94 protein-coding genes, 1 tRNA gene and 1 riboswitch (1 of these 96 running past the window's edge) are annotated in these 115343 nt (G+C 72.0%); of the genes, 41 read left to right on the top strand and 54 right to left on the bottom strand.

Annotated elements, in window-relative coordinates; genetic code table 11:
• Positions 1-91: 91 nt before the first annotated feature.
• On the top strand, positions 92-1069 hold the full coding sequence (locus tag ASD06_RS17815; protein WP_157371789.1) for a hypothetical protein: 978 nt from the start codon (positions 92-94) through the stop codon (positions 1067-1069).
• Positions 1070-1132: 63 nt separating this feature from the next.
• On the opposite strand, the gene ASD06_RS17810 is transcribed toward ASD06_RS17815, so the two are convergent.
• Positions 1133-2002, bottom strand: a complete 870-nt coding sequence (locus tag ASD06_RS17810) for a DMT family transporter (protein ID WP_056680774.1) — start codon at positions 2000-2002, stop codon at positions 1133-1135.
• 128 nt (positions 2003-2130) lie between these two features.
• Complete coding sequence (locus tag ASD06_RS17805; RefSeq protein WP_056680771.1) at positions 2131-4971, bottom strand: FAD-binding and (Fe-S)-binding domain-containing protein; 2841 nt, start codon at positions 4969-4971, stop codon at positions 2131-2133.
• Between the two features lie 61 nt (positions 4972-5032).
• On the opposite strand from ASD06_RS17805, the gene ASD06_RS17800 reads away from it, so the two are divergent.
• On the top strand, positions 5033-6301 hold the full coding sequence (locus tag ASD06_RS17800) for a hydroxyacid-oxoacid transhydrogenase (protein ID WP_157371788.1): 1269 nt from the start codon (positions 5033-5035) through the stop codon (positions 6299-6301).
• Here the strand turns inward: ASD06_RS17800 and ASD06_RS17795 are convergent.
• The 11 genes from ASD06_RS17795 to ASD06_RS17745 all read right to left on the bottom strand — a co-directional run bounded on the left by ASD06_RS17795 (position 6276) and on the right by ASD06_RS17745 (position 16245).
• The gene (locus ASD06_RS17795) at positions 6276-6731 is read right to left on the bottom strand and encodes a thioesterase family protein (RefSeq protein WP_056680767.1); all 456 of its coding nucleotides are present in this window, start codon (positions 6729-6731) and stop codon (positions 6276-6278) included. The genes ASD06_RS17800 and ASD06_RS17795 overlap by 26 nt on opposite strands.
• A gap of 28 nt (positions 6732-6759) precedes the next feature.
• Positions 6760-6978, bottom strand: a complete 219-nt coding sequence (locus ASD06_RS17790) for a hypothetical protein (protein WP_056680764.1) — start codon at positions 6976-6978, stop codon at positions 6760-6762.
• A gap of 46 nt (positions 6979-7024) precedes the next feature.
• Entirely contained in the window at positions 7025-7675 is a 651-nt protein-coding gene (locus ASD06_RS17785; RefSeq protein WP_056680761.1) for a response regulator transcription factor, read from the bottom strand.
• Positions 7672-9675 carry a sensor histidine kinase gene (locus ASD06_RS17780; RefSeq protein ID WP_082538179.1) on the bottom strand — a complete coding sequence of 668 codons (2004 nt, stop codon included), beginning with the start codon at positions 9673-9675 and terminating at the stop codon, positions 7672-7674. Before ASD06_RS17780 ends, ASD06_RS17785 begins: the two co-directional genes overlap by 4 nt.
• Positions 9676-9746: 71 nt before the next feature.
• Positions 9747-10475 carry a hypothetical protein gene (locus ASD06_RS17775; RefSeq protein WP_056680758.1) on the bottom strand — a complete coding sequence of 243 codons (729 nt, stop codon included), beginning with the start codon at positions 10473-10475 and terminating at the stop codon, positions 9747-9749.
• Between the two features lie 240 nt (positions 10476-10715).
• A complete protein-coding gene (locus ASD06_RS17770) occupies positions 10716-11180 on the bottom strand; it encodes a heat shock protein transcriptional repressor HspR (protein ID WP_056680755.1) in 465 nt (154 codons plus the stop codon).
• 1 nt (position 11181) lies between these two features.
• Positions 11182-12204: a DnaJ C-terminal domain-containing protein gene (locus ASD06_RS17765; protein WP_056680753.1), complete on the bottom strand. Its 1023-nt coding sequence runs from the start codon at positions 12202-12204 to the stop codon at positions 11182-11184.
• Positions 12205-12234: 30 nt separating this feature from the next.
• The gene (gene grpE, locus ASD06_RS17760) at positions 12235-12732 is read right to left on the bottom strand and encodes a nucleotide exchange factor GrpE (RefSeq protein WP_235502382.1); all 498 of its coding nucleotides are present in this window, start codon (positions 12730-12732) and stop codon (positions 12235-12237) included.
• Positions 12733-12899: 167 nt separating this feature from the next.
• Entirely contained in the window at positions 12900-14780 is a 1881-nt protein-coding gene (gene dnaK, locus ASD06_RS17755) for a molecular chaperone DnaK (RefSeq protein ID WP_056680746.1), read from the bottom strand.
• 278 nt (positions 14781-15058) lie between these two features.
• Positions 15059-15907: a class I SAM-dependent methyltransferase gene (locus ASD06_RS17750; protein ID WP_056680743.1), complete on the bottom strand. Its 849-nt coding sequence runs from the start codon at positions 15905-15907 to the stop codon at positions 15059-15061.
• A gap of 95 nt (positions 15908-16002) precedes the next feature.
• Positions 16003-16245: a hypothetical protein gene (locus tag ASD06_RS17745; RefSeq protein WP_056680740.1), complete on the bottom strand. Its 243-nt coding sequence runs from the start codon at positions 16243-16245 to the stop codon at positions 16003-16005.
• A 7-nt stretch (positions 16246-16252) separates the two neighbouring features.
• Between ASD06_RS17745 and ASD06_RS17740 the strand changes: the two genes are divergently transcribed.
• Genes ASD06_RS17740 through ASD06_RS17730 form a run of 3 tightly spaced genes read left to right on the top strand, consistent with a single transcriptional unit; the run spans position 16253 to position 18712 of the window.
• Positions 16253-16675: a hypothetical protein gene (locus ASD06_RS17740; RefSeq protein ID WP_157371787.1), complete on the top strand. Its 423-nt coding sequence runs from the start codon at positions 16253-16255 to the stop codon at positions 16673-16675.
• 52 nt (positions 16676-16727) lie between these two features.
• A complete protein-coding gene (locus tag ASD06_RS17735; RefSeq protein WP_056680733.1) occupies positions 16728-17423 on the top strand; it encodes a response regulator transcription factor in 696 nt (231 codons plus the stop codon).
• Positions 17423-18712, top strand: coding sequence for a HAMP domain-containing sensor histidine kinase (locus ASD06_RS17730; RefSeq protein ID WP_056680731.1), 1290 nt, complete (start codon positions 17423-17425; stop codon positions 18710-18712). The genes ASD06_RS17735 and ASD06_RS17730 overlap by 1 nt, the downstream gene beginning before the upstream one ends.
• A 22-nt stretch (positions 18713-18734) precedes the next feature.
• Here the strand turns inward: ASD06_RS17730 and ASD06_RS17725 are convergent, their stop codons facing one another.
• Positions 18735-19265 (bottom strand): hypothetical protein, encoded by a 531-nt coding sequence (locus tag ASD06_RS17725; RefSeq protein ID WP_056680727.1) that lies wholly within the window; start codon positions 19263-19265, stop codon positions 18735-18737.
• Between the two features lie 196 nt (positions 19266-19461).
• On the opposite strand from ASD06_RS17725, the gene ASD06_RS17720 reads away from it, so the two are divergent.
• From ASD06_RS17720 to ASD06_RS17700, 5 genes are read left to right on the top strand one after another with little or no spacing between them, the layout of a single operon-like run.
• On the top strand, positions 19462-19986 hold the full coding sequence (locus tag ASD06_RS17720; RefSeq protein ID WP_056680725.1) for a hypothetical protein: 525 nt from the start codon (positions 19462-19464) through the stop codon (positions 19984-19986).
• Positions 19983-20939: an FAD:protein FMN transferase gene (locus tag ASD06_RS17715; protein WP_200942293.1), complete on the top strand. Its 957-nt coding sequence runs from the start codon at positions 19983-19985 to the stop codon at positions 20937-20939. Before ASD06_RS17720 ends, ASD06_RS17715 begins: the two co-directional genes overlap by 4 nt.
• Positions 20939-21484: a ferric reductase-like transmembrane domain-containing protein gene (locus ASD06_RS19025; RefSeq protein WP_056681274.1), complete on the top strand. Its 546-nt coding sequence runs from the start codon at positions 20939-20941 to the stop codon at positions 21482-21484. Before ASD06_RS17715 ends, ASD06_RS19025 begins: the two co-directional genes overlap by 1 nt.
• Complete coding sequence (locus ASD06_RS17705; RefSeq protein WP_056680719.1) at positions 21481-22767, top strand: NADH-ubiquinone oxidoreductase-F iron-sulfur binding region domain-containing protein; 1287 nt, start codon at positions 21481-21483, stop codon at positions 22765-22767. The genes ASD06_RS19025 and ASD06_RS17705 overlap by 4 nt, the downstream gene beginning before the upstream one ends.
• On the top strand, positions 22764-22967 hold the full coding sequence (locus tag ASD06_RS17700) for a ferredoxin (RefSeq protein WP_056680718.1): 204 nt from the start codon (positions 22764-22766) through the stop codon (positions 22965-22967). The genes ASD06_RS17705 and ASD06_RS17700 overlap by 4 nt, the downstream gene beginning before the upstream one ends.
• 10 nt (positions 22968-22977) lie before the next feature.
• On the opposite strand, the gene ASD06_RS17695 is transcribed toward ASD06_RS17700, so the two are convergent.
• From ASD06_RS17695 to ASD06_RS17670, 6 genes are all read right to left on the bottom strand, one after another.
• Positions 22978-24966 (bottom strand): copper resistance protein CopC, encoded by a 1989-nt coding sequence (locus ASD06_RS17695; RefSeq protein WP_056680715.1) that lies wholly within the window; start codon positions 24964-24966, stop codon positions 22978-22980.
• Positions 24966-25502, bottom strand: coding sequence for a hypothetical protein (locus ASD06_RS17690; RefSeq protein WP_157371784.1), 537 nt, complete (start codon positions 25500-25502; stop codon positions 24966-24968). The genes ASD06_RS17695 and ASD06_RS17690 overlap by 1 nt, the downstream gene beginning before the upstream one ends.
• Before the next feature lie 67 nt (positions 25503-25569).
• Positions 25570-28623, bottom strand: a complete 3054-nt coding sequence (locus tag ASD06_RS17685; RefSeq protein WP_056680709.1) for a multicopper oxidase domain-containing protein — start codon at positions 28621-28623, stop codon at positions 25570-25572.
• A 9-nt stretch (positions 28624-28632) separates the two neighbouring features.
• Positions 28633-29925: a multicopper oxidase domain-containing protein gene (locus tag ASD06_RS17680; protein ID WP_056680706.1), complete on the bottom strand. Its 1293-nt coding sequence runs from the start codon at positions 29923-29925 to the stop codon at positions 28633-28635.
• A 22-nt stretch (positions 29926-29947) separates the two neighbouring features.
• Positions 29948-31216 carry a multicopper oxidase domain-containing protein gene (locus tag ASD06_RS17675; protein WP_056680702.1) on the bottom strand — a complete coding sequence of 423 codons (1269 nt, stop codon included), beginning with the start codon at positions 31214-31216 and terminating at the stop codon, positions 29948-29950.
• Positions 31217-31268: 52 nt separating this feature from the next.
• On the bottom strand, positions 31269-36587 hold the full coding sequence (locus ASD06_RS17670) for an IPT/TIG domain-containing protein (RefSeq protein WP_056680699.1): 5319 nt from the start codon (positions 36585-36587) through the stop codon (positions 31269-31271).
• A gap of 301 nt (positions 36588-36888) precedes the next feature.
• Here ASD06_RS17670 and ASD06_RS17665 point away from each other — a divergent pair, with 301 nt between their 5' ends.
• Together ASD06_RS17665 and ASD06_RS17660 are read left to right on the top strand one after the other, a co-directional pair.
• Entirely contained in the window at positions 36889-37563 is a 675-nt protein-coding gene (locus ASD06_RS17665; protein ID WP_056680696.1) for a response regulator transcription factor, read from the top strand.
• Between the two features lie 4 nt (positions 37564-37567).
• Positions 37568-38758, top strand: a complete 1191-nt coding sequence (locus ASD06_RS17660) for a sensor histidine kinase KdpD (protein WP_056680694.1) — start codon at positions 37568-37570, stop codon at positions 38756-38758.
• Between the two features lie 7 nt (positions 38759-38765).
• On the opposite strand, the gene ASD06_RS17655 is transcribed toward ASD06_RS17660, so the two are convergent.
• The 3 genes from ASD06_RS17655 to ASD06_RS17645 are packed head-to-tail and all read right to left on the bottom strand — an operon-like array spanning position 38766 to position 41580.
• Positions 38766-39458 carry an energy-coupling factor transporter transmembrane protein EcfT gene (locus ASD06_RS17655; protein WP_056680691.1) on the bottom strand — a complete coding sequence of 231 codons (693 nt, stop codon included), beginning with the start codon at positions 39456-39458 and terminating at the stop codon, positions 38766-38768.
• A complete protein-coding gene (locus tag ASD06_RS17650) occupies positions 39455-40924 on the bottom strand; it encodes an ABC transporter ATP-binding protein (protein WP_056680688.1) in 1470 nt (489 codons plus the stop codon). Before ASD06_RS17650 ends, ASD06_RS17655 begins: the two co-directional genes overlap by 4 nt.
• Positions 40921-41580, bottom strand: coding sequence for an ECF transporter S component (locus tag ASD06_RS17645; protein WP_056680685.1), 660 nt, complete (start codon positions 41578-41580; stop codon positions 40921-40923). Before ASD06_RS17645 ends, ASD06_RS17650 begins: the two co-directional genes overlap by 4 nt.
• A 71-nt stretch (positions 41581-41651) precedes the next feature.
• A riboswitch (TPP riboswitch) is annotated at positions 41652-41756 on the bottom strand.
• 104 nt (positions 41757-41860) lie between these two features.
• Between ASD06_RS17645 and ASD06_RS17640 the strand changes: the two genes are divergently transcribed.
• Positions 41861-42139, top strand: a complete 279-nt coding sequence (locus tag ASD06_RS17640) for a DUF4235 domain-containing protein (protein WP_056680683.1) — start codon at positions 41861-41863, stop codon at positions 42137-42139.
• Between the two features lie 96 nt (positions 42140-42235).
• Here ASD06_RS17640 and hutI read toward each other — a convergent pair whose 3' ends face one another.
• From hutI to ASD06_RS17625, 3 genes are read right to left on the bottom strand one after another with little or no spacing between them, the layout of a single operon-like run.
• On the bottom strand, positions 42236-43414 hold the full coding sequence (gene hutI, locus ASD06_RS17635; RefSeq protein WP_056680680.1) for an imidazolonepropionase: 1179 nt from the start codon (positions 43412-43414) through the stop codon (positions 42236-42238).
• Between the two features lies 1 nt (position 43415).
• Positions 43416-44732: a formimidoylglutamate deiminase gene (locus tag ASD06_RS17630; RefSeq protein ID WP_056680678.1), complete on the bottom strand. Its 1317-nt coding sequence runs from the start codon at positions 44730-44732 to the stop codon at positions 43416-43418.
• Positions 44729-45916: an allantoate amidohydrolase gene (locus tag ASD06_RS17625; protein WP_056680675.1), complete on the bottom strand. Its 1188-nt coding sequence runs from the start codon at positions 45914-45916 to the stop codon at positions 44729-44731. Before ASD06_RS17625 ends, ASD06_RS17630 begins: the two co-directional genes overlap by 4 nt.
• A gap of 158 nt (positions 45917-46074) precedes the next feature.
• Between ASD06_RS17625 and ASD06_RS17620 the strand changes: the two genes are divergently transcribed.
• Positions 46075-46533: an aminoacyl-tRNA deacylase gene (locus tag ASD06_RS17620; protein ID WP_056680672.1), complete on the top strand. Its 459-nt coding sequence runs from the start codon at positions 46075-46077 to the stop codon at positions 46531-46533.
• Here ASD06_RS17620 and hutU read toward each other — a convergent pair.
• The 3 genes from hutU to ASD06_RS17605 form a co-directional block, all read right to left on the bottom strand.
• A complete protein-coding gene (gene hutU / locus ASD06_RS17615) occupies positions 46530-48185 on the bottom strand; it encodes a urocanate hydratase (protein WP_056680669.1) in 1656 nt (551 codons plus the stop codon). The genes ASD06_RS17620 and hutU overlap by 4 nt on opposite strands.
• A 96-nt stretch (positions 48186-48281) precedes the next feature.
• Positions 48282-49856 carry a histidine ammonia-lyase gene (gene hutH, locus ASD06_RS17610; protein ID WP_056681272.1) on the bottom strand — a complete coding sequence of 525 codons (1575 nt, stop codon included), beginning with the start codon at positions 49854-49856 and terminating at the stop codon, positions 48282-48284.
• 166 nt (positions 49857-50022) lie between these two features.
• Positions 50023-50730, bottom strand: coding sequence for a maleylpyruvate isomerase family mycothiol-dependent enzyme (locus tag ASD06_RS17605; protein ID WP_235502395.1), 708 nt, complete (start codon positions 50728-50730; stop codon positions 50023-50025).
• A 23-nt stretch (positions 50731-50753) separates the two neighbouring features.
• On the opposite strand from ASD06_RS17605, the gene ASD06_RS17600 reads away from it, so the two are divergent.
• Together ASD06_RS17600 and ASD06_RS17595 are read left to right on the top strand one after the other, a co-directional pair.
• Positions 50754-51536 (top strand): IclR family transcriptional regulator, encoded by a 783-nt coding sequence (locus ASD06_RS17600; RefSeq protein ID WP_157371783.1) that lies wholly within the window; start codon positions 50754-50756, stop codon positions 51534-51536.
• A 91-nt stretch (positions 51537-51627) separates the two neighbouring features.
• Entirely contained in the window at positions 51628-53940 is a 2313-nt protein-coding gene (locus ASD06_RS17595) for a heterodisulfide reductase-related iron-sulfur binding cluster (protein WP_056680663.1), read from the top strand.
• Positions 53941-54072: 132 nt separating this feature from the next.
• Here the strand turns inward: ASD06_RS17595 and ASD06_RS17590 are convergent, their stop codons facing one another.
• A complete protein-coding gene (locus ASD06_RS17590; RefSeq protein ID WP_056680659.1) occupies positions 54073-54705 on the bottom strand; it encodes a TetR/AcrR family transcriptional regulator in 633 nt (210 codons plus the stop codon).
• 54 nt (positions 54706-54759) lie between these two features.
• On the opposite strand from ASD06_RS17590, the gene ASD06_RS17585 reads away from it, so the two are divergent.
• The gene (locus tag ASD06_RS17585) at positions 54760-55659 is read left to right on the top strand and encodes a diiron oxygenase (RefSeq protein ID WP_056681265.1); all 900 of its coding nucleotides are present in this window, start codon (positions 54760-54762) and stop codon (positions 55657-55659) included.
• Positions 55660-55872: 213 nt separating this feature from the next.
• Here ASD06_RS17585 and ASD06_RS17580 read toward each other — a convergent pair whose 3' ends face one another.
• Together ASD06_RS17580 and dcd are read right to left on the bottom strand one after the other, a co-directional pair.
• Positions 55873-56928: a hypothetical protein gene (locus ASD06_RS17580; RefSeq protein WP_056680656.1), complete on the bottom strand. Its 1056-nt coding sequence runs from the start codon at positions 56926-56928 to the stop codon at positions 55873-55875.
• A 12-nt stretch (positions 56929-56940) separates the two neighbouring features.
• Entirely contained in the window at positions 56941-57516 is a 576-nt protein-coding gene (dcd, locus tag ASD06_RS17575; RefSeq protein WP_056680654.1) for a dCTP deaminase, read from the bottom strand.
• Between the two features lie 125 nt (positions 57517-57641).
• Between dcd and ASD06_RS17570 the strand changes: the two genes are divergently transcribed.
• Positions 57642-57712 (top strand) — tRNA-Gly (locus tag ASD06_RS17570).
• 335 nt (positions 57713-58047) lie between these two features.
• Here ASD06_RS17570 and ASD06_RS17565 read toward each other — a convergent pair.
• Positions 58048-58614, bottom strand: a complete 567-nt coding sequence (locus ASD06_RS17565; protein WP_056680651.1) for a helix-turn-helix domain-containing protein — start codon at positions 58612-58614, stop codon at positions 58048-58050.
• A gap of 65 nt (positions 58615-58679) precedes the next feature.
• Here ASD06_RS17565 and ASD06_RS17560 point away from each other — a divergent pair, with 65 nt between their 5' ends.
• From ASD06_RS17560 to ASD06_RS17555, 3 genes are all read left to right on the top strand, one after another.
• Positions 58680-60284, top strand: a complete 1605-nt coding sequence (locus ASD06_RS17560; protein ID WP_056680648.1) for a bifunctional NAD(P)/FAD-dependent oxidoreductase/class I SAM-dependent methyltransferase — start codon at positions 58680-58682, stop codon at positions 60282-60284.
• A 107-nt stretch (positions 60285-60391) separates the two neighbouring features.
• The gene (locus ASD06_RS19020; protein WP_157371782.1) at positions 60392-60535 is read left to right on the top strand and encodes a hypothetical protein; all 144 of its coding nucleotides are present in this window, start codon (positions 60392-60394) and stop codon (positions 60533-60535) included.
• 239 nt (positions 60536-60774) lie between these two features.
• Positions 60775-61203: a GNAT family N-acetyltransferase gene (locus ASD06_RS17555; protein ID WP_056680645.1), complete on the top strand. Its 429-nt coding sequence runs from the start codon at positions 60775-60777 to the stop codon at positions 61201-61203.
• A gap of 220 nt (positions 61204-61423) precedes the next feature.
• Here ASD06_RS17555 and ASD06_RS17550 read toward each other — a convergent pair whose 3' ends face one another.
• Positions 61424-69748, bottom strand: coding sequence for an Ig-like domain-containing protein (locus ASD06_RS17550; RefSeq protein ID WP_056680642.1), 8325 nt, complete (start codon positions 69746-69748; stop codon positions 61424-61426).
• A gap of 195 nt (positions 69749-69943) precedes the next feature.
• Here ASD06_RS17550 and ASD06_RS17545 point away from each other — a divergent pair, with 195 nt between their 5' ends.
• Positions 69944-70684 (top strand): class I SAM-dependent methyltransferase, encoded by a 741-nt coding sequence (locus ASD06_RS17545; protein WP_056680639.1) that lies wholly within the window; start codon positions 69944-69946, stop codon positions 70682-70684.
• Positions 70685-70796: 112 nt separating this feature from the next.
• Here ASD06_RS17545 and ASD06_RS17540 read toward each other — a convergent pair whose 3' ends face one another.
• From ASD06_RS17540 to ASD06_RS17520, 5 genes are read right to left on the bottom strand one after another with little or no spacing between them, the layout of a single operon-like run.
• Entirely contained in the window at positions 70797-71570 is a 774-nt protein-coding gene (locus tag ASD06_RS17540) for a hypothetical protein (protein ID WP_056680636.1), read from the bottom strand.
• On the bottom strand, positions 71567-74170 hold the full coding sequence (gene adhE, locus ASD06_RS17535) for a bifunctional acetaldehyde-CoA/alcohol dehydrogenase (RefSeq protein ID WP_056680635.1): 2604 nt from the start codon (positions 74168-74170) through the stop codon (positions 71567-71569). The genes ASD06_RS17540 and adhE overlap by 4 nt, the downstream gene beginning before the upstream one ends.
• Positions 74167-74613, bottom strand: a complete 447-nt coding sequence (locus ASD06_RS17530) for a hypothetical protein (protein WP_056680633.1) — start codon at positions 74611-74613, stop codon at positions 74167-74169. Before ASD06_RS17530 ends, adhE begins: the two co-directional genes overlap by 4 nt.
• Positions 74610-75056, bottom strand: a complete 447-nt coding sequence (locus ASD06_RS17525; RefSeq protein WP_056680630.1) for an SRPBCC family protein — start codon at positions 75054-75056, stop codon at positions 74610-74612. The genes ASD06_RS17530 and ASD06_RS17525 overlap by 4 nt, the downstream gene beginning before the upstream one ends.
• On the bottom strand, positions 75046-76470 hold the full coding sequence (locus ASD06_RS17520) for a wax ester/triacylglycerol synthase family O-acyltransferase (protein ID WP_200942291.1): 1425 nt from the start codon (positions 76468-76470) through the stop codon (positions 75046-75048). The genes ASD06_RS17525 and ASD06_RS17520 overlap by 11 nt, the downstream gene beginning before the upstream one ends.
• A 171-nt stretch (positions 76471-76641) precedes the next feature.
• On the opposite strand from ASD06_RS17520, the gene ASD06_RS19015 reads away from it, so the two are divergent.
• The 5 genes from ASD06_RS19015 to ASD06_RS17500 all read left to right on the top strand — a co-directional run bounded on the left by ASD06_RS19015 (position 76642) and on the right by ASD06_RS17500 (position 79743).
• Entirely contained in the window at positions 76642-76815 is a 174-nt protein-coding gene (locus ASD06_RS19015; protein ID WP_157371781.1) for a hypothetical protein, read from the top strand.
• Positions 76812-77450 (top strand): cytochrome b N-terminal domain-containing protein, encoded by a 639-nt coding sequence (locus ASD06_RS17515; RefSeq protein ID WP_056680626.1) that lies wholly within the window; start codon positions 76812-76814, stop codon positions 77448-77450. Before ASD06_RS19015 ends, ASD06_RS17515 begins: the two co-directional genes overlap by 4 nt.
• Complete coding sequence (locus tag ASD06_RS17510; protein ID WP_056680624.1) at positions 77447-78427, top strand: hypothetical protein; 981 nt, start codon at positions 77447-77449, stop codon at positions 78425-78427. The genes ASD06_RS17515 and ASD06_RS17510 overlap by 4 nt, the downstream gene beginning before the upstream one ends.
• Before the next feature lie 155 nt (positions 78428-78582).
• Positions 78583-79080: an Hsp20/alpha crystallin family protein gene (locus tag ASD06_RS17505; RefSeq protein ID WP_056680620.1), complete on the top strand. Its 498-nt coding sequence runs from the start codon at positions 78583-78585 to the stop codon at positions 79078-79080.
• An 87-nt stretch (positions 79081-79167) separates the two neighbouring features.
• A complete protein-coding gene (locus ASD06_RS17500) occupies positions 79168-79743 on the top strand; it encodes an MOSC domain-containing protein (RefSeq protein ID WP_056680617.1) in 576 nt (191 codons plus the stop codon).
• A 1366-nt stretch (positions 79744-81109) separates the two neighbouring features.
• On the opposite strand, the gene ASD06_RS17490 is transcribed toward ASD06_RS17500, so the two are convergent.
• From ASD06_RS17490 to ASD06_RS17480, 3 genes are read right to left on the bottom strand one after another with little or no spacing between them, the layout of a single operon-like run.
• On the bottom strand, positions 81110-82633 hold the full coding sequence (locus tag ASD06_RS17490) for a tripartite tricarboxylate transporter permease (RefSeq protein WP_056680610.1): 1524 nt from the start codon (positions 82631-82633) through the stop codon (positions 81110-81112).
• Positions 82626-83186 (bottom strand): tripartite tricarboxylate transporter TctB family protein, encoded by a 561-nt coding sequence (locus tag ASD06_RS17485; protein ID WP_082538176.1) that lies wholly within the window; start codon positions 83184-83186, stop codon positions 82626-82628. Before ASD06_RS17485 ends, ASD06_RS17490 begins: the two co-directional genes overlap by 8 nt.
• Before the next feature lie 4 nt (positions 83187-83190).
• A complete protein-coding gene (locus ASD06_RS17480; RefSeq protein WP_056680607.1) occupies positions 83191-84231 on the bottom strand; it encodes a tripartite tricarboxylate transporter substrate binding protein in 1041 nt (346 codons plus the stop codon).
• Between the two features lie 168 nt (positions 84232-84399).
• Between ASD06_RS17480 and ASD06_RS17475 the strand changes: the two genes are divergently transcribed.
• The 3 genes from ASD06_RS17475 (at position 84400) to lhgO (ending at position 87998) form a co-directional block, all read left to right on the top strand.
• Complete coding sequence (locus ASD06_RS17475; protein WP_056680604.1) at positions 84400-86004, top strand: sensor histidine kinase; 1605 nt, start codon at positions 84400-84402, stop codon at positions 86002-86004.
• Positions 86001-86723 (top strand): response regulator, encoded by a 723-nt coding sequence (locus tag ASD06_RS17470; protein WP_235502381.1) that lies wholly within the window; start codon positions 86001-86003, stop codon positions 86721-86723. The genes ASD06_RS17475 and ASD06_RS17470 overlap by 4 nt, the downstream gene beginning before the upstream one ends.
• A gap of 72 nt (positions 86724-86795) precedes the next feature.
• Entirely contained in the window at positions 86796-87998 is a 1203-nt protein-coding gene (gene lhgO, locus ASD06_RS17465) for an L-2-hydroxyglutarate oxidase (protein ID WP_056680601.1), read from the top strand.
• Between the two features lie 21 nt (positions 87999-88019).
• Here lhgO and ASD06_RS17460 read toward each other — a convergent pair whose 3' ends face one another.
• The 3 genes from ASD06_RS17460 to ASD06_RS19805 form a co-directional block, all read right to left on the bottom strand.
• Positions 88020-90326, bottom strand: a complete 2307-nt coding sequence (locus ASD06_RS17460) for a cation-translocating P-type ATPase (protein ID WP_056680594.1) — start codon at positions 90324-90326, stop codon at positions 88020-88022.
• A complete protein-coding gene (locus ASD06_RS17455; RefSeq protein ID WP_056680592.1) occupies positions 90323-90550 on the bottom strand; it encodes a heavy-metal-associated domain-containing protein in 228 nt (75 codons plus the stop codon). The genes ASD06_RS17460 and ASD06_RS17455 overlap by 4 nt, the downstream gene beginning before the upstream one ends.
• 65 nt (positions 90551-90615) lie before the next feature.
• On the bottom strand, positions 90616-90945 hold the full coding sequence (locus ASD06_RS19805; RefSeq protein ID WP_200942290.1) for a metal-sensitive transcriptional regulator: 330 nt from the start codon (positions 90943-90945) through the stop codon (positions 90616-90618).
• Positions 90946-91127: 182 nt separating this feature from the next.
• Here ASD06_RS19805 and ASD06_RS17445 point away from each other — a divergent pair, with 182 nt between their 5' ends.
• The 3 genes from ASD06_RS17445 (at position 91128) to ASD06_RS17435 (ending at position 93894) form a co-directional block, all read left to right on the top strand.
• Positions 91128-91523 (top strand): universal stress protein, encoded by a 396-nt coding sequence (locus ASD06_RS17445; protein ID WP_056680590.1) that lies wholly within the window; start codon positions 91128-91130, stop codon positions 91521-91523.
• Between the two features lie 111 nt (positions 91524-91634).
• Complete coding sequence (locus ASD06_RS17440; RefSeq protein WP_056680587.1) at positions 91635-93503, top strand: acyl-CoA dehydrogenase; 1869 nt, start codon at positions 91635-91637, stop codon at positions 93501-93503.
• A gap of 154 nt (positions 93504-93657) precedes the next feature.
• Positions 93658-93894 (top strand): DUF6458 family protein, encoded by a 237-nt coding sequence (locus ASD06_RS17435; protein WP_056680584.1) that lies wholly within the window; start codon positions 93658-93660, stop codon positions 93892-93894.
• Positions 93895-93979: 85 nt separating this feature from the next.
• Here the strand turns inward: ASD06_RS17435 and ASD06_RS17430 are convergent, their stop codons facing one another.
• Positions 93980-95875: an NHL domain-containing thioredoxin family protein gene (locus ASD06_RS17430; RefSeq protein ID WP_056680580.1), complete on the bottom strand. Its 1896-nt coding sequence runs from the start codon at positions 95873-95875 to the stop codon at positions 93980-93982.
• 238 nt (positions 95876-96113) lie between these two features.
• On the opposite strand from ASD06_RS17430, the gene ASD06_RS17425 reads away from it, so the two are divergent.
• From ASD06_RS17425 to ASD06_RS17400, 6 genes are all read left to right on the top strand, one after another.
• Entirely contained in the window at positions 96114-97790 is a 1677-nt protein-coding gene (locus ASD06_RS17425) for a stealth family protein (RefSeq protein WP_162248107.1), read from the top strand.
• A gap of 5 nt (positions 97791-97795) precedes the next feature.
• On the top strand, positions 97796-99280 hold the full coding sequence (locus ASD06_RS17420) for a glycosyltransferase family 2 protein (protein WP_162248106.1): 1485 nt from the start codon (positions 97796-97798) through the stop codon (positions 99278-99280).
• Between the two features lie 240 nt (positions 99281-99520).
• Positions 99521-100474, top strand: a complete 954-nt coding sequence (locus tag ASD06_RS17415; RefSeq protein ID WP_056680572.1) for a glycosyltransferase family 2 protein — start codon at positions 99521-99523, stop codon at positions 100472-100474.
• A complete protein-coding gene (locus ASD06_RS17410; protein WP_056680569.1) occupies positions 100471-101709 on the top strand; it encodes a bifunctional 2-polyprenyl-6-hydroxyphenol methylase/3-demethylubiquinol 3-O-methyltransferase UbiG in 1239 nt (412 codons plus the stop codon). The genes ASD06_RS17415 and ASD06_RS17410 overlap by 4 nt, the downstream gene beginning before the upstream one ends.
• Positions 101709-103883 carry a glycosyltransferase gene (locus ASD06_RS17405; protein WP_056680565.1) on the top strand — a complete coding sequence of 725 codons (2175 nt, stop codon included), beginning with the start codon at positions 101709-101711 and terminating at the stop codon, positions 103881-103883. The genes ASD06_RS17410 and ASD06_RS17405 overlap by 1 nt, the downstream gene beginning before the upstream one ends.
• Positions 103880-104269 carry a phosphomannose isomerase type II C-terminal cupin domain gene (locus tag ASD06_RS17400; protein WP_200942289.1) on the top strand — a complete coding sequence of 130 codons (390 nt, stop codon included), beginning with the start codon at positions 103880-103882 and terminating at the stop codon, positions 104267-104269. The genes ASD06_RS17405 and ASD06_RS17400 overlap by 4 nt, the downstream gene beginning before the upstream one ends.
• Positions 104270-104358: 89 nt before the next feature.
• Here the strand turns inward: ASD06_RS17400 and ASD06_RS17395 are convergent, their stop codons facing one another.
• The 5 genes from ASD06_RS17395 to ASD06_RS17375 form a co-directional block, all read right to left on the bottom strand.
• Positions 104359-105522 (bottom strand): acyltransferase, encoded by a 1164-nt coding sequence (locus tag ASD06_RS17395; RefSeq protein ID WP_157371778.1) that lies wholly within the window; start codon positions 105520-105522, stop codon positions 104359-104361.
• Positions 105523-105611: 89 nt separating this feature from the next.
• Positions 105612-106883 carry a peptidoglycan DD-metalloendopeptidase family protein gene (locus ASD06_RS17390; RefSeq protein WP_056680559.1) on the bottom strand — a complete coding sequence of 424 codons (1272 nt, stop codon included), beginning with the start codon at positions 106881-106883 and terminating at the stop codon, positions 105612-105614.
• 38 nt (positions 106884-106921) lie between these two features.
• Positions 106922-107254, bottom strand: a complete 333-nt coding sequence (locus ASD06_RS17385) for a hypothetical protein (protein ID WP_056680555.1) — start codon at positions 107252-107254, stop codon at positions 106922-106924.
• Positions 107254-108069, bottom strand: a complete 816-nt coding sequence (locus ASD06_RS17380; protein ID WP_056680552.1) for a carbon-nitrogen family hydrolase — start codon at positions 108067-108069, stop codon at positions 107254-107256. Before ASD06_RS17380 ends, ASD06_RS17385 begins: the two co-directional genes overlap by 1 nt.
• Positions 108066-110141, bottom strand: a complete 2076-nt coding sequence (locus tag ASD06_RS17375) for a bifunctional copper resistance protein CopD/cytochrome c oxidase assembly protein (protein ID WP_056680549.1) — start codon at positions 110139-110141, stop codon at positions 108066-108068. The genes ASD06_RS17380 and ASD06_RS17375 overlap by 4 nt, the downstream gene beginning before the upstream one ends.
• A 106-nt stretch (positions 110142-110247) precedes the next feature.
• On the opposite strand from ASD06_RS17375, the gene ASD06_RS17370 reads away from it, so the two are divergent.
• A complete protein-coding gene (locus ASD06_RS17370; protein ID WP_162248105.1) occupies positions 110248-110787 on the top strand; it encodes a MarR family winged helix-turn-helix transcriptional regulator in 540 nt (179 codons plus the stop codon).
• The gene (locus ASD06_RS17365) at positions 110784-112460 is read left to right on the top strand and encodes an MDR family MFS transporter (RefSeq protein ID WP_056680543.1); all 1677 of its coding nucleotides are present in this window, start codon (positions 110784-110786) and stop codon (positions 112458-112460) included. The genes ASD06_RS17370 and ASD06_RS17365 overlap by 4 nt, the downstream gene beginning before the upstream one ends.
• Before the next feature lie 63 nt (positions 112461-112523).
• Here ASD06_RS17365 and ASD06_RS19010 read toward each other — a convergent pair whose 3' ends face one another.
• The 3 genes from ASD06_RS19010 to ASD06_RS17350 form a co-directional block, all read right to left on the bottom strand.
• Positions 112524-112991, bottom strand: coding sequence for a DUF559 domain-containing protein (locus tag ASD06_RS19010; RefSeq protein ID WP_162248104.1), 468 nt, complete (start codon positions 112989-112991; stop codon positions 112524-112526).
• Positions 112992-113537: 546 nt separating this feature from the next.
• Positions 113538-115127 carry a serine/threonine-protein kinase gene (locus ASD06_RS17355; RefSeq protein ID WP_056680537.1) on the bottom strand — a complete coding sequence of 530 codons (1590 nt, stop codon included), beginning with the start codon at positions 115125-115127 and terminating at the stop codon, positions 113538-113540.
• 103 nt (positions 115128-115230) lie between these two features.
• On the bottom strand, positions 115231-115343 hold the 3' portion of the coding sequence (locus ASD06_RS17350) for a dihydrolipoamide acetyltransferase family protein (RefSeq protein ID WP_056680533.1). It continues 1429 nt past the right edge of the window; 113 of the gene's 1542 nt are visible here — the last part of the coding sequence; its start codon lies off the right edge, out of view; it ends in the stop codon at positions 115231-115233.

Genomic DNA, 115343 nt, shown 5'->3' with positions numbered 1-115343 from the left:
GAAGTTGAGTGTGTTCCGCTCAACTGTGACTGAGTCTAGCCGCGCGCGCCGCCTGGTGCGGCGCGGCAGGATGGGCGGCCAGGAGGTGGGCATGGACCTCGACGAGGCCGTCGACGAGCTGTACGCGCTGGCACCTGGCGAGTTCACGGCGCGCCGCGACGCCCTGGCGGCCGACGCCAAGCGGGACGGCGACACCGGGCTGGCGAAGCAGCTGAAGGCGCTCCGGCGGCCGACCGCCGGGGCCTACGCCGTCAACCAGCTGGCGCGCGACGCCGCCGCCGAGCTCGCCGCCTACCTGGAGCTGGGCGCACGCCTGCGCGACGCCCAGGCCGGGTTGAAGGGCGACGACCTGCGGGCCCTCGGGCACGAGCGGCAGCGCGCCGCAGCCGGGTTGGTCGAGACCGCCGTCGGGCTGGTCGACGGTGGGTTGAGCGACGCCGGGCGGCAGGAGGTCGAGGCGACGCTGCGCGCGGCGGTCGCCGACGTCGCGGCGTCCGAGGCGGTGGCGTCCGGACGCCTCACCAAGGCCCTGGCGTACGCCGGGTTCGGCGAGGTCGACCTCACCGCGGCCACAGCCACGCCGCTCACCGGGCGGGGTCCGGCGAAGGCGTCACCCGAGAAGCCCCGGGAGAAGGCGCGGGAGAAGCCCCGGGAGCAGGCGCGGGAGACGGAGCGGGAGACGGAGCGGGAGAGGTCGCGACCGCCGTCGCCGGGACGGGCGAAGGCGGGGGCGTCGCGGGGCGACCAGGTGCTGGCTCAGCGTCGCGATCAGGCGGCGCGCGACCTCGACGAGGCCGAGCGCGCCGTCGAGGAGGCTCGGCAGGCTGCCGCGGCGGCCGAGGCCGAGCAGCAGCAGGCCGAGCAGGTGCAGTCGCAGGCCGAGGCGCACGTCGACGACCTGCGCGAGCAGCTCGCCCAGGCCCGCTTCGCCGTCCGGGACGCCCAGCGGCGGGCGACGACCGCGGCGTCCGGGCGCGCGGCGGCTGACAAGGCGTTGGGCGCCGCCGAGAAGGCGGCCCGGCGCGCCCGCGATCGCGTCGCCCACCTCACCGAGCGCCCGCCCCGGTGATCACGTTAAGGGGGTGGGCCAGCACTTCACGCGGCGTGCAACCCGTGCGAAGTGCTCGTGAACCTACTTCACGTGATCAACTTCGCGGGGCGCCGCGGCGGGGGTGGGCTCGTCGGTGCGGGCGAGGAAGAAGATGCCCAGCAGCACCGCTCCGAGGCCGATGACCTCGGCGGTCACCGACGCGAGGTCGCCGGGCGGCCGCTCGGCGTACACGACGATGCCGAAGACCAGGCTCACCAGCGGGTTCACCATGTTGAGCATGGGCAGGTAGTCGGGCAGCCGGGTGCGGTTGTAGGCCCGCTGGTTGAGCAGGAAGCCGAGCGGTCCCAGGACGCACACGGCGTACGCCGGCCACGAGCTCAGCACCTCGCCCGCGCTCCACGCCTCGGTGGCTGCCTTGATCGACCCCGCCACGAGCCCGAAGACGATGCCCGCCGCCGTCCCCATGAGCAGGCCCGCCCACGGCCTGAAGCGCACCGACGCCCACACGAAGGTGGCGGTCAGCGCCAGACCGACGCCGATGAGCACGGCCGCGTGGCCGTCGTCCGGGGCAGGAACGCCGTCCGTCGAGCCTGCGGCGGTGAGGAACAGCGCGAGCCCGGCGGCGGTGATGGCGCCCCAGGTGAGGGTGCGGCGCGAGGGCCACTGGTGGTCGAGCGCGTCGCGGAAGACCAGGGAGAAGAACAGACCGGTGACCACGAGCGGCTGCACCAGCGACAGCGAGCCGAGGTGCAGCGCGACGACGTGCAGCCCAAGACCCAGCAGGCTCGCCGCCATGCCGAGCAGCCACCGCCACTGCGTCACGACGTGGCGCAGAAGGCGCAGGTAGCCCACGCCGTCGTCCGCGCCGGACGCGCCGTGGTGCATGAGCGCGGTCGACCAGCCGAACGCGATGGCGGCCGCCAGCGCGACCAGCACCGCGGCGGCGCTCATCGCTCGACCTCCCCCGTGCATCGCATACTCCCGAGCATGCCGCACCGCGGCGGCCACTTCTCGAGGGTTTCTGCCACTTGCCGAGGGGTGCAACCCTCGGCATGCGGAGTGTCACCCACTGAACGTGATCAACGGGAGAGGTGGCGGGCGAGGAGCTGGGCGAGGTGCACGCCCTGCCGCGACGCGAGGTCGTCGAGCTGGGTGCGGCACGAGAAGCCGTCGGCGAGCACCACGCCGCCGTCGCCCAGCTCACGCACGGCGGGCAGCAGCTGGGTCTCGGCCACCGCCACCGACGTCTCGTGGTGCCCGCGCTCGACGCCCCAGTTGCCGGCGAGGCCGCAGCAGCCGCCGAGGCGCTGGACGTCGGCGCCGGCCTCGTCGAGCAGCGCCGCATCGGCCTGCCACCCCATCACGGCGTGGTGGTGGCAGTGCGGCTGGGCGACCGCGCGCTCGCCACCGAGATCGGGCGGCGACCAGTCCGGCGTCCGGCGCAGCAGCTCGGCGAGCGTGACCGTGGCGTCCGCGACCTCGCGGGCGGCGGCCAGCTCGTCGTCCGGCAGCAGCTCGAGGACGTCGGAGCGCAGCACCCCCGTGCACGACGGCTCCAGGCCCAGCACGGCAGCCCCGCCGCGCACGTGCGGCAGCAGCGCCTGCACCGTCGCCGACGCCTGCTTGCGAGCGCCGTCGAGCTGGCCCGTCGACACCCACGTGAGCCCGCAGCAGACCGGCTCGCTCGTGACGCGCACGCGGTAGCCGGCGTCCTCGAGCACCGCCACCGCGGCCTGGCCGACGTCGGGCGAGAACGCGTCGGTGAAGGTGTCGACGAACAGCACGACGTCGCCGTGCCGGGCAGGGCGCGATGGCGCCTCGCGCGAGGCGAACCACTGGCGGAAGGTGTGCGGCGCGAACGTCGGCAGCGACCTGCGCGCGTCGACGCCGGCCGCCCAGGTGACGAGCGGGTGCACCAGCCGCACGCGCATCATGAGGTTGGCCAGCCGGGTGAGCCCCGGCACGCGGGCGACGAGCCGGGTCCAGCGCGGCAGCCACCCGAGCGCGTAGTGCGAGCGCGGGCGCAGCCGGCCGCGCCAGCGTTGGTGCAGGTACTCCGCCTTGTACGACGCCATGTCGACGCCGGTGGGGCAGTCTGACGAGCAGCCCTTGCACGACAGGCAGAGGTCGAGCGCGTCGTGCACCGCCTCCGACCGCCAGGGGTCGGGGCCGAGGTGGCCGGCGACGGCGTCCTGCAGCACGCGCGAGCGCCCGCGCGTGGTGTCCTTCTCGTCCTTGGTGGCGAGGTACGACGGGCACATGACGCCGCCGGTGCCGGTGGTGTCGGCCCGGCACTTGCCGACACCGGTGCACCGGTGCACCGCCATCGACAGGTCGCCCCGGTCGTGCCGGTACGCCAGACCGAGCGACTGCCGGTACGGCGGCGCGTGGGCGACGCGGACGTCGGCGTCGAGCGGCAGGGGGTCGACGACCACTCCGGGGTTCAGCAGGTTGTCGGGGTCGAGCACCGTCTTGACCCGGCCGAACAGCGCGATGGCCTCGCGGGAGTACATCAGCGGCAGCAGCTCGCTGCGGGCGCGGCCGTCCCCGTGCTCCCCCGACATCGAGCCCCCGTGCGCGGCGGCCAACCTTCCGGCGTCCAGCATGAAGTCGCGGAACACGCGCGTGCCCGAGCGGAACGGGAAGTCGATGCGGATGTGCACGCAGCCGTCACCGAAGTGGCCGTACGGCAGGCCGTCGAGCCCGTACCCCGCCATGAGGTCGTCGAACTCGCGCAGGTAGTCCCCGAGGCGGTCGGGCGGGACGGCGGCGTCCTCCCAGCCCGAGTGGGCCGGCTCGCCCGCGGGAGTTCGCGCCGACAGGCCGGCGCCGTCCTCGCGAATGCGCCACAACGCGGCGGCCTGCCCCGCGTGGTCGACCACACGCGCGTCCAGCGCCCCCGCCTCGCCGACGACGCGACGGGCGGCGTCCTGCAGGGCGCGCGGGTCGTCACCAGCGAGCTCCACGAACAGCCAGCCGTCGCCGTCCGGGAGGTCGGGCACCGCCGACGGGCCGCGCCGGTCACGCACGACGTCGACGATCCGGCGGTCGAGCCCCTCGCAGGCGACGGGCTCGTGCTCGAGCAACGCCGGGACGGCGTCCGCCGCGTCCGCCATCGACGGGTAACCCAGGACGACGAGCACCCGGTGGGTGGGATCGCGCACCAGGCGCACCCGCGCGGCCAGCGTGAGCGCGAGCGTGCCCTCGGTGCCGACGAGGAACCGCGCGACGTCGAAGCCGTTCTCGGGCAACAGGTGCTCGAGCGAGTAGCCCGACACCTGACGCCGGAACCGGCCGAACTCCGTGCGCACCACGGCCAGGTCGGCGTCGATGACCCGGCGCAAGGCGTCGAGCGTCGGCGAGGCCGTGGTGGCCTGCGTGCGGCCGTCGAGGCGCCCCACGGTGAGCCGCTCACCCCTGGCCGTGACGACGTCGAGACCGAGCACGTTGTCGCTGGTGCGGCCGTACGCCAGAGCCCTCGAACCGCAAGCGTTGTTGCCGATCATGCCGCCGAAGGTGGCGCGGTTGTGAGTCGACGGATCGGGCCCGAAACGCCACCCCGACGGCTGCACCTGCTGCTGCAGCGCGGCGTGCACCACACCGGGCTCGACCAGCGCCGTCCCCGCCTCGGTGTCGACGTCCAGCACGCGGTTGAGGTGGCGCGAGACGTCGACCACGACGCCGGCCCCTACCGCGTTGCCGGCGATCGAGGTGCCCGCGCCCCGCATGGTCACCGGGACGCCGAGGCTGCGGCAGACCTCCATCGTGGCGAGGACCTCGTCGACGTGCTGCGGCACCACCACCGCTCGAGGCGGGACGCGGTACAGCGAGGCGTCCGAGGAGTAGAGCGTGCGACGCAGCTCGCTGTCGTCGACCTCCGCGACCCCGGCGCGCCGCAGTTCCTCGACGAGCTCGCTCACGGCGGAAGCCTACGTCGCACCCGCCGTTGCCGCGGGTGCGGGAGTGAGGCAGTCTCAGCACGTGGCCGCCGAGACCGTGTTCACGTACGCCGCCCCCGGCCTGAAGTTCGGCCCCGGCGCCAGCGCCGAGCTCGCCCACGACCTGGCGGCGCTCGGCTGCCGGCGCGTGCTGCTGGTGACCGATCCGGGCGTGCTGGCCACCGGGGCACCGGAACGCATCGTCGACCTGCTGCGCGCCGGCGGCGTGGACGTCGAGGTGTACGCCGACGTCCACGTCGAGCCCACCGACCGCAGCCTCCAGGACGCCGTCGAGCACGCCCGTGTCCTGAGCCGCGTCGACGGGGTGGTCGCAGTCGGGGGCGGGTCGAGCATCGACACCGCCAAGGCGGTCAACCTCATGCTCTGCGCCCCCGGCGAGCTGATGGACTACGTCAACGCCCCCATCGGCAACGGCCAGGCGCCACCCACGGACCTGCTGCCGCTCGTCGCCGTTCCCACCACGACGGGTACCGGCGCGGAGTCCACGACCGTGTGCGTGCTGGACGTGCTGGCCCGCAAGGTCAAGACCGGCATCAGCCACGCGCGGCTGCGCCCGACGCTCGCGGTGATCGACCCGGAGCTCACCATGTCGCAGCCGGCCGGCGTCACCGCGAGCGCCGGCATGGACATCCTGTGCCACGCGCTCGAGAGCTACACCGCGCGTCCGTACGCGACCTTCGAGCGCAAGCGGGCTGACGAGCGGGTGCCCTACTGCGGCGCCAACCCCATCTCCGACATGTGGGCGGAGCGCGCCATGTCGCTGCTCGCGCAGTCGTTCCGGCGCGCCGTGACCGACGGAGGCGACGTCGGCGCGCGTACCGACATGGCCCTCGCCGCCACGTTCGCCGGGCTGGGCTTCGGCAACGCCGGTGTGCACGTGCCGCACGCCAACGCCTACCCGGTGGCGGGCCAGGTGCGCGAGTTCCGCGCCGAGGGCTACCCCGGCGACGGGCCCCTCGTGCCGCACGGCATGTCGGTGGCGATGACCGCGCCCGAGTCGTTCCGCTTCACCTACTCTGCCAACCCCGACCGGCACGTGCGCGCCGCTGAGCTGCTGGCGCCCGGCGTCCGGTGCGATGACGCCGTCGACCTGCTGCCGACGGCGCTGACCGAGCTCATGCGCGACATCGGGCTGCCGAGCGGGCTGGCCGAGCTGGGGTTCGGCGCCGACGACGTCCCGGCTCTCGTCGAGGGGTCGCTGGCCCAGCCCCGGTTGCTGTCGATCAGTCCCCGGCCGGTGGAGGCCGACGACCTCGCGACGATCTTCAGCCGTTCGATGCAGAACTGGTGAGGTCGGCGAGCGCGTCACGCACCGCCTGCGGCACAGGCACCGGACGCCGCGTGCCGGGGTCGACGTACACGTGCACGAAGCGGCCCACCGCGGCAGGGTCGGCCGCGCCGACCCGGAACACCGCGAGGCGGTAGGTCACGCTGCTCGTGCCGAGCCGCTCGACGGCGATCCCGACCTCCAGCGCCTGCGGGAAGCCCACCTGCGCCAGGTAGCGGCAGGACGTCTCCGCGACGACGCCGATCGCCGGCAGGTCGCGGACGTCGCTGCCGAGCCGTTGCATCAGCAGGCCGTTCACCGCGGTGTCGAACCACGAGTAGTAGACGACGTTGTTGGCATGGCCGTACTGGTCGTTGTCGGCCCACCGCGTCTGCGTCGGCCACCACACGGTGAAGTCCGTGCGCGGGGGGACGTCACGCGGGGCAGCGGTCATGCCGCCACCCTGCCACGACGGCAGAGCGCTACAGCGCCGCCATCTTGCGGAACGGGCTGACGACCCGCACCACCTGCGTGCCGAAGTCGACCGTGACCGCGTCGGCGTCGGTGCTCACGACGCGGCCGACGCCGTACACGTCGTGGTTGACCTGGTCACCGCACTCGAAGTGCGGCACCACCGCCTCCGGCTGGGGTCGGAAGGGGCTCGTGGCGAGGGTCCGCCGCCGCGCGGGCGTTGTAGTCATCACCTTGAGTATGCGCCTTCCGGGGCCCTCAAGGGAACAGGAGCCGTCAGCCGACGCCCAGGCCCGCCTCGCGGGCCCGCACGATCGCGGCCGATCGGTCGGGCACGGCCAGCTTGGTGAGCACGTTGGAGACGTGGTTGCGCACCGTCTTCGGGCTGAGCACCAGCCGGCGCGAGATCGACGTGTTGTCGAGGCCGCGCGCGAGCAGGTCGAGCACCTCGAGCTCGCGCTCGGTGAGCGACGGGAACGGCGAGACGGACGGCCGAGCACCGGTCAGCTGGGCCAGCGCGCGCGCGGCGATCGCGGGCCCGAGGATCACCTCGCCGTTGGCGACGGCCCGCACTGCCCGTTCGACCTCCGCCGGTGTCGCTCCCTTGAGCAGGTAACCGCGCGCTCCGGCGCGCACCGAGGCCACCACGGAGTCGTCGTCCTCGAGCATCGTCACGACCAGCACGCGCAGGTCGGGGTGCTGTCGCACCAGCTCGCGGGTGGTCTCGACGCCCGAGTCGGCGCCGAGGTGCAGGTCCATGAGCACCACGTCGACGGGGTCGACGGCGGCGTCGACCACGGCGAAGGCCGCCTCGGCGCTGTCGGCCTGGCCGGCCACCTCGATGCCGTCCAGGCTGCCGAGCATCGCGGCCATGCCCAGCCGGAACATCGGGTGGTCGTCGACGACGACCACGCGGATCGTCGTCACGCGAGGCTCAGCGGGAGCTGCGCGCGAACGGACGTGCCCCGAGGCGCCCGCGGCTCGATGGTCAGCGTGCCGCCCTGCTCCTCGGCGCGCTCGCGCATCGACGTCGTGCCGACGCCTGCGACGGCCGACGCCGCAACGCCGGTGCCGTCGTCCTCGACCAGGGCGACGAGCTCGTCGTCGACGACGCCGACGGCCACCCAGCACCGCCCCGCCGCTGCGTGCCGCACGACGTTCGTGACCGCCTCGGCCACGACGCCGTAGACCGCTGCGGCGACGTCGCGAGGCAGGTCCGAGGGCACGCTGCAGTCGAGCCGCACCTCGAGGCCGCCCTCGCGCTGGCGCTGGGCGAGGTCGTCGAGCGCCGCGGCGAGGCCGAGCTCGTCGAGCACCGGTGGCAGCAGGCTGCGCGAGAGCTGACGGACGTCCTCGACCTGGTGGTCGAGCTCAGCCTGCAGGGTGGCCAGCAGCTCGGCCGCGGCGGCCGGGTCGGTCTCGACGACGTTGCGCGCCGCCTGCAGGCCGAGCCGGATGCCGGCCAGCGACGGCCCCAGCCCGTCGTGCAGCTCGCGACGGATCACCCGGCGCTCCTGCAGCCGCACCGTGGTGAGCCGGTCGCGCGCGTCGTCGAGGTCGCGCGAGGCCCGCGCCAGCGCGACTCCCGCCGCGACGACGGCGGCGAGCTCGTCGAGCGCGCGACGGGAGCGGACGTCGAGGGCCTCGCCGGCGGGGGCCGTGACCCGCAGCTCGCCGACATCCGCGGCGCGGTGCCTCAGCCGGACGACGTCCGGTGCGGCGGTCGCCACGCCACGCGAGGCGGTCACGCCGTCCGCTGTCACGAGCTCGGCCGACTCGAGCCGCAGCGCCTCGGCGACGCTGGCGACCAGCCCGTCGAGCAGCTCGTCGGTGGTCTGCGCCGACCCCAGCTGCGCACCGAGGCGACGCACGGCCCGCTGGGGGTCGGCCGCCTCGCCGTGCACGAGCCGCTGCACCCGGCGCTGAAGCCACAGGCGCGAGGGCTGCACGGCGACCGCTACCGCCGCCGCGGCCGCGACCTGGCTCGCCCCCTGACCCGGCACCAGCCGGGCGATCACGGCCGCGACGACGACGTAGACGACCACGAGGACGACGGTCAGCACGCCACCCAGCACGGCCCGGCTGATGCTGAGGTCGATACCCCACATCCGTTGCCGCAGAACGGCGACGAGGACGGCAGCGGGGAAGAACGCCTGGGCCAGCAGGTGCAGCACCGGCACCGACCAGATCGGCAGCCGCTCGGCGGCGGGCACGGCGAGGGGCACGAACGACAACGCCATGATCGCGGTGCCGATGGCGAGCCACCCGAGGCCCACCCGCTCGCTGAGCGGCCCGCGCGCCCAGCGCCAGGTGGTGTCCGCCGCCGCGATCAGCCCGACGGCCACCGTGGCGGCAGCCAGCGGCGCGATGGGCACCGGGGAGTCGAGGGCCGAGGTCACGGTGAAGGTCACGGTGACCGCCACGCCGAGCCCGAGCCCGGCGCGGGCGCCCAGACCGAGCCGGTGGTCGCGCACCAGCCAGGGCACGACGAGGAACAGGCCGAGCGTGCCCGGCACCCAGGCGACCCCGTTGAGCCGCAGCACCTGCTCGACCAGCGGGAGCCCGGTGTACCGCATCCCGAGCGATCCGTAGGCGAAGGCGAACGCCGTGGCCGCGCCACCGAGCGCGGTCACCGCGAGCACACCGGGAACGGCGTGGCGACGTCGGGAGAGCACGATCCCCGCCACGAGGCCGTAGACGCAGCCCACCATCGCGTCGACGACGAAGAACCACAGGTCAACGGTGAGTGGCGGGCGCGCGGTGACGAGGATGACGAGCGCGAGCACGACGACGCCCCACGCGGTGACTGCGATCGCAGCCGCCGTGCGGGGCAGGCCCTCCGACCGCGGCGAAGCGGACTGAGGGGTCGAAGCGTGCGAACCCGGCGCGGTGAGCGCGGGGACGGCGCTCACGGTGACGGCCTCCATGAGCCCAGGACTGTATTGGCGCCCAGGGAGGCCGTCACCGGGTTTGGCGATGTCGGTGACATCAGCTGGCGTCAGGCTCGGCGAGCGCGGTCACCGAAGGTGAAGCCGACGGCCGCCACCAGCAGCCAGAGCGGGCCGACCATGCCGGCCATGTACTGCAGCGGGGAGAGGCCGAAAAGCAGCGTCAGGCCGCCGAGGACGACGCTCACCCAGCCGATCCAACGGGGCGCGGCCGCGTGCCGCAGAGCAGCGACGGCGACGGCCAGGCCGGTGAGGCCCGCGCCCATCCAGAGCCACGGGATCGTGCCGACCCAGTGGCCGAAGAACGCAGCCGACTCCGGCACCATCTGCTCGTCCTGGGCGAGGCCGAAGACGAACTCGGTGGTCAGGCCGGCGCCCATGAGGCCGGCGACGGTGACCAGGCCGAGGCCGGACGCCGCCACCGTCGGCAGCAGCGACTGCGCCGGGGCCTGCGCCCGCAGCCGGCGCTGCAGACCGGCCGCGAAGACGACGGTCAGCGCGACCGCGATCATCGTGGCGGTGTGGAACACCAGGATCTGCGGGACCTGCTCGGCGAGCCGGTCGACGATCTTGCCGGCGTCCCCCTCGGCCGAGGGGTCGTAGACCGCGTCGACCTGCATGCTGGCGCCGATGCCCACCAGGCCGGCGAGGCCCGCGCCGACACCGGCGACGGCCCAGCCGCGGCCGGGTGCGCCGTCCGCGGCGCGGGGGGAGGTGCGTGCCTCGAAGGGGTCGGCGGCGCCGACGAACTCGGGGCGGTTGGTGCTGGTGCTGGTCACGTCATGCTCCTCGTGCGGTGCGGGAGCGACGTTCGACGCGCCCGCGGGCTGCCCCGGCCGACGTCCGGCCCGGGGGCACCGGTGTGGTGCCAGGAGAGACGATGAGCCGGGACGCGTCCCGGGCACGAGGGACGCGTGTCCTGACCTCGCGGGCAACCTCTCCCACCCGACTTGTGACGACTTTCCGACCCTTCTCGGCTCGGGAAGGGTCGGAAAGTCGTCACAAGTCGGCGGGAGGGGTCAGCCGCGGGGGCGCCAGACCACGAGCGCGGAGGTCGGGCCGAACGCGGAACGGTCCGGGCGCCGTCCCGCGAGCAGCGAGACCACCTCGCCGCCGGGGCCGGCGGCGAACACTCGACGGGAGAGCCCGGCGCTGGCCTGCGCGCGCTCGAGCTCGGCGCTGAGCTCGAGCACCCGCGCCTGCAGGGCGTTCACGTGCGTCTCCAGCTCGAGGATCCGTTTGATGCCGGCCAGGCTGACGCCGTCTTGAGACAGCCGCTGCACCTCGCGCAGCGTCGCGACGTCGCGGGCGGAGTAGCGCCGCCCGCGACCGCGCGTGCGGTCGGGCGACACCAGGCCGATGCGGTCGTACTGCCGCAACGTCTGCGGGTGCATGCCGGCGAGCTGCGCCGCGACGGAGATGACGAAGACGGGGGTGTCGTCGTCGAGGTCGAGCTCGGCGCGCTCACCACGCCGCTGAGCCATGTCAGCCGCGACCCTTCGCCGCGCGGGCCATGAGCTCGGCCCGCGGGTCGTCACCCGAGGTCGCGGCGGCGTAGGCCTCGACGGCGGCCCGTGCCTCGTCGCTCAACCGTTGCGGCACAGCGACCTGGACCGTGACGAGCAGGTCGCCGGTGGTCTTGCCGCGATGCACGCCGCGACCCTTGACCCGCAGCACCCGGCCGGACGGCGTCCCCGCCGGCACCTTGACCCGCACCGTCGCCACAGCACCTTCAGCACCGAGCGTCGGCACCTCGATCTGCGCGCCGAGCGCCGCCTCGTCGAACGACACCGGCACGGTGACCGTGAGGTTGTCGCCCTGGCGGCCGAACACCGGGTCGGGCGTGACCGCCACGGTGATGAACATGTCGCCGCGCTCGGCACCGGCGTCGCCGACGCCTCCCTTGCCGCGCAGCCTGATCTTCTGACCGTCGCGCACGCCGGCCGGGATGCGGGTCGTCACGGTGCCGCCGTCCGGCGCGCGCAGCGTCACCGTGGAGCCGGTGACCGCGTCGCGGAACGGGATGGTCGTGGTGGCGTTGAGGTCGGCGCCGCGTCGGGGGCCGCGCGTGCCACCGAACCCGCCGAAGCCTCCACCGCCACCACCCATGCCGCGCAGGAGGTCCTCGAGGTCGACGGCCTGACCGCCGGTGTCGAACCGCATCCGACGGCCGCCGCCGGCGCCAGCGCCGGGTCCCCCCGCCCCGCCGAAGAGGCCGCCGAAGAGGTCCTCGAACCCACCGTTGCCGCCGGCGCCGCCCGGGGCGAACCGGGCGCCGCCGTGCGACATCGCGCGGATGGCGTCGTACTGCTGGCGCTGCTCAGGGTCGGAGAGCACCGCGTAGGCCTCGCCGATCTCCTTGAACTTCTCGTCGTTGCCCGCGTTGGCATCGGGGTGGTGCTTGCGCGCCAGCTTGCGGTACGCCTTCTTGATCGCCGACTCGTCGGCGTCCTTCGCGACGCCGAGCGTCGCGTAGAAGTCCTTCTCGAACCAGTCCTGCCCGGCCACCCGGCGCCTCCCTTCGCGTTCTCGCAGTAGCTACTCGGCGCTCGGCTGAGGGTCGGCCACCGCCACGCGCGCTGCGCGCAGGACGCGGTCGCCCACCTTGTAGCCCGGCTGCAGCACCTGCACCACCGTGGTGACGTCGGTGCCCTCGGCCAGCTCGGCCTGCGTGTGCATCAGCGCCTCGTGCACGGCGGGGTCGAACGCCTCGCCCGGCTCACCGAAGCGCTGCAGGCCGGCCCGGCCCAGCACCGCCTCGAGCTTGTCGGCGATCGCGGCGAACGGGCCGCCCTCGAGGTCACCGTGCTGGCGGGCCAGGTGGACGTCGTCCATCACCGGCAGCAGCGACTCCAGCACCGACGCGACGGCGTACTCGCGCGCGACGTCGCGGTCGCGCTCGACCCGCTTGCGGTAGTTGACGTACTCGGCCTGCAGGCGCTGCAGGTCTGCGAGCCGCTCGGCCGCGAGGTCCTGGTCGGGGGTCAGCCCGGAGGGCGCCTCCAGGGGAGCCTCGACCTCGGTCTCGTTCGCCATCTCACCACTCACGTCGGGTTGGGCCTCAGGAGTCGAATCGGTTGCGGCAGAGCCACTCTGGGACGAGCGGACCTGCCCGGTCTCGGGGTCGATCCGCCGCTTGTCGCGGACGACGGGAGGCTCGCTCCCGTCGTCCGCGACCGGACGGTCGCCCAGGGGGGCGTCGGTCATGCCTGCGCACGCCCCTCGGGCTCGTCGTCCACGACCTCGGCGTCGACCACGTCGTCGTCGGACGGCGCGCTGCCGGCCTCACCGGTGGGAGCACCGGCGGACTCGCCCGCCGCGCCCGCGGCCTGCTCGGCCTGGTACATCGCCTGGCCGATCTCCTGGCTCACCGTGGCGAGCGCCTCGGTCTTGGCCTTGATGTCGTCGACCGAAGCGTTGGACGACAGGGCCTCGCGCAGCTCGGAGATGGCCTGGGTGACCTTCTCCTTGGGCTCGGCCGGGATCTTCTCGTCGTTGTCCTTGACGAACTTCTCGGTCGACCACGCCAGCTGCTCGGCCTGGTTGCGGGCCTCGGCCTCCTCGCGGCGCTGCTTGTCCTCGGCGGCGTGCGCCTCGGCGTCCTTCACCATGCGCTCGATCTCCTCCTTCGGCAGCGCGCTGCCGCCGGAGATGGTCATCGACTGCTCCTTGCCGGTGCCGCGGTCCTTCGCCGACACGTGGACGATGCCGTTCGCGTCGATGTCGAAGGTGACCTCGATCTGCGGCACACCGCGGGGAGCCGGCGCGATGCCGGTGAGGTCGAAGGTGCCCAGCGGCTTGTTGTCGCGGGTCATCTCGCGCTCGCCCTGGAACACCTGGATCGTCACCGACGGCTGGTTGTCGGCCGCCGTGGTGAAGACCTCGCTGCGCTTGGTCGGGATCGCGGTGTTGCGCTCGATGAGCTTGGTCATCAGACCGCCCTGGGTCTCGATGCCGAGCGAGAGCGGCGTGACGTCGATGAGCAGAACGTCCTTGCGCTCGCCCTTCAGCACGCCGGCCTGCAGCGCCGCGCCGACGGCGACGACCTCGTCCGGGTTGACGCCCTTGTTGGGCTCGCGGCCGGTGAGCTCCTTGACGAGCGTGGTGACGGCGGGCATGCGGGTCGAGCCGCCGACCAGCACGACGTGGTCGATGTCGGCGAGCTTGATGCCGGCGTCGGCGATCACCTGGTTGAACGGCGCCTTGGTGCGCTCGAGCAGGTCAGCGGTCATCTGCTCGAACTGCGCGCGGGTCAGCGTCTCGTCGAGGTGGATCGGGCCGTTCTCGGTCATCGACAGGTACTGCAGCGACAGGTTGGTCGACGACGAGCTCGACAGCTCCTTCTTCGCCTGCTCGGCGGACTCACGCAGGCGCTGCATCGCGATCTTGTCCTTGGACAGGTCGATGCCGTAGCCCATCTTCACCTTCTGGAGCAGGTGGTCGACGATGCGCTGGTCCCAGTCGTCGCCACCGAGGTCGTTGTGACCGCTCGTGGCGCGCACCTGGATGGTCGAGAACTCGTCCTCGTCCTTGCCGACCTCGAGGAGGGACACGTCGAAGGTGCCGCCGCCGAGGTCGAAGACGAGGATGAGCTCGTCCTCCTTGCCCTTCTCCAGGCCGTACGCGAGCGCGGCCGCGGTGGGCTCGTTGATGATGCGCAGGACGTTCAGGCCCGCGATCTCACCGGCCTCCTTGGTGGCCTGGCGCTCGGCGTCGTTGAAGTACGCCGGCACGGTGATCACGGCGTCGGTGACGTCCTCGCCGAGGTAGCTCTCGGCGTCCCGCTTGAGCTTGCCCAGGATGCGGGCGCTGATCTCCTGCGGGGTGTAGTTCTTGCCGTCGATCTCGACGTGCCAGTCCTTGCCCATGTGGCGCTTGACCGACCGGATCGTGCGGTCGACGTTGGTCACGGCCTGGCGCTTGGCGATCTCGCCGACGAGCACCTCGCCGTTCTTGGCGAAGGCGACGACGGACGGCGTGGTGCGCCCGCCCTCGGCGTTCGCGATGACGGTGGGCTCGCCGCCCTCCAGGACGGACACGACGGAGTTCGTCGTGCCCAGGTCGATGCCGACCGCTCGTGCCATCAGGTGTCTCCTCGTGCGTTGCGGGCCGCGGCGCGGCCACCTTGAGTCTGCTTCACTCAAGTCTCGGCAGCGCCTCCGGACCTGTCAAATCCGCGCCTCGGAACTTGAGTACACCTGACTCAACCTCATGTCTGCGCTGCGCATTCCCGCAGGTCACCGCCCAGCTGCGCCCACTCCCCCGTTGATCACGTTCAGTGGGTGACACGCCGCTTGCCGAGGGTTGCACCCCTCGACACGTGCGCGGAAGGCTCGGCAAGTGGAGGACCGCCCTGCCCGGCTCAGGCGCGCCCCAGCGTGTACCGCACCTGCTGGGTGAGCTCGATGCCGCCGTCGGAGGTCGACGCCCGCCGCAGGCGCCGCACCGCCTCCTCCCGGACGCCGGCCCGCTCGCCCTCCGGCACAGCAGCCCACATCGCCCGCTGGCCCGTCGACATGCTGAAGGCGGCCCAGTGGTCGGCGTCCCGAAAGCGCACCGGCAGCGCACGCGACACCGTCCGGACGTCGGTGAGCCCGGCAGCCGCGAACAGCTGCTCCATCCCGGCGTCCGAGGCGAAGGGACCGCGACCCCCGCTGGTGCGCGCATCGAGCACGAACTGCGGCAGGTAGGGAGTGAACACGTCGTCGACGGCCCGCCAGACGTCGTCCTGGGCCCCGAAGGTGCTCACGCCCAGGCGCCCACCAGGTGCGAGCAGGGCGCGCCAGGCGGTGAGCGCCGCGAGCGGGTCGGCGAGGAAGAACAGCACGAGGGACGAGCCCACGACGTCGAAGGCGCCGGCGGGCAGCTCGGGCGACTGGACGTCCCCGACCGCCAGGTCGACCGCCGCGAGCCCGAGCCGGTCGGCGGCCTCCCGGGCCGCCGAGAGCATGCCGGGTGAGATGTCGACACCCACGGCACGGCCCGTCGTCCCGACCGCCTGCGCTGCCGGCAGGAGCAGCGCCCCCTTGCCGCAGCCGAGGTCGACGAAGGACTCACCGGGCTGGGGGTCGAGGGCCTGCAGCAACGCGGCGGCGATGGGCCCGAAGAAGTCGACGCCCACCGCGTCGTAGCTGTCGGCGAGCGCGTCGAAGAGGCGAGCGTTGCGCAGAGCGGGCGGGACGTCGTCCGCCGGGTCGGGCGAGGTGCTCATGGCTGATCATGGCGCGCTGGTCAAGGCCTGCACCCGCTTGCCGAGGGATGCACCCCTCGGCAAGCGGAGTGTCACCCACTGAACGTGATCAACGGTCAGTCGTCGGCGCCGGACTCGCTCTCGCGGCGCTCGTCGTCCGAGGTCGAGAACACGGGGGTGCCCCCCGAGCACTCGGCCTCGACCTCGATCTCACGACGCTCGCCGGACGACCGGAACGTCACCTTCACGTGCTCCGGCCCTGAGTCGTCTACGCCCACCGCCCAGCCGTCCGCCGGCTGGGCGAACCGCAGGGACGCCGTGCGCCCCACGCACCGCACGCCCACCTGACCGCCCTCCACCCGCACGGTGCGGTCGACGGCCGCCGGCTTGGGCGGTGTGGACGTCGTCGTCGCGCGCGGGCGGCTCGACGACGGCGCGGCAGACGTCGTCGAGCTGCGCGGGCGGCTCGGCGTCGTGGTGCGTGGCCCGGAGCCCGTCGTCGCCGCGCGGCTGGACGACCGTGACATCGGCGCCGTCGGCGAGGTGGGCGTGGAGGTCGAGGAGCTCGGCGAGGTCGTCGGTGCCGTCTGGGCCCGTGACGGCCGCGGCGTGCGCGGGGCACCGGTGCTCACCGCGCCGGGGTCGACCCGCGCCTCGGACGTCGCGGTGAGCACCTCGCGACCCGCGCGGTCGATGGCGAACCACGCCACGGTCGACGTCGCACCCACCACGGTGACCCAGCCGGCCACCGCGGCCACGAGCGCGCGCCTCCTCATGACCACAGCCTGACATCCGGCGCGGGCTGAGCACGACAGAACCCGCGCGGCAGTAGCGTCAGCACGTGGCAACCATCCTCGTCGTCGAGGACGACCCGGGAATCCGCGGCGCGCTCGTGCGTGCCCTCACCGAGCGCGGCCACACGACGTTGAGCGCTGACCGCGGGATGACCGGCCTGCAGTCGGCGCTCGACGACCAGCCCGACCTGGTGCTGCTCGATCTCGGGCTCCCCGACGTCGACGGCCTGCAGGTGCTGGCCATGCTGCGTGCCGTGAGCGACGTCCCCGTCGTCATGGTGACGGCGCGCGACGACGACGCCGCGGTGGTGAGGGCCCTCGACGCCGGCGCCGACGACTACGTCGCCAAGCCCTTCGGCATCGACCAGGTCGAGGCGCGGATCCGGGCGGTGCTGCGGCGCGGTGGCCGCGGGCCGGCCGAGTCGTCGTCGGTCACCATCGGGGAGCTGGTGATCGACGGCCGCACCCGCAAGGTGAGTCTGGCCGGCGAGCCGATCGACTTGTCGCGCAAGGAGTTCGACCTGCTCTACGCGCTCGCCAGCCGACACGGTGAGGTGGTCAGCAAGCGCGACCTGCTGGCCGAGGTGTGGCGTCAACCGTACGGCGGCGGCGACCGCACCATCGACGTCCACCTGTCGTGGCTGCGCCGCAAGCTCGGCGAGAGCGCCGCGCAGCCGCGGTACCTGCACAGCGTGCGCGGCGTGGGGCTGCTGCTCGAGGCGCCGACCGACGACGGCGCCTGATGCGGCGGCAGATCTGGCTGCTCGTGGCAGCCACCACCTCAGCGGTGATCCTGGCATTCCTCATCCCCCTCGGCCTGCTCGTGCGGACCCTCGCCGAGGACCGCGCCCTCGCCAGCGCCAGCCAGGAGGCTCAGAGCGTCGCCGCGCTCGTGGCCGCGGTGAGCGACCAGCGGCAGCTGGCCGACCTCGTGGCGGGGGTCGGCGAGCGGTCGCGCCTGCAGACCAGCGTCGCGCTGGCCGACGGCACGCAGATCGGGCCGGCGATCGGCACCGCGGACGACGAGCTGCTGGAGCGGGCGCGCAGCGGTGAGGCCTTCACCTCGCGCCGCCCCGACGGCTCCGCGCGCGTCTACGTGCCCGTGGTCACGCAGGACGGCACCGCCGTCGTCCGCAGCGTGGTTCCCGGGGGCGAGCTGCACCGGGGACTCACCGCCGCGTGGCTGACGATCGCCGCGCTCGGGCTGCTGCTGCTCGCGGGCTCGCTGTTCGCCGCCGACCGGCTCGGACGGCGCGTGGCGGCTCCCATCAGCGAGGTGTCGCTGGTGGCCCACCGGCTGCGCGAGGGCGAGATGACGGCGCGCGCCCACGTGGGCGGCCCGCCGGAGGTCGCGGACCTCGCGTCGTCGCTCAACCGGCTCGCCGACCGCATCGGCGAGCTGCTGCGCATCGAGCGCGAGGCGGTGGCCGACCTGTCGCACCGCCTGCGCACGCCGATCACCGCGCTGCGGCTCGATGTCGACGCCGTGCGCCCGGCTGAGGCCGCCGAACGGCTGGGCGCTCACGTCGAGCACCTGCAGCGCACCGTCGACGCGATCGTCAAGGAGGCCCGCCGGCCGGTGCTGTCGAGCCTCGACCGAGGGTGCGACGCCGCCGCCGTGGTGCGCGAGCGCGTCGACTTCTGGTCGGCGCTGGCCACCGACCAGGACCGCACCGTCACCGTGGAGGTGCCGCAGCGACCCGTGCCCGCAGCGCTGGACGCCACCGAGCTGGCGGACGCCCTCGACGTGCTGCTCGACAACGTCTTCGCCCACACCCCCGAGGGGACGCCGTTCGAGGTGGCCCTGTCGCACGACAGCGCAGGCGCCGTGCGCCTGGAGGTCATCGACGCCGGCCCCGGCCTCACCGACCCCTCGCTCACCGAGCGGGGAGTCAGCGGCGCCGGATCGACGGGACTCGGCCTCGACATCGTGCGGCGCACGGCGGAGGCCGCGGGCGGCGAGCTCGTCGTCCGCCGCGGCCTGCGGGGTGGCACGGTGGCCATCGTGACGTTCGCTCCCGGCCGCCGGTGAGGCGGCCGGGAGCTAGCGCGGGTCAGTCGTCGGAGCCGCCGTCGTGGCTGTCTTCGCTGCCATCGTCGGCGTGCTCGCCGCTGTCGTCACCGTGGTCGTCGCCCTCGGCGTGCTCGCCGTGGTCGTCGCCCTCCTCAGCGTGCTCGCCGCTGTCGTCACCGTGGTCGTCGCCCTCGGCGTGCTCGCCCTGGTCGTCGCCCTCGTCGTCAGCCTGCGCGTGCTCGGTGGCGTCGGGCTCGGCCTCGTCGGTGTGACGCGTGCTGCGCGTCGTGGTGCTGTCCGTGGCCTCCTGCACCGACTCGCTCACGACGCGCGGTGCCACCGTGGTGGTGCGGTCGAGCGTGACGACGCAGACGCCGTTCGTGAGCACGGCGTGCTCGCTGCAGGTGGGCTCCACCGTCGGCACGACGGTGGTCGTGACGGCCTGCGGGGCGCTGGCCGACACCGGGCTGGCGTCAGTTGGCTGCCCGGCGGTGGCGGCGTAGGTGGCTCCGGCGGCCACCAGACCGACCCCGGCTCCGACGACGGTCGCAAGCGTCGCGCTGATCCTCATGGTGTTCCCTTCTCGAGCGGTCACCACGACGGTGCAGGGCGCCGCCCTATGGGCGCCTCGCCGGAACCTCAAGAGAACGTCAAGAATGACCGGGAGGTCCGGTTTCATGAGGTGCTCTTAACGCTGGCCTGAGGCTGGCTTGCCGCACCCGCCTGCACGCTGGTGGTCCATCGAGGTCGACCACGGAGCTCATCGCATGGCACACACCCCGCGTTCGCGTGACCGCTCGCTGTCGACGCTGCCGGTGCTCACCGGCACCCTCACGGCCGCTGCCGTGTCGGCCACGGGCTGGGCCACCGGCGCAGCCGCCGACGCGACGGCGCAGCAGCAGGCGGCCAAGGCCCGCGCGAAGGCCGCGGCGCTCGCCGCCCTGCCGACGCCGACCGTGACCGTGACCGCCGCACCCGCGAAGCCGAAGCCGCTGCCGACGCGGACGGTCGTGCGCGAGCACGTCGTCCGAGCCGTCTCGGCGGCCGGATCGGCACGGGTGGGCGGCTTCACGTCGTCGCGCTCGTCGAACGGCACGAGCCACACGTCTTCGCGTTCGTCTGGTTCATCGGGCTCGTCAGGGTCGGCGGGGTCGTCGGGCTCGTCGGGCTCGTCGGGGTCATCAGGCTCGACCGGCCACTCGTCGGGCTCGTCCGGTGGCTCGAAGCCCGCGGCGCCGGCTCCCCCGCCGCCGCCACCGCCGCAGCCGACCGTGCCGTCGTCCGGGTCGTGACAGGCCGCACCATGGACGACCGCCGGCTCGATCAGGCGCCGGCGCCCTCCACGCGCGAGTGGCAGGCGCTCGGCACGTACGTGCGCGTCGCGACCTCGCCTGCCGAGGCTCTCGACGACGCCGCCCGGCTCGCGAGCGAGGTGCTCGACGAGGTCGACCGCGCCTGCAGCCGGTTTCGCAGCGACTCCGACCTGGTGCGCGCCAACGCACGCGCGGGGCGACCCACCGACGTCAGCCCGCTGCTCGCGGCAGCGGTGCAGGTGGCCGTCGCGGCGGCGAGCGAGACCGACGGGTTGGTCGACCTCACGCTCGGCCACGCGCTGGTGGCGGTGGGCTACGACCGCGACCTCGCGCTGCTCCCCCAGGCCAGCACGGATCCCTCGATGGTGCCGGTGCCTGCCCGCACCGGGGCCTGGCGCGAGGTGCTCGCCGACCCCGCGGGCGTCGTCACCGTGCCCGAGGGGTGCGCCCTCGACCTGGGGGCCACCGGCAAGGCGTGGGCCGCTGACCTGGTGGTCGCCTCTGTCGCCGATGCGCTCGGTGTCGACGTCGTCGCGAGCCTCGGCGGCGACGTCGCGGTGCACGGCGCCACCCCCTGGCCCGTCGCCGTGAGCGAGGTCGTGGGTGCGATCGACGCCGTCGACGTCGTGATGGTGCCCGCCGGCGGCTTGGCCACCTCGACCACGCTGGCCCGGCGCTGGGTGCGCGGCGGCGTCCCGCGGCACCACCTGCTCGACCCCCGCACCGGCGAGCCCACCCGTGGCCCGTGGCGCACGGTGAGCGCCTTCGGGCTCACCGCGGTCGCGGCCAACACGGCGACGACCGCGGCGATCGTGATGGGGGATCAAGCGCTGGAGTGGTTGCAGCGCAACGATGTCGCAGCCCGCCTCGTGGCGCAGGACGGCACCGTGGTGCGCACCCCCGGGTGGAACGGGCAGGTGGTGAGCTCGTGATGCATGGCCCGGCGCTGTGGTTCGCCAACCGAGGCACCGGCGTGGTGCTGCTGGTCGTGGTGACCCTGTCGACCGTGCTGGGCGTGCTGTCAACCGCCCGGGCCGGCTCGCGCCTGTGGCCTCGCTTCCTCACCCAGGGACTGCACCGCAACGTCGCGCTCCTCGGCGTGGCGCTCACTCTCGCGCACGCCGGCACCGCCGTGATCGATGAGTACGTCGACATCCGGTGGTGGCAGGCGCTGGTGCCGTTCGGCGCGACGTACCGGCCGTTCTGGCTGTCTCTCGGCACGCTCGCCTTCGATCTCATGCTCGCCGCCGCGGGCACCAGCCTGTTGCGCCACCGCATGCGCCACGGGCTGTGGCGGGCGATCCACGTGTCGACGTACGCGGTGTTCGCCCTCGGCGTGGTGCACGGGATCGGGATCGGCACCGACGCCGGCGAGCCGTGGAGCGTCGCGGTCACCGTGGGGTGCGTCGTCGCCGTCCTGCTGGCCGCCGCGACCCGCCTGGTGACGCTGCGCCGCGACGAGCTGGTGTCGTCGTGAGTCGCGCGCCGGTCGCCGCGCATACGCCCCTCGTCGTCCGCGAGGGCACGCTGCTGCTGGCGGACGTCGGCCGCGACGCGTCGTGGGCTGCCCACCGCTCGCGGCTCGGCCCGGTTCCGGAGCTCGACGTGGCGACGCTGGCCGCGTGGACTGACGAGACTCAGCTGCGCGGACGGGGTGGCGCGGGATTTCCCTTCTCCCGCAAGCTCACCACGGCGGCACGACGCCGCGCACTGGTGGTGGTCAACGCGTCCGAGGGCGAGCCCGCGAGCCACAAGGACGAAGCGCTCGTGACCCGCGTGCCGCACCTGGTGCTCGACGGTGCGGTGGTGACCGCACGCGCCCTCGGCACGCGCGAGGTCCACGTCGTGGTGCCGAGCGCCCGGCCGGCGATGGTGCAGGCCGTCGCGGCCGCCGTCCGCGAGCGGCGCAAGGCGGGAGAACGCGTGCGCTGGCACCTGCACCAGGCCGCCGACCGGTTCGTCGCCGGGCAGGCCCGGGCGGTGCTCGAGCTGATGGCCGGGCGCGAGAACAAGCCCGTGACCGCGTGGGCACCAGAAGCCGTCAGCGGCCATCGCGGGCGCCCGACGCTGCTGTCTAACGCCGAGACGTTCGCCCACGTCGCCGCCGTGAGCCGACTGGGCCCCAGGGCGTACGCGGCCTACGGCAACCCGAGCACCCCGGGCACCGTGCTGCTGACGGTGGACGGCGACGGTCCAGCCCCTGAGGTGCTGGAGGCCCCCGGTGGCGGCCGGCTGGTCGAGGCGCTGTCGACCCGGTGGTTGCCCGGGATGCCGGTGTTGCTCGGTGGGTACCACGGCACCTGGCTCACGGGCACCGACGTCGAGTCGGCGCGACTCGACCGTAACGCGCTCGCAGTCGCCGGCTTCGCCCTCGGCGCGGGCGTCGTCCTGCCTCTGCCGCAAGGGATCTGCCCGGTGACACGCACGTCAGGGATCGTCACGTACCTCGCGGGCGAGTCCGCCGGGCGCTGCGGTCCGTGCCGGTTCGGCCTGCCGGCGTTGGCCGCCGAGCTGGAGCGGGTTGCCCGAGCCGGTGGTGACGATCGGCGCCTGCTCGAGCTCGCGGGTGTCGTCACCGGCCGCGGCGCGTGCGCGCACCCCGACGGCACCGCCCGGCTGGTGCGCTCGCTGCTCGACCGCTTCCCCGTCGAGGTCGCCCAGCACCTCGAGGGCCGCTGCCACTGGGCAGGTGACGCACGAGGCCGTGCCCCGAGGCAGCCACCGCACCAGCTCGCCGGCGGCCCGCGGAGCGGTCGATGAGCCGGCGGCTGCGCGTCGACTGGCCGCGCTGCAGTGCGCACGGCCTCTGCCACGAGCTGCTGCCCGAGGTCGTCGGCCTCGACGAGTGGGGCTACCCCGTGGTGGGCGAGCTGCCGGACGACCTGGTCGAGCTGGCGCGCCAGGCGGTGACGGCGTGCCCGACGCTCGCCCTGCGGCTCGTCGACGTCCCAGCCCGCTGAGCCTGCGGGGCTACCGGGCGGTCGGGGCGGTCGGAGCGACCACAGGAGCACGGCGGTCGGTGCCACCAGCTCCCCCGGTGGCACAGCGGCCACCGGGGGAGCCGGCACCTCCGGGACTGTGCGGGGACACAGCCTCCGGCGACGTCCGGTACGGCCACGATGGGTGGGGGGTTGGTCGTGGTCGTCTGGTCGGACGCCGAGTCCGGGTGGAGCTCGGGAGGGTGCTGCGAGCGACGCTGCGGTCACGGCGCAGTAGGAGCAGCAAGGCCAGCCAGCCGAGCGCGACGAGGGCCGCGGCCGGTGTCGTCAGCGACGCGAGCTCGCGCCCCACAGGGCCGTGGACGCCACCTGCCACCACCCACGTGCCACGAGCTGTCGCGACGGGCAGTCCGGCGCGCTCCGCCTCGACGGTGAGGTGCCATGGGCCGGCCTCCGGCACCTGCAGCGGCAGCGCCCACGTTCCGTCGGGGTGTGCGGAGGCAACGCCGGTGACGGGGGTCGAACCGGTGCGGCGCAACGTGACGCGCACCGCGTGGACGGGTGCCGGCGCGGGTCTGCGCGTCTCGAGCACGCTGACGTTGGCGTACGCCGGACCGACGGCGTTGGGGCCGATCGACACCTGCACGAGCAGGTCGTCGGCGTGCAGGGCCACCGAGCGGGACGCCGCCGGGCCCGGCGTCCACTGCGGTGAGTTGGCGGGCGACGTCGCTGCGAGCAGCCCCGCGGTGGCCAGCACGCTCACCAGCAACGCGGCCTCGACTGCGACGCCGCGGCGGCCGGACGCGCCGACGACACCGTCAGCTCGTCCCTGCCGGTGGTTGCGCAGCGCCAGGAGCAGCACGGCACCGATCAGCGCGCTCTTGACGACCAGGGTGACGCCGTACCGCGCACTCAGGAGCGCCGTGGTGGTGGCCACGCCGTGCCCGGCGAGCAGGAAGCCGGTGGCGACGGCCACCGCGACGCACGTCGCCGACAGCAACGCGAAGGCCCGGGCCGGCACGGCTGGACGCAGGCCCCGCCCACCCGCGTGGATCACCGCCAGGGCGACGACGGCACCGGCCCAGGTCGCAGCGGCCACCATGTGGAGGACCTCCGCGACGACCAGCGGGTGCGACGACGACCAGATGTGCCCGCGGACGCCGCTGACCACCGGCACGAGCAGCAGCGCAGCGACCAGCAGCGCCGACTCGGCCGGGTAGCGGCCCAGCGTCGGGCGCAGGCCTCGCTCGGTCACCTGGCGGATCGCCCGCCCGACCAGCGCCAGAGCCACGACAGCACCGACGACACGCAGCACCCACGCCACACCGAGGGCCGGGTCGTGCGCCGCGAGCCAGGCCTGGCTCACTGACCGCAGCTGGGCCGCGGGCAGCACCACGGACGCGGCCACGAGGACGGCGCCCGCTGCACGCGCCAGGCGCACCAGCCGCGAGCGCCGTCGCCCCCGCAGCGTGCGACCCGCGAGCGCCGCGACGACCAGCGGCCCGAGCAGCCCGGCCAGGCACGACCACATCACCCATCGCGTCGCCGCCTCGCTGAGCCCCGGGGCCTCGTCGACCACCCCTACCGCGCCGACCTGCTCGCCGACGCCGAACGCCAGGACACCGGAGGCCTGGTGGAGGTCGTCGGCGGAGAGGGTCTTCCACGCGACGCGGTAGGTGCCGCGTGGCAGGTGGGGCAGCGTGACGGCCACCTGCACCGGCTGCTCGGTGTCGGCGCCGTCACGAGCTGACGCGACGGTGATGGATACCGGCATCACCCGGGTTCCGTGTCCGTCGGTGAGGCTCACCTGGGTGGCACCCAGCACGAGCGCCTCGCTGAAGTCCAGACGCAGCGTAGCCGGGGCCGTGTCGAGGACCTGGCCGTCCGCGGGGTTGCTCCCCACGAGGAACGTGTGAGCGTGAGCGGCCGGTGCACCGAGCCACACCAGGGCCGTGAGCGCGACACCGAGGGCGACGAGACGAGCCGACCAGCGAGGCAGGCGACGGGGGTGGGGGCTCATCACCGCACCGGCACGTGCCGCAGCTGCTGGGAGCCGACCACGAGCGTGACGTGCTCACCGGGGCGCACCGCGCCGCCGGTGTTCTGGTAGACGAAGTAGTACGTCTGTCCCGGGCGCATGTTGTGGCCCTGCCTCATCACCGAGATGCGCTCGGTGCCACCGGCGCGGTCCTCCGCGCGGATCGTGGGCGAGTTCGCGGAGTCCTCCATGAAGGCCTGCGCTTTGTCGACGTCGAGCGCGACGAAGCTGACCTCGACCAGCCCACCGTCACCGACGACGGCCACGCGGTCGAACCGCACGCCCGTCGCCAGCTCCATGGCCCCGCTGCGCGGCACGCTCACGTCGTGCGTCGCCTGGTGCACCACCACGTTGCGGGCCACGAGCCCACCGAGGGCGAGCGCCAGCACCGTCAGCACCGCGCTCACCCACTGCGCCGCCGACCAGGCGGCGAGGTGCCCGCGCAGGTGGGTCGCCAGCCCGGGCTGCGTGGGCGCCGGCCCCTGCGGCACCTCCATCAGCTCTCCCACAACACTCATCGGTCTCCCCTTCCCTGGTGGGCCTGCGGCCGCCGTGCGCGGCGGCCGCAGGCCCGGTGATCTCCTGCTACGGCAGCGTCTGACGGGTCGACTCGAACGAGTCGAAGTACGCGACGCCGTGGGTGGTGCTCGCGACGGTGACCGCCCCGAGCTGTGCGGTCTCGACGCGCAGCGTCGAGTTGGCCGCGGTGAGCAGCTGCTTGGCGACGCCGTCCACCGACAGCTGCAAGGTGCCGGCGGTCCCCGCCGCCCAGTCGACCCGCAGCGTGTGCGGTCCGCTGGTGAGCGACACCCAGGTGCCGGTGACGTTCGTGCCCGTCGAGCGACGCAGGACGCCGCGCACCTGGTAGGTGCTTCCGCTCTTGCGTACCTGCACGGCAAGCACCGGCGCGTTCGTGCTCGACATCCCCTGGAACACCGTCGTCACGCCGCCGACCCACGTGCCGGCGCTGTACCGGAACTGCGCGTGGTACGTCGGCTCCGCGCTGGGAGTGGTGTCGACCAGGTACCGCGCGGTGCCGCCGGACGGCTGGGTCACCGCCAGACCCTCGGTGCCGGCGAGGGCCGCCGTACCAGTGACCGCCAGGCCGCTTGCGCCCACCGACGACGACCAGGCCGCGATGCTGCCGGACTCGAAGTCGTCGGAGAAGATCGCGTTGGGCGGCTCGACCGTCACGGTGGTCGCGACGGCGTTGCTCCAGTTGCCCGCGAGGTCCCTGACCCGCAGGTTGATCCGCTGCGCACCCCGGGCGAGGTTCGCCGTCGAGACGTCGACCGTGAGCTGCGTGCCCGCGGTGCTGACGCTCGCCGCCGAGGTCGCCCGCCCGGCACCGGGGTCGGTGGTGCCGACCCAGTACTCGGCCGCCGCGATCGTGTTCGCCTCGGTGACGGTCGTGGTGAGCGTGATCTGCGGTGCACCGGCGGTCGGGTTCGGGCTGGCGCTCAGGCCCGACAACACGGGAGCCGTCTTGTCGACGAGCAGATCGGTGACGTAGACGTCGCCCCACGTGCCGGCGGCGTCCAGCCCTCGCACGTACAACCGGTGCGTGCCGTTGGTCAGCGCCTTCACCTGCGACAGCGGGAGGAGCCCGTAGACCGCCTCGTCGGAGGCGTCCATCGACCCGTCCACTGCGATGAGCTGCAGGCCGCTGCCGCCCGCGGGTTGGGCTCCGGCCGCGAGGTCGAGGAACGCCTCCGCGTCCTTGAGGGTCGACACCGAGCCGCCGGGACCGGGCTGGTCGACGAGGTGCGCCGACACCAGCAGGTAGCCCGGGTTGCCCTTGTCGCTCAGGATGCCGTTGGTCGGGTTGGGTCCGACCGACGCCGCGTCGACCACCGGGCCGGCCAGGTCGACCACGAGCTCGATGCTGTGCGTCGGCCCCCAGAGCCCACCGGAGTCGTGGCTGCGGACGTAGACGATGTGCTTGCCGTCACCCAGACCGGCCACCGTCGCGGCCGGGATGGTCGCGGTCTCCGACACCACCGGTGCCATCTTGTTGAGCGTCATGACGGTGCCTGACCCCGGGGCCGCCTCGACGTCGATGGAGTACTCGGCCGCGTCGATGTTGCCGCCGAGGGTCCGGTCGTCGCCCGTGGCGGTGATGCTGACGTCGCTGGCCCCGTTCGTCGGGTTGTCGGACGCCGTGCCGCTCCTGGTCTGCGGACCGACCTTCGGCAGGTTGAGGACCGCGGAGGCGACCACCCCCCAGTTGCCGGCTGAGTCCTGGGCCCGCACGAACACGATGTGCTTGCCCGCCTGGAGATCAGCCATCGCGGCGGTCGACAGCGTGCCGACGACACCGGTCACGTCGACGGAACCGAACGCGCCGTACATCGGCGTGCCCGCGCCCAGCGCGGTGCTCGTGTCGTCGACGACGAACTCGGCCTGGGTCACCGACGAACCGCCGGTGGCACCATCGCTGAGGTCGGCGCGCACCGTCACGTCGACGAGGCCGGACGCCGGCTGCGGCGAGAGAGAGATGTTGTCTGCCAACGGCCCCACGTCGTCCGTGCTGGGCGGCGGCGCGTTGGTGTCGATGTAGGTGAGCATCCCCCCGAAGGCCAGCTGAAGCGGGTTCGCCGCGTGCTGGCCGTCGTTGCTGAGCCGGGAGGCGGCCTCGTACACCGCAACCTTCGACTCCTGGCCGGTGGGGGCCGTGACGATCGTGTCGAGCGTCTGCCCAGGCACGATGTCCTCAGCCACGACGGTCGAGGCGTACCTCATCGCGTGGCCGTCCTGCGCCACCTCGACCTGGTCGACGCCCAGCGTGCTCATGGCGTGCAACTGCGACCCGGCGTTCACGTAGCGCAGCAGGACCTTGTGGCCCTGGTCGGTGCTGATCACGTCGGTCTCGGGGAACGCCTTGCCGTTGACGAGCCGGAACCGCGGCGAGAAGTACCGCATGTCGAAGGCGGTCGGGTCGGCGTTCAGCTTGGGGTCGATCTCCGACAGCACCAGGACGGCCTCGTCGTCGTACGCGGTCGAGGGGTAGCCGGTCTGCGACCCGTAGGCGGTGCCGTCAGCCGGGAGCACCACGAGCGCGCCGGCCAGGCCCATCGCCACCTGGCGCGTGCCGTTGGCGGTGTGGCCCGCCTCGTACAGGAACGTGCCCGGCCGCGACGCGGTGAAGCTGTAGATGCGGGTGCCGCCCGTGGCGACGCCGGCCGTGTCGTCGTCGTGGCGCGTGCCCCACGTGACCCCGTCGATACCCGGCAGGGCCAGCGAGACGCGCTCTGCGGCCAGGTCGTTGTGCAGCCGGATCCGCACGCTGTCGCCCTGGTGTACGACGAGCACGGGCCCGGGCGTGGACGCCGACCCCGCCGTCGACGAGAAGCCCCAGATGGGGATCGCCGTGCCCGCCACCGTGGTGGTGCCTGCGCTGGCGTAGAGCTCGCACAGCACCGAGCCGGTTCCCGTGCAGCCGCTCGGCTGCAGGTGGCCGACCGGTGCGGCCGGCAGCGCCGACCGCACCCCGGCGGCCTGAGCCGCCGCAGCCGAGCCGGCGGGCCGGGTCGCCGCACTCGCCGGCTGCCAGCCGACCAGGGCAAGAGCCGCCGTCACCGCCACGGCAAGCGTCCGACGGGTCGAGCCGCCGCTTCGCGAACGCGTCTGCATCGTCATCGCCCGTCCTCAGTTCGTCGGGCAGCCGTTGGGCGGGTCGATGCGGAAGACCGTCATCATGCCGCCGAAGGCCGCGCCGTAGTTGGTTGCCTGCTCCAGCGCGTGGCTGTGAGCGATGTGGTAGTACTCGCCGCACTCGTTGTTCGACGTGATGTTCGTGGGCAGCTCGTTCTTGACGCCGAGGTAGCCGCTCTCGCTGAACCACGTGTCGGGACCGACGAGGTCCTGGTCGGTGATCACCGGGATCTGGGTCGGGATCGGGTTGTCCACCGGGTCCCACGACTCCGCGTCACGCCAGTCCATGAGGACGTCGAGGGTCTGGCCCGGGCCGACGTCGAGCAGGTACTTCAGGTACGACAGGTCCTGGTGGTCCGGACCCTCGAGCGGACGGCCGTCGCGGTTGACGACCCGCTCGTCGCTGCCGTGCGGGTGGAACGGGAAGTTGACGCTGCCCGCGTTGAGGTAGCGGATCGCCGCCGGCCGGGGGTTGGTCGCCGCGTCGTACGGCTTGATGTGCACGAGCGCGCTGTACGGCTGGGTCGGCAGCCACGACGCGAAGTTCGGCGCCAGGGTGTCCGGCATGCTGCGGCCGTTGATCATGAAGTACCGGGCGCGGTAGCTGCTCGGGTCGACCGCCTGGCCCCGCTCCACCGCGAGGTGGACGTCGGGCGCGATCTCGGACAGCAGGAACACGTAGTCCTTGTCCGCGTTGAACGTCGAGTCCACGCGGTTGTTGAGCTGGTCCGGGTGGCCAGCCGGCCGCACGACGAGCGCGCCGTACATGCCCATCTGCACCTGCTTGTCGACGTCGGTGCCGCTCTCGTACAGGTAGGTGCCGGGGCTCCCGGCCGTGAACGTGTACGTCACCTGCTTGCCCGGCGCGGCCGCCTGCACCATCGAGGTCAGGGAGCCACCGCTGTCGAACTGCGGCTGCGCGGGGCTCCCGCCGGCCCGGACGCCGGACTGCCCGGGGAAGATGATCGAGGTCGCCTCCGGCAGTGTGTTGTGCAGGACGACCGTCACCTGCTGGCCGGACGTCACGCAGAGGGTCGGCCCGGGCAGCTGGAACCCGCGCTTGGAGTTGCCGTAGCTCCACATGTAGATGGAGTTGCCGTCGGGGGTCGAGACGTAGCCGTCGCTCGCAGTGAGCGAGAACGCGTTGTCGGGTGCGGTGTCGCACGGCAGCCCCGATGACGGGGCCGCTTCTGCCTGAGGCAGCGTGGCCAGAGCGGCTGCGGCCATGGCGGTCGCGAGCGCTGCTGACAGGGCCAGCCGGAGACGGGCGCGTGGTGTGGTGCTCATCGTGGTCCTCCGTCCGGCCCGGTCAGACCGGGTTCTCGTTGGCGTTCACTTGCCGCGGCAGCGTGCCCGGCGGGTTGACCACGATGCGCGTCATCATGCCGCCGTAGCCCGGGCCGCCTCCGTTGCCGAGGTAGGAGTACCGGCGGTCGTACAGCAGGTAGGTCCCCGGGTCGGGCGCGGTGAAGATGACGTCGCGGCTCTCGCCGGGGCCGACGTCGACGGTGTTCGTGGTGATGTACGACTTTGTGTGGTCCCGGCCCTCCAGGAGCGCGGCGTCCTTGGCGACGACCGTCATCGTGATGTCGTCGATGGTCATGGCGTGGTTCTGGTAGCCGAGGCTCGAGAGCCGCAGCAGCACGCGGTCGCCGGCGTTGCACGTGATGAGCGAGCTGATCGGCTGGTACTTCAGCCGTCCGGTGCTCGTCATGGGATCGCCGTTGGGCTGCAACGTGTCTGGCCAGGCGCGGCCGTTGAGCAGCCAGAAGCTCGGGTCGTAGTCGGTCCAGTCGTTCACCTGGATGTGCGCGTCCCGGTAGTGGGCGGCCGACCACAGCTCGGTGATCATGAACGCGAACTCGCGGTCGTAGGCCGTGCTGTAGTCGCCGTCGTTGTAGGCGTACCGCTCTCCTGGGACTCGCGGGCTCTTGTTCTGCTTCGGCCGCACGAACACCATGCCGGTCATGCCCATCTGCACGTGCTCGACGTCCTCGAAGTGGCAGTGGTACATGTACGTGCCCGCGTCGTGAGGGCGGTAGAAGTAGGTGAGGTCGCGGCCGATGGGCACGGCGAGCGAGAGCTCAGGGACGCCGTCGAAGAGCGGGATCGCGTTGACGAAACCGTGCCAGTGCAGGGTGTGTCCGTCGAAGAGGTCCGGACGCTGCACCAGGCCGAGGTTCGTCAACGTGAGGTAGATGTCGTCCTCCTCGTCGAACGACAGCATCGGAGCGCTGATCTGCGCTTTGCCCCGCTGCGCCGCCACCTGCGTGTCCGACAGCCCCGTGACGTCCCGGAAGCCGAACACGTAGGTGTTGAACGGCGAAGGAGCGTAGGAGTCGGGGAAGAACGGCGGGTCCGCGGGCGCTGCTGCCGGCATCGACACCCAGCCGTCGGTGCCGACGAGGTGCATGTCGACCCGCGGGTGCGTGACCGCCGCCGCGAGCGAGGTGCGCCGCGCCGCCTGCGCGACCTGGCCGCCGACGAGGTGCGCCCCCGTGACGGCGGCGGCCAGGCCGGCACCGCCGGAGATGAAGGTCCGTCGCGAGAGTCCGCGGCGAGCGGTGTCGTCAGTCACTGTGTGCTCCTCAGGTCGTTCGAGGTGGAAGAGGCGGGCGGGCGGACGGACGTCATGACAGCTGGTCCGATCCGGCGTCGTACCTCAGCGCGGGTGCCGGCGAGGGCCGGACGTCGCCGTCGATGTCGCGGCTGGGTGCCGAGACCGTGTAGTGCCAACCGATGGCCCGCGAGTCCCAGGCGACCGTCGTGAAGCCGGTGCCGAGGCCGTAGGCAGGGGACGTGGATCCGGTCAGGTGGTAGTCGCCCTGCAGGTGCGGCGGCAGCAGCTCGGCGACGATGGCGGCCTGGCGGTACGCCGGGTAGCCACGGGCGGCGAGGATGTTGACCGTCACCTCGTAGGGGTCCTTCAGGCCGGGGTCGTTGGTGACCACGTTGGTGGTGCCCACATCCACACCCTGTGTCGTCTGCAGCACCGACGAGATCGGCGTCAGGAAGGCCGCGGGGTCATCGGCGACGCCCATGTCCCAGTTGTTGACGTCGTTCGGCGAGCCGTCCGGCAGCTGGCCTCCGATGCCGTAGACGTAGCCACCGCTGTAGCTGCCGGCCCGGTTGTCCCAGAACACGTTGTTGAGCAGCGTCGGCTTGCTGAACGTGGTCTGCGACAGCAGGTTCGACAACCGGAAGGCGGTGCTGCTCAGGCGAGCCATCAGCGGGTCGGAGTTGTTCGCCGTCGACAGCCCGGCCGGTGCCGGCTGCCCGTCGCTGGTGATCGCGGTGGCGGTGGTGAGGTTGCGAGCGACCGTGTTGTTGACGACGTCGACGAAGGCTGCGTCGTCGAAGGCCAGGCCACCGCCCTCGTGCGCCGAGACGTTGTCGGTCACCGTGTTGTTGGAGATGGTGATCGTCTGCGGGTCGGTGCGCGTGATGTGCGACCCGCTCGTCTGCAGCAGCCGGATGCCACCGCCGTCGTCGTTGGCCAGGTTGGTCGAGATGACGTTGGAGTCGATGAGCACCGGGCCCGATCCCTCCGAGAGCAGCGACGGGTCGGACGGCAGCTCGCCGGCGATCATCACCGCGCCACCCTCGTCGTACGACTGGTTGAACCAGATCGTGTTGTCAGTGACCCGCCCACCCGGCAGGACGCCGAGCTGGGAGTCCTGCGCCGGGTGCACCATGTAGCCGTAGGCCGTCATGGCGCCGCCGTACTCGGCAGAGAAGTTGCCGCAGATCGCGTTGTGGTCGATCTGGTAGCCGTCGCTGCCGTTGAAGAGCCCGATGCCGCCGGCGAGGTTGGTGCCGCCGTTGTCGCGGATCTGGTTGTGGCCGACGTACAGGTTGTAGTTGCGCAGGTTGCCGGCGTACGGCGTGCCCACGCGGATGCCACCGGCGTAGGAGCCGCTGTTGCCACGGATGACGTTGTCGGTGATTCGCAGGTTCATGACGCCGGAGTGGACGAACACGCCGCCGCCCTGCGTCACGAGCGCACCGTCGGCGCCGTACGGCGTCTTGATGCCGCCGTTGACCTCGTTGATGCTCGCCGGGAAGTCCGACTGCGACCCACCGGTGATCGTGAAGCCGTCGATCGCCGGGAAGTAGGTCGACGGCACCACGCCGGCCAGCTGCGGGTCGTTGAGCACCGTGACCGTCGCGGCGTCCGGCACCGCGGCCGGCCCGTTGTAGCGCAAGGTGCTCAGCAGGGCGATCCAGTCGGCGCCGCTGGGGTTGTCGGGGTTGAAGCCGGCGCCGTCGATGATCGAGCCGGGGACGAAGTTGCCGTCCGGGTCGAAGCCGCCGGCACCAACACCCTGCAGTCGCACCTGGTGGTGGAAGATCACGTTCTCGGTGTACTCACCGTGCGGGTTGCCGGCGGTCTGCTCGCCCGGCCACACCACGACGAGCCAGTACGGCTTGGTCGACGTCGGCTTGGCGGCCTCGAGCGCTGCCTGGATGGTGGCGTAGGGCTTGCCGGGGCCGACCTCAGCGATCAGCGGGTTCTGCGGGGTGCGTCCCTGCGGCCCGATCAGCGTCGGGGCGCTCAGCACCTGCACGGTCAGACCGTTGACGCTCCGCTTTCCGTTGCGCGCCACGACCTCCACTGACGTCGGGCCGAAGGCCGTCGCGTTCGGGACGTTGAAGGTGATCTGCTTGTCCGTCCAGCTCGGCACTCCGGTGGGCTGGCCGTTGAGCAGCACCTGCCCCTTCAGGGCACCGAAACCGAAGCCGGTGATGGTGATCGCGCGGTTGGTGTCACCCCGCCGGATGTACGGCCGGTCGACCGCCAGCGGTTGGGGCTGCGCGGGGTCGAGGTCGCACATCGTGCGGTCGACCTGGGTGGTGCCCGGCGTCAGGGCTGTCGCCTGCACCTGGGTCGGTGCGGTGTCGGTCACCGTGTACAGCCCCGGCCACGCCTGGAAGTTCGTCGCGATGGTGCGGAACCTCGAGTTGTAGTCCGGGTTGAGGTGACCTGGACTGCCCGGGTCGTTGCCCACGAACCGGTACATGTTCGGGCAGGGGCCGGCGGGCAGGGGGCAGTTGTAGGTCGACGTCGACGGCTCGAGGGCCTCGTAGAAGCCGTTGAAGTCGGTCTGCACGGTGTCGACCAGGCGGCCGGTCCAGTCGTAGATGCCCATGGGCACGAACGGCAGGCCCTGCGCCTCGCCGTACTCGACGCTGCGCTTGTCGAGCGAGAGGCCGAGGTCGTTGATCGTCAGACCCCAGAAGTGGGTCGGGATCGGGACGTCGCTGAAGAGGTTGAACGTCGGGGCCACTGCCTGCGCGTTGCGCAGGTTGACCAGCTTGTCGGTGCAGAGCGGCCGCGACTGACCCTCGTAGGGGCTACCGCCACCGTCGATGAAGTTCTGGTTCGTCACGTGCACCGTGTGCAGCGGTCCGACGCAGCCCGAGACGATGCCGCCGGTCTGCGAGGGGTCCTGCGACGGCGTGGGCTCACCGCTGCCCGCACCCGGCGGCGTGTCAGTCGCCTGGGCCACGGTCGGCGGGTAGTTCTCCTGCGGCAGGTAGGTGTCGCCGTCGAAGACGTTGACGTCCTCCTCGCGGGTGACCTTGTACATCGCGCCGCCGCCCACGGGGTTCTGCGGGATCTCGACCGAGACGATGTACTCCTGCGGGCGCAGGTCCTGCTCCGGCAGACCGAGGGCGGCCAAGTCGGCGTAGAGCGGCAGCTGGTGGTCAGCGGCCGGGTTGCGGGGGTCGCCGGGCGCGTAGAGGTTCAGCTTGGAGGTCGCGAACCCGTAGTTGCCGTTGACCTGCTGGCTGAAGCCGTCCGGTCCGGAGTTGACCTCGGCACCGACCTGGAAGCCCATCATGGGCGCCTCGATGCACTTGCGGTCGTTGGCGAGGCCGAACTGCGACAGCGCCTGCTGGTCGGTCAGCGGCTGGCCGTTGTACATCCGGGCGGTGCAACCGCGAGGCGGCTGCCACGTCTCGGAGGTGTAGGCCTCCTGCAGCTCCGGGCCCTTCTTGAGGGCACCCGTGGCGGTGTCGAGCTGGAAGCCGCCGCTGCACTCGTCGGCCGGTGTGGTCGGCTCGCAGGGCACCGGCGCGTACAGGTGCACGGGGACGTCGGGCACGCCCGGCTGGTAGGCCTCCGCCGCCGCGTCCGCGGGGTCGAGCTCGTTGCGGGTCGTGTCGTAGGTGATGGTGCCGACGATGCCGCCGTTCGTACCGCCGACGTACGGCTTGACGCCCCAGTCGACCCGGCCGCCGAGGCCGATCACGTTCAGCACGTTGATGTCGACCGCACCACCGAGCAGCGTGGTCGGCTTGGGGTCGTTCTCGGCCTGGTAGGTGATTCCGGTGGCCTGGTACCGGGTGTTGAAGCCCTCGAGCACCAGCCACTTGCTGAGCGGGTAGCCCTCGTTGATCGAGTAGTTGCCGACCGTGTCGGTGATGACGGTGTTCGTGTACTGGTCCATCAGCGAGTTGTCCCGCTCGCGCAGGGTGAGCGTGAAGGACGGCACGCCCTGCTCACCCGGGTCGCGCTTGCCGTTCTCGTTGTCGTCGACGAACACCGAGCCGTAGATGTGCGTGAACCAACCCACGAGCGACTTGTTGCCGACGTCGACGAGCTGGCCGTCGTGCACCTCGACCTGGAAGGCCCACAGGATGTAGTCCTGGTCGTCGTCCCAGACGGTCAGCGAGTACGTGCCGTCGGGGACGTTCTTGATGTCGAACGAGCCGTCGACAGCGCCGCGACCGAGGTAGACCTCCGCGTCACCGGCGTCGAGGTCGGACAGCGCGATCCAGGGACGGCGGATCGGACCGCCGATCTTGGCTCCGGCGAAGCCGGTCTCGGGGACGACCTGGCCGTTCTGGCCACCGACGTACGGCAGCGCGGCCACGGCCACGCCCTTGATCTCACCCGTGGGGGCCGGCTGACCGGCAGCGGGCGCCGCCAGCGCCATCTGCTTGGAGAACCCGAAGTGCACGTACGGCACCAGCTCGGCACCCTTGGTCTGCTCGGTGTCGAAGCCGGTCTCGCCCTCCTGCTGCCAGATGTCGTAGTCGTGGCCGCCCTCGAGCGTGGTCGTCTGCACCCACCCCTGTCCGGCAGGCGGGGAAACCGTTGCGGCGTAGCGGTTCGGGCCGAGATTGGGGATCACGATCTGGCCGTCGGCGTCACTGACGCACTTGCCGGTCGACTTCGTGGTGTCGACCCGCGGCTTGCCCGCGGCGTTGAACAGGATCGGTCGCGTCGCGACCCCGCCGGCGTGCAGGTAGACGGTGCACAGCGGGTTGCCGTAGTAGTCGGTCGACACCGGCCCGAGGACGTCGGTGAGGTTCGCCGTGAAGCCGGCCAGCCCCTGCTCCGCGTCGACCTCGTACGTGCCGTCGACCGGCGCGTTGTCGTTGAACACCTGCAACCGGATCGTCTGCAGCGGAAGGGGAAGCGGCTGCATCTTCACGACGACCTGCTGAGCCGAGCCCGAGGTGACCGTGAAGTGCGCGCCGTCGATCTTGTAGCCGTCGGCCGTGAGCGAGATGAGGTACTTGCCGACAGGGAGGCCCGGCAGGGCGACGCTGTCGTTCAACGTCGTCTCGTCGCCTTGGGCGACGATCGGCGCGTAGCCGGGCGTCGTGCGCACCGACGGCCACTGGCAGGTGTCAGCGAACTTCGGGTCGCTCGCCAGCCCCGGCAGACAGTGCTCGGGCGCGTCCTTCGTGTTGCCGACGTCCTCCGCGTTGATCAGCCACTTGTAGGTGGTGACGGCATCACCCTCGTGCACGAAGCCCGGGCCGGTGTTGACCGACCGCGCGCTCTGCACGTGCAAGGTGATGCTGCCCGGATCGACGGGGTCAGCCGCCTTCGCCGTCTGCGCCAGCCGCGGCAGCGTCAGCTGCCCGACACACAGCGCGAGTACGGCGAGGGTGATGACCACGGCCCGCAGACGGGTGACACGACGTCCCATGACGACCTCCAAGACGGGAACTCTGCGTCGAGGGTCGAGCCAGCAGGGGGCGGTCGTCCGGCACAGGACAGCCGCATCACGGAACGCTCATGAAGCGCCATCCAGCCGTCATCTCCCATCACGCCGCCGTCACGAGACGTGACGGCGCTCGTCATCCAGGCGTCATGGGCGGCCGGGCCAAAGGCGGTCAAAGCGGTGCGGACACGATCAGCGAGCGCGCCACTTTCGCTGTTTTGGTGGCGCGCGGGCGGCCAACTGCCCATCCTCGAAGTCGCTGCGCTGCAGCAGAGGGGAGGGCAACATGGCCAAGGTCATGGTCGTCGACGATGAGCCGCGGATCCGCACGTACCTGCACCGCGCGCTGTCCGGTCAGGGGCACGTCGTGCACGAAGCGGCTGACGGTGAGGCCGCGCTCGAGCACCTCGCACAGCACCACGTCGACCTCGTACTCCTCGACCTCGCGATGCCCCGGCTGGGTGGTCTCGGGGTGCTCTCGCTCCTGCGTCAGCGAGAGGACAGCCCGCCCGTCATCGTCCTGTCGGCGGTCACCGACATCTCGGCGCGCGTTCAGGCGCTCGATCGGGGTGCCGTCGACGTCGTCGGCAAGCCGTTCTCGACCGCCGAGCTGACGGCGCGCATCCGGCGCCACCTGCACCAGCACCCCGCTCCCCCGCGTGGAGAGAACCGGTATCTCGAGGTCGGCGGCGTGCAGCTCGACCTGCACCGGCGGCGAGCGACGACCGCCGCCGGCTCCGTGAGCCTCACCGAACGCGAGTTCGCGCTGCTGGCTCACCTGATGCGTCGGTGTGGCGACGTGTGCACGCGCGAGGAGCTCCTGCACGACGTCTGGGGCCTGGACTTCGACCCCGGCAGCAACGTCGTCGACGTCTGCGTCCGCCGACTGCGCCACAAGCTGAGGCCGGACCCGCCCATCGAGACGGTGCGCGGCGTGGGCTACTGCGTCTACGACCGGTGATGCCATGACCTCGACATCGGGGAGCCCCCTCGACACGGCCACAGCGGCGGTCAACGCCCGCGAACCGGCGTGGCGGGCCCGCCTCATCCCTGCGTGGGCGGTGTGGGCGACGCTGTGCACGTTCGCGATGCTCGTGCTGCCGGGGCAGGAGACCATCCCCTACCACCTGGGCTGGGCCGGTTTCGCGCTCGCCTACGGCCTCGCCACCTGGCATCGCTGGCAGCTGGTGGCGGCCCTCGCGGGCTACACCGTGGCGAGCGGCGTGGTGCTCACCCGCAGCTCCCTTGTCGGCAACGTCGAGTGGCAGGAGACCAACGAGATCCCGCTGATGTTCGCCCTGGCCCTGCTGATGGTGTGGCACGTCCACCGTCGCCAGGAGGCCCTGAGCCACGCCAGGGTGCTCGCCGAGCGCGACATCCAGGCGGCTCGCGACCGCGAGCGCCTCATGCGCCTCACCTCGCACGAGCTGCGCACCCCGCTCACCATCGCTCGCGGCTACGTCGAGCTGCTGCAGGAGCGCGTGACCGACTTGGAGGACCAGCAGGACCTCGCAGTGGCCGCCGACGAGCTCGACCGGCTCTCACGGGTCAGCGACCGGCTGATCCGGATGATCCGGTTGCAGGACGACACGGTCACCGAGGACGTCGACCTCGACCGCGTCCTGTCGCAGGCCGTCGAGCGCTGGCGCATCGTCGCCGACCGCCACTGGGTGCTGAAGTCCCGGCTGGGCCACTGCCACGGCTCGGCGGAGCGCCTGCGCACCTGCCTGGACACGCTCATCGAGAACGCGCTGCGCTACACGGTGCCGGGCGACACGATCCGCCTGCTCGGCGTGCGCCGTGAGGCGGAGTTCGTCGTCGCGGTGCTGGACTCCGGCACGGGACTCACCGACAGCCAGATCATGGCGATCAACGCCGGTGAGCAACCGCAGCAGGCTGAGACGCCGCTCGGCTCGGTCGACCGGCTGGCCGGCACCGGTCTGGGCTTGGGCATCGTGCGCCAGATCGCACACGCACGCGGTGGTTCCCTCTACGCCTCCCGTGCACCCGAGGGTGGCGCCGCGCTCTCGGTGACCTTCCCCGTGAACTTCCCCGTCGCGGCCGTGGGGCGCCTCACCGTGCCCGACCTGCCCAACCTTCTCGGCACGCGCGTGCCGCGGCAGACGGGGTCACCGTCATCGGTGCTCGACGGCTGAGGTCGGGTCAGCCGACCAGCAGCGGCGTCGCGGCGACGAACCCGGCGAGGGCGAGCAGGACGGTGTCGCGGCCCCCCCAGTGGGGTGCGCGCGCCCAGGTGCGCTGGTGCGCCGTGGCGAACCCCCGGGCATCCATCGCGAGCGCCAGCTGCCCCGACCGACGCAGCGTGTGCACGAGCAGCGCGAAGGTGAGCGAGCCGACGTGCTTGGCCCGTGACCACGCAGAGCGGGTGGGACCCAGCCCGCGCACGTGGCGCACGCGGTCGAGCGTCGTCCACGTGGTCGAGAGCTCTTCGAGCTGTTGCAGCGCTGCCACGGACGCGACGACGGCCCGGGCCGGCAAGCGCAGCCACTGCGCCAGCTCGTCCCCCAGCCGGCTCGGGTCGACCCACGTCGCGACGAGCGACGCCGGCAGCACCAGCGCGAGGATCCGCAGTCCGGCGCCGAGCGCCGTGGCGGCGTCGTTGCCGGCGAACCACCAGCTCGAGGCGCCGAGCGACGCGGCGGCCAGGAGGCCGGGCGTGAGGCGGCGCAGGGCCTGGACCGGGCGGGCCACCGCGAGCGGCGCGAGCAGCAGCTCGGCCGCCACCATCACCAGCCCGTCGCGCAGGTCGTGCACCTGCGTCGAACCGACCACGGCCAGGGCTGCGGCCGACAGCAGCGCGAGCGGTGAGCAGCGGGCGCTCGGCGGCCAGCTCATGACGGCACCACCGCGAGGTCGGGCACGTCAGCACCCAGGTGCACCGCGCTGGTGCAAGTCGCTGCCCCGACGGCGGCCAGCAGGTCGCCGTCATGGGTGGCCAGCGCCACGGCCGAACCGTCTGTGACCGCCTGGAGCACCGTCTCGAGCACGGCCCTCCAGGTGCTGCGGTCCTGGCCCACCGTGGGCTCGTCGAGCAGCAGGACGTCGGGCCCGTGCACGAGCGAGGCCGCGAGGCCCAGCCGCCGCTGCTCCCCGCCAGACAGGTAGTGCGGGTCGGTGTCGACGAGGCGCGCGAGGCCGAGCGTCTCGAGCAGGGCGTCGGCGCGCTGCTCCATCGCGGCGGCCGGACGCCCCAGCGCCCGGGACGTCGCGAGCACCTCGTCGCGCACGGTGCGTGCGACGAGCGCGTGCTCGGGCGCCTGCGGCAGCCAGGCGACTCGCGCCGCCAGCTCACGCGAGCGCCAGCGATGCGGTCGCCGCTCGCGACGCGGGGCCCACTCGGCGTCCGCGAGCAGCTCACCGGAGGTCGGTGCGGCGAGCCCGGCGAGCACGCCGAGCGCCGTCGACTTGCCCGCGCCGCTGCGTCCGGTGACGGTCGTGACCACACCGCGGACGAGGCTCGCGTCGAACGGGCCGACCCCTGCCGCCGGGCCGCGCCCGCGCCCGCTGCCGGGGCGAGCGACGACGTCGCGGGCCCTGAGCAGGCAGGCGCCGGGCGCTGTGGCGACGACCTCCGGGACCACGGGGGCCACGTCGTCGACCCACAGGCCCGCCCCGCGCAGCTGGTCGGCGGCGTCGGCCAGCACCCGGGCAGGCGCGCCGTCGGCCACCACACCGCCGGCGGAGCCCAGCACCACGAGGCGGTCGACGTGGTCGAGCCACGGCGCCATGCGGTGCTCGACCACCACGAGGGTGCAGCCGCTGCGCTCGGCCACCGCCAGCACCGCCTCGCGCACGCGGGCGGCGTTGGTGGCGTCCAGCATCGCTGCCGGCTCGTCGAGCAGCAGCAGGCCCGGGCGCAGCGCGAGGGCACCGGCGAGCGCCAGCCGCTGGCCCTCACCGCCCGACAGCGCCGCGGTCGGCCGGTCGGCGGCGTAGGGGAAGGCGCTGCGCCGCAACGAGTCCTCGACGCGCGCCCAGATGTCGTCCCGCGACAGTGCGAGGTTCTCGGGGCCGAACGCCGTGTCGCGTCCGACCCGGTCGGCGACCACGGCGGCGCTGGGGTCCTGCAGCAGCAGGCCGGTGACGCCGTCGACCTGCACCTCGCCGGCCAGCTCGCCGTCGTCGGCCGACAGACGCCCCGCCAGGGCACGCAGCAGCGTCGACTTGCCGGCCCCGCTCGGCCCGGCGAGCACGATGCGCTCGCCGGGCTCGAGCCGCAGATCGATCTGGTCGAGCACGCGGTCGCGGCGTCCCCACGGCCGCCACGTGAGACCGCGGACGTCGACGCTGGCGCCGCTCACCGCGCGGAGGTGGTGTTCCGCTGCAGCTCTGCGTCGCGGGCGCGGGCCTGCTCGCGTCCGGCCGGGAAGGCCGCCAGGGCGCCCGAGCGGGTCAGCGCCCGCACGATCAGCCAGCCGAGCAGTCCGGCCAGCAGCACGCCCGAGAGCATGAAGGTCACCAGGTAGAGCACCGTGCCGCCCGCGCCGAAGGTCGTGGCGTAGTCGTAGGTGAAGTACTCGTACGCCGTCTCGAGCGTTGCCGCGAGCGCGGCGCTGAGCGCAGCCACGCCCGGGCCGAACCGGCGGAACAAGAAGATGGCCAGCACGATCTCGACGCCCAGGCCCTGCAGCAGCCCGGACACGAGCGTCGCGACGCCCCACTGGTTGCCGAGCAGGTACTCGACGTTGGCGGCCACGAGCTCGGCGAGCAGGGCGGCGCCGGGACGCCGGACGACGAGCCCACCGACGACGCCGGCCAGCAGCCACGGGCCGCCCAGCAGACCCCCGAGCGCCGGGACGGCGGTGAACGCGGGGCTCACGACGGTGTACGCCGCCGACCAGCCCCAGTAGGCGACACCGAACGCGACACCCAGCATCGCGGCGGTGACGAGGTCGACGGTGCGCCAGCGGGTGAGCTCGCCCAGCGACGGACGTGAGGTGACAGCGGGTGCCGTCATGGTGTGGAACCTCCTACGTTGCAGCAGGAGGGGTACCGCCGTGGCGGCACGTGCTCGACGCACCGACACGGCGGTCGAGATTCCCGACTCCCTCCACCGGTGCTAACCGGATCAGGTTCGAGGGTCTGCGGTTGCCCGCACTCTCAGCGCCTGGTGGCGCTCCCCTGTCGTGTGATCCCACGCTACACCGGTGTGACGGTCCGGTCGACCGTCCGGTCGACCGTCCGGTCGACTGCGCCGACGGGTGGCTGCCCGGCGTCCGGTGGGGCAGGCTGGCGGCATGGGTGCAACGACGTGGAAGATCCTCGGTACCGGCGGCGCGGTGGTCGCCGGCATCGCCGCACGCAACCTGCTCACCACGGGCTGGAAGGCGGCGACGGGCTCGGCCCCTCCCACCAACCCCGAGCACCCCGACGTCGAGTGGCACGAGGCCGTGCTGTGGGCCGTGCTCAGCGGCGCCGTGATCGGTGTGGCGCGCATGCTGGCCACGCGCAAGGCTGCCGAGTACTACCGCAACTCCACCGGGCACCTGCCGCCCGACATGGCCGAGGTGCAGTGAGCGCCCCTCCCCGTTGATCACGTTCAGTGGGCGACACCCCGCTTGTCGAGGGTTGCACCCCTCGACAAGCGGACGCGACCCTCGAGGAGCAGCGGACTAGAGGTCGAGCGCGCGCGCCAGCGGGACGCCCGGACGGTAGGCCAGGTGCCGGTACGTCGGCGCCTCCAGCACCGCGAGGTCGGCCCGAGCACCCACGCCCAGGTGGCCGACGTCCGGACGCCGCAGCGCCAGGGCACCCCCGGCCGTGGCCGCCCACAGCGCCTCGGCCGGTGACAGCCCCATCTCGCGCACCGCGAGCGCGATGACGAACGGCATCGACGAGGTGTAGCAGCTGCCCGGGTTGCAGTCGGTGGCGAGGGCCACCACCACGCCCGCGTCGACGAGGGCGCGGGCATCCGGGTACGGCGAGCGGGTCGAGAACTCGACGCCGGGCAACAGCGTCGCCACCGTGCCGTCGCGCCCGGGCGCGGGGCTCGCGCCGGCGAGCGCGTCGACGTCCGCCGCGCTCAGGTGCGTGCAGTGGTCGACGCTCGCCGCACCGAGATCGACGGCGAGCCGGACGCCGGGCCCCGCCGAGAGCTGGTTGCCGTGCACCCGAGGCAGCAGCCCCGCCGCCATGCCGGCGGTGAGCACCACGCGCGCCTCGTCGCCGTCGAAGGCGTGCGGGCTCGCGGGCTCGCAGAAGACGTCGACCCACCGGGCGAGCGGCGCGCAGGCCGCCAGCATCGGGCCAGTGACCAGGTCGATGTACGCGCGCCGGTCAGCGCCCGCCGGCACGACGTGGGCGCCGAGGAACGTCGTCTCGTCGGTGATCTCACGGGCGATGCGCAGGCTGCGCGCCTCGTCGGCCACCGTGAGGCCGTAGCCGCTCTTGACCTCGAGGGTCGTCGTGCCCTGGGCGCGCATCTCGGCCTGCAGCGCGCGGGCGCGAGCCAGCAGCAGCTCGTCGGGAGCGGCGCGCGTGGCGGCGACGGTCGTGGCGATGCCGCCGCCGTCGTAGGGCGTGCCGGTCATCCGCGCCTCGAACTCTCGCGAGCGGTCACCGGCGAAGACGAGGTGGCTGTGCGAGTCGACGAAGCCCGGGACGACGGCGCGGCCGGCGAGGTCGAGGTGCTGATCGGCGTCAGGTGCCTGGCGCTGCGGCCCGACCCAGGCCACCGTGGCGCCCTCGACCACCACGGCGGCCTGCTCGATCACCCCCAGCGGCGAGCCGTCACCGAGGCTGGCGTCGTTCGTGACCAGCTCGCTGATGCCCGTGAGCAGCACGCTCGACATCTCAGTCCTCCCACAACGGCGCGATGGCCTCGGCCAGCAGGCGGCCGACGTCACCGAGCACGTGACGTCCGTCGGAGACCACCGTGCGCCCGGCGTTCACCACCGTGTGGACGTCGGACGCCGTGGCACCGTAGATGGCTTGCGGCACAGCGGTTCCCGCGGTGCGTACGGTGTCGAGCCGCACGGCCACCAGGTCGGCCGGAGCCCCGACTGCGATGCGGCCAGCCTCGGGCCAGCCCAGCGAGGCGTGGCCGTTCACGGTGAGCGCCTCGACCAGCTGAGCGGGCGTGAACACCCCGCGTTCCAACGAGAACAGCCGCTCATGCATCTCCAGCGCGCGCGCCTCCTCCAGCAGGTCGACCACGGCGTTCTGGTCGCTGCCGAGGCACAGGGGGCTTCCGTGCTCGGCCATGAGCTTGGCGGGCCCGATGCCGTCGGCGAGGTCGCGTTCGGTGGTCGGGCACAGGCACACGGACGTGCCCGTGCTGCCGAGCAGCTCCATGTGCGGCGCGACGGTGGCGTGCACGACGGTGGTGCGCGGACCGAGGGCGTCCGCACCGGCCAGCAGCTCGGTGGGCGAGCGGCCGTAGAACGCCAGTGCCGCCTCGTTCTCGGCGAACTGCTCGGACAGGTGGGCGTGCAGCGGGCGGTCGGGAAAGGCCTGCGCGACGTCGGCGAGCTCGAGCCGGGGCACCGCCCGCACCGAGTGGATCGCCGCGCCGACGCGAAAGCTGTCGTCCGCCCTCAGGCGCGCCACGCGATCAGCCCACCGCGCGCTCGAACCGTCCGAGAAACGTTGCTGCACAGGGTCGGGCCGGGTGTGACCCTCAGCCGTGAGCCCACCGGCGAGGTAGCACGTGTCGAGCAGCGTGATGCGCAGCCCGGCCTCGCGCGCGGCCTGCCGCAAGGCCTCCGCCATCGCGTTCGGGTCGTCGTACGGTGTGCCGCCGGGACCGTGGTGCAGGTAGTGGAACTCGCCGACGCACGTGACTCCGGCCAAGACCATCTCGGCGTAGACCGCGCGGGCGAGCGCCAGGTAGGACTCCGGATCGAGCCGCTCGGCGACGCGGTACATGCGCTCGCGCCACGTCCAGAACGTGCCTCCCATGTCGTGGGTCCGGCCGCGCAGGGCCCGGTGGAAGGCGTGCGAGTGGGCGTTGGCGAAACCCGGGAGCACGAGCCCGGCCAGCCGGACGTCGTCCGGCTGCGGCGCCGCACTGCGCTCGACGGCGGCGATGACACCACCCTGCGCTGTCACCCGCACCCCCGCGACGGGCGCGTCCCCGAGCCAGGCGTGCTCGCACCACCACGACGTCATGAGGCCAGATCCTCCAGCACCCGGGTGAGCGCGCGCACACCAGCGAGGCAGTCGTCGAGCTCGGCGTGCTCGTGCGGCGAGTGCGAGACGCCAGTGGGGTTGCGCACGAACAGCATGGACGTCGGCACGCCGGCCTCCGCCAGCACTCCGGCGTCGTGCCCGGCGCCGGTCTCGATGACCGGGACGTCGCCGAGCGTGCGGGACAGCCGGCGGGTCAGGTCGATGTCGAAGGGCGTGCGCGGGGTCCAGGACTCTCGCTCGGCCTCGCCGTGCTCGGCAGCCAGGTCGGCGACCAGCGACCGCACCGCGTCCTCGTCGGGACCGCGCGCGTCGAGCCAGGCCTGCACGAGCGACGGGATCGCGTTGACTCCGTTGGGTTGCACGATCACCTTGCCGACAGTGGCGAGAGCGTCGTGGCGCTCGGCCGCCGACCGCGCGCCGGTCACGAGGGCGGCTAGGGCGAGCATCGGGTCGTTGCGGTCGGCGAGCCGGGTCGTGCCGGCGTGGTCGGCGCGGCCGGCGAGGTCGAACCGCCAGCGGCCGTGCGGCCAGATCGCGGCGCCGACGCCCACCGCGTCCCCGGTGTCGACGAGTGCGCGGCCCTGCTCGACGTGCAGCTCGACGAACTGGCCGACGCGCGCGAGCGCCTGCGGGTCGGCCCCGAGCTGCTCGGGGTCGCGGCCGGCGGCGCGCACCGCCTCGGCCATGGACACGCCGTCGGCGTCGGTGAGGCGACGGGCGCGGTCGGCGTCGAGAGCGCCGGTGAGCAGCCGCGAGCCGGCGCAGGCGATGCCGAACCGAGCACCCTCCTCGTCGCCGAAGCACACCACCGAGATGGGCACACTCGGCGTGAAACCGTTGCCGCGCAATGTCTCCACCGCCGCGAGGGACGACACCACTCCGAGCGGGCCGTCGAAGGCGCCGCCCTCGGGCACCGAGTCGAGGTGGCTGCCGACGACCACGCCCGGGCCGTCGCGGTCGGGGTGACCCCACCAAGCCCACAGGTTGCCGGCGCGGTCGGTGACGACGTCCAGGCCCAGGCCTTGCGCCGTGCCGACGAACCACTCGCGCAGCGTGGCGTCCTCACGCGTCCAGGCGAACCTGCGGTACCCGCCCGACGCGGTGCGCCCGATCGGCGCCAGGTCATCCCACCACGTCTCGAAGCTTCCGGTGCTCCCACTCACGCCCCCCACCCTCCCGTGATCATGCACGCCAGCGCACCTCCCCTCCCGTGATCATGCACGTCAGCGCACGGGCACTGCGCTGGCGTGCATGATCACGGGCGAGGGGGGAGGGGGCGAGGGGAGTGGGGGCGAGGGGGTGGGTCGTAGGGTGCGGTGCCATGAGCGAAGAGCGCGCACTGGCCGCGCTGGAGGCCAGCGGCATCGCGTACCGCGTGGTGCGGCACGGCGCCGTCCGGTCGCTGGCCGAGGCCGCCACAGCCCGCGGCATCGAGCCCCGCGCCCTGCTCAAGAGCATCGTGGTGCGTCGGGCCGACGACGACTTCCTGTTCGTCCTCGTGCCCGGCGACCGCGAGATCTCCTGGCCGAAGCTGCGCGCCTTGCTGGGCGTCAACAGGATCTCGATGCCTGACGCCGAGACCGCGCTCGCCGTCACCGGGTACGTCCGCGGCACCATCACGCCGTTCGGCTCGCTGCGCCCGTGGCCGGTGGTCATGGACGAGTCCGTTGCGGGGCAGGAGATCTCGCTCGGCGCCGGGGCCCACGGAGTCGGCATCGTCGCCCAGGCGGACGACGTCGCGCAGGCCCTCGACGCGCAGCTGGCCGACATCAGCGCCTAGTCCTCACGCATCGGCACACGCACGCCACGCTCCTGCGCCACGTGCTCGGCGAGGTCGTAGCCGGCGTCCACGTGCCGGATCACGCCCATGCCGGGGTCGTTGGTGAGCACCCGCTCGAGCTTCGCCGCGGCCAGCTCGGTGCCGTCGGCCACCGACACCTGCCCGGCGTGGATCGAGCGGCCGATGCCCACGCCGCCGCCGTGGTGGATCGACACCCACGACGCGCCGGACGCCGTGTTGACCAGCGCGTTGAGCAGTGGCCAGTCGGCGATGGCGTCGGAGCCGTCGGCCATGCCCTCGGTCTCGCGATAGGGCGAGGCGACGCTGCCGCAGTCGAGGTGGTCGCGCCCGATGACGATCGGCGCGCTCACCTCGCCGGACGCCACCAGCTCGTTGAACCGCAGCCCCGCCTTGTCGCGCTCGCCGTAGCCGAGCCAGCAGATCCGAGCCGGAAGACCTTGGAACGCCACACGATCCTGCGCCGCACGGATCCAGCGGTGCAGGTGGTCGTTGTCGGGGAACAGGTCGAGCACTGCCTTGTCGGTGGCGGCGATGTCCTTCGGGTCACCGCTCAGCGCCGCCCACCGGAACGGCCCCTTGCCCTCGCAGAACAGCGGCCGGATGTACGCCGGCACGAAGCCCGGGAACGCGAAGGCGCGGTCGCAGCCGCCGTGGCGAGCCTCGTCGCGGATCGAGTTGCCGTAGTCGAACACCTCGGCGCCGGCGTCCATGAACCCGACCATCGCCTCCACGTGCTTGGCCATCGAGAGCCGGGCGCGGTCGGTGAACTCCTCCGGCTTGGCGGCGGCGTAGTCGTGCCAGTCGGCGAGGTCGATGCCCTCGGGCAGGTAGCTGAGCGGGTCGTGCGCGCTGGTCTGGTCGGTGACGACGTCGACGTCGACACCGCGGCGCAGCAGCTCAGGCAGCACGGTGGCGCAGTTGCCGACGAGGCCCACGCTGAGCGCGCGACGCTCGCGCTTGGCGACCTCGCAGCGGGCGATCGCGTCGTCCAGGTCGGTGGCGACCTCGTCGAGGTAGCGGTGCTCGACCCGACGACGAAGCCGGGCCTCGTCGACGTCGATCACCAGGCACACGCCGCCGTTGAGCGTGACGGCCAGCGGCTGAGCGCCACCCATGCCGCCGCAGCCACCGGTGACGGTGAGCGTGCCGGCCAGGGTGCCGTTGAACCGCTTGGCCGCCACCGCCGCGAACGTCTCGTAGGTGCCCTGCAGGATGCCCTGGGTGCCGATGTAGATCCACGAACCGGCCGTCATCTGGCCGTACATCGTGAGACCAAGCTGCTCGAGGCGGCGGAACTCCGGCCAGGTCGCCCAGTCGCCGACGAGGTTGGAGTTGGCGATCAGCACTCGCGGCGCCCACTCGTGCGTGCGCATGACGCCGACCGGCCGGCCGGACTGCACGAGCAGGGTCTCGTCGTCCGCCAGCGTCGTGAGGGTGCGCACGATCGCGTCGTAGCTGCGCCAGTCGCGGGCGGCGCGGCCGGTGCCGCCGTAGACGACGAGGTCGTCCGGCCGCTCGGCCACCTCGGGGTCGAGGTTGTTCTGCAGCATGCGCAGGGGCGCCTCGGTCTGCCAGCTGCGCGCGGTCAGCGTGGTGCCGCGCGCGGCCCGCACCGGTCGGGCTCCGTCCATCGTCGTTCTCCTTCGTCGGTGCCCCGGCAAATTCCCAAGAACTTGGCGCCTGAGGGCAATCCAGGCGACGTTTTCCGGGGAATTTGCCGGAAGGGGTCAGGTGAGGGGGTGGTCGAGGGCGGTCTCGGCCGCCTGCCGGACGGCGCCTCCACGCACCGCCTCGACCGCCGCCTCGATCTCGGGGGCCAGGAAGCGGTCGGGCCCGGGGCCGGCCGCACCGGACGCCCGCAGGACGTCGCGCACCGCGCCAGTGGCCGGCGAGGGCTCGAGCGGTGCCCGGAGGTCCATCGCGCGGGCCGCGGTGAGCAGCTCGATCGCGACGACGCGGGTCAGCCCGTCGAGAGCCCGACGCAGCTTGCGCGCGGCGGCCCAGCCCATCGAGACGTGGTCCTCCTGCATCGCGCTGCTGGGGATCGAGTCGACGCTCGCGGGCGCCGCGAGCCGCTTGAGCTCGCTGACGATCCCGGCCGCGGTGTACTGCGCGATCATGTGCCCGCTGTCGACGCCGGGGTCGTCGGCGAGGAACGGCGGCAACCCGTGGTTGCGCGCGACGTCGAGGAACCGGTCGGTGCGGCGCTCGCTCATCGACGCGACGTCGGCCACCGCGATCGCGAGGAAGTCGAGCACGTACGCCACCGGGGCGCCGTGGAAGTTGCCGTTGCTCTCGACCCGGTCGTCGACGGTGATCACCGGGTTGTCGACGGCGGCCGACAGCTCGCGTGAGGCCACCAGCGCCGCGTGGTCGGCGGTGTCGCGGGCGGCGCCGTGCACCTGGGGCGCGCAGCGCAGGGAGTAGGCGTCCTGCACACGGGTGCAGTCCGGCGTCCGGTGGCTCGCCATGATCCCGCTGCCGGCCAGCAGGGTGCGCAGGTTGGCGGCGCTGGCGGCCTGACCCGGGTGCGGGCGCAGGGCCTGCAGGTCGTCGGCGAACACCGCGTCGGTGCCGAGCAGCGACTCGACGCTCATCGCCGCGGCGATGTCGGCCGCCACCAGCAGCTCGCGCAGGTCGTGCAGGCCCAGCAGCAGCATGCCGAGCATGCCGTCGGTGCCGTTGATGAGGGCCAAGCCCTCCTTCTCGGCGAGCTCGACGGGCTCGATCCTGTTCTCGCGCAACACCTCCGCGGCCGGACGCCGCACGCCGTCAGCGTCCCGCACCTCACCCTCGCCCATCAGCACCAGCGCGCAGTGCGCGAGCGGCGCGAGGTCACCCGAGCATCCGAGCGAGCCGTACTCGTGCACCACCGGCGTGATCCCGGCGTCGAGGATCGCGGCGTAGGTCTGGGCCACCACCGGACGCACACCGGTGCGGCCCGTAGCGAGCGTCGACAGTCGCAGCAGCATCAGCGCACGCACCACCTCGCGCTCGACCTCGGGGCCAGAACCCGCCGCGTGCGAGCGCACGAGGCTGCGCTGCAGCTGGGCCCGGCGCTCCACCGGGATGTGCTGGGTCGCGAGCGCCCCGAAGCCGGTCGAGATGCCGTAGTGGGGGTCGACGTCGTCGGCGAGCGCCTCCACGACGGCGCGGGTGCGGGCGATCTCCGTCAGCGCGTCGTCCGCGAGGCGCACCCCCGCACTGTGCCGCGCCACGGCCACCAGGTCGGACGGCGACACCGGGCCGCGCCCGACGGTGACGTGGGTCGTGGCTGCCGGGCGATGAAGCGTGTCGGTCATGCCGTCCATTGCAGCGCCGTCCACTCGGCCGCGGCAGTCGCCACGGCGACGTTGTGTCTGGTATCCCAGACATGTGCCTGACCCTCGCTCCCGACGACTTCCCCGGAACTCGACGCCTGGAGGTCGCTCAGGCGACGAGTTCCGGGGAACTTGCCGGAGGATCGCCTCAGGGGGTGAGGGGCACCGACAGCGCCGAGTGCACCGCCGCCTCGTCGCCGGTCACGCGCGCGCCGTCCGCGGCCAGCGACGCCAGGTCGTGCCGTCCCCAGACGAGCAGCAGCAGCGGCTCGGCGGCCGCCTCGATGGCGGCCACCGCCTCGCCCTCCCCCAGCAGGACGTCGCAGCCGACGTCCGTGCAGCGCAGCACCACAGGTGCGGCCAGCGGCTCGCGTCGGCCGAGGCGCACCTGTCGCGGGTAGAACACGCGGGCCACCTCCTCGACGCCGTCGGCGGCGAGGTCAGCCGCGACCCGCGCCGGACGGTCGAGCGCGATCGCGGCGTCCCAGACGTGCACCGCGGTCTCGAGCGCCTGCCGCCGCACCCAGAACGCGGCGGTGCACGGCTTCGGCCCGAAGCCCCAGCACTCCGTGGCCGGGTCGGTGCCGCGCAGGGCGCCGAGCAGTCGATCGGCTCCGTCGACGAACCACGCAGCGAGCTCGTCACGTGGCGGCGGAGAGCCCTCAGCCGGAGGGGTCTGCGACCCGAGCGCGTCGGTGGCCCAACGGTGGGTGACGCCGAGGTGGCTGCCCAGGTCGCCGAGGTCCCACCCGGGGCAGCCGGCGACGGGAGCGGACAGGTCGCCCGACGTCAGGTGGTCGGCCATGGCGGCGACATCACCCTCGAGCGCGTCGAGGTAGCGCTCGCGCGTGAGCATCCCGTCCACCCGGGGCTCCTCCCGTGACCGGCGCGAGCCGGGTGCCCGCTGCCGAGCAGACCCTACGCATCCTCACCCACCTGGCGCGGCACGCGGGCCCGCTTCCCGCCGCACGCATCGCCGCCGACCTCGGGCTGCCCCGGTCGACCACCTACCACCTGCTCACCGTGCTCGTGGACGCCGGGTTCGCCGTCCACCTGCCCGAGGAGCGGCGCTACGGGCTCGGCGTCACCGCGTTCGAGGTCGGGTCGGCGTACACGCACCAGGACGCCCTCGCCCGCTTGGCCCGCCCCCTGCTGGCGCGCCTCGTGGACTCGATCGGCCAGAGCGCGCACCTCGCCGTGCTGCACGGGCGCGAGGTGCTCTACGTCGTCGAGGAGCGCGCGAAGGGACGGCCTTCGCTGGTCACCGACGTGGGCGTGCGGCTGCCCGCTCAGCTGACGGCGTCCGGCCGGGCGATGCTCGCCGCGTTGCCCGCGGCGCAGGTGCGTGCGCTCTTCCCCGACCGCGAGGCGTTCGTGCTGCGCCACGCCGCCGGGCCGGACTCGCCGTCCGCGCTGCGCCGGCTGCTCGTCGACGTCCGCGCGCGGGGTCACGCCACCGAGGACGGCGAGATCACTCCGGGCTTCGCGAGCGTCGCGACCGCCGTCCTCGACCACGCCGGGCACCCGGCGGCCGGCCTGGCGATCACCTACGCGACCGGGGACGGCGTCGACCGCGTCGACCCCGCGCGGCTGGCCGAAGCCACGGCGCGCACCGCGCGCGAGATGTCGCGACGCATCGGGGGACGAACCCTGCCAGGCTGACGCCAACGCGACGCTCGTCACACGACGTGGCCGCGCAAGTTACCGCCCCGTAGAGTGACCGGGCTGGTCCACATCCCGAACAGGAGCACCGATGCAGGTCGCCGCCATCGTCCTGGCCCTGGCCGCTACCGCGGTGGGGGTCGCGCTGTTCGCCCGCACCGTCGGCACGATCGTCGGCACGGTGCGCCTCGGGCAGCCCGACGGACGCCGCACCAACGCGCCGGTCACGCGCACCGTCACGCTCGTGCGCGAGTTCCTCGGTCACACGCGCATGGCTCGGCTGCCGGTCGTGGCCGTGGCGCACTGGTTCGTCATGGTCTCGTTCGGGCTGCTGTTCTTCTCGCTGGTCACCGCGTACGGGCAGCTGTTCGACCCGCACTTCGCGATCCCGTTCATCGGCCACTTCGTGCCGTTCGAGTGGGCGACCGAGGCCATCGCGTGGCTGTCGCTGGTCGGCATCCTCACGCTCATGGCGATCCGGCAGAAGCAGCACCCGCGCAGCGCGCCCGACGACGGCCGCCGCTCGCGCTTCTTCGGCTCGACGTTCTGGCAGGCCTACTACGTCGAGCTGACGATCCTCGGCGTGGTCATCTGCGTCATCCTGCTGCGCGGCCTGGAGTACGCGCTCGGCAAGCAGGTCGGCGACGGCTGGGCGAGCGCCCTGCACTTCCCGCTGACCTTCTGGTTCGGCAACGCCTTCACCGGCCTGACCCGCGGCGCGCTCGAGAACGCCATCATCGTCGTCGCGACGATCAAGATCCTCATCTCGATGGCGTGGTTCATCACCGTCGCGCTGCAGCCGGCGATGGGCATCGCCTGGCACCGGTTCCTGGCCTTCTTCAACATCTGGTTCAAGCGCCACGCCGACGGCCGGACGTCGCTCGGCGCGCTGCAGCCCATCGCCGTCAAGGGCGAGCCGGTCGACTTCGAGAACATCGACGAGCTCGACGAGGACGCCGCCCTCGGCGTCGGCCAGGCCGAGCACTTCACCTGGAAGGGTCTGCTCGACTTCAACACGTGCACCGAGTGCGGCCGCTGCCAGAGCCAGTGCCCGGCGTGGAACACCGACAAGCCGCTGTCGCCCAAGCTGCTCATCATGGGGCTGCGCGACCACACCCGCGCCAAGGCGCCGTACCTCGAGGCACTGGCCCACCCGACCTACCTGGCGGCCCAGAACGGCAAGCCGCTGCAGGCCGCCGAGCCGGACGTCGAGGCGCTGGCACCGCGCACCCGCGCCGCCGCCGAACGCCCCCTCATCGGTGACACCGGGTACGCCGGCCACGAGAACCTCGACTTCCTGCGCGCCTACAACCCGGACGGCTCGGCCGCGGCCGAGCTCGGCGTCATCGACCCGGACGTGCTCTGGAGCTGCACCACGTGCGGCGCCTGCGTCGAGCAGTGCCCCGTCGACATCGAGCACGTCGACCACATCGTCGACATGCGCCGCTACCAGGTGCTCATCGAGTCGGCGTTCCCCAGCGAGCTGGGCGGGCTGTTCAAGAACCTCGAGAACGCGCAGAACCCCTGGGGCATGAACGCCCGCATGCGTCTGGACTGGGCCAAGGACCTGCCCTTCGAGGTCAAGCAGGTCGGCCAGGACGTCGAGTCGCTGGACGACGTCGAGTACCTCTTCTGGGTCGGCTGCGCCGGTGCGTTCGAGGACCGCGCCAAGAAGACGACGCGAGCCGTCGCCGAGCTGCTCAACACGGCCGGCGTGGACTTCGCCGTCCTGGGTGACGGCGAGGCCTGCACGGGCGACCCGGCTCGGCGCGCCGGCAACGAGTTCCTCTTCCAGATGCTCGCGCAGGGGAACGTCGAGACGCTCAACGAGGTGGGCGCCAAGAAGATCGTCGTCACCTGCGCGCACTGCTTCAACACCCTCTCGAACGAGTACCCCCAGCTCGGCGGCAAGTACGAGGTCGTGCACCACACCCAGCTGCTCAACCGGCTGGTGCGCGAGAAGCGGCTCGTGCCCGTCGCCCCGGTAGCCGGTAGCGCGGCGGCCAAGGACGGCGTCACCGCGGCCGGCACGCCGATCACCTACCACGACCCCTGCTACCTCGGCCGCCACAACGGCGTCTACGAGCCGCCGCGCGAGCTGATCGAGGCCATCCCCGGCGTCGAGTACCGCGAGATGGAGCGCAGCAAGGAGCGCTCGTTCTGCTGCGGCGCCGGCGGTGCGCGCATGTGGATGGAGGAGAAGCTCGGCACCCGGATCAACAGCAACCGCACCGCCGAGGCCGTGGCCACCGGGGCCGACAAGATCGCGATCGGCTGCCCGTTCTGCCGGGTGATGCTCAGCGACGGGCTGGCCGCTCAGCAGGCCGACGGGTCCGCGCGCGAGGACGTCGAGGTGGTCGACGTCGCGCAGATGCTGCTCGCCGCCGTCAACCGCGGCAAGTGAGGTTCGCCGCGGGGGCACCCCGTTGCACTCCTAGTGCAGTGGGGTGCCCCAGCGGCATTCAGGGAATGCAGTAGAGCGCCCCAGGGCCAGCGCACCGGGGCGGATCCCTGCGTCCCCGGTTGGCGAGGTCACTCAGGCGGGCGGGGTGGTCAGCGCCACGAGACCACCCTGGATGATCCGCACGAGGTAGTCGACCAGCGCGTCGGCCGACATCGAGCGCTCGTCGGCCCAGCGGCGCGTGGCCAGCTGCACCATCCCGACCACGCCGAACGCCCACACCTGCGCGCCACCCGAGTCCAGCCCGAGCGCGCGCAACCGGTCGCCCACCAGCGCCGAGAGGGCGACGGCGATCCGGCGCTCGGTCGCCGCGACGAAGTCGCCGTCCGAGCCCACCCCGGCGTGCCGCAGCGCGAACCGGTAGAGGTGCGGTTCGTCGTCCACGACCGTGACGAACGCCTGGACGACGCGCCGGACCGTCTCGCCGTCAGTGAGCTCGCCGCCGGCGTCGGCCAGCGCCTCAAGGCCGATCTGCGGTAGCAGCACCTCGTCGGCGATGGCGTCCAGCACGGCGGCGAACAGGTCCGAGCGGTCGGCGAAGTGGCGGTACAGCACAGGTTTGGACACACCGGCCTGGGCCGCGATCTCGTCGAGGCCGGTCTGCGGCCCGTGCGCCCGGATCGCCTCGAGGGCGGCGCCCACGAACTCCGCGCGCCGGACCTGCCGGTGGCCGGCCCATCGCTGCCGGCGCCCGTCGACCTCTTGCATGCGAGTCAGATTAGCAGTAAACATGATTTACAGTTACTCGCCAGAGGAGGCCAGATCCCCCCCGCTCGCCCCGCCACCCTCGACCGCGAGGTCGTCCCGACGCGCCTGCTGAAGTCGTCCGCCAAGGCCTCGTTCGACCCCAACGTCGCCCTCGACTACGGCGCCCCCATCGACCCGTCCCTGCACGGCATGAGCCCGCAGTGGTCGACGCTCTACGGCACCGACCTGTGGGACGACCTCGACCCCGCGCGCCAGGCCGAGCTCACCCGCCACGAGTTCGCCTCGATCAGCGGCGTCGGCATCTGGTTCGAGATGATCCTCATGCAGCTGGTGCTGCGCGACGTCTACGACGACGACCCGTCGCAGCCGCACGTGCAGTTCGCCCTCACCGAGATCGGCGACGAGTGCCGGCACTCGGTGATGTTCGCGCGGATGGCCGCGGCGTACGGCTGCCCGGCGTACGGGCCGTCGCCGCGCGGACGGCGGCTCGGCCGGCTCTTCAAGACGATCGGCCACGGGCCGGCGGCGTACGCGGCGATCCTCGTGGCCGAGGAGGTGCTCGACATCCTGCAGCGCGACCTCATCACCGACGAGCGCGTGCAGCCGCTGTCGCGCGAGGTGAGCCGCATCCACGTCATCGAGGAGGCGCGCCACATGCGGTTCGCGCGCGAGGAGCTCGCGCGTCGGGCGCCCCAGCTCTCGGCGTCCGAGCGGCGCCGGCACCGCGCGGTGATCGCGGTCGTCGCCGAGGTCATCGTCAGCAATCTCGTGCATCCCGACGTGTACGCCGCGGTGGGGCTCGACCCGCGTGTCGCGCGCGCGGCCGCCGCATCCAACGAGCACTACGCCGAGCAGCTGCGCTCGAGCGCGCGCGGTCTCGTGAGGTTCCTCGACGACCTCGGGCTCATCGGCGGCCTCAGCGCGCGCCGGTGGCGTCGCATCCACCTCCTCTGACCCGCCCGCACCTCTCCCCTGGGTTGGCCGCGGTGGCACCCCGTCGCCAACCTAGTGAAGTGGGGTGCCCCAGTCGCCATCATCGAATGCAGTGATGCTCCCCAGCGGTGGGCTGGCGTGCATGATCACGGACGAAGGCAGGTGCGCTGGCGTGCATGATCACGGACGACGGCACGTGCGCTGGCGTGCATGATCACGGGAAGGGAGGGGGGGCTAGAGGGAGTAGCGGTCGACCTCGAAGCCGGAGCCGTCGCTGACCACACCCGCTGTGGCCTCCGCGAGCGCCAGCGCCGCGGCGCGCATCCGGGGCCGGTACCGCTCGCGCTCCATCCGGAAGGCGTACGGCGGGTCCTCCGACTCCAGCAGCGTCAGGTCCTCGGGCAGCCAGCGCACCGAGTACGTGACCACGGGGTTGCTCTCGTCGAGCAGCTGGTGGACGACGCGCTCGCGCACCCAGCCGGGCACGGCGTCCTCCTGGATCACCTCGACGACGATGTTGCCGGCCGCCGTCAGCGCGTAGCCGTCGAGCACCACGCCCTGCTCGAGCGCGGTGGCGTCGTGCTCGGCGCTGACGGCGTCGATCATCTCGTGATCGGCGTCGCCGAGGGCGTGCGCGAGGTCGGCACCGAGCGGGTCGAGCGGGTCGACCGACCACGGCTGCGCCGTCCGCCGCCGGGGGGCCTCGTGCCGCCCGTGCACCCCGAGGTCGACGTCGGCGCCGGGCAGCAGCGGTGACAGCAGCGCGAGGAGCCGCTCGGGGTCGAGCCAGTAGCCGGACCACACGGTGAGGTCGGTGATCCGCTCGTGGTCGGGCTCGAGGACGACGTTGCTGCCCGCTGCCCGGAGCACCCCGCCGAGCCGGCGGGCGAGGGCGAGCCCCAGGTCGACGGCGTCCCCTTCCTCGCGGAACGGCTTGCCCCGCGGGAACGCGCGCATCCACCAGGCCCGCAGCACGGGGTCGGCGATGTCGTCGAAGGCCTCGGGGTCGGGCTCGGGCTCCACCTCGAGGGCGTAGGCCACTGACCACGGCGAGGGCACCTTGACGTAGTCGAGCTCGTCCGGCTCGAGCAGGTGAGGGCCGCTGATCGACGACTGGCGGCCCAGGCGCGCACGGCGGTTGTCGGCCAGCCGGGCGTCGGGGTAGCGGTTGCGCACCAGGCGGTCGACCTCGGCGTGGTTGACGTGGTGGGGCAGCAGGAGCAGGTGCCAGTGGCGCAGCTGCTCGAGCGTCGGCTCGTCAGAGCTCTTGCGCCGTCCGAACAGCCCCATACCGTCGGCCCGTCAGACCCGGGTGCGGTGGAAGCTCTGGTAGGAGCGGCTCGCCGTCGGGCCGCGCTGGCCTTGGTACCGCGAGCCGTACTTCTCGCTGCCGTACGGGTGGTCAGCGGCGCTGGAGAGCCGGAAGAAGCACAGCTGGCCGATCTTCATGCCCGGCCACAGCTTGATGGGCAGCGTCGCGACGTTGCTCAGCTCGAGGGTGACGTGGCCACTGAAGCCGGGGTCGATGAAGCCGGCCGTCGCGTGCGTGAGCAGGCCGAGGCGCCCCAGGCTCGACTTGCCCTCGACGCGGGCGGCGACGTCGTCCGGCAGCGTGACGGTCTCGTAGACCGAGCCGAGCACGAACTCGCCGGGGTGCAGCACGAACGGCTCGTCGGGGTCGACCTCGACCAGGCGGGTGAGGTCGGGCTGGTCCTCGGCCGGGTCGATCACGGCGTACTTGTGGTTGTCGAAGAGCCGGAAGAACCGGTCGAGCCGGATGTCGACGCTCGACGGCTGCAGCATCGCCGGGTCGTAGGGGTCGAGGACGACGCGGCCGGCGTCGATCTCGGCGGTGATGTCGCGGTCACTGAGCAGCACGCAGGCAGGGTATCCGGCGCGCCCGAGGAGTGGACACGGCTTCTCGCGACCCGAGCCGGTCGGAGGGCTCGGGAACGGCCGCGCGCATCGGATATGCTCGTGCTCGCGCCCGGACGACGGGCCGCGCGGGTGTAGTTCAATGGCAGAACATCAGCTTCCCAAGCTGACAGTGCGGGTTCGATTCCCGTCACCCGCTCCGTCCGTGGATCCACCCGACGCCTCGACGGCGTCAGCAAGCACGCCGTCGACGCCGCCGTCGCGCGGTGGTTTGCTCAGCTCAGCCTGGGTTCTGCCGCGCCGGCCGCGGTGCGCCGCAACAGCCAGGTCACCAACCGGAACGTCGCCACGGGGGAGTTCCCACGTGGATGATCTTGATGCGGGCTCCACGGGTGACGCTGGATGTCACCCACGGCATGTTCGTATCGGACGAGAGCTGACTCGGTCTCGAGGACACCGACTTCTGACCCTCGGATCGCGGCAGAAGCGGCGGGTGCCCGGCGCGGCGGCAGCCCTGGCGTGGGCGGAGCGACGTCAGTCTCGGCCGTGGTGCACGTGCGCGCGCTGGCCGTCCCGATCGAAGATCATCAGCAGCTCGGCGGGACCGTCGATCGCGACGAACGCGTGCGGGGTCATGGTGGCGAACTCGGCCGCCTCGCCAGCCTCGACGGTGACCTCGCGCTCACCGAGCAGGAGCAAGATGCGGCCGCTGAGGACGAAGAGCCAGTCGTGGCCGGGATGGACGCGCTGCTGCGGCTGGGCGGCAGTCGGCTCGACCCGCGTCTTCACCGCGACCGTGCTGCTCTCGGGACGGCTCAGCGCCCAGGTAGTACGGCCTTCGACTTCGCTCGGCGTGGGCCGGATCACCACGTCGTCATCGCCGCTCACGTCAAGGAGCGCGTCCAGGCCTACCTGCAGGCCGCTCGCCAGCGGCAACAGCACGTCGAGCCCGATCGAGCGCTTCCCCGTCTCAATGCGACTGATCGTCGACGGACTCAGATTTGTACGCGCGGAGAGGTCGTCGAGAGACAGCCCGAGCGTGGTCCGCAGGCTGCGCAACCGGGTCCGGACGATGCGCTCGACGTCGACACGTGCGGTCATGGGGTCTCCTTGCAGATTCTGCAAGGAGTCTACCGCATATCGCGAGGGCCGCCTACGCTCGAAACATGAGCGACCAGCATCCCCATTCCGACGCCAGCGGCTCCGCCGTGCCCACCGTCGTCCGCCACTGCGACGTCGCGATCATCGGCGGATCAGCCGCCGGGCTCGCCGCCGCCCTGCAGCTCGGCCGCCAACGCCGATCGGTGATCGTGGTCGACTCCGGTGAGCCGCGCAACGCGCCGGCTGAGCACATGCACAGCTTCCTCGGCCGTGATGGCACCGAACCGGCAGAGCTGCTCGCCGCAGGCCGAGCAGACGTACGAAGCTACGGGGGCGAGGTGCTGCTTGGGCGAGCGGTGCAGGTGCGGCGCGACGACGACCGCTTCGTCACCGAGCTCGCCACCGGCGACAGCGTCGTCGCCCGCCGGATCATCGTCGCGACCGGCCTGGTCGACGAGCTCCCCGCCGTCGAGGGGCTTGCCGAGCACTGGGGACGCGCGGTGATCCACTGCCCGTTCTGCCACGGCTACGAGGTCCGCGACCAGCGGCTGGTCCAGCTCGTCACCCACCCGATGGGGCTGCACGTCGCGCCACTGCTGCGCCAGCTGACCGCACGCCTGACCATGCTGATCGCCGACGGGGTCGACGTCGACGAACCCCAGATCGACACCCTCGCGGCCGCAGGCGTCGACGCGCGCGTCGCCACGACCGCGAAGCGTGTCCTTGCCGATGCCGATGGTCGGCTGACCGGGGTCGAGCTGGCCGACGGCTCGAGGGTCGACGCCGATGCGATGCTCGTCGGGCCCCGGTTCCATCCGCGCATCGAGCCGTTCGCCGGGTTGGGGCTGAGCCCCGCGCCCCACGTCACCGGCATCGGCGAAGTGATCGAGATCGATGCGCTGGGAGCCACTGCTGTCGACGGAGTCTTCGCGGCCGGCAGCATCACCGACCCGGGCCAGCAGGTGCTTCCAGCCGCCGCACACGGCAGTCGCGTCGGTGGTGCTGTCGCGTTCAGCCTCGCCGAAGAGGACACGCGAATCGCGGCTCGTCCGTCCGGTTCGGTCGCCGACTGGGATCACCGCTACTCCGGCGCCCCGATGTGGAGTGGCAACCCGAACGGCTCCTTGGTAGCGGAAGTGGCCGACCTGCCCACCGGCCGCGCGCTCGACGTCGGCGCCGGTGAGGGTGGCGACGCGCTCTGGCTGGCCGAGCACGGATGGGAGGTGACCGCAAGCGACATCTCCACGCGGGCGCTCGCCAGGGTCCAGGCCGAAGCTCGGCGCCGTGACCTGCCGGTCAGGTGCGCGCTGGTCGACGCCAACGCGAGCGAGCCGTTCACCCGCGGTGGATTCGACCTGGTCTTCGCGGCATACGCCTCGATCCCGCGCACGCCCGACCTGCGCGGCGTCCACAACGTCCTCGACGCGGTCGCACCCGGCGGCACGCTCGTCATCCTCAGCCACGACATCGAGGCCATGCGCGACCCGCAGCACCAGCACCGTCCGTTCGACCCCGATGCCTACCTCGACCTCGACGACTTCGCCGCCGTACTCGACGCCACCCCAGGCTGGACCATCGAGGTCAACGACAAGCGTCCCCGGCCCACAGGTTCAGCGAGCGCAGCCCATCACGCCCAGGACCGGATCCTGCGCGCACGCCGGACCACGTGACTCGCCCGCCCGGGCAACGGCCCCGGCTGGACGCGGCACAGTGTCGGCAGGTTCAAGTGACCCGCCTGCCAGAGCGCGGGCAGACTCGACGGATCGAGGGGGCTGGCATGGGGCGTGGCGTGGTCGTGGGGCTGCTCGTCGGGTTGGCGCTGGCCCTCGCCCTGACCTACGGACCGCCGCTGTTGCAGGGCGGTGACAGCTACGAGCTGGGCGTACGGCGGCGCAGGCGGGACGCCTTGCCGTCCCGCTGAGCCGGCGGCCCCCCACTGTTGGCGGAGGTGCTGGCTTTGGCGGCGGCTGGTGCCACCTCGGTCTCCCCGCAGATTGCATGCCTTGACCTGCAACCAAGCGAAAGTGCGAACACCGCTCCCCGGGCCGCCCGCCCGTTGATCACGATATGTGGGCGACACTCCGCTTGCCGAGGGGTACAACCCTCGACAACCGCAGGCAACCCTCGAGAACCTCGGGCCGCCTGGCACGATGCGACGTCGTGACCGACTCCTTCCGCACCACCGTCGCCGACGGCGTCCCCGCACTCGACCAGCGCCTGTCCGACGAGCTCGACCGGCACAACGCGGCGGCCACGCCCGGCACCGCGGCCGCCCGCGAGCTCACCGTGCAGGTCCACGACGCGGACGGCGAGCTCGCCGCCGGACTCAGCGGTTGGACGTGGGGCGTCGCGGCCGGCATCGGCATGACGTGGGTGCGCGACGACGTCCGCGGCGCCCACCTGGGCAGCCGGCTCCTCGAGGAGTTCGAGGCCGAGGCGCGCCGCCGCGGCTGCACCCACGTGTTCGTCACGTCGTTCACCTTCCAGGCGCCGGGCTTCTACGAGCGGCACGGCTACCGCGAGATCTTCCGGTGGGACGGCGTCCCCGTGGTCGGACACGCCGACGTCCACTTCCGCAAGGACCTCTGAGCCCGGCTCGACGCCGAGGGACGCTGGGCGGTCGGCGCCGGCTACTTGCTGCTGAGCGGCCGCATCGTGTGGACGCTTGGGCTCGCCCGTTGATCACGTTATGTGGGCGACACTCCGCTTGCCGAGGGGTGCAACCCTCGACAACCGCAGGCAACCCTCGAGAAGCTCGAGCCGCCTGACACGATGCCTGCCCCGAACGCCACGACCCGCGTCAGGGACGTCACCCACCGAAGTTGCCCGCGGCCGTCTCCGCCTTCTCCTGCAGGCACGACCCGATGCCGGTGATCGACGACCACGCCGCCTTGGGGTCCTGCGAGAAGGAGTCCAGGTTGCCGGAGAACAGCGTCACCAGGTCGACGCCCACCGACGCGTCCTTCATCCAGTCGTTGCCGACGCTGGCGCTGACCTTCTTCGCGATCGCGCCGGCGGCAGCCTTCGCCGCCTTGCCCTCGGTGGTCGTCGGCGTCATCGCCTGCGCGTCCCCGGTGGCCCACTGCACCGTGCACGATCCCAGCGCGTTCAGCATGTCGATGCTCGAGCCGATCGCGGCGCTCACGCTCTTCAGCCCGTCGATCGCGGCGCCGTGCACACCGAGCATCTCCAGCCCGCTCGCCACCAGGTTGCACACCGTCGCGACCTTCTGCACCACCGAGAGCACCGCGGCAGCCGGCTCGAGCAGCCAGGAGTTGAAGCCGGTGACGATCGCACCGACCACCCTCTGGGCTGTGTTGCTCAGCGGGTTGAGGATGTTCGTCTTGAAGTTGTCGTCGTGGGTCCAGGTGGCCCGCACGGTGCGGTCCTGGTCCATGACGACCGTGCCGTCGCCCTGACCTCCGGATGCGCCGTCCCAGCCACCCCAGCTGTCGTCGTGGCCGGAGTCCCAGCTCACGTGGACGACGGTCCCGGGGTTGTACATGTGAAGGTTCGGGTCGACGCCGGCGCAGTTGGGCGCGGTGTTGACGTTCACGCGCTCGCTGTAGTCCAGCGTGTAGCACCGCGGCGTCACGATCGCCTCCCACGAGGTGGAGACCACGCCGTCGTCGGTCGAGGACAGGAAGGCCATGCCGTAGCTCTGCGGCGTGTTCAGCTGCATCCGACCCGTGGTGGTGTTGCGCCACGCCAGGAGGGTCCACTTCTTCTGGGCCGCGTCGGTGAGCCGGACGGCGTCCTTGCTCCCCGGCTCGGTGGCCAAGCCGTAGCAGCCCGACTGCGTCTTCATCACGTCCTGCGCGTCGGGTGCGTGCCCGAACTCCCCACTGCCCCAAGACATCGGGTGGCCGTTCGGGTCCACGATCCTCGTCGTGACGACGTCGCTGAGGTCGCGGCAGAACCGCAGGTCCACGCGTGTCTGGTGGAACCTCGGGACGGTCTTGCCGCCCGAGGTGTACGACTGGTCCAGGTCGGCGTAGGCGATGAGGTTGCTGTCGACGACGACGGGGAAGCCGACCTCGTGCGTGGTCGGGTCCAGGTTCCTGATCTCGTAGTCCCCCGCAGAGACCAGCTGGCGGGCGGCGCTCACCCGCCACTCGGCCTTGACGTGGTTCGCCTGGGCGGCGGGAGGGATGATCGCACGCTGGGTGGCGCCTCCCTTCGTCCAACCTGGCAGGCAGTTGCGGTCGGCGTTGACGCGCGAGCCGTAGCCGTTGGCGTCCACCTGCTCCAGCCCGTCCTGGCGCTTGAAGCACAGGACGTCGAAGTAGCTGGCGTCGAGCGTGACGCCGTCCAGCGCGTACGGCACCTTGATCGCGGCCGTCGACTCGTTCTCCCACGACCACTCGCCGCCGTCGTAGCGACCGGTCCACGACATCGCCTTGCCGTTGTGGGTGCTCGGCGCGTCGGTGCTGACCTCGACGTGGGTGTTGTAGGTGTAGTACGTCGTCGCGTCCGCCCGGTGAGCACCGCGCGAGCCGTCGTTGTCGGGCGTGATGCCCGGGCAGTTGGTGGGGGTCATGTTCACGTGCGTGGCACCGGGGAAGTCGTGCAGATTCACCATCACCGGCACGCAGCTGAGGACGCCGTACTCCGCGCCGACCACGGTCGGGGTCGTCGCGTCGAAGGGCATCGTGCGCGACGTCGTGTGGGCGGCGTAAGGGTCGCCGGTGACGTTGCCGGTCGTGCCCGGCACCTCGGTGCGCGCCTTGGCGTACAGGGCCCAGCGGGGCTGGAACGCCATGGCGTAGGGGTCGGAGCCCGAGCCGGCGAGGTCGGCCGCGGTGAGCCAGCGGTACAGGTAGTAGTTCGGCTTGCCGTCGATGCGGGTGCCGTTGGTCCGGCTCGCCGGTGTGGCCGTGACCTCGACGTCGGTGCCGGCGAAGTAGCCGTGCTGGCCGGACGGCGTGGTGCAGGTACCGCTCGCGCCGTCGAACTCCGACCACCCGGCGGGGAAGTGCGACCCGGTCACCGCGAGGGTGCCGCCTTCACCCGGCTCGAGCTGCAGCGGGCGGCACATCTGCGCCGACCACCGGAAGCGGCCGAAGACGATCTGGACGCTGCCGGAGTTCGGGCCGGTGGCCTTCGCGTGCCACGTGGAGCCGCCCGCGGCCGGAGCCGTGCCCCCCGGGACCTCGACGATGTCCCACTGCACCTTCTGCGGTGCCGGGTCGGGGCCGGGGTGGCTGCGGCCGCCGTACAGGTCGGTGCCGATGACGTAGTGGCCGATGCCGTTCTTGAGGTCCTCGATCTCGCGGGCGCTCGATCCCGACGGCTGGTCGCAGTTGCTCGGAGTGGTGAGCCGCAGGCCGTTCGCCGGGTCGGGCTCACCGTGGTTGTACTGCCGCCACTGCCCCAGCGTCATGCCGACCGGGGTGACGGAGCTCTCGAACCCGGTGACGACCGTGACGCACGTGGGGTCCCAGCGGTACTGCGGCGTGACGCTGACGTCCTGGCTGAGGTTCCACACGGTGACGGTCTTGCCGGTGGCGATCAGCTGCTGGGGCTGGGTGGTTCCGTCGGAGTACGTCGCCTGGCTGCCGGTGTACTTCCACCCGCTCGTGACGGGGTCGACCAGGGTGAGGTCGACCGCGGAGCCCTCGAGGTAGCCGGGCATCGTGCCCGGGTGCCCGGGAGCGGCACCCGCGGTGTCGCACGTGCGGCCGCTGACCGCCGGCACGTGGCGCGCCCCCGGCATGTTGCCGTAGGTGCTGGTGACGAGGAAGCAGCGCGGGAGCGGGCCCAGCTGCGCCCACGACGAGCCGGGCAGCGAAGGGCCGTCCGACGTGAAGGTACCGACGAGGTCGGACGGCTTCTGCTGCGCGAGGGGCTGCTGCGGGTCCGGCACGGTGAACGCGCAGGTCGTGCGGCGCGCGTGGTCGACCCTCGTCGAGCACAGCGTCGTCTCACCCGCGCGCAGCGTGACGAACCCGGTGGCGAGCAGCGTGTCGTCGAGCGGGTCGGCGACGTCGAACGTGGCGGTGACCCGCTGACCGACCACCCACGTGAGGGGGTTGCGGTCGAAGGTGGTCGCGAGGGTGCTGCGCGTGCCCGACACCACCAGCTGCCCGACGCTGGTGCCACCGGAGCCGTCGCCGGGCCCGTCAGCCGGGGTGTCGGCGTAGAACGAGCCGCCGGAGTAGCTGACCCGCACGCTGTAGGTGCCCGGCGCCGGGACGGCGTACGACGCGAAGGTGCACTTCAGCGCAGGCAGCTGGGCCTCGCACGTGCGGCTCGTGCCGTCGTCGCCGACCAGGGCCACGGTGAGTCGACCGTCAGTCGGCCCGGAGCCCGTGGTGGCCCCCCACGAGAACTGCGGGGTGATGGTGAGGGCCTTGCCGAACGTCGCCTCGTACCGGATGCCGTCCCGTGCGGACAGGTGCAGCGGCGCGCCGGCCACCAGGACGGTCGAGCCGCCGATGCCCGCGCCGAGGTCCGCTCCGTCGCCGACCGTGGTGGCGCTGAAGCTGACGAACCCGCGCTTGGCGACGGACCCGTAGAAGACGGCGCTCGGCGGCTCGGTGCCGGTCGAGTATGCGTACTGCGGGAAGCCGAAGGGCACGCCGTCGGCGTACAGCTGCACGGGCAGGACGCCGGCCTGGACGCCCGCAGGCAAGCCACCCAGGGACACCCGGACGCTGAACGGGTACCCGGCGACGGGAGCGGGGTCCGGCTCGACGAGGAGGTGCGTGGTCACGCCGTCGACGGTGGTCGACAAGGGCGCCGAGACACCGCCCGTGCCACCGTTGAACACGTAGTGCACGAAGAACTGCGACGGCCCGCCGTGCACCGGCTTGATGGTGAGGTCGACCGGCGCGGCGGTGCCGGCGGTGGCGGACCCCCACCAGTAGGTGGTGGCCAGGACGTCGCCGGCGCCGTCGGTGACCGTGATCGGCGAGCCCGCGTCGATGAACTGGTCGAACTGCTCGACGTGCAGCACCACGTGGCCCCAGTCGCCGGCCTTCAGCTGGTCGGGTGCCTCCAGCGTCACGGTCGGGGGCTGCGGGTAGAGCACGGTGGCCGACTGGCTGCCGTTGGACGCCTGCCACGTGGTGGAGTCGGGCACGAACCGCGCGGTGACCTCGGCGTGGTCGCCCAGGTCCCACGGGACGGTCCACATCGTGCCGATGCTGCCGCTGACGAGGTCCTTGCTCACGACGACGGCACCGTTGACGACGAAGTCGATGCGCCCGGTGGGGATGCCGGACGTCGCCTGGGTGTGCGCCTGCAGCAGCAGCTGGTTGCCCGGCCGCACCGTCGCAGGCACACCCGACAGCGTCGTCGTCGTGGCGATCGCGGGGACGTCGACCTCTGGTGCGGCGGCGTCGAAGCCGAGGTAGGTGCCGTCGCCGGCGTACTGGAGGCGCGGCGTCCGGTCGCCGCAGTAGCAGACGCCGGGCGCGCCGATGTAGTCGATCCGCACGGTGCCGTCGACGACGTCGCCGTAGCCGATGATGTCGCTGACCAGGTCGTTCGCGTGGCGGCCGAGCAGCTGGACGTGGCCGGTGGGAGCGGGAAGACCCGCCGTGGTCGGCAGGGTGAGAGTCAGGTACGGCGGCGCGGCATCGAAGTCCGGGCCCGGGTTGTGCCAGGTCATCGTGGGCGCCGGGGCGGCGACCTTGGTCGCCGTGATCGTCACGTGGGCGACCGCGGTGCCGTAGTTGCCGTCGTCGAACGTCGCCGTCACGGTGAGGGCGACGTCGGCCACGAGCGGCGTGTAGTCGAACGACCCGGTGCCGTCCGTGGAGTGGACGACGTCGACGACCGAGCCGTCGCCGTCGCGCGTGACGGTGTAGGTCGTGAGGGCGCTCGCGTCAGCGCTCAGGTGCACGGTGGTGGGCGAGCCGACCACCGCGCCCCCGTCGGCAGTCGCGGTCACGGCGGTGGTGCCGGTCGTGAGCGTCACGTCGACCGCGTTCGAGGACGACGCGGCCGCCGTCGCCGATGGCACCACTTCGGCGTGCAGGTGGTAGGTCCCCGCCGCGAGAGAGCCGGCGAGGAGCGTGAACTGGCCCGTGGCCGGCAAGGTGACGTGCGCCGTCGCGACGACCGTGTCGGCGTCCTTGAGCTGAAGGTCGGCCGCACCAGTGCCGGTGGCGTCGAAGCCGACGGCCGGCTGGGCGGGGTAGACGACGCTGGGAGCGGCCGCGCTGATGGTGACGCTGGTGCGCGCGGGAGCCACGTGCACCGTCACGGGGACAGACTGCGAGAGGGCCCAGCCGGACGCCGGGGTGAAGGCCACGTAGAGGTCGTGGTCGCCGGCCGGTGCGCTCGTGCTCAGCGTCGCCTGGCCAGCGGCGAGCGTCTGCGTGTCCTTGGCTGCGCCGTCGAGGTAGAGGGTGACCGTGCCGTCGGCAGGTCCGCTGGCGTCGTTCACCGTCGCGGCGACGGTGAGGGGCTGCCCGTACTCCGCGCGGACGACGTCGGCGGTCGTGGTGGTAGCGGTGTCGACGGCCGTGATGTCCGCCGACCAGCCGCCCGTCGAGAGGTTGTCGGTCGGGTAGTAGTAGTCGTCGCCGGAGTAGAACACGCTGACCGTCGAGGACTGCAGGTCGTCGACGTACAGGGTGGCCGTGCCGTTCACCAGCGTGACCTGGTGGTCGACGCCGTTGACCGTGAGGGTCGCCGTCCCCGTGCGCACGGGCGTGCCGGGCTCGGCCACGCCGACGGAGCCGTAGTCCGGCCGGTCGGTGATGGTGGCGACGATGGTGACGGGCTGGTGCAGGGCCGCGGGCTGCTGGGTGCTCAGGACGGCCTGGCTGAGGCTGGCGATCGAGAGGGTGAACGGCTCGGAGTCGATGGCCGCGCTGCCGTCGTCCGGGGTGAAGCGGGCGACCAGCTGGTGGGGGCCCTGGGGCAGTGCGTCGAACTCGATGGCCGTCTTGTCCAGCAACGGGTTGAGGGTGAACGGGCCGGCGACCTGCGTGCCGCCCTCGAGCAGCACGACGCTGCCCGCCTGACCCGTGCCGTCCTGCGCGGCCGTGACGTAGAGACCGACCGTGTTCTGGATGTAGGAGTAGCGGTCGCCCGAGAGGGTGACGACGGTGGACGGCGGGGGCGCCGGCTGCGAGAGCTGGAACGCACCGGCGTCGCACTGCTGAGCGTCGCGACCGGTGCCGCGCTGATCAGCGAGCGCGCAGTAGTCGGCCGAACCCGCGGCGAGCGCCGGGTTACCGGCCGCGAGCGCCATCGTCTGCGTCGGTCCGCCGTTGTCGGCCAGGGCGCCGAGCGGCACGGGGTCGGCGGCGACGCCGAGGCAGGTGCCGTCCGGGTCGACGTTGCCGACGGACGGCGAGCCCGCGGCCGGGTCCGCGGAGGTGATCTGGGCGCACGCGAGGGAGCCGGAGACCGTGGAGGCGAGGGTGTTCACCACCTCCAGCGGCATGCCGGTCGTGCCCGCGATGCCGCCACCGGCGGTGACGGTGGCGTGGGTGATCTGGCCCCCCGACGTCGCGAGCAGCGCGCCGCCCTCGGCGCGCCCCGAGGCCCCGGTGCTTGTGGTGATGGTCGCGTTGGTGACGAAGACCCGGTTGGCCGCCATGGCTCCGCCGCCGCCCGCAGTCGCGTGGTCGTCAGCGAACGTCGAGTCCTCGACCCACAGCGTGTTCGCCGGCAGTGCCACCGCGCCGCCGTCGGGTGAGCTGCCCGACCCTCCGCCGGCGCCACCCGAGACGTTGTCGTCCCACGTGGTCTCGACGAGGGTGACCCCGACGTCGCCGGAGTAGAGCCCGGCACCACCGGGTGTCGACCTCCCACCGGTGACCCGCACGTGCTTGAGCGACAGTTTCGGGCCCTCGCCGCCGGCGGAGTACGCCTCGATGGCGCGGAAGCCGTGTCCGGCGTCGATCGTCACGGCGTTGTTGCCGCCGTCGATCGCGACGCCGCTCGGCACCTTGAGGGTGCCGGCGAGCCGGATCGTGGTGTCCGTCGCGAAGGTCACCGTGACGGTGGACCCGTCGGCCGCGGCCTGCTCCCCGGCATAGGCCACGGCGGCCCGCAGGCCGCAGGGCACGCCGGCGGTCCGGCACTGGTCGGGGTCGACGGTGGTGGACGCGTCGGCCGCGGTGTCGACCACCACGTCGGTGGCCGCCCGCGCGGCGGTGGCTGGCACGACGACGGCGCCGAGGGCGAGCACCGGCGCCACGAGCGAGACCGCGGTGACGCCTGCGACGCGAGAGAGGCGGGCACGCCGCACGGCGAGCCGCCACGAGCGACCCGCGGGGGCACCACGACGCGGCGTCACGCCCGAACCCGGCGAGCCCGGGTCAGCGGTGGCCGACCCGGTGTGCGCCAGCGCGCCGAGTGCGGCGCCGGCGACGAGCAGGGAGATCACGATGGCGACGTCGAAGGCGGTGCCGCCGACGACCTTGCCTGCCAGGGCGACCTGCGCGAGGAGTCCGCCGACCGCGATCACGACGACCAGGCCCACGAGGGTGGTCACGCGAGACCGAAGGCTCGACCGGACGGCCGCTCGAACGGCCTCGCGCAGCGGCGCGCCGTTGAGCACCGAGGCGTACACCGCCGGCACGGCCGCCGCAGCAGCCGCAGCCGGCGCGAAGGGCACCGCCCAGCCCAGCGAGCGCAGGGTCCGGCGCCACGACGACTTCTCGCGTACGGCCTTCCAGACGGCGACGCCGGCGGCAGCCAGCACCAGCACCGGCGCAGCCGCCACGAGGACGGCCACCACCACGGCACCGGCCGCGCAGGCGAGCACGACCTTGGGAGCCGACCTGACGGCGGTCCGCAGGCTGCGTCCGAGCCGCAGGTCGCGCCCGGACGTCGCACGGGCCGCCGCGCGGCTGCCTCTGCCGTCCAGGTGGTTGCGCACGATCAGGGCGACACCGCTGACGCCGGTGGCCAGTCCGATGATCGTCGCGAGCAGCAACGCCAGGGCGGGCACCACGGCCAGGCCGAGCGCGAGGCCACCGGAGCCTGCGGCGGTGGGGCGCGGCATGACGCCGACCGCCACGAGCACCAGCGCGACCAGCACCATCGCGTAGACGCCGCCGACCGCGACGGCCAGCGCACTACGCCAGGTCAGCGCCCACGCCGTGGCAGCGGGCTGCCGGGCGGAGCTCCAGGTGGTCGATGCAGGTCGGTCGGTGCGCCGCTTCACTGAGCGCACAGAGCGTGGGCGCGGCTCGGCGCGACAAAGCCCCGTTCCGTGGAGCGGACCTGAGCTGCGACGTCACCGGGAGCCATGACGGACCCATCGGCTTGCATCTGTGCAAAGTTGAGTCGTCTGAACGTCGGACTTGCGCGCTGCAAAAGCCGTGGACGGCGACACCAGCCTCCCGACACGATCGAACCCATGCGCCAAGAGGACATCTGGGACGCCGACGCCGCCGCCCGCTACGACACCCCGGGCAGCGGGGTGTTCGCGCCGGAGGTGCTCGGCCCCACCGTCGACCGCCTCGAGCAGCTGGCGGACGGCGGCCGCGCCCTCGAGCTGGCGGTGGGCACCGGACGCGTGGCGATCCCCCTGGCCGAGCGCGGCGTCCCCGTGGTGGGCATCGAGCTGTCGCAGCCGATGGTCGATCGCCTGCGTGAGAAGGCCCCGGCCGAGCAGCTCCCGGTCGTCGTCGGTGACATGGCCACGAGCCGGGCCGACGGCCAGTTCACGCTCGTGTACCTCGTCTACAACACGATCTCGAACCTCCTGACGCAGGACCAGCAGGTCGAGTGCTTCCGCAACGCCGCCCGCCACCTCGCGCCCGGCGGCTGCTTCGTCATCGAGCTGTGGGTGCCCGAGCTGCGCAAGCTGCCCGTCGGCACCGACGCGACCGTGTGGCACACCGACCCCAGCGGCTACATCGCCCTGGACACCTACGACGTGCTGCAGCAACGGGTGGTGTCACACCACTTCCGGTTCGACGACTCCAAGGTCGCCCGGCTCACCCGCTCACCACACCGCTACATCTGGCCCAGCGAGCTCGACCTCATGGCGCGACTCGCGGGGTTCGAGCTCGAGTCCCGGCACGCCGACTGGTCGGGTGCGCGGTTCACCGCCGACTCCCGCTCGCACGTGTCGGTCTACCGGCTGCCGAGCTGAGCGCCCGAGGCGGCGTGGCGATACGCGCAGATACCCGCCAATTTCCGGTGAATGGGGCCAGGAGATGGCCGATATGACCGGAGAATGACGGGTATCTGCGGCTAGAAGGTAGTCAGGCCGGGTGCCCGGCCGCCACGTGCACCACCTCCGTGCGCGGCACGTGCACGAACCACTCGTCGAAGATGTCGAACAGCTGCGCGGACGCCGGATCACCTCGCCGGTACAGCCGGTGCGGGCGTTCGGCGCCGGCCAGTTCCGGCGCCCCACCCGTGCTGGCCCAGCCGAAGAACCCCACGAGCAGGTACTCGTCGTTCACCAGCAGGCCGTGCAGCGGGGGTGGGTAGCGGTACTGGCTCACCGACACCTGCAGCCTGGGGTCGACGAGGTCGCGCCGCACGATGTCGAGGACGCGCTGCACCTCAGCCGCCCAGTGCGCCGGGTAGACGTCGGCCAGCGGACCCGCCGCGTCGACCACGAGCATCGAGATCCGGAACGTCGGCGCGGTCGAGCTCTGGCACAGCGCTGGCAGCACCTGGCGCACCGTCGTCCAGCCCGTCGCTGCGATGATCTTCACGTCGGTGAGCTGCCGGTCGGCCGCCACGATCTTCTGCAGCGCGGGCACCGCCGCGGCCTCGAGCGCGAACTCGGTCTCGGTGGTGTGCGGGCCGGTCTGGCGCTCGATGGTCTGCAGCGACTGCACCCCGAACGCCGTGAGCACGCCGAGCGCGGCGGGCAGCATGAAATCGCGCACCGGCCCGAGGAACGAGCCCAGGTACAGGATCGCGATCACGAGCAGCACCGAGCCGTAGACGATCCACAGCCGGGCGCGGTCGTACCACGACTTCATCAGCGCCAGGCCCGACGGTCGCGGCGTCTCGTCACTCACGGCTCACCTCCCTCGTCCCGAAGTGGCTCGCCGTAGAAACCCAACCGCAGCAGCTGCGTCAGCTCGGCGAGCAGCGGCATGCGGGGGTTGGTGCGGTTGCTGAGGTCCTCGAAGGCCGCCAGCGCCAGTGCCGGCAGCGCGTCGAGGAACTCGCGCTCGTCGACGCCGGCCTCGCGCAGCGTGCGCGGCAGGCCGAGGGCGTCGAGCAGCTGCTCCACGCCGGCGAACAGCCGGCGCCGGCTCTCCTGCGGCTCACGACCCCCGAAGACGACCCGGCCCAGCTGCGCGTACTTCTCCGGTGCCACGTACGCCGAGTAACCGGGGGCCGGCATGAACTTGGTCGGCAGCGCGGCGTTGTAGGCGAGCACGTGCGGCAGGAAGATCGCGTTGGCACGGCCGTGGGCGATCCCGAAGCGGGCCCCGACGGCGTGCGCCAGGGCGTGGTTGCTGCCGACGAAGGCGTTCGAGAACGCCAGTCCTGCAAGGGTCGCGGCGTTCGACATGTCGGTGCGGGCGGCCAGGTCCGAAGGGTCGGCGTGCACTCGCGGCAGTGCGTCGAAGATGAGGCGCGCCGCCTGCACGCAGTACGCGTCGGTGTACGGAGACGCGAAGATCGAGACCACCGCCTCGAGCGCGTGGGTCAGGGCGTCCACTCCGCTGTCGACCGTGACGGCGTCCGGCATCGACAGCGTGAGCACTGGGTCGACGATGGCGACGTCGGCCACGAGGCCGTAGTCGACGAGCGTCTGCTTGCGGTCGCCGACGGTGATGACCGCCGCCGGGGAGACCTCCGAGCCCGTGCCGGCCGTCGTGGGCACGGCCACCAGGCGCACCGAGTGCGGCTCGGTCGGATAGGTGGCAACTCGCTTCCGCGGGTCGAGGAAGGGCAGCGTCAGCTCGCTCAGCGTCAGGTCGGGGTGCTCGTAGAACAGCCGCATCGCCTTGGCCGCGTCGAGCACCGAGCCGCCGCCGACCGCGACGACGAGGTCGGGGCGCGCGCGCCGCAGCGCCTCGACGCCGGCTCGCACGACGTCCTCACCCGGCTCGGGGAGCACCTGGCTGAACACCGCGACGCGCCGAGCCGGCAGCCGCGACGACACGAGCCCGGTCACACCGCGCCGCTCGCAGTCCGGGTCGGTGATGATCACCGCGCTGTCGCACGGGATGTCGCGCAGGTTGTCGAGTGCGCCGGCGTTGAAGTACGTGTGCGGCGGCACGCGGAACCACTGCGGCGGCGTCCTTCGACGAGCCACGGTCTTGAGGTTCAGCAGCTGCAGGTAGTTGACGTTCGCCGTCGTGCTCGAACCGCCCCAGGTGCCGCAGCCGAGCGAGAACGTCGGCGTCAGGTTGTTGTAGACCCCGCCGAGCGCGCCGACGGCGGTCGGTGCGTTCACGAGGATGCGACCCGTGCGCACGGCGCGGCTGTACGCGTCGATGACGGCGTCGTCGCGCGCGTAGACGGCGGACGTGTGCCCCAGGCCCCCGTGCTCGGTCACCAGCACCGCGACGTCGATCGCGTGCTGCTCGTCGCGAGCTCGCACCAACCCGAGCACCGGCATCAGCTTCTCCTGCACCAAGGGGTGCGCCGCGAGCTCGTCGAGGTCGTCCGGCAGCGGAGCGAGCAGCACCTTGGTGCCCTCCGGCACCTCGAAGCCGGCTCGCCGAGCGAGCTCTGGCGCTTGCTGCCCCAACGCCGCGAGGTTGACCTTGTCTGCGCAGCCGAAGGCGAAGTCGGCCAGCCGAGCGGACTGCTCGGAGGTGAGGACTCGCGCCCCCATGCGCTCGAACTCGGCGACGACGTCGTCGTAGATCTCGTGGTCGACGACGCAGGTCTGCTCGGCGGGGCAGATTACCGACGCGTCGAAGGTCTTGGAGATCAGGACGTCGACCACTGCCTGCTCGATGTCGGCGGTGCGGTGCAGGTAGATCGGGGCGTTGCCCGGGCCCACGCTCAGGGTCGGCTTGCCGGCCGCGTTGGCGAGCGCCACGATCTTGGGTCCACCGGTCACCCAGATGAAGTCCACACCGGGGTGGGCGAACAGGTAGTGCGTGACCTCCCGCTCGACGTCCGGCACGACCTGCAGCGCCCCGGCGGGCAGACCGGCGGCCTCCCCGGCCTGAGAGAGCACCTCGACGACGCGCTGCGCGCACCGCGTGGCGAAGGGCGACGGCCTGAAGATGAGCGCGTTGCGGGTCTTGGCCGCCACGATCGCCTTGTACAGCACCGTGGACGTCGGGTTTGTCACCGGCGTGACGGCGAGCACCACACCGATCGGCTCGGCCACTCGCTGGACGTTGCGCTCGACGTCGTCGTCGATCACACCGACCGACCGCTTGCCCCGCAGGTAGTCGTGCAGGAACTCGGTGGCCACGAAGTTCTTGACCACCTTGTCCTCGAAGACCCCGAAGCCGGTCTCCTCGACCGCGAGCCGGGCCAAGGGGATCGCCTCACGGACGCCGGCCCGCACCATCGCCTCGACGATGGCGTCGACCTCCTCCTGGCCGAGCCGCCGGAAGGCCTCTGCCGCAGCCGAAGCCGTTTGCACGACGTCATCGACCCGCGCTCGCGCGTCGACCTCGATCTCGACCGTGGTCGTCATGGCCTCGACCCCTTCGCCGCGAGCCGCACGAGGGTCACCAGCTGCACCACGATCGCGATGGCGCTCCCCACGCCGGCCACGACGAGCAGCACCCGGATCACCGGCTCCCAAGGCAGCCCCCGGTGGTCGAACGCGAACGGGAACACCTGCCACACGCGCACGATCGCCGCCAGGCCGATGCTCGTGGTCACCAGGTCACCGAACGCCCGGATCCCCGGTGCGTCGTCGAGGACGTACACCACGTTGGCGACGATGCCGGCGACCAGCGAGGTGTTGACCCAGGTCAGGACGCTCACCGTGGCCGAGGTCAGGAACGTCAGCTCCTGCCAGCCGGGCGCGACGTTGATGAGGTACAGCAGCACGACGTTCACCCCGACGGCCACCAGGTAGCCGAAGCGACGAGCCGCCGTCGAGGTCTGTCGGGGTGCGGTCGTGGTGGTCATCGGGACGCCTCTCCTTCTCCCATGCGGTGCGCGAGGCCGTTCAGGGTGCTGGCCACCAGGCCGCGGATCACCCGGCCGCGCACGAACCCGGGCAGCGGGAGGTGGTGGTGGATCGTCAGCTCGTACGTCACCTTGGTGCTGCCGCGCCCCAACGGCTCCAGCGTGTAGCGGCCCTCCTGCCCCGTCTGCAGCCGGCCGGAGACCATCGACCACGCGAGCCCGTCGTCGGAGTGCTCGTACCGCAGGACGTACTCGTCGGAGCCCACCGGCGTCGCGGCCGTGAAGTGGGCGGTCACGGGCAGGTCGCCGTCGCGCTCGAGCACCTCGGCGCGCCGGATCTCCGGGATCCACTCCGCCTGGTGGGCGACGTCACGCAGCAGCCGGAGGACGCGAGCCTTGCTCGCGGGGACGACGACGCTCTGGGTGGACGTGTCAGTGGGCACGAGCCTTCTCCCTTCGGGCGCGGGCGACACGGCGGGGCCGCCTGCGCGGCTTGGCATCCGCGTGGCTGGACGCGCCGGCCAGGCTGACGAGGTCGCCGAGCTCCGCCTCGAACGCGGTGAGCAACCGCTGCGGGTTGCGCACGCGCGCGGCGTCCACGCGGAAGCCGACGCGCACGGAGCCGGCGTAGGTGAAGATGCAGACGCCCACGGTGTGGTGGCCCGACCCGGGCACCCAGCCCAGTACGCCGGTGACCTTCGTGCCAGCCAGGTAGCGGACGTCGGCCGGGCCGGCCACGTTCGTCGTCACGCCGATCGCCTTGTTGGCGAAGAAGTCGACGACGTACCGCTCGAGGTCGGCGACCGTCCGGCCGATCGCCATGATCAGGCCGAAGGTCATCAGCGACTCCGGCGAGTGCTTCAACCAGTCCATCCGCCGCTTGGTCTCGGCGAGCCGCTCGAGCGGTGCGGCGAGCGCCGAAGGGAAGGTGAAGAACACCAGCGCGAACCGGTTGCCCAGCTCGCGGGGCAGCTCGCGGTCGAGTGGCCGCACGTTGACCGGCACCATCGTCGTCAGGTCGACCGGGCGCTCGCCGCTGGCCACCTGGTAGCGGTGCAGGGCCCCGGCCACGGCGCTCATCAGGACGTCGTTGAGGGTGGCGCCCGAGAGGCGTCCCACCACCTTCAGGTCGTCGAGCGGGTAGGTGTGCGACCACACCACCCGCTTGCGCAGCTCCGGCTGCCCGCCCACGGCGCTCGGGGGGTTGCGCGTCAGCAGCAGCGACTTGGCCACCTGGGCGGTCCGCACCGCGAGCCGGGCGACGTCGAGCGGGCTGCCGGGGACGAGCGAGCGCGCCACGGCGGGCAGGCCACCGGCGGTTCCCGGGAGAGGCAGCGGCGGGGGTCGGCGCCGCCGTCCGGACGGTGCGGCGTCCGTCATCGACAGCAGCACCCGGGTGAGCGCGATGCCGTCGGCCAGGCTGTGGTGCATCCGGAAGAAGACGGCCGCACCGCCGAGGTACCCGGCGACGAAGTGGGCCTCCCACAGCGGGCGTCGGCGGTCGAGGGGCCGGTGGAGGTGGCGGTCGATGTAGCGCTGCAGCGTCGCGTCGTCGCCCGGCGCGCGCAGGGTGTGCCGGCGGATGTGGCGGTCGAGGTGGAAGTCGGGGTCGGGCTCCCACTGCGGCAGGTCCCACACGTGCGCAGGCGGCAGCGGCCGCTCGCGGAAGACGGGGTAGGGGTCGACCAGCCGCGTCTGGATGACGTCCCGCACGGCGTCCCAGTCCGGCGTCTGCTCGAGCAGCATCACCGACTCGATGACCATGAGGTTCTCCGGCCGGTCCATGTTGAGCCAGATCGTGTCGACCGGTCCGATCCGTCGCCCCGTCGCCATGCGCGCAGCCTCCTCGACGCTCACCCGCGCCTCCGTCACCACCGTCGATCCCCCCTGTGGGCTCAGGTAGAGCCGTTGGTCCTCGTGAATGCGCGCGACCCTCTGGCTTCTTTCAGCAACGCGGAGGACGATCCGAGGTGGAGGGTCGCCGCGCTGTGGCCAGCCGGCCCGGGCGACCCCGAAAGGCGGTCCGCGATGCTCTTCTCCCTCGCGGCCGACCCCGTCGGCCACTACGTCCACTGGGGCGTCGTCCTCATCTCCGTCACCAACCTCGCGATCGTCGGCGCGATGGTGGTGGTGTTCGCCCTGGCGATCGCCCTGCCGTTCCCGGGGGCGACGCGGCGGCCCGGCTCCGGGAGCCGGTCGTGAGCGCCAGCTGGACGACGGCGGTACGCACCCGGGCGAGCCGGGTGGTCCCTGCAGGTCAGCTGCTTCCGGACCGCCAGCCTGCCTACGTCGCGTCGTGGATCTACGTCTTCGGCATGCTCACGAGCGCGGCGCTGATCGTCGTCCTGGCGTCCGGGTTCGTGCTCGCCATGGGCGGCTCGGCCTGGTGGCACACCTCCGCCCTCGGGCACTTCACGAACTCGATGCACCTGTGGAGCGTCGAGCTCTTCTTCGCCTTCATGGTGATCCACCTGTGGGGCAAGTTCTGGATGGCGGCATGGCGCGGACGCCGGACGCTCACGTGGATCACCGGCGTGGTGGCCTTCGTCGGCTCGATCGGGACGGCGTTCACCGGCTACCTCTCGCAGTCGAACTTCGACTCGCAGTGGATCAGCACCCAGGCCAAGGACGGGCTCAACTCGGTGGGTTTCGGCGCCTTCTTCAACGTGCTCAACCCCGGCCAGATGCTCCTCTGGCACGTGGTGCTGCTGCCGTTCGTCGTCGGAGTGCTCGTGGCGCTGCACCTGCTGCTGGTGCGCCGGCACGGCGTCGTGCCACCGATCGACGCGGAGGCCGAGCGGGTGCCGGCTCAGCGCAGCAGGGAGGCGCAGCCATGACCGAGACGACCGCTCGCCGCACCGCTCACCGCAACCGCGCCCGTGACCACACGCCCGACTCGCACGGCTTCGACACCCGCTCCTACGACCTGGTCAAGGAGCTCGTGATCGCCCTGGTCGTGGTTCTCGGGCTGACAGCCATCCTGTCGGCCGCCTTCTCGTCGCCCGATGAGAAGGCGATCACCCTGCGCGACTGGGCGGCCGCCGCGCCGAACGACGTGGTGGCGACCGCCGCCGGTGAGCTCGCGGGCACCACCACCAGCGCCTCCTACGGTGCGCCGTACAACACGGCCGCCGAGGGCCAGAAGATCGGGCCGCTCGCCCTGCAGAAGTGGGCGGGCGTGCGGCTGCCGGTCGACTCGGCACAGGACCTCGTGATCACCCCGCTCGCCGCGGCGTACCCGGCCGGGCCGGTCCACGACGCGGTCGCCGCGTGGGACGCCGCGAACGCCAGCCAACGCGCGACCTGGGCGAGCGCCTACTCCGACGCGCTCGCGAAGGCCCCTGACGGCGATCCGGCCAAGGTCGCTGGCGGCGACTACGGACCCGTCCCCACGATCGCCGGAGGGCTGCTCAGTCTCGCCCGCACCGGTGGGCTCGAAGGTGCGTTGACGTCGTCGGGCACCTTCTACGGCGGAGACCAGACCCGGTCGCTGCTGCTGCTGGCCGACGGCGCCTACCTGGAGGACCAGGCGCGCGCCCGCAACCTCGGCGGCGACCAGTGGGGGATGATGAACGAGACCGGCAACTACCCCGGCCAACCGTGGATGTGGCTGTACACGTTCTGGTACCAGGTGAAGCCGTTCTCGACCTCCGACAACGCCGACGCGCTGGTGTGGGCGCTGATGATGGTGCTCACCCTCGGGCTCGTGCTGCTGCCGTTCATCCCTGGACTGCGATCGATCCCGCGCTGGGTGCCGGTGCACCGGCTCATCTGGCGTGACTACTACGGCTCACACCCGTTGCGCCGCAGCTGAACGGGAGTCGCTCCGCGCACTTGGCAGTCGGCCCGGGTGAGTGCTATCACAGAGCTGTCGCGTGCGGGTCGGCGTGATGCGTCACCTCCGTCGCACCGCGCGCGGCGGCAGCGAGCACCTCGCTGCGCCCCGTCCTTCGAGGAGGTGGTTTCGAGATGGTGACGCGCTTCGACCCGTTCCGCGACTTCGACGCCATGGCCTCACGTCTGCTGAGCCAGGCCACGGATCTCGGCCAGGCGATGCGGGCGATGCCCATGGACCTGTTCCGGTCCGGTGACCACTACGTCCTGCTGTGCGACCTGCCGGGCGTCGACCCCGGCTCGATCGACATCGGCGTCGACGGCCGGGTGCTCACGATCCGTGCTGAGCGCACCCGCCGCGGCGACGACGTCGAGTGGCTCACGCAGGAACGGCCGACCGGAACGTTCGTCCGTCAGCTGACGCTCGGCTCCGGGCTCGACCTCGACCGCATCGAGGCGCGGTACGACGACGGCGTGCTGTCGCTGCTGCTGCCGGTGGCCGAGGAGGCCAAGCCGCGACGCATCCAGGTGTCGCACGCCGCTGGTGGCCAGGCGATCAGCGGCACGACGGTGCAGCCGCGAGAAGCGGCGGCCGAGGTGCCGGCTCAGCAGCAGACCGCAGGCACCAGCTGACCCCACCCCTGCCGTGATCATGCACGCGAGCGCCCCATGCGCTGGCGTGCATGATCACGGGCGGGAGGGGGGACGTACGGTGGGTGGGTGCAGCGCAAGACCGAGGTCGATGTCGTCGCCCTGGTGACCTCGCCGGGCCACAACTACTGGTTCCACTCCACCGACCCCTCCGTGGGCGTGGGGCCGCACCCGACGTCGTACCCCGAGAGCGTGGACGTCGACGCCGGGCTCGGCATCCGCGGTGACCGCTTCTACGGCAAGGTGTCGAGACTCGCGTCGGCGGTGTCGTTCTTCGCCGCCGAGGCCGTGGAGGCGGTGGAGGACGAGCTCGGCCTCGCTCGGGGAGCGATCGACCCGCGACTCGCGCGCCGCAACGTAGTCGTGCGTGGTATCGACCTCAATGCGCTGCGGCACAACGACTTCACCCTCGACTGCGGTGACGGTCCGGTCGCGTTCACGGCTGCTGGCGAGACCGCGCCGTGCGCGTGGATGGACGACCGGCTCGCGCCAGGCGCCCGCGCCGCACTGCGCGGCCGAGGCGGCCTGCGAGCGCTGCCCACGACGTCCGGTGTCCTGCGCGTGGGGCCGGCGCAGCTGGAGACGGCGGCGGACGTCCAGCCGGAGCGCGCCGGCCACCGCGTTCGACGCGGTCGCCTCCCGTGACTCGCCGCGGCGACGTCGAGGCTGCAAGCGCCGAGCACGTCGCCGACCTCGTGGATCGAGGCTGACCGCAGCACCCGAACGGGTGACGGGCGTTTCGGCCGCCGCCCGAACGGTCGATGATCCGCACGATGACGGCTCCCCCGGGTGAGCAGCAGCTCGCCAGCTGGCCGCCGCCCGGTGAGCAGGTGACCGGTGCGGCTGGTCTGCCCTTCCCCGCGACGGTCGTGCGCCGGATGCCCCTCGTGCGCAGCGCCTTCCTCGTGGTGCTGCCTACGCTGCTGGCGTTGCAGGGCTCCCGCCTCGGTCGAGCCGGTGTGCCGCTGTCGCGGCTGCTGAACCCGGGCGTCGCCGTCGTGCTGGTGCTGACCACCGCCCTCGTCGCCTGGGCGGTGCTACCCGCCCGGCGTCGATTGACGGTGGCTGGTGGCCCGGGCTGGGTGGCGCGCCGCACCTTCCCTGGCGGCCCGTGGCGCGTCGTGCGGCTCGCCGACGTCGACGAGTTCTCCGCCTCCCGTTACCGCACGCGAGGCGGCTCCTACTGGTCCGTGACCTTGCGGCTGCGCGACGGATCCCAGACCTCACTGACGCTGCCCTTCGAGGACCGCGCGGCGGACGCCCTCGCGACCGCGCTGACGGCCGTCGGTGGCCGCCGAACGCCGCCGCTGCGCTCCGGCGCCACGCTCCTGCGCAGGCTGGGTCTCGTCCTGGCCATCATCGCCGTCGGTGCCGCACCGATGGCCCTCGTCGCCATCGGGCCGTACGCGCTGCTCCCGGACCGCGTCGCCGTGTACTTCAGCTCCAGCGGGTGTCGGGCCGCAGCGGCCGCCGCCCACCACGCACCGGCCGCGTCGCCCGGCGTCACCCTCCTGGCCGCGGAGCAGGTGGGCCGCGCGACCTGGCAGTTTCGAGGCGACTGGCCGCAGGACGTCCCGACGTACGCCGCCGGCACGGCGGATCCGGCGGCCCGCCAGCAGCGGCTGGTCACCGACGGCGTCCAGGACATCCACCACGTCCAGTACTCCGGGCCGACCGGTGCGGTGATCGTCGTCACGACCCTGTCGTTCTCGACCGTCGCCGGGGCGGCCGACTACGACGCCTACGTCAACCGCGCCGTCTGCGAGGGTTACGCCGGCACGGCCGGCCCCGCACCCCACGAGGTGCGACTGCGGGCCGGCCGCTGCGCCGTCGACCGGTGGCTCAGCGGACGCACGATCTACTCGCTCGCGCAGGCGACGGCCGGCCCCCAAGCCAGCCCGGACGACGTCGAGAGCCTGGCCGTGGCACTGCANCTGAGCGACCGTCCTGAGCGACCGTCCTGAGCGACCGTCCTGAGCGACCGTCCTGAGCGACCGGCGACCGCCGCTGGTCAGCCGACCGGCACCGGATGGTCGTGCTGCTCGCGCTGGGCACGCCGCGACCGCACCCGCAGCACCGTGGTGACGACGATCGCCACGACGAGCAGCGAGTAGACCACTGCGGCGAAGGGGCTGTCGACGAGCGCCACCGGGTCTCCTTGGCTGATCGCGAGCGTCCGCCGCAGCTGCTCCTCCGCGATCGGGCCGAGGATCAGCCCGATGATGGCCGGGGCGATCGGGTACCCGAACCGCCGCATCACGTACCCCAGGACGCCGATCGCGAACAGCAGCAGCAAGTCCGCGCGGATCCCGTTGAGCGCGTAGGCGCCCAGCGCCGCGAAGAGCAGGATCCCGGCGTACAGGTAGTGACGCGGGATCTGCAGCACCTTCACCCAGAGCCCCACGAGCGGCAGGTTCAGCACGAGGAGCAGCACGTTGCCGATGTACAGGCTGGCGATCAGCGCCCAGACCAGCTTGCCCTCGGACTGGAACAGCAGCGGCCCCGGACGGATGCCGTAGCTCTGGAACGCCGCGATGAGCACCGCCGCGGTGGCGGACGTCGGCAGGCCGAGGGTCAGCAGCGGCACCAGAACGCCTGCGGCAGAGGCGTTGTTGGCGGCTTCCGGCCCGGCGACACCCTCGATCGCGCCCTTGCCGAACTCCTCCGGGTGCTTGGTCAGCTTCTTCTCGATGGCGTACGACAGGAACGTCGGCACCTCCGCACCGCCGGCGGGCATCGCCCCGATCGGGAAGCCCAGGGCGGTGCCCCGCAGCCACGGCTTCCACGAACGACGCAAGTCCGCTCGCGACATCCACTTGCTGCCGCCGGCGCCCATGACGTGGACAGGTCCGTGCCGCAGCCGGGACGCCACCCACAACGCCTCACCGACGGCGAACACCCCCACCGCGACCGTCACCACGTCGATGCCGTCCGCCAGTGCCGGCATGCCGAGGGTGAACCGCTGCTGGCCGGTGAGCGTGTCCGTCCCGACGAGGCCGAGCAGGGCGCCGAGCGAGAGCGAGGCCAGGCCGCGTGACACGGACGTCCCCAGCAGCGCCGAGACGGTCAGCAGCGCGACGACAGTCAGCGCGACGTAGTCCGGCGACCCGAGGTGCACCGCGAACTCCGCCACCGTGGGGGCCACCAGGGTGAGGGCGACCGTCGCGATGGTGCCGGCGACGAACGACCCGATGGCCGCCGTCGCCAGCGCCGCAGCACCTCGACCCGCCTTGGCCATGAGGTTGCCCTCGATGGCCGTGATGATCGACGCCGACTCCCCCGGCGTGTTCAGCAGGATCGACGTCGTCGAGCCCCCGTACATGCCGCCGTAGTAGATCCCGGCGAACATGATGAACGCGGCGGTGGGTTCGAGGGTGTAGGTGATCGGCAGCAGCAGCGCCACCGTCATCGCCGGGCCGATGCCAGGCAGCACGCCCACCGCGGTCCCGAGGGTGACCCCCACCAGCGCGTACAGCAGGTACAGGGGCTGGATCGCCGTGGCGAAGCCGTCGAGCAGCGCGCCGAAGTCACCCATCGAGGAACCTCACCCCACTGAAGATCCCGGCCGGCAGCGAGACGCCGAGGCCGGTGACGAAGACACCCTCGATGACGAAGCCCAGTGCCAGCCCGAGCAGCAACGCACGCCACCACGTGGCACCCAGCGCCCAGGCGACGCCGCCGAACAGCGCCGTCGCAGCGAGGGCCCACCCCAGGGTGTCGACGACCGCGACGTGCACGGCGAACGCCCCGACGACCTTGGCCAGGGTCAGCCAGTCCGTGCGCGCATCGGTGTCGACGTCCTCGCCGGCCTCCGGTTCTGCCCGCTGCCCGCGCAGCGCGCCGACGAGCACGGCCAGGCCGGAGAGCACGAGCGCGACTCCGACGGCGTACGGGAACACCCGCGGACCGACGACGTTCGCGCTCAGCGGCACGGTGATGCGGTGGGAGTCCACGATCGTGAAGATCCCCAGGGCCACGACGATGAGCGCGACCACCGCCTCGGGGACGGCGACGCGCGCCGTCCCCGGGGCAGCCTGCGCGTCCGGCTCGTGCCGGTGCGCGAGGTCGATGCCCTCCGAGCTGTCCATCGAGCTACTTGACCAGGCCGAGGTCCTTGAGGACCCCCTCGGTGGTGGAGATCTCCTTGGTGATGAACGAGTCGAAGTCGTCACCGGCGAGGAAGGTGTCCTGCCAGCCGTTCTTCTGCAGGGCGTCCTTCCAGCCCTGGGTGTCGTGCATGTCGGTGACGAGCTTCACCAGTCGCTGTTTGGTCTCGTCGGAGACACCACCGGGCGCGACCACGCCGCGCCAGTTCGTGAGCTCGACGTCGTAGCCGGACTCCTTCAGCGTCGGAGCGTCGACGTCGGCGACGCGCTGGGGGCCGGCCACCGCGAGCGCGCGCAGCTTGCCGGCCTTGATCTGCTCGGCGTACTCGCTGACGCCCGAGATCCCGGCCTGCACCTTGTTGCCCAGCAGCGCAGCGAGCGACTCGCCACCGCCGGAGAAGGGGATGTAGTTGAGGTCGGCCGGCGCGACGCCCGCGGCCTTGGCGAACAGGCCGGCGACGATGTGGTCGGTGCCCCCGGCGGACCCACCGGTGATCGTGACGGCCCGGCCCTTGGCCTTCAGGGCGTCACCGAGGTCCTTGATCGTCTTGTACGGGCTCGAGGCCGGCACGACGATCACCTCGTCCTCGGCGGTGAGCCGGGCAATCGGCGTGACGTCCTTCAGCGTCGCCTGGGACTGGTTGGTGGCGACGGCACCGACCATCACCAACCCCATCACCATGAGCGAGTGGTCGCTCTTGTCGTTGGCGAGCTGGGCCAGACCCACGGTGCCGCCGGCGCCGGCGACGTTCTTGACCGTCACCGACTTCGCGAGCTCGGCGGACTCGATGGACGCACCCATCGCCCGCGCGGTGCCGTCCCAGCCACCGCCGGGTGCGGCCGGCGCCATGATGTCGAGGCGGGCGAGGGCCTTGCTGTCCTTGCCGGAGGCGGACGCCTCGCCGCTGCTGCTGCAGGCGACGAGGCCGAGGGCCGCGACGGCCGCGACGGCGGCGGTCGCGACGCGGCGCACCGACCGCGGACGACGTGGCCCGGAGCCAGTGAGGGTGAGCACGTGCTGCGTCATGGTGTTCCTCCCAGAGGTCAGGACGCCGTCGTCCTGATCGTCGGGACGCTAGGACGCCGCCACCCCCAGCGGAACGCTGAGGTCGTAGAGGTCGTAGAGCTCATTGGGGTCGTACTGGTCGTTTCGGTCGCAGACCCGCCAGGAGCCCCGCTGCGGCACCATGGGCGGATGCGCCGCAGCATCCCGCTGGCCGTCCAGCTCCTCGCCATGCAGGTCGTGATCGTGCTGGTGACCGTCGTCGTCGCCGGCGGGCTGGCCGTCCGCCTGCAGGAGAACCAGATCCGCGACGCCTACGCCCGGCGCGTGCTCACGATCGCCCGCAGCCTGTCGACCGTGCCGAGCGTGCTCGACGCGTACGCGTCGTCCGACCCCTCCCGCACGTTGCAGCCGCTCGCCGAGACGGTGCGTCAGGCGGCCGGTGCGACGTTCGTCGTCTTCACCAACGACGAGGGGCTTCGCTACTCGCACCCCGACCCCAGCAAGATCGGCAAGATGGTCTCGACCGACCCCAGCGTGCCCCTGCACGGCTCGGAGTTCGTGGGCACCGAGACCGGCTCGCTCGGGCGTTCGCTGCGCGCGAAGGTGCCCGTGCAGGACGCTTCCGGGCAGGTCATCGGCACCGTGTCTGTGGGCATCCTCGAAAGCCGGCTGTCGCAGGACCTCGCCGGCGTGGTGCCGTCGCTCGCGGCCTGGTTGGCCGGTGCCGCACTGCTCGGCGTCGTCGGCGCGACGGCGGTGACGCGGCTGGTGCGGCGGCGCATCTTCGGGCTCGAACCGGACCAGATCGCCGAGCTGCTCAAGACCCGCGACGCGATGCTTCACGGCATCCGCGAGGGCGTCGTCGCGCTCGACGACCGCGGCCGGCTCGCGCTGGTGAACGACGAGGCGGTGCGCCTGCTGGGCCTCGCCGCCGACCCCACCGGCCGCGACGCCGCCGACGTCCTCGACGCCGAGGTGCTCGGCGCGCTCGTGAGCGACCCCGATCCCGTCACCGACCGCGTGGTGCTCGCCGGCGAGCGGCTGCTGGTGGCCAACCGCACGACAGCGCGCGTCGGCGACCGCGACGTCGGGCGCGTGCTGACCCTGCGCGACCGCACCGAGCTGTTCGACGCGCTGCGGGCCTTGCAGGGCGAGCGGAGCATCACCGACGCCCTGCGCGCTCAGGCGCACGAGTTCTCGAACCACCTGCACGTGCTGTCGGGTCTCATCGAGCTCGGCCGGCACGGCGAGGCGGTGCGCTTCATCGAGCGACTCGGCGCCGGGAGCAGCCTGCTGGGTGGCGAGAGCATGAGCCAGATCGAGGACGCCGGGGTGGCGGCCCTGCTCGTCGCGAAGGCGGCAGCGGCTCGTGAGCGGGGGGTCACCCTGCGGCTCACCGACGACACCGAGGTGAGCGACGGAGCGGGCGACGACGTCCTCACGGTGCTGGGCAACCTCGTCGACAACGCGGTGGACGCGGCCGGCTCGGGCGGCACCGTCGAGGTGCACCTGCTGACCGGTCCGGACGGCGACATCACCGTTCGCGTGAGCGACGACGGCCCGGGGGTGCCACCGGAGCAGCGACAGCGGATCTTCGAGCCGGGCACGTCGTCGAAGACGGCGACGCCCGACCACCACGGCCAGGGCATCGGGCTCGCGCTGGTGGAGCGCATCGCCCGCCGCCGGCACGGATGGGCGCGCGTCGACGAGCGCCCGGGCGGGGGTGCCCTCTTCACCGTGCACCTGCCGGCGCCGCAGACAGCCGGCTTGTCGACGGTGCGGGGTCCCCGGTGACCAGCTCGCGGCAGCAGCCCGTGCGTGTGCTCGTGGTCGACGACGACTTCGCGGTGGCTGCGATCCACCGGCGCTACGTCGAGACGCTGCCCGGCTTCGCCGTCGTGGGCGAGGCGCACCAGGGCAGCGACGCCCTGCGTGCGATCGAGGAGGTGCGGCCCGACCTGGTGCTGCTCGACATCTACCTGCCCGACATGTCGGGCGTGGAGGTGCTGCGGCGCCTGCGCGCCGCACCGGCGGGCGAGACGATCGACGTCATCGCCATCACGGCCTCGCGCGAGGTCGAGACCGTGCGAGCGGCGATGTCAGGCGGTGTCGTGCACTACCTCATCAAGCCGTTCACCCTCGCCGCTCTGCAGGAGCGGCTCATGGCCTACGCCGCGCAGCGTCGCGAGCTGCAGCAGCTCGTCGGCGGGGGTGTGCGCGACCAGGCCGACGTCGACCGCCTGCTCTCTCCAGGTCAGCGGCCGGCCCGGCCGGCGCCTGACCTGCCCAAGGGCCTGTCGGCCCGCACGCTGCAGCTCGTCGAGCGGGCGTTGAAGGACGCTGGACGAGAGCTGTCGGCCGGTGAAGCCGCCGAGCTGTGCGGGCTGTCGCGCGTGTCGACGCGCCGCTACCTCGAGCACCTGGCGGCGCGTGGTCTGGCCGAGGTCAAGCCCCGCTACGGCTCCGCCGGCCGGCCCGAGCACGGCTACCGCTGGGTGTCCGGCGTGCGCTGAGGCGCCGCCGGGGGGCGCACGGACTTGGCGGTCCCGCACTCACGAGAGCCGCCCGCACGGCACGATGAGCACGTGACCGAGCAGCAGGGCGGCGTCGCCGTCGTGGGTGGGGGAATCGTGGGGCTCGCCATCGCGCGCGAGCTGACCCGACGACGTCCCGGGACGCGCGTCGTGGTGCTGGAGAAGGAGGACACTCTCGCCAGCCACCAGACGGGGCACAACTCCGGCGTCGTGCACGCAGGGCTGTACTACCGACCGGGCAGCCTGAAGGCGACGCTCTGCACCCGCGGCCGCCACCTGCTGCGTGACTACTGCGCCGAGCACCGCCTGCCGTACGTCGAGTGCGGCAAGCTCGTGGTCGCCGTCGACGCCACCGAGATGGCGAGGTTCACCGCGCTCGAGAGCACCGCCCGTGACAACGGCGTGCCGGCGCTGCGCCGGGTCGACGCCTCGGGGCTGCGTGAGATCGAGCCGCACGTCGCCGGGTTGGCCGGACTGCACTCACCCCACACGGCGATCACCGACTACGTCGCGATCTCGCAGTCGCTGGCCCGAGAGGTCGAGCAGGCCGGTGGCGAGATCTGGCGCGGCGCCGAGGTGAGCGACGTCGCCCGCCGTGTCGGCGGAGCCGACGTCACAGCGGCCGGGCGCGTGCATCGCTTCGACGAAGTGGTGGTCTGCGCCGGGTTGCACGCCGACCGGCTGTCGCAGCGGGTCGACGGCGAGCGCAGCCCCCGCATCGTGCCGTTCCGCGGCGAGTACATGCAGGTGCGGCCGGACAAGGCCGACCTCGTGCGGGGCCTGGTGTACCCGGTGCCGGACCCGCGCTACCCGTTCTTGGGCGTGCACTTCACCCGCCGGGTGGGCGGTGGCCTGGAGGTCGGGCCCAACGCCGTCCTCGCCCTGCGCCGCGAAGGTTACCGGCGCCGCGACCTCACCCCCCGAGACGTCAAGGACATCGTCACGTGGCCGGGGTTCTGGCAGCTGGCGCGTCGGCACTGGCGCACAGGCGCGAGCGAGGTGCTCGGGTCGCTGTCGAAGCGGGCCTACATGCACGCGGCCCAGCGGTACGTGCCCGAGATCGGCGCGGCGGACGTCGTCCGCGCCGGCTCGGGCGTCCGGGCCCAGGCGGTGGAGCGCGACGGCGGCCTCGTGGACGACTTCCGGGTCAGCCACCAGGACGGGATCACCTGCGTCCGCAACGCGCCGTCGCCCGCTGCGACGTCGAGCCTGGCGATCGCCGAGCACGTCGCGGATCTCATGCAGCGCGCCTGATCCCGTCCCGAGCGGCCGCGGTCAGCTCGCCGCCCGGAACCGGCGCAGGCGCAGGCTGTTGCTCACGACGAACACCGAGCTGAACGCCATCGCCGCACCGGCGATGAGGGGGTTCAGCAGGCCGAGCGCGGCCAGCGGCAGGGCGGCCACGTTGTAGGCGAAGGCCCAGAACAGGTTGCCCTTGATCGTGCGCAGCGTGGCACGCGACAGCCGGATGGCGTCGACCACCGAGCGCAGGTCGCCCCGCACGAGCGTGAGGTCGGACGCCTCGATCGCGACGTCGGTGCCGGTGCCCATCGCCAGGCCGAGGTCGGCGGTGGCGAGCGCAGCCGCGTCGTTCACGCCGTCGCCGACCATGGCGACCGTGCGACCCTCAGCCTGAAGCCGTTGCACCGCAGCGACCTTGTCGGCCGGCAGCACGTCGGCGACGACGTCGTCGGCCGCGATGCCCACCTCGGCCGCGACCGCGCGGGCTGCCCGCTCGTTGTCACCCGTGAGCAGCACGGGCCGCAGCCCGAGGCCCCGCAGCGCCGCGATGGCCTCGCGCGACGTCGGTTTCACCGAGTCGGCCACGACCACCACCCCGCGCAGCTCGCCGTCCCAGCCGACCCAGATCGGCGTGCGGCCCTGGCTCTGGGCCTGCTCCGCCGCCTGCTCGAGCTCGGCGGCCGGAGCCATCGCCCAGTCGGCGGACAGCCACGTGAGCCGGCCGGCCACGACCGCTCGGCCGTCGACGACACCCTGCACGCCGCGCCCGTCGTGGCTCAGGAAGCTCTCGACCGCGGGGTGAGGAGCCCCGCCGCGCGCCGCACTGGCCGCCGCGGCGATCGCGGCGGCGATCGGGTGCGCCGACGCGTGCTCGACCGCACCGGCGAGGCGCAGCACCTCGTCGGCCGACTCACCCGGGGCGACGACGACGTCCCGCACGCTCATCCGGCCCGTGGTGACGGTGCCCGTCTTGTCGAGCACCACGGTGTCGATCGTGCGCGTCGACTCGAGCACCTGCGGGCCCTTGATGAGGATGCCCAGCTGGGCGCCCCGGCCGGTGCCCACGAGCAGGGCGGTGGGCGTGGCCAGGCCGAGCGCGCACGGGCAGGCGATGATGAGCACCGCCACCGCGGCCGTGAACGCCGTGGCCGTCGCGGCCCCTGTGAGCAGCCACGCGGCCAGGGTCGCGAGCGCCAGCACGATGACGACCGGCACGAACACGGCGGAGACGCGGTCGGCCAGGCGCTGCACCTCGGCCTTGCCGCTCTGCGCGTCCTCGACGAGCCGCGCCATCTGCGCGAGCTGGGTGTCGGACCCGACGCGCGTGGCGCGGACGACGAGCCGGCCCCCGGCGTTGACGGTGGCGCCGACGACGGTGTCGCCGGCACCCACCTCGACGGGCACCGACTCACCGGTGAGCATCGAGGCGTCGACGGCCGAGGTGCCCTCGACCACCTCGCCGTCGGTCGCGATCTTCTCCCCCGGCCGCACCACGAAGTGGTCACCCACCGCCAGCTGGCTCACCGGGATACGCACCTCGGTGGGCCCGGAGCCGTTGTCGCGCAGGACGGCGACGTCCTTGGCGCCGAGGTCGAGCAGCGCGCGCAGCGCCGCGCCAGAGCGCCGCTTCGCGCGCGCCTCGAAGTACCGGCCGGACAGGATGAAGACGGTCACCGCCGAGGCGACCTCGAGGTAGATCTCGTTGGCGCCCGCACCCTGCTCGGGCAGCAGGGTGAACGTCATGCGCATACCGGGCATGCCGGCGTCCCCGATGAACAGCGCCCACAGTGACCACAGGTACGCGGCGCTGACGCCCACGGAGATCAGGGTGTCCATCGTCGCCGCGCCATGGCGGGCGTTCGTGACGGCGGCGCGGTGGAAGGGCCACGCACCCCAGACGACCACCGGTGAGGCGAGGGTGAGCGAGAGCCACTGCCAGTTGGTGAACTGCAGCGCCGGCACCATCGCCAGCACCACCACGGGCAGCGTCAGCGCCAGGCTGACGAGGAGCCTGCGGCGCAGGGCGTCCGCCTCGGAGTCGGCCGGCTCCGCCTCGGCGCCCGCGGGGGCATCGTCCGCCGGCGGCGCAGGCAGCGTGGCGCCGTAGCCGGTGGCCTCGACGACCGAGACGAGCTCGTCGGGGGTGACGCCGTCGGGGAAGGTGACCTTCGCCTTCTCGGTGGCGTAGTTGACGGTGGCGGTGACGCCGTCGAGCTTGTTGAGCTTCTTCTCGATGCGGGCCGCGCACGACGCGCAGGTCATTCCGCTGATCGCCAGCTCGACGGTGGACGACGGCGCGGACCCGGCCGCGGGGCTCGACGGCGCGCTGCTCGGGCTCATGCCGGATCAGCCGCCAGGTGGTAGTCGCCGGCCTCGTCCAGAGCGCCCTCGACCTGCTCGCGCGACAGCGGGTCGGCGCTGGTGACCGTGACGGACGAGACGCCGCCGGCCGCGAGGTCGACGTCGACCTGGTCGACGCCCGGCAGCGCCCTCAGCTCGCTCGTGACGGCGGAGACGCAGTGGCCGCAGGTCATGCCGGTGACGGAGTAGGTGGCGGTGGTCATCGTGGGCTCCTTCGAGACAGGGCGATGGGTGGCGGGTGGCGGGTTTACGGGTGGCGGAACGACGGTCAGGACCGCACGAGCCGCGCGATGGCCTGCGAGGCCTCGCGCAGCTTCTCGTCGCGCTCCTCGCCTCCGGTGGCGACGGCCTGCACCAGGCAGTGCGACATGTGCTCGTCGAGCAGCCCGAGCGCCACCGCCTGCAGCGCCTTGGTGGCCGCTGACACCTGGGTCAGCACGTCGATGCAGTACTGCTCCTCCTCGACCATGCGGGCGATCCCGCGCACCTGCCCCTCGATGCGGCGCAGCCGCTTCAGCTGGGCGTCCTTGGTGTCGTGGTAGCCGGGCAGGGCGTGGGTGCTCGGCCCAGCAGAGGGGGTGGTGTCGGCGGTGGACATGCAGCTCCTCGTTTCGTCGTACCCCTGGAGGGTATAGGTGAACATACCCCTTGGGGGTAGTCAACGCAAGCGCAGGCGGTCCCATTCCTCGATACGGCCCCAGCCCACCTGTCGCGGCGGTCGCCGCGGCGGCACGATGGCCTCACCCGGCCGCTGCGTGCCGGCGTCCTGAAGGAGAGCCCGTGAGCGTCGTCCTCGCCTACGTCCCCACCCCCGAGGGCGCCGCGGCGCTCGAGGCCGCCCTCGCCGAGGCGCGCCGCCGCAGCACGGACGTGGTGGTGGTCTCGGTGCCCCGGCCCGCAGCGACGGCGCCCGGCCCGTTCACCGAGGAGCAGGAGCTCGACGCGGTGGTCGAGCAGCTGACGTCGGCGGGCGTCAGCGCGCGGCTCGAGGCGCTGCCCGCGGGCACGGACCCGGCGCAGGGGATCATCGAGGTCGCCGAAGCGACGCGGGCCGACGTCGTCGTGGTGGGCCTGCGGCGGCGCTCGCCGGTCGGCAAGCTGCTCCTCGGCTCGACGGCCCAGGCGCTGCTGCTGGGTCTGGAGTGCCCGGTGCTCGCGGTGAAGACGGCGGGCTGAGCCCCGAGGGTTGCGCAGGTTACCGGCCAGTAGCATCATGGGTTACTGGCGGGTAACTGCGCCTGCCCTGATCGAGACGCTGAGCCGCGCGAGCCGGAAGGACCCCTCACCATGGGCCACTACAAGTCCAACGTCCGCGACATCGAGTTCAACCTCTTCGAGGTGCTCGATCGCCAGGAGCTGCTCGGCAGCGGTCCGTACGCCGAGATCGACGCCGACACCGCTCGCGAGATGGTGCGCGAGGTGGCCCGCCTCGCCGAGAACGAGCTGGCTGCGAGCCTGCTCGACTCCGACCGCAACCCGCCCGTCTACGACCCGAAGACCTACACGGCACAGCTGCCCGAGGCGTTCCGCAAGAGCTACCAGGCCTACCTGGACGCCGAGTGGTGGCGCACCGACATCCCCGCTGAGCTCGGCGGCACCGTCGTCCCGCCGTCGCTGCGCTGGGCCATGGCCGAGCTCGTGCTCGGCTCCAACCCCGCGGTGCACATGTACTCCGCCGGCTTCGCGTTCGCCAAGGTGCTCTACGGGCTCGGCACCGACGAGCAGAAGAAGCTCGCCCAGCACCTCGTCGACGGTCGCTGGGGCTGCACCATGGTGCTCACCGAGCCGGACGCCGGATCCGACGTCGGCGCCGGCCGCACCAAGGCGGTGCAGCAGCCCGACGGCACCTGGCACATCACCGGCGTCAAGCGCTTCATCACCAGCGGTGAGGCCGACATCTACGACAACGTCGTGCACTTCGTGCTGGCGCGCCCCGAAGGCGCAGGCCCCGGCACCAAGGGCCTGTCGCTGTTCGTCGTGCCGAAGTTCCACGTCGACGTCGAGACCGGCGAGATGGGCGAGCGCAACGGCGCCTTCGTCACCAACGTCGAGCACAAGATGGGCCTCAAGGTCTCGACGACGTGCGAGGTGCGGTTCGGCGAGGTCGACGGCATCCCCGCCGTAGGCACGCTGCTCGGCGACGTCCACGACGGCATCGCCCAGATGTTCAAGATCATCGAGTTCGCCCGGATGATGGTGGGCACCAAGGCCATCGCCACCCTGTCGACCGGCTACCTCAACGCCCTGGACTACGCCAAGGAGCGCGTGCAGGGCGCCGACCTCACGCAGATGACCGACAAGGCCGCGCCGCGCGTGACCATCACGCACCACCCCGACGTGCGCCGCTCGCTCATGCTGCAGAAGGCGTACGCCGAGGGGCTGCGCGCGGTGATGCTCTTCACCGCGAGCCAGCAGGACGCCGTCGACGTGGCCGGCCTGGCCGCCGGCAGCGAGGACTTCGAGGAGGGTTCGGCCGCCAACATGGCCGCCCGCGTCAACGACCTGCTGCTGCCGATCGTCAAGGGCTGCGGGTCCGAGCGGGCCTGGGTACTGCTGGGCACCGAGTCGCTGCAGACCTTCGGTGGCTCGGGCTTCCTGCAGGACTACCCCGTCGAGCAGTACGTGCGTGACGCCAAGATCGACACCCTCTACGAGGGCACCACGGCGATCCAGGGCATGGACTTCTTCTTCCGCAAGATCGTGCGCGACAAGGGCCAGGCGCTCGGGCACCTCGCGATGCAGATCCAGGAGTTCGTCAAGGGTGGCGACGGCGACCTCGCCGCCGAGCGCGAGCTGCTGGGCAAGGCACTCGAGGACGTCCAGGGCATCGTCGGGGCCATGGTGGGCGCCCTCATGTCGTCCGACCCGCGCCAGGGCGGCGACATCGCCAACATCTACAAGGTGGGCCAGAACACCACGCGCCTGCTGCTCGCCGCCGGCGACCTCGTCGTGGGTTGGCTGCTGCTGCGCCAGGCCGAGGTGGCTCAGCGCGCGCTGGCCGGCGAGGTGTCGGCGTCCGACCGTGCGTTCTACACGGGCAAGATCGCGGCTGCGTCGTTCTTCGCGCGCACCGTGCTGCCGAAGATCACCGCCGAGCGCGCGATCGCCGAGGCCACCGACAACGCCCTCATGGACGTGCCGGAGGAGGCGTTCTGAGCTGACGCCGTCGTCGGCGCCGGGCGTGCACCTCGGATCCGAAGTGCACGATCCCTCGATCGGGTGATCTCGACGTGCGAGGGCCGCGGACTCGTGGGTAACTAGGGGCGACAGCGGGCCAGAGCGGCCCGCTCGACCCCTGGAGGTTCACACCATGGGCATCGGCGCGAGCATCTTCCTGATCGCAGTCGGCCTGATCCTGGCCCTTGCCGTGCACTTCGACATCTCCGGCCTCGACATCAACGTCATCGGCTGGATCCTCGTCGTCGTCGGCATCATCGGCCTCATCATGACCGCGCTCGTCTTCGCACCTCGCCGCCGCCGAGTGGCGACCCGCGACGCGGACGTCGTCGAGGAGCGCCGCGTGTACGACGACCGCGAGCCGCTCTGATCGACACGCACCTCGGGGTGATGCGAAGGGCCGGTGCCGTGGGCACCGGCCCTTCGCACGTCCGCACCCGCAGCTTCCCCGGTGATCAGGTGGCGCGCAGGTCGAGCGTGAGCTCGGACGGCGCCCCGTCGACCAGCCGCACGGGGATGCCCCAGTCCTGCTGGTAGAGGTGGCAGGCGGCGTTCTCGGGCACCTCGCCGGTGTCGGGGTCACCGTCGCACGCGGCCGCCTGGACGCTCACGTGCAGCACACCCTCGCCCACGTCGCCCGCCAGGTGCAGCTGGCGAGTGAGGCCGCGCTCGGCTCCGGCGCCCTCGACGAGCAGCTCGGGCGGGGTGGCACTCACGACCAGCCGCGTCGGGTCGCCCCACCGGTGGTCGAGGTGCTGGCCGGCCGGGGGCACGAACGCCACCTCGAGCGCCACGGATCCCGCCGCGAGGTCGGTGGGCGGTCGCTGGGTGCGCCGGGCCCCACCGTCGACCTGCTGGGCCTCGGCGGGGATCGCCACCCGAGTGAGTCGGTGCGCGCTCGACTCCACGACCACCAGCACGGGTGCGCCGTCGACGGTGTCGAGGACGGCGGCACTGGGCTCGGCCAGACCGGTCGCCAGGGTCGACACCTCGCCGACGACTGGGTCGAACCGCCGCACCGCACCGTTGTAGGTGTCGCTCACGGCCACCGAGCCGTCGGGCAGCACGGTCACGCCGAGCGGGTGCTGCAGCAGCGCCTCGGCGGCCTTGCCGTCGACGTGCCCGAAGTCGAAGAGGCCGGTGCCGACGTCGGTGAGCACCTCGTAGCGGGCACCGTCGAGCGCGGGGTCGTCCGGCGCGCGACGCAGGTGGCGCAGCGCGGACGTCTCGGAGTCGGCGATCCACAGCGTCTCGCCGTCCGCGGACGTCGCCAGGCCCGAGGGCTGGGCGAACCACGCGTGCTGCCCGGCGCCGTCACGCACGCCCTCGGCGCTCGTGCCGGCAACCACCTCGACGGAGCCGGCCACCGGGTCGAACCGCCAGAGCTGGTGCGAGCCAGCCATGGCCACGACCACGGCGTCGTCGAACCACGCGAGGTCCCAGGGTGACGAGAGGTCTTGTGCCGCAGCGGGTCTGGCGCCGTCCTCGACGGCGACGCGTTGGCGCAGCTGCTGCCCAGTGCCCGCGATCGTCAGCAGTCCGCCGTCCCGAAGGCGCAGCCCGCGCAGTGCGTGGTTGACGGTGTCGGCGACGACGACGTCGTACCCGACTTGCGCCGCAACGGTTTCCGGCAGCCGCACGAGTCCCTGAGGTTCGCTCAGCCGCGGCGTCGCGCCGTCGAGCAGGCCTCGGACGCCGTCGCCGATCCGGCGCCGCTCGGTGACCAGGTCGTCGTCGAGCTCGACCAGCTGGTGGTGGGCGGTGTCGCTCACGAGCAGCCCGCCGTCCGGCAGTCGGATCACCTTGCCGGGGAAGCGCAGCGCGGTGGACGGCGGAGGTGGCGGCACGTACGGGCCGTTGCCGCGGTGCAGCGTGCCCTTGGCCTCGTGCTCGGCGATGAGCTCCTCGATGAGCACCGCCAGACCGTGCGCGTGCCCCTCACCGGAGAGCTGCGCGACGACGTACCCCTCGGGGTCGATCACCGACAGCGTCGGCCAGGCGCGGGCCGCGAAGGCCTTCCACGTCACGAGCTCGGGGTCGTCGAGGACGGCGTGGTGCACCTCGTAGCGCTCGACCGCGGCGGCCAGCGCGTCGGCGTCCGCCTCGTGCTCGAACTTCGGCGAGTGCACGCCGACGAGCACCAGCACGTCGCCGTACTTCTCCTCCAGGGGCCGCAGCTCGTCGAGCACGTGCAGGCAGTTGACGCAGCAGAACGTCCAGAAGTCGAGCACGACGACCTTGCCGCGAAGGTCGGCCAGGCTGACGTCGCGGCCGCCGGTGTTGAGCCATCCGCGACCCTGCAGCTCGGGGGCGCGCACGCGGGCACGACGCCGCGGTGTGTGATCATCCATCGGAGGGGATGATATCGAGCGGTTCGCCACGAACCGTCCACGACCGTGGCGAGGGCTGCACCTCACGCCCGTTTCGCTAGACTGACGCCCAGTATCTGTACCTTAGCAAGTAAGACGACGACCCAGACGCGGCAGGAAGACTCCTCAACGAGTCCAGGGGCTGGCGCGGCAGCTCAGCCAGCAGGGGAGGTAGGGCGTGCGACCGATCGCTGGCCTGGTGCCTCGCCGCGTCGCAGTCTTGGCGTACCGGAGCCTGCCGGCCGGGGTCTGGACCACCGCCCGCGACCTGCTCCACGGCGAGAGCCGAGTCCAGCGCCGCGTGCGTCAGCTGCGCCTGGCCCGCGCGTCACGCCGCCAGTCGGGCCGCTTCGCCGTGCCGGTGACGGCCATCGAGTACCGCGGCGAGCGGTTGCTCGCGCGCGTGGCCACCAGCTTCCGGGCGAGCGAGGTGCTCGCGGCCAACGCCGCGCTGGTGCTCGACGCGCTCGAGAAGGCGGGCGTCCCGCACGTCGTCGTCGACGCGCCGTTGCAGCGACGGCGCGTGGTGGCGATCGACCGCGACCAGTTCGACACGGCGCTGGCTGCCCTGCGCGTGGCCGCGATCGGCCGCCCCGTCTACGCCTCCTGGGTGTCCGGTCGCAAGAACGCCCCGGCGACGTCGCTCGGACTCGTTCCCCGGCGCCGCAGTGCCGACGCGCTGCGCGTGTTCGAGCCGTACGCCAGCTTCGACGGTGACGCGCTCGCCGGCGTCGACTTCGGCTGCGACCTGGAGCTGTGGAGGCGCACCGACCGCGATCTCAGCTCCCTGCAACTCGGGGAGCCGGTGCCCGCCGGCGCCCTGATCGCCCCACGGCCCAACCGGTGGACCGAGACGGTGCACCTCGGTCACGGTGAACCCGGGGTGGTCGAGGTCGACGGCGTGCAGCGGCGCGGCCTGCCGGCCGCAGGGCAGCACCACCAGTTCGACGTCCCGTTCCCCGTCGACGTCGTCTACACCTGGGTCGACGGGGACGATCCCGAGTGGAAGGCCCGCAAGCAGCAGGCTCACCAGGCCGCGGGCCTGGGCACGCTGCACGAGTTCGCCGTGCACGACTCACGGTTCAAGTCTCGCGACGAGCTGCGCTACTCGCTGCGCTCGCTCGACACGTACGCCGACTGGGTCCGCACCGTGTACCTCGTCACCGACGACCAAGTACCCGACTGGCTCCAGCTGTCGCACCCGAAGCTGCGGATCGTGAGCCACCGCGAGCTGTTCGCCGACCGCGGCCGGTTGCCGACGTTCAACTCCCACGCGATCGAGTCCCAGCTGCACCACCTGGACGGCCTGTCGGAGCACTACCTCTACCTCAACGACGACGTGTTCTTCGGTCGGCCGGTGGCGCCTGACGTGTTCTTCCACTCGAACGGCCTCGCGAAGTTCTTCACCTCGCAGGCCAAGCTGGGTCTGGGGCAGAGCACGCCGCTCGACATGCCGAGCATGAGCGCCGGCAAGAACAGCCGCGACCTGCTCCACAAGGCGTTCGACGTCACCCCGACCAACAAGTACAAGCACGTGGCGCACAGCCAGCGGCGGTCGGTGCTGTTCGAGCTCGAGGAGCGCTTCCCCGAGATCTTCTCGGAGACCGCTTCGCATCAGTTCCGGCGCGAGACCGACTACTCGATCGCCGCGTCGCTCCACCACATGTACGCCTACCAGACCGGGCGAGCGGTGCCTGGTCGCATCCGGTACGAGTACGCCGACATCGCGGCAGCCGCCACGCCGGCACGACTGCGGCGCCTACTGCGCACTCGCGACTACGACGTCTTCTGCCTCAACGACCACGACAGCAGCGCGATGGACCCTGCGGCGCAGGCGGCGCTGATGCACGGCTTCCTGTCGAGCTACCTGCCGCTGCCCAGCAGCTTCGAGAAGTAGCACCTGTGCTGTCGAGAACCCTTGCGGCACTGCGCCGCCGGCCGGCGGTGACCGTCGTCATCCCCGCCTTCGACGTCGCCGAGTACCTCGGGGAGTGCCTCGGCTCGCTCGTCGTGCAGGAGATCTTCGACCGGTGCGAGATCATCGTCGTCGACGACGGCAGCACCGACGAGACGGCGCACGTGGCCCAGGCTTTCGCCGTCCAGTACCCCAACGTCAGCGTGGTGTCGCAGGCCAACCAGGGGCCCGGCCCGGGCGGCGCTCGCAACGCCGGTCTGGCGCTCGCCACCGGTGCGTACGTGATGTTCCTGGACGGCGACGACCGGCTGGTGCCGGGCGGCCTCGACCTGCTGCACCGCGCGGCGCAGGAGACCGGCGACGCGCTCGTCGTCGGTGCCATGCGGTCGTTCCCAGAGACGAAGCACTACCCGTGGGACGCGGTGTTCACCGAGCTCGCCGCCCCCACGTCACTACCCATCGAGGACGCTGCAGCGGCCGTCCACAACAGCGCTCCGGGTAACAAGCTCATCAAGCGCTCGGCGCTGCAGAAGTACGGACTGAGCTTCGCCGTGGGCATCCACCACCAGGACACCTACGTCACCGTCCCCCTGATGTTGCGCTCACCCACGGTCACGTTCGTGCCTGACGTCGTGCAGCTGTACCGGCGCCGCGCAGGCTCGATCATGGACGCCCACTTCGAGCGCGAGCAGAACTTCTTCGACCACCTGCAGGTCGTCGAGCACCTCGTGGGGCTGCGCCCCGAGCTGACGCCCGAGCGTCAAGCGGTGCTGGACGCCTTCCTGGCCCGCAGCATGCAGGGCTTCCTGCTCCGCGGCGCTCAGCTGGACGAGCAGCGCGCTCGCGAGCTCTTCACGCGATGCGGTGCGGTGTACCGACAGGTGAGTACGGAGGCGATCTTCTCCGCCACCCGCACGCTCCAGCACCGGCTCGCCTACTCGGCTGTGATCCGCGGCGACTGGGACGACTACGTCACCGCGTCGGAACCTGTGCGTTCGGTGTGGGCGCACGACGGCGTGCTGTACGCCGGGCAGCCGGCAGACGAGCCGGACCCCCTCGCGCGAGCCGGCGCGGTCATCGCCACGGTGGACGACGTCGAGGTCACCGGCGATCGGGCCGTGCTGCGGGGCACCGTTCGCATCAAGGGCACGGCCCCGGTACATGAACTGAACGTGTCGGTCTCGCTGCGGCTCAAGGGCGCCGCGCTGGCGCTTCCAGCCGAGCTGCGTCCCACCGACGATCGGAAGTCCACCGCTTGGCAAGTGAGCACTGCCCATGTGTCCATCCCCCCCGGCACGCACGACCCCCGGGTCGTGCTGGACACGCCGACCGGAGCGATCTCCGCGGGGACCCGTTTCTCCAGCGGCCCGTCGCGGGGACAGCGCCAGACGCTGCGGTGTGCGGGAGACAGCCTGCTGGAGATACTGCCTAAGGAACCCCAGGCGGCCACAAGCGGGCTCGTGGACGCATGAACAGGACGCCCCGCGGCGGTCAACCGCAGACGACACGAAGTCACATCGCTGGGCAGACGCTTCAGCAGCAGTTCAATCCCCGGCCGCACGCCATCGACGTCCTGCGCCCAGGCGTGGGTCAGCTCGTCACCGTAGGTACTCCCAGCCATGAACCGCTGTCCGAACTGCGCCCTGCGGCCATCGACAGACAGCTCCCGTGCTGACCAATCCGACCATGGGCACCCAGAGAGGCGAGACTCGATGAGCGCGGTAATGACGGGCGTCGTCATCCTCAACTACGGCGACCCCACCGACACTCTCGCGTGCCTCCACACGCTGGAACTCTCCGACAACCTGTCCTTGGACGTCGTAGTGGTCGACAACGCCGCGGACGGGCCGAAACACCAGAACCTGAAGGACCTCGTGGGTGACCGCGCCACCGTGCTGTGCAGCGGGGGCAACCTCGGCTACGCCACGGGCAACAACGTCGGCATTCGCCATCTGCTCGAGAAGGGCCTTGACTACGTCTGGATCCTCAACCCTGACACCCGAGTCGAGCCGACCACGCTGGATCTGCTGCTTGACGAGTTGGGGCGCGTGCCGGATTGCGGGATCGTCGGTCCGCGCATCGTGTACCCAGGACACCCCACGCGGATCTGGTTCGATGGTGGCATCGTCGACGTCGATGACCATGGCAGCACCTCACACCTGAATTTGAGCGTGCTCGAGTCCGAGGCAGGAGCGCCTCGCGCGTTCGACGTTGACTACGTCACCGGGGCGTCAATGCTGGTGCGTCGGCGAGTGTTCGAGACAGTTGGGTTGATACCGGAGCAGTACTTCCTCTACTTCGAGGAGGTCGATTTCTGCCGTCGTACCCAAGCCGCGGGCTTCCGCACAAGAATCGATCAGCGAGCCAGGCTGACGCACTTGAAGCGGTCGAGCGGGTGGCTGCCAACGCCCTACTACCTGTACTACATGACCCGGAACCGGTATCTCTTCGCTAAGGACTGCCTGCGGCTGGATCCGGAGCAGGCGCTGGACAGTCTGCGGGAGCACTTCCTGTCGCCCTGGCGCCTCAAGGTGGAGCAGCGAGCACCGTCTGCCTTGGCTGAGTTCGACCGTTTGGTCGAGCAAGCCACCTCTGATGCTCGCGCTGGCCGCGCTGGCCGGACCGAAGGCCTCCCTCTCGCCCTGATCTCGGAGAACGCACCATGAACTCGTTGAAGTACGGCTACGAATTCGACGCCGACGACCAGAACAACACCGCGGCTGCGATCTTCCGCGCCGCCACTGCCGCCGGCCCGCGCGTCCTGGATCTCGGATCCGGTCCAGCAATCGTCTCCCGGCGCTTGCACGAAGAGCAGGGGCGCGATGTGACGTGCGTCGACTCTGACGCGGAGGCCCTCGAGTCCCTGGCGTCGTCCGGCCTCCGAACGATCCGAGCCGACCTCGAGAGCGACGACTGGGAATCGCAGCTGTCGTCGGGAGGCTACGACGTCATCATCTTGGCCGATGTGCTGGAGCACCTGCGCGACCCCGGGGCGCTCCTCCAACGCATCACGCGGGCGAACTTGCTTGCCGACGGCGGACTTATGCTGATCTCCGTACCCAACGCAGCCCACGAGAGCGTCATTGCTGAGTTGCTACTGGGAGACTTCAGGTACATGCGGACCGGCATCCTCGATGCCACGCACGTTCGGTGGTTCACCCATGACAGCCTCCGCCGACTGCTGGAGCAGAACGGTTTCATCATCACGACGGTCGACCGCACGATGCGCACCCTCGAGCAGACCGCCTCTTTCGACCGAGCCCTGCAGGTTCCTGCCGACGTTCGACAGCGGCTGCGCGAGCTGAACGCCGATTGCGGGACGTCTCAGTACGTTGTCCGGGCTCGCCGGTCGGACGCAGCCGGCCAGCTCGCTGCGGCCCGTGAGACGCTCGAACACCACCGAGCCGAGACGTTCCGCGCATCAGAAGCCGCGCGTGCCAGTCAGCAGGAGCTCCAGGCAAGGCTCGAGCAAGCCGATGCCGAGCGTGTCGAGCAGGAGCGTGCTCACTCACAAGCGTTGCTGTCGCTCTCACAGGAACACGACGCGGCGCTGTCCAGGCTGCGGGAAGACCTCGCGGGACGACTCATCACGGCACAAGCCGAGCGTGACCGCGCCCGAGAGTTGCTGGCCGAGGAGCGCGAGAACACGGCGCACGAGATGGAACTCGGTGCCGCCGAGCTGACCGCAATCAACGCCGAGATGGCGCGGCTCAAGGCCGACCTGGACGCATGCCGCAAACGCAACCGGGAACTGCGAAGGCAGCGCGCCGCACTACGCGAGACTCGCGCCAGCCAGCAGCGGAAACTCGCCCGATATGAAGGATCGCGAGCCATCACCCTTACGTCCCGGTCGGTGTGGAAGCTTCGTCGAGTCGTCGGCAAGATGCGAGGAGGGCGCTGATGGGGGCGGCGGCAGCCGCCGACGGGCTGCGTCTGGCGAACAGGTTGAGCACCGACATGTCGCAGCAGTGGGTGCGCCGAGCGCAGTACGAAGCACTCATCCGGGGTGAGCACTCGAACGGCCCACGCGGCCGTATCACGTTCTGCGTCTATACATGCGACCTCGATGAGGGCCGGGGCGACGTGTACGTCGCCGCCGGGCTCGGCCTCGCTCTGGTTGAACTGGGGTTCGGCATCGTGCTCGTGCCTCGAAACCAGTGGAACGCACTCGAACCCACCTCCCTGGTCGTTGCCATGCTGCCGACATTCGAACCATCGGTCGTTCCGCACGGCACACCTGTCATCGCATGGGTCCGCAACGAGACGGATCGGTGGTGCGCTTCAGGGAAGTTGATCGCGTATGACCGCGTCATCGCATCCTCCGCCCTGGCTCTGCGCGAACTCGCGCGTTGGACGCCTGCAGCGGCGGGGGTCCTACCTATCGGCGTGGACACTCAGCTCTTCACCCTCCCTCCGGAGGATCAGCTGCGTGTGCCCACTGCGGTGACCACGGCGCACTTCTGGGGCAGCGTCCGCAACGTCCACCAAGCCCTCATCGACCTTGCAGATGATGCCGACGTGGTGATGATCGGCAACGCGGCTGGCGCCCCCGCACGTCTTGGACGGTGGCATCGTCCCTCTGTTCCGTACTTCTCGCTGCCACTGATCTACGCGCAGACACGCCTGGTCATCGACGACATGAATCCCACCACCGTGGGGTATGGCTCCCTCAACAGCCGGTTCTTCGAGAGCGCCGCTTGCGGAGCGCTACCCGTGATGAACGGAATCCTCGGAATCCGGGAGCTGGGGCTTCCCGAGGTCCCGCACTACACCGACGCAGAGAGCCTCAGTGCCCGGCTGGCCGAACGCCGCGCCGATCCTGACGGCACGCGCGCCATGGCCAACCACCTCGCCACCGTCGTCCGCCGCGACCACTCGTGGCAGGCGAGAGCCACGGCATTCTGCGACGTGCTCGGAGACCTCATTGACGGAGAAGCGCCAGACAGCGTTGCGCCCAGGCAAGCGCTGCACTTCTTCCCCGATTACCGCGCAGGTAACCCCTACCAGGCGATGCTGTATGAGGCGTTGGGGACAGTAGGCGCCCACCCGGTGCCCGTGCCCGACGTCATCCAGCACCTGAAGAACGTACTGGCCGGTGACGCATCACCCGGGATCCTCCACATCCACTGGACCGGACCCATCCTCCAGTGGGCCCGCGGGCCGTTTCGCGCCAAGCAGGTACTCGACCTGTTCAGTGATCTGCTGCGCCAGTTCAAGATGCGAGGCGGCAAGCTGGTGTGGACCGTCCACAACGTCCTCCCACACGACGCCAACCACCGATGGGCCGAGATACAGCTGGCTCGCCTCTTGGCGGAGCACGCGGATCGCATCCACGTGCTCTCGTCCGCAACGCTGGACGCCGTCCGCCCGTACTACGATCTGCCAGCCGAGCGGGTGCGGGTCGTCGAGCACAGCAGCTACGAGGGCATCTACCCGCTGTGGATCTCCAAGGCGGCCGCAAGAGAACGCCTCGGGATCGCGGCGCACGACCGGGCCATCATCGCCCTCGGGGGGATTCGCCCCTACAAGGGGCTCAGCCGTCTGCTGACAATCTTCGAACGGCTGAGCAAGACGGACCCCACGCTGCGACTCCTGGTCGCCGGCAAACCCGGTCGCTTTCCGGGCGTCGTCGAGCTGCAGCAGCTGTGCGAAGCGCATCCCCGCATCGTGAGCCGGTTCGAACACGTTCCCGACGACCAGCTCCAAGTATGGATGACGGCTGCTGACCTGGCCGTGCTCCCGTACGCCGGCATCTTGAACTCCGGCGCACTTCTGCTCGCCCAGACATTCGGCCTTCCCGTTGTCGCGCCGCGAACCGGTGCCGTCCGGGACTTGGAGTCGTCCCTGCCCATGCAGACATTCGAGCTGAGGGATGACGACTCACTGGCAGAGGCGCTGCAGGCGGCGCTCCAACGCTTCACCGCGTCACCCGAGAACGCACGGCACGCCCGTGAGCAGGCGCGCGGCTTCAGCCGGGCACAGACACCGCTGAAGATGGCTGAGGGGTTCGCCACCTCGGTGGTCGCAGAACTCCTGACAGAACAAGCCTTCGAACAGGACAGGTTGACGACGTGACCGACAACCCAGAGATGGACGAGCAGATCTTCACCGACCCGAGACCCGACATCGTGGTCTCACATCGCCCGTGGGGTTCGTTCGAGCAGTTCGTTCTGAACCAGGAAGTAACCGTCAAGATTCTCACCGTGCACTCAGGAGAGCGGCTGAGCTTGCAGACGCACTCCGCCCGCGGAGAAATGTGGAAGATCCTCGATGTGCCACTCGATGTGACGGCTGGAGAGCGAACGTGGACGGCCGAGGCGGGCGAAGCCGTGTGGATCGCGTGTGGAATTGAGCACCGGATTGCGAACCACGGGCGCACGGCAGGGCGCGTCCTTGAAGTGGCGTTCGGCAAATTCGACGAACACGACATTGTGCGTATCGACGACGTGTATGGACGGTAATTCTCACAAGCTGCACTGCCCAAGACACCGGAGCCGAATCCCGCGGCCCATTGTTCGCGCAGCCAGACACTCCCAACGAGTGCGAGATTTTAGTTCGGCACCACCGCAGCGATTGACGACCTCTCGAATCGCCTCTTAAGTCGCAATATGGGCCGTTCCACGATCCGCCACGACACAGCGGCGAGGAGCAGCGAGGAGACCGCGACCGCTAACCCCCAAGCTAGCGGAGCATCGCGATAGCTCGAGAAGTGGTGTACTAGCCAGACCCCGAGATAATGCCAGAGATACCAGCCGTAGGAAATTCGGCCCAGTGCTCGGAGCGATGACGTCTGCAGCATCCCCGCGCGACGACCGGCTGCAGCCACGATCAGTGCAAGAGCGCACGCCGTGGCGAAGACCGGCCCAGTGACTCCACTAAGCCCGACCAATCCGCCGAGGGCGAGAGGGACTACCACTAGAGACGCGCATACCACGTCGGACGCTATGTCGTTCAGACGAGGAAGACGAAGCCCCGCCCGGAGAGCAGCCGACAAAGTTGCTCCAGCCAGAAGCGAGAACGCACACGTATCGGTCCGGTGGATCATTGCCTCGTAGACCAGTTTGGAGCCGTAATCGACGGGAGCCAAGCCCTGGTGAAGTCTCCACCAGCACGCCAAGACTGTCGCAATGGCAAGCACAATCGGCAAACGGCGCCGGGGGATCCGTGCAGCGATGATCATGAGGCCCGGCCAGATGAGGTAGAACTGCTCCTCGACAGCCAGCGACCAAGTGTGACGAAATGGCCCGAGGGTCTGGGGATCCACAAAGTTGGCGATGTAGAAGAGGGGCGCTGCAGCGGTCCGCAGGAAACCGAGAATCGTCATTATCCCAACGCCTACAGCAACCACGCCGGCCAGTATCACGAAGAGCCAAAGAGCCGGGAACAGCCGCAGCCCCCGACGGACCCAAAACGCACCGAGATCGATTCTTCCCTTACGGTCGTGCTCCTCAAGCAAGAGCGCCGTGATCAGGAACCCCGACAAGGTGAAGAATACTGTGACTCCAGTTGAGCCGGTCGGGCCAAACCCCGGCCACCCAATATGAGAGAGCACCACCAATAGGACAGCGATGCCACGAAGACCGTCCAGGCCCGCAAGCCGGACGGGCGGCCCCACGTCGGTTGATGCGCCAGCCCGCATTCCCGTTGGGTCATGCGCCACGGAGACTCTCCGGTCGGTTGGTTGCCCTGCGGCATAGTCGATCAGGCGTCTCACGGGTGGATGGCGAGAGCATAGGACGACATGCTACGTGCCATCTGCTTTAGCTCGCGCTCATGGTTGTGATCCGCCCGGTGAAGCCTAGTTCAGCGCGGCACGCGGATGTACTTGCGCGGCGCCCAGGCGCTCGCTCCCACCGCACTGTTGGCGCGCACCGTCACCTGGTACAGCTTGCCGCGCGTGACGGAGGTCCAGTTGTAGTTGTACGTCGAGGGCGACACCTTCACGTAGTGCCAGCGCGACCAGCCGGACTTGCTGTAGCCGCGGCTGGCGACCGTGTAGCTCGTCACCGGCGTCCCGTGCTCAGCCGACTTCCACCAGGCGTAGCGGATCTTCGTGGTGGTGGCGGTCAGCCACCGGGCGACTCGCGGCGCGGAGGGCCGAGCGGCCGGGGTGACGTAGACGTAGCGGCTCCACGCGCTGTTGCCGGCGCCGTTGTGGAACGCGACCTTGAACCGGTAGTGGCGACCGTTCTGCAGCCCCGTGTACAGCGTGCTCCGCGTCGTCGCCGACAGCGTGCGATACACCGGCGCACCCCACTCGGGGACGCTCGGGTGGTAGGTCTCGATCGCGACGACCACGCGGTTGGTGCCCGACGGCGCCGCGGCCCAGGCCACGCGAGCCATGCCCGCTCCGCGCGCACCCGTCACGGACGACGGGGCGGCCGGGGTCGCCGTCCAGGCCGAGGTCGAGCAGGTGGTCGAGGCCGGGGTGTGCACCGCACCGCGGGTCAGGTAGTTCCACGAAGACTTCCCGAACTGCTGCGGCCAGGCCTGTCGCGTGCCGTTGACGCAGGCGTACATCGTGCCCGGGTTCACTCGGCTGCCCTTCACGCCGCCGGTGCGCACCTCGAAGTGCAGGTAGTTGGTGGTGCACGGTGCGATGTCGCCGCTGTGACCCATGCGGCCGATCACCGTCGAGGGAGTGACGTACTGCCCCTCCTTCGCCACCACCGAGTCCAGGTGGTGGTACCGCGACACCTTGCCGGCGCCGTGGTCGATCCACACCCACGTACCGCCCTCGTCGTTGGCGCTGGCGCGACACCCCGAGTCGATGGCACCGACGTGGAAGACACCCGCGCCGGCCGCGTAGATCGGGTCACCCAGGTTGCCGTCGAGGTCCATGGCCCAGTAGCCGTGGTACGGCCCGCTGCAGTTGCTGTACACGCACGTGATCTGTGCCGTCGTCCGCAGCGGGAACCAGACCGGGTCGCTGTACGGGTGCGACGCGGACGGAGCCACGTACGCAGCCGCCGCGACAGCCGGGGAGGAGGACGCTGGCGCCCCGCTGGGCGCGACGAGCGCGGCGACGAGCAGGACGATCGCGGGCAGCACGCTGCGGATGAGAACACGACGCATGCCCCGAGTATCGGCAGGCAGGCAGGCTCGCTTGAGGTTCAGTCGCCGGAGCTCTCGCGCGTCCGGTCGGTGACCTCCCGGTCCGCGGCCACGCCGCCGGCGCCCGGGCTGTCCCCGAGAGCTCGGATCCGACGCAGCAGGACGATCTGCACGAAGGCCGTGCCGATCAGCCCGCCGCTGAACACCGCCTGCGACGTGCCGGGATCCCCGGCCGCCTCACTGATCGCGGCGGTGCCGGACGCCACCATCAGCAGCAGCCACACGATGGGCGCACCTGTCACGGGGACGTAGTGCGTCATCGACCCAGACCGCTTGTACGACAACGGAAGGAGCACGAGGCTCACGACACCGATCAGCGCGTAGAAGCCCATCACAACCTCCGGTCAGCGAGCACGGGAAACGCGCGCCGGACGCCGTCCAGCCCGTCGACGTCGAGCTCCACCGACAGCACCTGCTCACCCTGCGCGGCCTCGGCCAGCACCTCACCCGTCGGCCCGACCACCTGGCTGCAGCCGCCCATGGCGTGCCCGGAGTGCGTGCCCGCGGTGTTGCAGGCGACGACGAACACCTGGTCCTCGATCGCGCGGGCGCGCCCGAGCAACGTCCAGTGGGCCACGCGCGCCGCGGGCCACGCGGCCGGAACCACCACCACCTGGGCCCCGCCGTCGAGCAGGCGGCGGAAGAGCTCGGGGAAGCGCAGGTCGTAGCAGGTGGCCAGGCCCAGCCGGACGTCACCGCCGGACGCCGGGCACGGGACGTCCGCGACCACGACGTCGGTGCCGGCCTCGAGCAGCTGCGGCTCACCCTCGCCGAAGCCGAAGCGGTGGATCTTGCGGTAGGTGGCGATCAGCGCGCCGTCGGGGCCGACGAGCACCGAGGTGTTCCACCGGCCGCGGCCGCTCTCACCGCGGTCGGCGCCGTCAGCGGCGGCCTCGACGATCGAGCCGGCGTGCAGCACGACGCCGGCCTCGCGCGCCGCCTCGCGCAGCGCGGTGACGGTGCGGCCGTCGAGGGGCTCGGCGCGCTCGGCCCACTGGCGGTAGGCGAACCCTCCGGGCGCCCACAGCTCGGGCAGCACCACGAGGTCGTGACCCGCCTGCGCCCGCACCAGGTCGGCGACCCGCGCCACGCGGTCGGCCACGGGCTCGTCGTCGCCGTAGGCCACCTGCACGACTGCGACCCTCATCGACGCGCTCCTTCATCGTGGTCGTGTGCGGCCAGCCGAGCCAGCCTGTCGTTGTACTCCGCGAGCTCGCTGTCGCCGTCTCGGTCGGCGCGCCGGTCGCTGCGGCGGGCCTCGCGGTCGTCCGAACGCACCCAGGCCAGGGCGACGCCCATGCCCAGCAGCAGGGTCGGCAGCTCGCCGATCCCCCACGCCACCGCGCCGCCGTACTGCTGGTCGGCGATCGGGCTGCGACCCCACGTGCGGCCCAGGTGGGCGAGCACCTCACCGCCCAGCAGCTGCGACCCCGACACGAGCGCGACGCCGAAGAACGCGTGGAACGCCATGGTGGCGAACAGCAGCAGCAGGCGCATCGGGTACGGCGGCCGCTGCGGGCCGGGGTCGACGCCGATGAGCACGCTCGCGAACAGGTAGCCGGCGAGCAGGAAGTGCAGGTGCATCAGCACGTGACCGGTGTGGGTGCGCAGCGCGAGCTCGAACAGCGGCGAGTAGTAGAAGACGATGAGGCTGACGGCGAAGAACCCGGCGGCCACGATCGGGTGGCCCAGCACCCCGAGGACGCGCGAGTGCACGACCTCGAGCAGCCACTCGCGCGGGCCCCGGCTGCCGTCGCGCCGGCTCGGCAGGGTGCGCAGGGCGAGCGTCACGGGCGCGCCGAGCACCAGCAGCGGCGGCACGACCATCGACATGACCATGTGTCCGAGCATGTGCGAGCTGAAGAGCACCCGCCCGTAGATGCCCGGCGCGCCGCTCGTCGCCCACACCATGATCAGGGCCCCGGCCACCCAGGCCACCGTGCGCAGCACCGGCCAGTGATCGCCGCGACGCGCGAGCCGCACCGCCCCGGTGACGTAGAGGCCGATGAGGAGCGCGGCGACCGCCGTCCAGAGCAGGTCGACACGCCAGGCCGTGAGCCAGGTGAGGGCGTCCGGTGCGGGCGGCATCGGGTAGCCGGTGACGGCCAGGGCGACGTCGGAGCTGACGACCTCCTGCACGGGTGGGGCCGAGTTGGCCAGCGCCACGGCGAGGCCGACCGCAGCGCCCATCACCACGACCTCACCTGCGGCGAGGCGCCAGAACGGCGCCACCGCGCGCCGCGCGACGGACTGGGCCGCACCGGACGACGCGTCCAGCCTGGCGATGGTGGTGCGCCGGTGCACGGCGCCGGCCGCACCCAACAGCACCAGCGCCACGACCTTGCCCACGACGAGCACGCCGTAGCGGGTGCCCAGCCCGGCCCAGCCGCCGAGCCGGATCGCCGCGTTGACCACGCCGGAGCCAGCCACGAGCACGAAGCACCACAAGGCCAAGGTGGAGTAGCGGCGCACCACCCCCGGAGTGAGCGCACCGAGCCGGCCGCGCACGGCCACCAAGGCACCCAGCCCACCGACCCACACCGTGACGCCCACGAGGTGGAAGGCCAGGCTGTCGACGGCCAGCTCGTGGTCGGCCGCCCCGGCGGAGTGGCCGGTGAGCGCCACCGGCAGCAGGGCGACGATCGCCAGTGCGGCGAGCCAGCCGACGGTGGTGTGCCGCGTGGCCACCGCAGCCCCCGTGGCGACCACGGCCACGACGAGCACGCTGACGAGCAGCGAGCGCAGCAGGTCGATGGAGGTGATGAAGCTGCCCAGCTGGGTCGCGAACGCGGGGTCGGACGGCGCGACGCCGGCCAGGCGGGCGTAGCTCAGCACCAGCACCACCACACCCGCGACCGCCCAGACCACGCCCGTCGCGGCCGCGACCCGCACCGCCCACGCGGTCACACCGTCGACCTGCGGCTGCGGGCCGGACGAGGATCGAGCCGGACGCCAGGGGGCCCCGGCAGCGGGCAGCGCCACGGCCGCCAGCACCAGCAAGCCGATGGTGAGGCTCGCCGCGACGTCGTTGACCACCCGCACCAGCGGCAGCCCCCAGCGCGTCACGGCGCCCGGATCGGCGACGAGTGAGGCGGCCGCGGCGCCGGTCAGCGACAGGCCGGCGACGACGGCCACCACTCCGGCGGCACCCAGCGCCGCCACCACGACGAGCAGGCGCGACGCGGCACCCTCACGTGAGAGGCGGGCGTCGGCGGACATGCCCCCAGGGTAGGCGGCTGGCGCGAAACTGATTTGCGCCGGGCGGCTGTGCGGGTGCACCCTTTCCGTTGCTTGTCTCATGCAACTATCTATTCGTGGAGGTGTCGTGTCTCGTCAGCCGTCGCCATCCGACGTGGCCGACGAGGGCGCCGCGCCGCCGCCCGCAGCGGCGCACGCCGCGAGCAGCGAGCTGAGCGCCCAGGTGGTGCGGCTCACCCGTCAGGTCGCCGCACTGCGAGCGCACCTCACCAACCGGGCGCGGCACGGCGTCGAGTGGTCGGCGTACGTCGTGCTGTTCCACCTGGTGAAGGCCGGGGCCATGCGCTCGAGCGCGCTCGCCGAGATGGTGTGCTCCGACCCCTCCACCATCAGCCGCCAGACCGCCTCGCTGGTCGAGCACGGCCTCGTCGAGCGCCGTCCCGACCCGGACGACGGACGCGCCGTCCAGCTGGCCGCCACCGATGCGGGCCGCGCGCTGTTCGACCAGATGCGCGCCGAGCGCGACGGCCTCATCGCCAGCGTGCTCGTCGACTGGGACCCGGCCGACGTCGCCACGCTCGCTCACCTGCTCGACCGCTTCACCACCGACCTCGAGCGCCACCGACCGCGCTTGCTCAAGACCCTCGACTCGCTGGAGACCGCATGACCACCGAAGCCGCGGCCGGGGCCGCACCGTCGACGTCCGGGGGTGCGGAGCTGACGCACCGCCAGATCCTCACGATCCTCACCGGGCTGCTCATGGGCATGTTCCTCGCCGCCCTCGACCAGACCATCGTCGCGACGGCGATCCGCACCATCGCCGACGACCTGCACGGGCTGTCGGTGCAGGCGTGGGTGACCACCGCCTACCTCATCACCTCGACCATCGCCACGCCGCTCTACGGCAAGCTGTCGGACATCTACGGCCGCAAGCCGTTCTTCATCACGGCCATCTCGATCTTCGTCATCGGCTCGCTGATGTGCACCTTCGCGACGTCCATGTACATGCTCGCCGGCTTCCGGGCGCTCCAGGGCATCGGCGCGGGCGGCCTGTTCTCACTCGCCCTCGCGATCATCGGCGACATCGTGCCGCCGCGTGAGCGCGCCAAGTACCAGGGCTACTTCCTCGCCGTCTTCGGCACCTCGAGCGTGCTCGGCCCGGTCATCGGTGGCTTCTTCGCCGGGGCCGACTCGATCGTCGGCATCACCGGCTGGCGCTGGGTCTTCCTCGTCAACGTGCCGATCGGCATCGCCGCGCTGTACGTCGTCAACCACACGCTCAACATCACCCACCACCGCCACGACCACCGGATCGACTGGAAGGGCGCCGTCGCCCTCGCCGTCGCCCTCGTGCCGCTGCTCACCGTGGCCGAGCAGGGCCGCACGTGGGGCTGGGGCTCGGGTCGCTCGATCACGGCCTACGTGATCGGCGTCGTCGGCATCGTGGCGTTCCTGCTCGCCGAGCGCTCGATGGGCGACGAGGCGCTGATCCCGCTGCGGCTCTTCCGCGACCGCACGGTGTCGGTGAGCACGGTGGCCAACATCATCATCGGTGTCGGCATGTTCGGCGGCATCGTGTCGATCCCGCTGTACCTGCAGATCGTGCGCGGCGCGTCGCCCACCGAGGCCGGCCTGCAGCTGCTGCCGATGACGCTCGGCATCATGAGCGCCTCGATCATCTCCGGCCAGCTCATCTCCAAGACCGGCCGCTACAAGATCTACCCGGTGATCGGCACGGCCCTCGCGCTGGTGGGCCTGGTGCTCTTCGCCCAGGTGAACGCGGACACGCCGCTCTGGCAGACGATGCTGGTGATGTTCGTGTTCGGCTTCGGGCTCGGCAACTGCATGCAGCCGCTGGTGCTCGCCATCCAGAACGCCGTCTCGCCCCGCGACATCGGCGTGGCGACGTCGTCCGCGACGTTCTTCCGTCAGATCGGCGGCACGCTCGGTGTCGCGGTCTTCCTGTCGGTGCTCTTCAGCTCGCTGCCCGACAAGCTGGCGGCGGCGTTCGAGCGGATCTCGCCGACGCCGGCGTTCCAGGCCGCGCTGCGTGACCCGGCGAACGCGGACTTCGCCCGCCAGCTCAAGACCGGCGGCCTGAAGAGCCTCGGTGCGCTGGACGACTCGTCGTTCCTCAACACTCTCGATCCGCGGCTGGCGCGTCCGTTCCTCGTCGGGTTCTCCGACTCGATGTCGCTGGTGTTCTGGTGCGCGGCCGCGGTGATGCTGGTCGGCCTGGCGGTCGCGGTGTTCCTCCCGCAGGTCGAGCTGCGGACGCAGTCCGGTCTGCAGGCCGCGGCCGCCGAACGCGCAGCAGCGCAGGCTCCCCCGGCCCCCTGACCGCTCGAGTTCAGAGAAGTGGGGCACCTGGAGTGGTCCAGGTGCCCCACTTCTCTGCTGTCGCTAGCGACTCCTGCTGGCGAGAGCGGCGCGCACGCGCGCCACGGTCAGCACGGGCGTTTTGTAGACGTCGTCGTCGATGACCTCGATCACCAGCCACCCGTGGTCCTCGAGCAACCGTCGGCGGGTCTTGTCGCTCTTCCACTGCCGGCGGTCGGTGCGATGCTGGTCGCCTTCGTACTCGATGGCGATGCGCTGCTCGGGGTAGCTGAGGTCGGGCCGAGCCAGCCACACGCCGTCCTCGACGACGTCGCGGTTGACGCAGGGGTTCGGCAGACCGCCCCGCACCAGCAGCAGGCGCAGGCGCGACTCCATCGGCGAGTCGGCGCCACCGTCGAGCAGTGGCAGCGCTCGAGCCAGCCGCCGGACGCCGCGCTTGCCGGCCCACGCCTCGACCACGAGGTGCAGAGCAGCTCGCCCGGCGAGCCCGCGGCGCAGCAGGTGATCGCCCGCCACCACGAGATCCTCCACGTCGAGCGACCGGGCCAGCTCAGCCCAGCTCCACGCAGGCTCACTGAGAGCCAGACCGTGCTTCAGGCACCGGCGCCCTGGCTCTGTCTCAGCGCGGATGGCGACTCCTCGGATGGCCAACCCGCGCGTCGAGGTCGCCACGGCGAGCGGCGTAGCCGTGGCCCGCGGCGGCAGAGGGATCGCGTGCAGCGTCGCCGCGGTGGGGCCGCAGAACCGGGCATCATCCGGAAGGACGAGCGAGGCTGCGCGGCAAAGGGTCGTGAGGTCGTCGGGCAGGTCGGCCGGCACCCGCACGCCGCGAAACGGTGCCCGGAACCGCCGGCCACGTAGTACGTCGGCGCTGACCCCGAGCCGACGAGCCTCGGCCACGGTGAACGGTCGCCTGAGCAGCTGAGGTGGGATCTCGGCACGGGCAGGCACCCGCACCACTGTGGTGGATCAGTGAGCCCCGCCCGCGGCGTTGTCCACAGGCAGCGTCGACACCAGAGAAGTGGGGCAGACAGGGTCGGCCAGGTGCCCGACTTCTCTGCTCTCGATGATGCGGGGCTAGAGGCGGTGGTCTGCGTCGATGAGGTAGCGGTCGCCGTCGCGGACGATCTCGAGGCGGTGCTGCTCGGTGGACGTCGTGCCGTCGGTGCGCGTGTAGGTCAACGTGACGTCGGCGCGGCCCTTCTTCGCGTCCGCCTTCAGTTCGTCGACGCTCACCGAGTCGATGGTGCTCCAGAAGCCCTCGTACCCGTCGCGGCCACCGGCGGCCTCCTGCATCTTCGGCGTGAGCTGCTGCCAGGTGGTGTCGCGGTCGCGCGTGACGTCGTGGAAGTACGACCGGACGAACTGCGCCACGGCCGCGTCCGAGCTGGCGGGTGGGGGCGGCGTCGAGGTGGTGGAGCTGGTCTGCGAGGTCGACGAAGAGCTGGAGGAGCTGGTTGACGTCGACGGCGTGGACGACGTCGACGAGGAGGACGAGGAGGACGTCGAGGACGTCGAGGGCGCCGAGGTCTTCTGGGTCGTCGGCCGGGGACTGCTCGAGCCGGTCGCGGACGGCGTCCGGCCCGGGGTGCCGCCCTCGCCCGGCCGGGTCAGGGCGTAGACGGCGCCGATCACGGCCAGCAGCAGCAGTGCTGCGAGCAGCGGGACGAGCAGCCGGCGGCGCCGGTCCGGCGGCTCAGCAGGCGGCGGCCCGGCCAGCGGTGGCCCGGCAAGCGGTGGCTCAGCAGGCGGTGGCTCAGCGGGCGGTGGCTCAGCAGGCGCCGGAACCGCCGCCGGCATGATGCGCGTCGCCGGCCCGGCAGCGGCCGCAGCTGCAGCGGCAGCGGCGTCGGCGTCGTCCTGCGAGGCCGCGATCACCCCCAGGCGTTGGCCCACGGTCTGCATGTCGGGCCGTGCGGCCGGGTCGCGGTCCATCATCGACAGCACGACGTCGGCGAGCGGCCCGGTGGTGCGCACCATCGGCCGCGGCGGGGTCGTCGCGATGTCGCTGAGCAGAGCGAGGGAGTTCGCTCGCGGCTCGTACGGCGGCTGCCCCTCGGCGGCGAGGTAGAGCGTCGCGCCGAGCGCCCACACGTCGGACGCCGGGTCGGGGTCACCTCCGCGCGCCAGCTCAGGCGACAGGTACGCCGGCGTGCCCGACACCATCCCGGTCTGGGTCAGCTGCTCGTCACCGACGTGCCGGGCGATGCCGAAGTCGCTGATCTTGGGACGCCCCGTGGCGTCGATGAGCACGTTGCCGGCCTTGACGTCGCGGTGCACGAGCCCCCGCTGGTGCGCGGCGGCGAGCGCCCCCGCCAGCTGGGCGCCGATGTCGGCGACGCGACGCGGCGGCAGCGGCCCCTCGGCGGCGACGAGCTCGGAGAGGGTGCGCCCCTCGACGTACTCCATGACGAGGTACGGACGCCCCTCGTGGTCGACGACGTCGTACGCCGCCACCGCGGCCGGGTGGTTGAGGGCAGCCGCCGCCCGCGCCTCGCGCATCGCCCGGGCGGTCTCGACCTCGGGCTCGCCGGGCAGGCCGCCGATCTGCTTGACCGCGACCTGCCGGCCCAGCACGTCGTCCCGGCAGAGCCACACGACACCCATGCCGCCGCGCCCGATGGCACGCAGCACCTCGTAGCGCCCGGCGATCCGCTGCGACTCCATGACGTCCCTTCCTCGGCTCGCGGGTCACCCTACGGCGAACGCGCGCGGGGCACCGGACGAGCGTCCGGTGCCCCGCGGCGTCAGCTCGGTGAACCGAGCGGGATCAGCCCCAGACGAGCCCCTGCTCGGGACGCTCCATGATCGCCGCGACGTCCGCGAGGAACCGGCTGCCGAGGTCGCCGTCGACCAGCCGGTGGTCGAAGCTCAGCCCCAGCG

The organism is Angustibacter sp. Root456 (assembly GCF_001426435.1).
In the GTDB taxonomy this organism is placed as follows: Bacteria; Actinomycetota; Actinomycetes; order Actinomycetales; family Angustibacteraceae; genus Angustibacter.
This window is presented reverse-complemented; position numbering and strand designations above follow the sequence as displayed.

Bases quoted from the DNA above. Each gene is read 5' to 3' on its own strand.
- ASD06_RS17815 (WP_157371789.1), top strand. From the start codon at position 92: ATGGACCTCGACGAGGCCGTCGACGAGCTGTACGCGCTGGCACCTGGC.
- ASD06_RS17810 (WP_056680774.1), bottom strand. From the start codon at position 2,002: ATGAGCGCCGCCGCGGTGCTGGTCGCGCTGGCGGCCGCCATCGCGTTC.
- ASD06_RS17795 (WP_056680767.1), bottom strand. From the start codon at position 6,731: ATGACCGCTGCCCCGCGTGACGTCCCCCCGCGCACGGACTTCACCGTG.
- ASD06_RS17790 (WP_056680764.1), bottom strand. From the start codon at position 6,978: ATGACTACAACGCCCGCGCGGCGGCGGACCCTCGCCACGAGCCCCTTC.
- ASD06_RS17780 (WP_082538179.1), bottom strand. From the start codon at position 9,675: ATGGAGGCCGTCACCGTGAGCGCCGTCCCCGCGCTCACCGCGCCGGGT.
- ASD06_RS17770 (WP_056680755.1), bottom strand. From the start codon at position 11,180: ATGGCTCAGCGGCGTGGTGAGCGCGCCGAGCTCGACCTCGACGACGAC.
- grpE (WP_235502382.1), bottom strand. From the start codon at position 12,732: ATGGCGAACGAGACCGAGGTCGAGGCTCCCCTGGAGGCGCCCTCCGGG.
- dnaK (WP_056680746.1), bottom strand. From the start codon at position 14,780: ATGGCACGAGCGGTCGGCATCGACCTGGGCACGACGAACTCCGTCGTG.
- ASD06_RS17750 (WP_056680743.1), bottom strand. From the start codon at position 15,907: ATGAGCACCTCGCCCGACCCGGCGGACGACGTCCCGCCCGCTCTGCGC.
- ASD06_RS17730 (WP_056680731.1), top strand. From the start codon at position 17,423: ATGCGGCGGCAGATCTGGCTGCTCGTGGCAGCCACCACCTCAGCGGTG.
- ASD06_RS17725 (WP_056680727.1), bottom strand. From the start codon at position 19,265: ATGAGGATCAGCGCGACGCTTGCGACCGTCGTCGGAGCCGGGGTCGGT.
- ASD06_RS17720 (WP_056680725.1), top strand. From the start codon at position 19,462: ATGGCACACACCCCGCGTTCGCGTGACCGCTCGCTGTCGACGCTGCCG.
- ASD06_RS19025 (WP_056681274.1), top strand. From the start codon at position 20,939: ATGCATGGCCCGGCGCTGTGGTTCGCCAACCGAGGCACCGGCGTGGTG.
- ASD06_RS17700 (WP_056680718.1), top strand. From the start codon at position 22,764: ATGAGCCGGCGGCTGCGCGTCGACTGGCCGCGCTGCAGTGCGCACGGC.
- ASD06_RS17695 (WP_056680715.1), bottom strand. From the start codon at position 24,966: ATGAGCCCCCACCCCCGTCGCCTGCCTCGCTGGTCGGCTCGTCTCGTC.
- ASD06_RS17690 (WP_157371784.1), bottom strand. From the start codon at position 25,502: ATGAGTGTTGTGGGAGAGCTGATGGAGGTGCCGCAGGGGCCGGCGCCC.
- ASD06_RS17685 (WP_056680709.1), bottom strand. From the start codon at position 28,623: ATGACGATGCAGACGCGTTCGCGAAGCGGCGGCTCGACCCGTCGGACG.
- ASD06_RS17680 (WP_056680706.1), bottom strand. From the start codon at position 29,925: ATGAGCACCACACCACGCGCCCGTCTCCGGCTGGCCCTGTCAGCAGCG.
- ASD06_RS17670 (WP_056680699.1), bottom strand. From the start codon at position 36,587: ATGGGACGTCGTGTCACCCGTCTGCGGGCCGTGGTCATCACCCTCGCC.
- ASD06_RS17665 (WP_056680696.1), top strand. From the start codon at position 36,889: ATGGCCAAGGTCATGGTCGTCGACGATGAGCCGCGGATCCGCACGTAC.
- ASD06_RS17660 (WP_056680694.1), top strand. From the start codon at position 37,568: ATGACCTCGACATCGGGGAGCCCCCTCGACACGGCCACAGCGGCGGTC.
- ASD06_RS17655 (WP_056680691.1), bottom strand. From the start codon at position 39,458: ATGAGCTGGCCGCCGAGCGCCCGCTGCTCACCGCTCGCGCTGCTGTCG.
- ASD06_RS17645 (WP_056680685.1), bottom strand. From the start codon at position 41,580: ATGACGGCACCCGCTGTCACCTCACGTCCGTCGCTGGGCGAGCTCACC.
- ASD06_RS17640 (WP_056680683.1), top strand. From the start codon at position 41,861: ATGGGTGCAACGACGTGGAAGATCCTCGGTACCGGCGGCGCGGTGGTC.
- hutI (WP_056680680.1), bottom strand. From the start codon at position 43,414: ATGTCGAGCGTGCTGCTCACGGGCATCAGCGAGCTGGTCACGAACGAC.
- ASD06_RS17630 (WP_056680678.1), bottom strand. From the start codon at position 44,732: ATGACGTCGTGGTGGTGCGAGCACGCCTGGCTCGGGGACGCGCCCGTC.
- ASD06_RS17620 (WP_056680672.1), top strand. From the start codon at position 46,075: ATGAGCGAAGAGCGCGCACTGGCCGCGCTGGAGGCCAGCGGCATCGCG.
- hutU (WP_056680669.1), bottom strand. From the start codon at position 48,185: ATGGACGGAGCCCGACCGGTGCGGGCCGCGCGCGGCACCACGCTGACC.
- hutH (WP_056681272.1), bottom strand. From the start codon at position 49,856: ATGACCGACACGCTTCATCGCCCGGCAGCCACGACCCACGTCACCGTC.
- ASD06_RS17605 (WP_235502395.1), bottom strand. From the start codon at position 50,730: ATGCTCACGCGCGAGCGCTACCTCGACGCGCTCGAGGGTGATGTCGCC.
- ASD06_RS17595 (WP_056680663.1), top strand. From the start codon at position 51,628: ATGCAGGTCGCCGCCATCGTCCTGGCCCTGGCCGCTACCGCGGTGGGG.
- ASD06_RS17590 (WP_056680659.1), bottom strand. From the start codon at position 54,705: ATGCAAGAGGTCGACGGGCGCCGGCAGCGATGGGCCGGCCACCGGCAG.
- ASD06_RS17580 (WP_056680656.1), bottom strand. From the start codon at position 56,928: ATGGGGCTGTTCGGACGGCGCAAGAGCTCTGACGAGCCGACGCTCGAG.
- ASD06_RS17565 (WP_056680651.1), bottom strand. From the start codon at position 58,614: ATGACCGCACGTGTCGACGTCGAGCGCATCGTCCGGACCCGGTTGCGC.
- ASD06_RS17560 (WP_056680648.1), top strand. From the start codon at position 58,680: ATGAGCGACCAGCATCCCCATTCCGACGCCAGCGGCTCCGCCGTGCCC.
- ASD06_RS19020 (WP_157371782.1), top strand. From the start codon at position 60,392: ATGGGGCGTGGCGTGGTCGTGGGGCTGCTCGTCGGGTTGGCGCTGGCC.
- ASD06_RS17545 (WP_056680639.1), top strand. From the start codon at position 69,944: ATGCGCCAAGAGGACATCTGGGACGCCGACGCCGCCGCCCGCTACGAC.
- adhE (WP_056680635.1), bottom strand. From the start codon at position 74,170: ATGACGACCACGGTCGAGATCGAGGTCGACGCGCGAGCGCGGGTCGAT.
- ASD06_RS17530 (WP_056680633.1), bottom strand. From the start codon at position 74,613: ATGACCACCACGACCGCACCCCGACAGACCTCGACGGCGGCTCGTCGC.
- ASD06_RS19015 (WP_157371781.1), top strand. From the start codon at position 76,642: ATGCTCTTCTCCCTCGCGGCCGACCCCGTCGGCCACTACGTCCACTGG.
- ASD06_RS17510 (WP_056680624.1), top strand. From the start codon at position 77,447: ATGACCGAGACGACCGCTCGCCGCACCGCTCACCGCAACCGCGCCCGT.
- ASD06_RS17505 (WP_056680620.1), top strand. From the start codon at position 78,583: ATGGTGACGCGCTTCGACCCGTTCCGCGACTTCGACGCCATGGCCTCA.
- ASD06_RS17490 (WP_056680610.1), bottom strand. From the start codon at position 82,633: ATGGGTGACTTCGGCGCGCTGCTCGACGGCTTCGCCACGGCGATCCAG.
- ASD06_RS17485 (WP_082538176.1), bottom strand. From the start codon at position 83,186: ATGGACAGCTCGGAGGGCATCGACCTCGCGCACCGGCACGAGCCGGAC.
- ASD06_RS17480 (WP_056680607.1), bottom strand. From the start codon at position 84,231: ATGACGCAGCACGTGCTCACCCTCACTGGCTCCGGGCCACGTCGTCCG.
- ASD06_RS17475 (WP_056680604.1), top strand. From the start codon at position 84,400: ATGCGCCGCAGCATCCCGCTGGCCGTCCAGCTCCTCGCCATGCAGGTC.
- ASD06_RS17460 (WP_056680594.1), bottom strand. From the start codon at position 90,326: ATGAGCCCGAGCAGCGCGCCGTCGAGCCCCGCGGCCGGGTCCGCGCCG.
- ASD06_RS17455 (WP_056680592.1), bottom strand. From the start codon at position 90,550: ATGACCACCGCCACCTACTCCGTCACCGGCATGACCTGCGGCCACTGC.
- ASD06_RS19805 (WP_200942290.1), bottom strand. From the start codon at position 90,945: ATGTCCACCGCCGACACCACCCCCTCTGCTGGGCCGAGCACCCACGCC.
- ASD06_RS17440 (WP_056680587.1), top strand. From the start codon at position 91,635: ATGGGCCACTACAAGTCCAACGTCCGCGACATCGAGTTCAACCTCTTC.
- ASD06_RS17435 (WP_056680584.1), top strand. From the start codon at position 93,658: ATGGGCATCGGCGCGAGCATCTTCCTGATCGCAGTCGGCCTGATCCTG.
- ASD06_RS17430 (WP_056680580.1), bottom strand. From the start codon at position 95,875: ATGGATGATCACACACCGCGGCGTCGTGCCCGCGTGCGCGCCCCCGAG.
- ASD06_RS17415 (WP_056680572.1), top strand. From the start codon at position 99,521: ATGAGCGCGGTAATGACGGGCGTCGTCATCCTCAACTACGGCGACCCC.
- ASD06_RS17410 (WP_056680569.1), top strand. From the start codon at position 100,471: ATGAACTCGTTGAAGTACGGCTACGAATTCGACGCCGACGACCAGAAC.
- ASD06_RS17405 (WP_056680565.1), top strand. From the start codon at position 101,709: ATGGGGGCGGCGGCAGCCGCCGACGGGCTGCGTCTGGCGAACAGGTTG.
- ASD06_RS17390 (WP_056680559.1), bottom strand. From the start codon at position 106,883: ATGCGTCGTGTTCTCATCCGCAGCGTGCTGCCCGCGATCGTCCTGCTC.
- ASD06_RS17385 (WP_056680555.1), bottom strand. From the start codon at position 107,254: ATGGGCTTCTACGCGCTGATCGGTGTCGTGAGCCTCGTGCTCCTTCCG.
- ASD06_RS17380 (WP_056680552.1), bottom strand. From the start codon at position 108,069: ATGAGGGTCGCAGTCGTGCAGGTGGCCTACGGCGACGACGAGCCCGTG.
- ASD06_RS17375 (WP_056680549.1), bottom strand. From the start codon at position 110,141: ATGTCCGCCGACGCCCGCCTCTCACGTGAGGGTGCCGCGTCGCGCCTG.
- ASD06_RS17365 (WP_056680543.1), top strand. From the start codon at position 110,784: ATGACCACCGAAGCCGCGGCCGGGGCCGCACCGTCGACGTCCGGGGGT.
- ASD06_RS17355 (WP_056680537.1), bottom strand. From the start codon at position 115,127: ATGGAGTCGCAGCGGATCGCCGGGCGCTACGAGGTGCTGCGTGCCATC.